Source organism: Lysobacter daejeonensis GH1-9, from assembly GCF_000768355.1.
Lineage (GTDB): Bacteria > Pseudomonadota > Gammaproteobacteria > Xanthomonadales > Xanthomonadaceae > Aerolutibacter > Aerolutibacter daejeonensis.
Genome location: NZ_AVPU01000011.1, coordinates 1 through 100,974 on the forward strand (window position 1 = coordinate 1; position 100,974 = coordinate 100,974).

Genomic DNA, 100,974 nt, shown 5'->3' on the forward strand with positions numbered 1-100,974 from the left:
AACTCACGTGCCTGCAGGTCCGGCTTCCCCGGTCCGTCGGCTTGCCGTGCTGGTGCACGTGCACATGAAGCATACGCATATCGCGTGCCAATTGCGGCCACGCCCGATTGGGCTTTGCAAAGTGCAGCAGGGTTCACGAATCCACGTGGAAGGGGCGGGAAATTGGAAACGCGCATCTTTCGAAAAGTGACGCAATTGAGTCAATAAGTGACCGGCGTGGTCACTTCTTCGTTTTGGCCGGGATGCAGCGCTTTCTGCGTCGCCCCCAGAAAGGCATTTTCAGAATCAGGGGGATGGGCGTGCGCACGCTGGCGATTGCCATCTTTGTCTTTTTATCCGTCGCACCCTTGAAGTCAGCTTTGGCCGTCGAGGGGGCCACCCGCGTGGTCGTCGACAAGAGCGATCGCCTGTTGATGCTTTACAGGGGCACGGATCTCTTGGGCAGTTACCGGATCGCTCTTGGCGGTGAGCCCATGGGGCCCAAGCGGCTGGAGGGGGACGGGCGAACGCCTGAGGGCGAGTACATCCTTGACCGGAAACGGGAAAGTGACCGGTACTACAAGGCCATCCATATCTCGTACCCCAATCGGCGCGACCAGTACATGGCTGAGCAGGAGGGAGGGCTGCCCGGAGGAGGTGTGATGATCCACGGCCAGCCCAAGCAATGGGCGGCATTTGCCTGGCTCAGGCAACGATTCGATTGGACGGACGGAAGCATCGCTTTGTCCAACAAGGACATGGATCTGATTTGGGATTCGGTGAGAGAGGGGATGCCGATTGAAATAACCCCGTAGCTGGTGCGCCTGGGCTCGATCGACGGGTGACTGCGCGGGCTGTACGCCCGGTTCGGTCGGGGCTGGGTTTTTGCGCTAAGCTTGGCCCGTTGTCACGGAGAGACACATGAACAGCGGAGCTTCTGTTCCCGGCCGCTTGGCCGATTTGTTGCGCCTTGGTGGCGAAAACCGTCCCCATAAGCTGTCTGTGCCGGCCTTCGTTCCGGCTGATGCTGCATGGGTGGTCGCCGCATGGCACGGTCACGATGCCGTCGGCCCTGCGGTTGCGCTCGGTAGCCCCGTCGTCAGCCAGTATTGGGTGGACGTGCTGGCGGTGGAGTCGGACCTGTCCGCCGCGCTGGGCCAGCCCGCCACCCTGATCACGCGCGATGCCGACGGGCAGGCCGTGACCCGGAGTGGGTTGGTGGCGTCGGTCGAGCGGCGCGGTGGCGACCATCGGGCGGCGCGCCACCGGCTGCAGCTGGTGCCATGGACCTGGCTGCTGGGGCTGGGGCGGCGCAGCCGGGTGTTCCAGGATCTGGGCGTGCTGGCCATCGTCGAGGCCGTGCTAGGTGCCTACGCTCCCTGGGCCGTCTGGCAGGTGGCCGATGACGTCGCGCCGTTCCTTGCCGACCGCCCGTCGCGTAGCTACTGCGTGCAGTACCGCGAATCCGATGCGGATTTCCTCAGTCGCCTGTTGGCCGACGAAGGCTTGGGCCTGCGGTTGGAGGAAGCTGCCGACGCGCCAGCGGGTCACCGGTTGGTGCTGTTTGCCGACAGCCGCGCCCTACCTCACGTACCGTCAGGGCCCAGCGGCGTCCGCTTCCACCGGAGCGACAGCGCGGAGCAGGCCGATGCGGTGCAGGCCTTCGGTGCTCAGCAAGCGCTGGGTTCCACCTCCCTTAGTCTGCTGGGCACCGACTACCGCGCGATGGCGGCAGTAACGGCCACCTTGCCGGTGGGCATGGGCAGCGACGCCGTGTCCGGGCTGGAGCATTACGACCCCCGGGGTGCCTACCCTTTCGCCGACCGCGCCCAAGCCGAGCGCGCGGCCACCTTGCAGGCCCAAGTCATGGCGGCCAAGCGCCAGCGATGGCTGGGCCGAAGCACGATGCGCAATTTCCGGTCGGGCCAGGGATTTGTGCTGCTGGCGGCACCGATTAGCGTTGCGGAAGGTGCGCCCGACATGGTCCTGCTGGACGTGTGGCATGCCGGCATCAACCCCTTGCCCGAGGCGCTGGAGTCCCTGGCTGAGGCGTTGCCCACGGCCGTGCCTGGCCTGTCTGACGCCAGTTGGGCGGCGGTGCGCGAGCAGGCGCAGGCATTGGGATACGCCAACACGTTCCTGGCCCAGTCGCGCGAATTGCCGTGGCGCCCAGAACGGCGTATGCGAGGTCAAGCCCCGGGCTACCAGACTGCCCGCGTGGTCGGCCCGGAGGGGGAAACCACTCCACAGGGCGCGCGCGAACTGCACTGCGATGCACTGGGCCGGGTACGTGTGCGTTTCCACTGGCAGGACGACGGCGACACCTGCTGGCTCCGCGTGGCGCAACGCTACGCGGGGCCCGGCGTGGGCGCGCAGTTTTTGCCGCGCATCGGGCAGGAGGTGCTGGTGGCATTCATGGGTGGCGAAATCGACCGCCCGATCATCGTCGGCACCCTGTACAACGGCCGCGGCGATACGCAGCCCGGCGCCAAGGCCAATCTGGCGGATGGCGCAGCTCCCGCCTGGCACGGCGCCAACCCCGGTGACGATTCCGACCGCAATGCCGCCGCGATGCTTGGCTTCAAGTCCAAGGAGTTCGGCGGCGCGGGCCACAACCGCCTGGTGCTGGACGACAGCGACGGCCAGCTACGACTGCAACTGGCTACTACGCATGCCGCAAGCGAGCTGACCTTGGGTCACCTGATTCATCAGGATGACAACCGCCGTGGCGCCCACCGCGGCTGCGGCATCGAGTTACGCAGCGACCGATGGGGCGCCCTGCGCGCCGAGCGCGGCCTGTGGATCAGCGCCTATGCGACCAGCAATGACGCTCCCGCCGGGGAGCAGGTTGCCGCCGTGGCGCTGCTCAAGCAGGCCGCGGAGCTGGCGGCTGCGATGTCGGGCATTGCCATTACCCACCTGACTCCGCGCCTTGCCGCAAACGAGGGCGTGGAGCGGGCTGGCCAGTCCGCATTGAACGATGCATTGCCGCCGCTAAAGGCACTGCATGCCAGTGCGCGGGCGGTCGTGTCGGGGGCGGATTGGACCGAGGCGGTGTTGGGCGCGCAAGGTGGTGTCGCGGTCCCCCAAACCGCCGATGCCCTGCTGGGCTTGGCTGCTCCCGCTGGCATTGGCCTAGCGGCTGGGCGGAGCCTGCATTGGAGCAGTGGCGAAACCCTGACATTGGCCAGCGGCCAGGCCAGCAACCTGGCGGTAGCGCGCAACCTCCGCCTGCACGGCGGCCAGGCCATCGGCTGGCTGGCGGGAGCCATGGCCGGTGGGTTGCAAGAGAGCGTCGCCTTGAGCCTGGTCACTGCTGAGGGCGAACTAGACCTGCAAGCGCAGAGCGACAGCATCAAGTTGCAGTCACGCGATGGGCTGCGCCTGGTCAGCGCAAATGCCGAAGTGGAATTGGCCGCGGGTAAGGCCGTGCACCTGGCGACGCGTGGTGGCGCGAGTATCACCATCGAGGGCGGGAACATCACCGTCGCGTGCCCAGGGCAGATAACAGTGCACGCGGGGAAGAAGGAGTTCCTGGGTCCGACGCAGCTTAGTCGTGAGATGAATGACTGGCCCGAGACCCGGTTCGACCAGCGTTACGTAATCCGCGACCGGGTCCGAGGCACGCCCATGGCCAACGTGCGGGTGGAGGTGATACGGCAAGATGGGGCAACCCTGCGGTTGGTCACCGATCAGGAGGGCCGTCTGCCGATCCAGAAAGGCATGGGGCCGGAGCAGGTAAGAATTCGAGTATTGGGCAAGGAATAAGCCATGTATGAGACAAGGATCGATCAGCCCTACATAGTTCCGCTGCAAGCCAAGCACGGTGCTTGCCCCTCAGCCACAACCGTCCTGACCCAGGCGGCCGATACCACGGAGTGCGTCATTCTGGCGGGGCCTTCTGCCGTAATACCGATTGTTTTCCTACCAGGGATCATGGGTACAAACTTGCAGTCGGCAGGGAAGAGGAAGAGCGGCGCGGAGAAGGGGGAGCCCGTCTGGCGGCCACCCAACATGGACGGCATCGGCCCAGCCCTGGGGGCCATCGGTCAGCTATTCAGCTATTGGTTCCGCGGGCCTGCAACACGACAGCGGCGGCTTGATCCCGGGAACGTGACCGTCGACTCCCGCGGTCCCATTGATACCGAGGGAACGCTGGACAAGGAAACCGCGAGAAAGCGCGGCTGGGGGACGGTCATGCGTTCCGCCTACCAGCCCGTAATGTGCCAGATGGAGCGCACGCTCAACAACATCATGGAGTCGGGAGAGCTCCTGCGGTGGTGGAGCGAGGAGGGACTGCGAAACCCGTCCGACTACGGGGAAGAGACGGGCACCGCCGCATTGACCAAGGAGGATCTTCAGCACGCCGCCCAGTACCGATATGACGTCTGGGCAGGTGGTTACAACTGGCTGCAGTCAAACAGCGATTCAGGCACCGACATCATCCGTTATATCGATGACGTGGTTCTGGCCCACTACAGAAAAACCGGTGAGGCGGCGGAGAAGGTGATTCTCGTGACCCACTCCATGGGCGGGTTGGTGGGGCGTGCAGTGGCATGCCTGCATAACTACGGGAAGCTGCTGGGCGTGGTTCACGGCGTCATGCCAGCCACCGGCGCGCCCGCCACCTACCACCATTGCCGGTGTGGGTATGACGGCATCGCCCAGGTCATCCTGGGCAGCAATGCCGCAGAAGTTACCGCCGTGATGGCCAACTCACCGGGCGCTTTGGAGCTTGTCCCCACCAGTGACTACAACGGTGGGAAGCCATGGTTGAAGCTCGGCGGCATGGGGGGGCATGACGCGCAATGGCTGCCAGTGAAGGACCCATACGAGGAGATCTACAAAAGCCGAGAGTGGTATGGGTTGGTGCCGGCGCATCACGAGAAATATCTGAACCCGGCTGGAGGGCGGCCCTCAACGCGTGGGGCAACCCAACTTGAACAGTTCGACTCGCGCATCGATAACGTCAAGATGTTCCAAGAAAGAATTTCGGAACAATTTCCTGCGTCGGCGTACGTCCACTACGGAGATGACGTCGGGCAACGAAGTTGGGCAACCGTTCATTGGAAGGGTGCCTCTATTGCCAAGCTCAGCAGCCTTGAGGTGCTAAAGGATGACGGAGAGGGGAATTTGTCGATGGCGGCGCGCGGGCTGGGTCCATTCAAGCTTAGGTTTGGTGGTGCTTTAGAGGCTGGCGATGGAACCGTTCCGACCGTGTCTGGATCCGCTCCGGCAGGCCGTTCGATAGCCGCGCGCTTCCGCCAGGGGAGCGGCGGGCGAGGCGAATTCTCGAGACGCAACGCCAAAGGAAGAGAGCAAGGCTACGAGCATCAAGCCAGCTATGAGGATTGCCGATCGCAGTGGGCAACTCTCTATAGCGTGGCGAAAATTGCAGGGAGTGCAGATTGGGCATGATTACCCGTCGTATTTGTTGCATGGTGGTGATTGCGGCAGTTCTTACTGCCCTGCCGATGTTTGGTGCTGAAAGGAGCGGCAACGTGATGAAAGGGAATTCCGTGGACAAGGTTTGTCTTGGAAGGTACATCTTGGAAGTGCCATCTGGGACTGAAGTTGCTGGTCGATTCAAATACATGGATAACGACATTGAAGTCGTTCGCGGCGAAACTATGTCAGCTTATTTGAATCGCATGAAGGCGCGAGAGAGTGAGCTGAAGCACGCCTCTCATCGCGATGGAGGAAGCATGTTTGTGGAGGTCCGTCGCTACGGCCCCGGACAGACAGAATTGGTTTCGTGGAAAGGCGAGGCGAGCCGAATCCTCCATCGCTACGAATTGTTCAGCCATTTCGAGCGTCCCGCAGTCACGTTGTCCATGGCGGTTGACGGGAGCGCAAGAAACTTTGAGGAGATCAAGGGCTACAGCCGGGAGCTCGCAGGGGCGATCCAGTATCGTGGCGACGGTGAAGTGCCGAAAGTTCCCGGATTCTGCATCGAGGCGGGGTTTTTGAATGGCTCAGAATTGAACGCTGAGGAAGTGGCCGTGGGCCTGGATGTTCCCGACTACCCTACAGTTACGATTTCTTACGATAGCTACGTTACTGGCAACCCGGACAAACCTCTGTTATCGCGTGTTCCGCTGGTGCCATCCATGCTGCTCTCTATGCTGAACGGCACAAGTACTTTGAGGAGGCGAGACCGGAACATCGGTCCCATCAAAGGGCAAGAGCTTCTTGTTCGCGCCAGCGAAAATGGAAAGCGGTCGTACGAGTTTCTCTGGGAATCTCAAGGAAGGGCGGACTCGATCGAATTTCCCTTCATGTCGTTACAGCTGAGCACCAGCGCCGAAACGGACGCAAAGGGCGAAGTCATTGACGCTCCCTTCGCAAACGATGAAGAGGCCTTGGCATTCTGGGATGCGATTCTTGGATCCCTTCGTCTCCGACCAGGTGCCGTTGGGCCATCCTCAAGCTAAGAGGTTCGGCGCCAAGCCACCTTCGCGCCTCAATCAATCCCCAACTTCTTCAACTTGTACCGCAACGCCCGGAACGTGATGCCCAGCGACGCCGCCGTCTTGGTCTTGTTGTAGCGGTTCTCTTTCAGCGCGTGCTCGATCGCCGCGCGCTCCACTTCCTCAATGTAGGAAGGCAGGGCGCTGGTCGCGGTGTCGCGCGGGTCGAGGGTGCGCGGGTCGATGCCCGCAGCCGCTGCTTCGGCGGGGGTGTTGGGAGGCGGGCCAAACGTGGCGTTGAACGAAGAACTACTGAACGCGCTGCCCGTCGCGCTGGGCGCCATGGGAGGGGTGCTTCCAGCGGGAACGGCAGGCCGCATGCCCGGCGGCGGCAGGCCGTGCGATCCCGCGGCTGGCGCACTGGTCACGGGCAGGCACAGGTCCCCGGCGGTGAGGGTGTCGCCATCGGCCAGTGCCATCGCGCGCTCCAGCACGTTTTCCAGTTCACGTACGTTGCCGGGGAAGGGGTAGGCGCGCAGCGCAACCAGAGCATCCGTGCCGAGGTTGGCCGGCTCGCGGCCCTGCTGGGTCGAGAGCCGCTGCAGGATCTTGGCGGCGAGGCCGGGCAGGTCGTCCAGGCGTTCGCGCAGCGGCGGCACGCGCAGCTCAATCACGTTGATGCGGTAGTACAGGTCCTGGCGGAAGCGGCCCTCGGCCACCATCCGCGCAAGGTCCTTGTGCGTGGCCGACAGGATGCGCACGTCCACGGGCACTTCGACGTTGGCGCCGACGGGCTTGATGGACTTTTCCTGGATGGCGCGCAGCAGTTTGACCTGCATGTGCATGGGCAGCTCGGCCACCTCGTCCAGGAACAGGGTGCCGCCGTCGGCGGTCTGGAACAGGCCGGGCTTGTCGGCGTGGGCTCCGGTGAAGCTGCCCTTTTTGTGGCCGAAGAATTCGCTTTCCATCAGTTCGGCGGGGATCGCGCCGCAGTTGACGGGCACGAACGGGCCGTCGGCGCGGCCGCCTTCGGAGTGGATGGTGCGGGCGACCAGTTCCTTGCCCACGCCGGACTCGCCGGCGATGTAGACCGGGGCCTGGCTGCGGGCGACCTTGGCGAGGGTGGTCCGCAGCGCGGTCATGGCCGGGGACTCGCCGTACAGGCGGGCGGCGACCGTGTCGACCACGGTGGCTGGGGCCGGGGCCTTCTCGCGCAGGTCAAGGGCATGGCGCACCATGTCGCGCAGCATGCCCAGCTCCACCGGCTTGGCCACGAAGTCGAAGGCGCCCGCCTTGAGCGCTTCCACCGCGGCTTCGACGTTGCCGAAGGCGGTGATCATCGCCACCGGGGTCTCGGGGAACTTCTGGCTGATCTCGGCGACCAGGTCCATGCCCGAGCCGTCCGGCAGGCGCATGTCGGTCAGGCACAGGTCATAGCGATGGTGCGCGAGCTGGTTGCGCGCGTCGGCGAGGCTGGAGGCGGTATCACAGCGCAATCCCATGCGGCCCAAGGCCATGACCAGGAGCTCGCGGATGTCGCGTTCGTCGTCAACTACCAGTGCACTGCGGGTTTCTGCCATCCGGTCCTCCGGCGCCGACGATAACTGATGGCGGCCCTGGGGACCAAGCGCGCCGTGCGGATGTCACAGATGGAACGGGCTCAGGCACGCCGGGCGATCGCCGGCCCCTGCAGGCGCAGGCGGAAGCATGCGCCTCCTCCTGGCACCGGGACGTAGTCGAGGCTGGCCTGGTTGGCCCGGCACAGCTCGCGGGCGATGTAGAGCCCCAACCCCGTACCGTGACTGGAGGTGGTGAAGAAGGGGCGGAAAAGGTTGTTCTGCACCCGCTCCGGGATGCCGGGGCCGCGGTCCAGCACTTCAATCAGTGGCTGCCCGCTGCCGTCGTCGGCCACGCGCACGTTCACGCGGGCCGGCTCGCCGGGCATGCGGCCATAGGTAAGGGCGTTGTAGACCAGCACGGTCAGCACTTGCTGCAGTTGGCGCGGGTCGATCAGCCCGGGGGTCGTGCCCTTGGGAGTCAGGGCCTGCAGCGTGTCCCCTTCCAGAGGGTGGCCTTGGCGGTAGTCCTCCACGAACTGCCGCACCAGCTCGCCCAGATCCACGTGCTCAGGTTTCGCGTGCTCGCGCCGGGCGAGGCCCAGCACGTTTTCCACGATGCCATTCATCCGCGAGCCCTGTTGGCGGATGATTTCCAGCAGGCGACGGTCGGCCGTGGGGATGTCGGGCGACTCCTCCAGCAACTGCACCGCGTAGTTGATGGCGGCCAGCGGGTTGCGGATCTCGTGGGCCAGGCTGGCCGAGAAGCGGCCGAGCGTGGCCAGGGTCAGCGATTCGGCCCGGCGGGCGGCCAGCGCGGTGTCGTCGAGGAAGATCAACACCTGGTCGCTGTTGGCCAGCAGCCGGGTGAAGCGCGGCACCACCTCGGGTTGGTCCGGGGCGATGAGCATGGGGCTGCTTTCCGTGTCGCCGGCCCGCCACTGCTTCAGGCGACGGGCAAGTTCGGGCATGGCCAGGCCGAGGTGGCGGACGCCGTGCGCGTCGGCGTCGCCTGCATCGCCCATCAGCAGCGAGGCGGCCTCGTTGGCCAGGCGGATGTTGTCCTGGCCGTCCACCAGCAGCACGCCGGTGCGCATGCGGCGGATGATCAGCTCATTCACCTCGGTCAGTTGCGCCGCTTCCGCACCACGGCTTTCGGCAAGGCTGTAGCCCTCGCGCAACTGCCGGCCCAGGGTGCTGGTAAGGCCTGCCAGCGCCAGATAGGCGGTCGACGTGAAGATCAATTGCCCGAGGGTCAGGCTGGTCGCATCGTCGACCACGCGGCTCCATGCCAGCTCACCCGCCAACCCTGCGGCGGCCAGCCCGGCGACGGCCACCCCATAGCGCGTTCGCAGCAGCAATGCGGCCGCGCCCACGTTGAAGGCCAGCATCAGGGCAATGCTGGCACCACTGTGCGGCAGCGCGTGGATGGCGAGGATGCCCAGGCTCAGGTCGGCGGCCACGCCGACGACGGTGTGGACCCGGACGTCCCCGCGGTGCCCCAACAGGAACAACGTCACCGACACGAACAGGTAGGTCAGGGACAGGGCACGGGCGAATACGGGGTGGCGGGCGTCCCCGGCCAGTTCCGGAAGGGGGCCGAACAGCGCGAACACCAGCAGGGCCGCCTCGAACACCCGGTACAGGGTGAAGAAGTACAGCTCCCGGCGCAGGGCGCGGTCGGCGTCGGTGGCGTCGGGGGCGAGGTGGGGGAAGAGCAAGGGGCGGGTCCGGCGGGGTGTCGCGGCGAGTATAGGCGGTGGCCACGGGGCCGGCGGGGTGGCCCCCACCCAAGGTCGATTTTGCCCGGGGCGGCCCGATCGGCGACAATGGCCGGCCCCATTGCCCGCGCGCCGGCCTGCCGGATGCCCCGCATGGGATGACTCCAACTCCCCTCGGTGACGCATGAACTTTCACGAATACCAGGCAAAGCAACTCTTTGCCGACTACGGCATCGCAGTGCCGGTCGGTGTGGTTGCCCGCACTCCCGACGAGGCTGTCGCAGCCGCCAAGACCATCCCCGGCGACCTGTGGGTGGTCAAGGCGCAGATCCACGCCGGTGGCCGCGGCAAGGCCGGCGGCGTCAAGCTGGCGCGCTCGTATGACGACGTGAAGCAGTACGCCGCGGCGTTGCTGGGCACGAAGATGGCGACCTACCAGACGGCCGGCGTCGAGCTGCCGATCGACTCGGTGCTGGTGTGCGAAGGCACCGACATCGCCAAGGAACTGTACCTGTCGGTGCTGGTGGACCGCGCCACGCGTTCGGTCACCTTCATCGCGTCGGCCGAAGGCGGCATGGACATCGAGCAGGTGGCCGCCGAGAAGCCGGAAGCCATCCAGACGCTGCACGTCAACTACGTGCAGGGCCTGCAGCCGTTCGAGTGCCGCAACCTGGGCTTCGCCCTGGGCCTGGACGCCAAGCAGGTCGGCCAGCTGACCAAGATCATGCTGGGCCTGTACAAGCTCTTTAACGAGAAGGACCTGGCGCTGGTCGAGCTGAACCCGCTGGCGATCCTCACCAACGGCAACCTCGCGGTGCTGGACGGCAAGATCGACTCCGACGACAACGCCTCGTTCCGCCATCCGGAACTGGTGGCGATGCGCGACATCCGCCAGGAAGACGAGACCGAGGTGCTGGCCAGCCAGCATGACCTCAACTACGTCACCATGGACGGCAACATCGGCTGCATGGTCAACGGCGCGGGCCTGGCGATGGCGACCATGGACGTCATCAAGCTCAACGGCGGCGAGCCGGCGAACTTCCTCGACGTGGGCGGCGGCGCGACCAAGGCGCGCGTGACCGAGGCCTTCAAGCTGATCCTGTCCAGCGACAAGGTGAAGGCGATCTTCGTCAACATCTTCGGTGGCATCGTCCGCTGCGACATGATCGCCGAGGGCATCATCGCCGCGGTGAAGGAAGTGGACGTCAAGGTGCCGGTGATCGTGCGCCTCGAGGGCACGAACGTGGAAGCCGGCAAGGAGCTGCTGAAGAACTCCGGCCTGGCCATCACCCCGGCCGACGACATCAACGACGGCGCGAAGAAGGCCGTTGCGGCCGTCGCCGGCAAGTAAGGAACGACACCATGAGCGTTTTGATCAACAAGAACACCAAGGTGATCGTGCAGGGCTTCACCGGCTCGCAGGGCACCTTCCACGCCGAGCAGATGCTCGACTATGGCACCCAGGTTGTGGGTGGCGTGACCCCGGGCAAGGGCGGCACCACCCACCTGGGCCTGCCGGTCTTCAACACCGTGGCCGACGCCGTCGCCGAGACCGGCGCCGATGCCTCGGTCATCTACGTGCCGCCGCCGTTCGCGGCCGACGCGATCATGGAAGCGGCCGACGCCGGCATCAAGGTGATCGTGTGCATCACCGAGGGCATTCCGGTGCTGGACATGCTGCGCGTGAAGAACGTGCTCAACGGCTACGACGACGTGGTGCTGGTCGGCCCCAACTGCCCGGGCGTCATCACCCCGGGCGAGTGCAAGATCGGCATCATGCCGGGCCACATTCACATGCCGGGCAAGATCGGCATCGTGTCGCGCTCGGGCACGCTGACCTATGAAGCCGTGAAGCAGACCACCGACGTGGGCCTGGGCCAGTCGACCTGCATCGGTATTGGCGGCGACCCGATCAACGGCACCAACTTCATCGACGCGCTGAAGTGGTTCCAGGACGACCCGCAGACCGAAGGCATCATCATGGTCGGCGAGATCGGCGGTTCGGCCGAGGAAGAAGCGGCCGAGTTCATCAGCCAGTACGTGACCAAGCCGGTCGTCGGCTTCATCGCCGGTGCCTCGGCGCCGAAGGGCAAGCGCATGGGCCACGCCGGTGCGATCGCCTCGGGCGGTTCGGGCACGGCCGAGGGCAAGTTCGCCGCGATGGAGAAGGCGGGCGTGACCACGGTGAAGTCGCCGGGCGACCTGGGTGCGGCGATCGCGAAGCGCCTGGCCAAGTAATCGGTTGCGCTGATGTTGTCTGGGAAAGGCCACCTTCGGGTGGCCTTTTTCATTGTCTTGCGGGCGGAGGTGGCCGATGGGCATGTTGCTCCAGCCCTCCGTCGCGGCATCCTGCCGCGAGTCGGGCCGCGGACCATCCATGGTCCGCTTTTTCGCAACATGCCCGTCGCCCACCTCCCTCAAGGCGTGAGGGGTCCGTAGAAAGCAGGGACGGTTGCATTTCGGTGGTCATGCCCGCGGCCGCGGGCCATGAGGTCCACGCCCCATCTTGGGCCATCACCTCTATCATGGTTTCCTTGGAAGCAGGCAATACGGAGCGGATGATGGGTAACCCCCTGCGGATCGCGATGGCGCAGTTCGACTTTCCGGTGGGCGCTGTGCAGCGCAATGCCGAGCGGATCGCGGAGATGATCGCCACCGCTCGCGATGAGTACGAGGCCGACGTCGTACTGTTCCCGGAGTTGGCGATCAGCGGTTATCCGCCGGAAGACCTGTTGCTGCGGCCTTCGTTCCTGGCCGAGTGCGATGCGGCAATCCAGCGTGTGGCGGCTGCGGCTAAAGGCATCGTGGCGGTGGTGGGCTGGCCTCAGGCGGCGGGTAGCGTGGTCTACAACGCCGCCAGTGTGCTGCGCGACGGCCGAGTCGAGCACACGTACCGCAAGCGCGAATTGCCCAACTACGCGGTATTCGACGAGCGACGCTACTTCGATGTAGATCCCGATCGCGAGGATTGCGTGTTCGAGGTCGATGGGGTGAAAGTCGGGCTTATCATCTGCGAAGACCTGTGGTTCGACGAGCCGATCGCGTCGACCGTACGGGCCGGGGCGCAGCTGCTGCTGGTGCCCAACGCCTCGCCGTTCGAGCGCGACAAGCACCTGCAGCGCGATGCGCTGATCGAGGAGCGTTCGCGCGACCACGGCATCGGTATTGCCTACCTCAATCTGGTGGGTGGGCAGGACGCGCTGGTGTTTGATGGCGCGTCAGTGGTGGCCGATGGTGACGGTGCGGTGCACCCGGCAGCTGCGGCCTTCACCGACCAATGGCTGGTGGTTGACTACGACGCGCAGGAACGCCGCTTTGCCGCCTGCCAGTGGCAGGAGGACGGCGACGAGAGCCGCGAGGCGCTGGCTTGGCGTGCGGTGGTTCGCGGCACGCGCGATTATTGCCACAAGAACGGCTTCACCAAGGTGTGGCTGGGCTTGTCCGGCGGCATCGACTCAGCGCTGGTGCTGGCCATTGCGGTGGATGCACTGGGGGCGGATAACGTCACCGCCGTGCGCCTGCCGTCGCGCTATACCGCCGACATGTCCAACGACCTGGCCCTGGAGCAATGCCGCGAACAGGGCGTGCGCCTGCTGGACGTACCGATCGAGCAGCCGTTCCAGGGCCTTCTGGGCGCGCTGGCCGATGCGTTTGACGGGCGCGAGGTCGATGTGACCGAGGAGAATCTGCAGTCACGTTGCCGCGGCGCGATCATGATGGCGCTGACCAACAAGTTCGGCGGATTGCTGCTGACCACGGGCAACAAGAGCGAGTACGCGGTGGGTTACGCCACCATCTACGGTGACATGTGCGGTGGCTACGGGCCGATCAAGGACTTGTACAAGACCGAGGTTTTCGCTCTGGCGCGCTGGCGCAACACGGTGGGCGATCCGGTGATTCCGATGGGCGTGATCACCCGTGCGCCCAGCGCGGAGCTGCGCGAGAACCAGAAGGACCAGGACTCGCTGCCGCCATACGACGTGCTGGATGCGATCCTGCTGCGCCACGTGGACCAGGAGCAGTCACGCGACGAGATCGTGGCGGCGGGATTTGCCGCCGAGACGGTGGACCGCGTACTGAACCTGGTAAGGATCAGCGAGTGGAAGCGCCATCAGGCCGCGCCTGGGCCGAAGGTGTCGCGGCGGGCGTTTGGGCGTGAGCGGCGCTACCCGATCACGAACGGGTACCGAGCTTGAGGACGTCTCGCGATCCGGCCTTGCCCGCGATGTCGAAAGCCTAGAAGCAACAACGCCGCACTAGGCGGCGTTGTTGGTTGGCGCGTTCAGGCGGCAACTCAGTCCATATCCAGCGCGGACTTCTCACCCGCAAACGGATTGAGCTTGCGCCAGTCGCCCGGATAGTCCGGCCACTTGCCGGCCAGGTACGGGTGGTTGGGGGCCTTCTCCTGCAGCGTGCGCTTGGCTTCGGCGGCGAGCGCCTCGTTGCCCAGCCCGGTGTAGGCCGCGGCCAGCGTGGCCACGGCGTCGTTTTCGTAGGTGCTCTGCGGGTAGGTTTCCAGCAGGTGTTTGGCGCGCGTGACCGAGGCGACGTACGCGGTGCGACGCAGGTAGTACAGCGCGACGTCCAGCTCGTGCCGCGCGAACAGGTCGCGCAGCTCGTTCATGCGCTTGCGCGCGTCCTCGGCGTAGCGGCTGTTGGGGTAGCGGTCGACGACGATGGAGAAGTCGTTGTGGGCCTGGTTGGGCGTGGCCAGGTCGCGGCGGCTGGCGTCCAGGCGCCATACGCGCTGCAGGAACACCGTGTCGCGGTTGGAGTTGGACAAGCCGCGCAGGTAGTACAGGTAGGCGATGTTGCGATGCGTGGGATAGGTGCGGATGAAGCGGTCGATGCTGCTGATCGCATCCTCGTGCTTGCCGGCCTTGAACTGGGCGTAGGCGGTTTCGATCAGGGCCTGCTCGGTGTACTCGCCATACGGGTACTGGGCGACCAGACGCTTGTAGGTCTGCTCGGCCGAGGCCCAGTTGCCGTTCTTCATCGAGGTGTGGCCCTTGTCGTAGAGCTGCTCGACAGGTTGGCCCTCGTTGGCGTTCTCGTCCTTGAACATCTTGCCCATGCGGGCGCAGCCGGATCCGGCGACGGTGATGGCCAGCAGCAGGGCGGTGGTGCGCAACAGGGCGGAGCGTGGGGTCATGGTCGGCATCGACGGGCGCTTGAGGCGTGAAGGGCCGATAATAGCAGTCCCTGCCCACCAGCCCCTTAACCGGGTGCGAGAGCCTGCCCAGATGACCGAGGCCCCCCAGACCCTGACCGCCATCGTCCCGGACGAGGCTGCCGGCCGCCGTTTCGATGCGGTGCTGGCCGAGCTGTTCCCCGACTACTCCCGCTCCCGCCTTTCGGCCTGGATCAAGTCGGGCGATGCGCGCCTGGACGGTGAGACCGCCCGCCCGCGCGACCCGGTGCGTGGCGGCGAGACCGTCACCGTGACCGCCGTGCTGGAGGTGCAGACGCACTCCGAACCGGAGGACATCGCCCTGGACGTGCTGTACGAGGACGAGCACGTCATCGTCATCAACAAGCCGGCCGGGCTGGTGGTGCACCCGGGCGCCGGCAATCCGGCCGGCACGCTGGTGAACGCGCTGCTGCACCGCGACCCGGCGCTGGCCAACCTGCCGCGCGCGGGCATCGTCCACCGCCTCGACAAGGACACCTCCGGCGTGATGGTGGTGGCGCGCACGTTGCCCGCGCACACCGCGCTGATCGAGCAACTGTCCGGGCGCCAGGTGCACCGCCAGTACCTGGCCGTGGTGGTGGGCGCGCTGGTATCCGGCGGCACCGCCAATGCACCGATCGATCGCCACCCGCGCGACCGTATCCGCATGGCCGTGCGTGAGGATGGCAAGGACGCGGTGACCCACTTCCGTCTGCGTGAGCGCTTCCGCGCGCACACGCTGCTGGAATGTCGCCTGGAGACGGGCCGCACCCACCAGATCCGCGTGCACATGGCACACCTCAAGCACCCGATCGTCGGCGATCCGTTGTACGGCGGTCCGCTGAAGCTGCCCAAGGGCGCAACGCCGGAACTGGTGGAGGCGCTGCGCGGGTTCCGTCGCCAGGCGCTGCACGCCGAGACGCTGGAATTCGCACATCCGGCCACCGGCGAGCCGATCCGCTGCAGCGCGCCGATGCCGGCCGACATGCAGGCGCTGGTGAAGGTGCTGCATGATGATTCCAAGGCCGCCGCTGAAGCACGGCGCTGACGCGACCTGCCGCGGGCGGCAGTGCGCGCGCCCCCGCAGTGCCGGCTTTCCCGCCCCTCCCTCGTGGTAGCTACGCCGTGACCGATCCCCTCGATCTGCCCAACATGCCGTGGATTCGCGCCGGGTGGCCGGCGCCGCGCGGCGTGCACGGGTTGACCACGCTGCGTCATGGACTGGGCGTGTCGAAGGTGCCGTTCGACACCTTCAACATGGGCAACTGCACCGCGGTTGAGGGCGATGATCCGGCGGACGTGGCTCGCAACCGGGACTTGCTGGTGGAGCATGCGCGCTTGCCAGCGGAGCCCCGCTGGTTGCGGCAGGTGCATGGGGCCGGGGTGGTGCGGTTTGGCGGGGAAGCGGGCGTGCCGGCGGGCACCGCATCGCGCGAGACCGGATCGGGCTCGCAGGCCGGCAGCGACCCCATTGCGGCGGCGTCGCCGGAGGCGGACGCCTCGGTCACGTCGGACCCTGGCGTGGTGCTGGCGATCCTGACCGCCGACTGCCTGCCCGTGCTGTTCTGCGCCGACGACGGCAGCGAGGTGGCGGCGGCGCATGCCGGCTGGCGCGGGCTGGCCGATGGCGTGCTGGAGGCCACCGTGGCCGCGATGCGCACGCCGCCGGAGCGGATACGCGCCTGGCTCGGGCCGGCCGCTGGCCCGCAGCGCTATGAAATCGGCGTGGAGGTGTATGACGCCTTCGTGTCCCGGGACTGGGGCGCCGGCAGCGCTTTCACCAGTACCCGCGAGCACCACTGGCATGTGGACTTGTACGCGTTGGCCCGTCGACGCCTGGCGGCCGCGGGGATCGCTGCGGACCAGGTGACCGGTGGCGACCTGTGCACCCTCGCCGCGCCGGACCGCTTCTTCTCGCACCGCCGCGACAAGCGCACCGGGCGCATGGTGTCGCTGGTCTGGATCGAACCCACTCGCTGATCGCGGTGTATGGTTTTCCACCGGCCTGATGGCCTCAGGGACGTCCTTGTGTCCAACTCCGCTCCTGTTTCGCGCCGCTGGTTTGTCGCTGGTGACCTCAACGGCTTCTTCGGCCTGGTGGTCGACAACCTGTCGATCCTCGGTTTCATCGCCATGGCACTGGTCGGCATCTTCGGCATGCCGGCGGACGTCGTGTACGGACGCATGTTCCCCGGTACCGCGCTGGGCGTGCTGGTGGGCAACCTGATCTACACGGAGATGGCGCGGCGGCTGGCCGCGCGCACGGGCCGTGACGACGTCACCGCGATGCCGCTGGGGCTGGATGCGCCCACCAGCATCGGCATGGCGTTGCTGGTACTCGGGCCGGCGTTTGCCGGCTTCAGGCAGGCGGGCATGGGCGAGGCCGCGGCGGCCAACGCCACCTGGCAGCTGGGCATGGCCTCGCTGATGGTGATGGGCGTGTTGAAGTTCGTGCTGTCGTTCGCGGGCGAGGCGGTGACGCGACTGGTGCCACGCGGGGGCCTGCTGGGCTCGATCGCCGGCATCGCGCTGGTGCTGATGGGCTTCCTGCCGCTGGTGGAAGCGCTGCGTTCGCCGGTGGTGGGCTTCGTGACCCTGGGCCTGCTGTTGTACGTGCTGGTGGCGAAGGGCCGGCTGCCGGTGAAGCTGCCGGGCGTGTTCGTCGCGTTCGTGTTTGGCACCGCGTTGTATTACGGCCTGGGCGCGCTGGGGCTGGGCGCCCCCGGCTTCCAGTGGCCGCAGGCGACCGCGCTGACAGTGGCCTTCCCGTGGCCGAGCCTGGGTTTCGTCGAAGGCCTGCCGTACACCGTGCCGTACCTGCCGCTGCTGCTGCCATTCGGCCTGTTGATGGTGGTGGGCGGCATCAACGTCAGCGAGAGCGCCCGTGCGGCGGGCGACGACTACCGTACCCGCGACATCCTGCTGACGGAGGCACTGTCCACGCTGGTCGCGGGCCTGTGCGGCGGCGTGGCGCAGACCACGCCCTACATCGGCCAGCCCGCGTACAAGCACATGGGTGCGCGCAGCGGTTACACCCTGCTGACGGGCCTGTTCATCGGCATCGGCGGCATGCTCGGGCTGGTGTCCGGGCTGGTGCAATGGCTGCCGCTGGCGGTGTTGGCGCCGATCATCGTCTACGTCGCGCTGGACATCGCCACGCAGGCCTTCCACGCTACCCCGCCGAAGCACACCACCGCGATGGTGCTGGGCTTCCTGCCGTCGGTGGCGTACATGCTGTCGATCAAGGTCGGCAACCCGGCGTGGATCGCGCCGGAGCACTTTGCCCAGCTGATGCAGGCCGGCGACAGCCACGGCCTGCCCGAGATGGCGATCATCGTGACCCTGGGCAATGGATTCATCATCACCGCGATGATCTGGATCTCCGCGGTGGCGGCGATGATCGATGGCCGCTTGCTACGCGCATCCGGCTTCCTGCTGGCAGGGGCGGCGCTGGCGCTGTTCGGCATCATCCACTCGGTGCACCCGCACGGCGGCATCTACCTGCCATGGACGCTGGAAGGCCTCCCGCGCCAGATCGCCTGGCAGTTCGTCGGGGCGTACCTGGCTTTGGCTGCCCTGTTGGCTGCACTGTCCTTGCAGCGCGAGCCAGTACCAAGCCCGGTGCCCTGATCTGGCTGAGCGGCGGTGGAGTGGCTGGGTATTGCGTAGAGCAGGCCATGGATGGCCTGCGGCCGCGACTCGGCACAGGATGTACCGACGGAGCGGAGGAGCAATGCCCAGCCACTCCGCCGTCCCCCAACCGGAGCCGTCGCCCCCGTCCAACCCTGGCCGACGCTCCTGGTGGAGTCAGCTAAGCAACATGCGTCCGATTTGAGCCCGATCAAGTCCCCACGCCGCCAACCCTCGACACTCCCTGAACAAGCCTTGAAACACGCTTGATTCCCGCGGCCGCCAGCCGCATCTGCAAAGCATCGCGGCCCGCTGGCCGCCCATGACTTCGAGGGGAAACCCATGCGGATGGACAAGCTCACCTCGCGCTTCCAACAGGCGATTGCCGACGCGCAGTCGCTGGCCGTGGGGCGCGACCACAACTTCATCGAACCGGTGCACCTGCTGGCTGCGCTGCTGGACCAGCAGGGTGGCAGCACCCGCCCGCTGCTGGCGCAGGCCGGCGTCAACGTGCCGCTGCTGCGCGAGCGCTTGGGCGAAGCACTGGAGAAGCTGCCCAAGGTCACCGGCCAGGCCGGCAATGTGCAGGTTGGCAACGACCTCGGCCGCCTGCTCAACGTGACCGACAAGCTGGCGCAGCAGCGCGGCGATGCGTTCATCGCCAGCGAGCTGTTCGTGCTGGCGGCGCTGGAGGACAGCGGCGATCTGGGCAAGGCGCTCAAGGCCACCGGTGCAAACAAACAGAAACTGGAAGCGGCCATCGACAAGATCCGCGGAGGCGAGAGCGTGCAATCCGAGAATGCCGAAGACCAGCGCCAGGCGCTGGAGAAATACTGTATCGATCTGACCGCACGTGCCGAAAGCGGCAAGCTGGACCCGGTCGTAGGGCGCGATGAAGAGATCCGCCGGACCGTACAGGTGCTGCAGCGCCGGACCAAGAACAACCCGGTGCTGATCGGTGAGCCCGGCGTGGGCAAGACCGCCATTGTCGAAGGCCTGGCCCAGCGCATCATCAACGGCGAAGTGCCCGAAGGCCTGCGTGGCAAGCGCGTGCTGAGCCTGGACATGGGCGCGCTGATCGCCGGCGCCAAGTTCCGCGGTGAGTTCGAGGAGCGGCTCAAGGCGGTGCTCAATGACCTGGCCAAGAACGAGGGCCAGGTGATCCTGTTCATCGACGAGCTGCACACCATGGTCGGTGCGGGCAAGGCCGAGGGCAGCATGGACGCCGGCAACATGCTCAAGCCGGCGCTGGCCCGTGGTGAGCTGCACTGCATCGGTGCGACCACGCTGGATGAGTACCGCAAGTACGTCGAGAAGGACGCTGCACTGGAGCGCCGCTTCCAGAAGGTGTTCGTTGGCGAGCCAAGCGTGGAGGACACGATCGCCATCCTGCGCGGGCTGAAGGAGAAGTACGCCGTGCACCACGGCGTGGAGATCACCGACCCGGCGATCGTCGCCGCGGCCACGCTGTCGCACCGCTACATCGCCGACCGCCAGCTGCCGGACAAGGCCATCGACCTGATGGACGAGGCGGCCAGCCGCATCCGCATGGAGATCGACTCCAAGCCGGAGGAACTGGACCGGAAGGAACGCCGGCTGATCCAGCTTAAGATCCAGCGCGAGGCGCTGAAGAAGGAGAAGGACGAGGCGAGCAAGCAGCGGCTGGCCGACCTGGAGAGCGAGATCGGCACGCTGGAACGCGAGTTCAACGATCTGGAGGAAGTGTGGAAGGCCGAGAAGGCCACCTTGCAGGGCGCCACGAAGATCAAGGAACAGATCGAGGCAGCCAAGCTGGAGTTGGAGGCCGCCCAGCGCAAGCAGGACTTCGCCCGTATGAGCGAGATTCAGTACGGCACGCTGCCGACGCTGGAAAAGCAGTTGCACGCCGCGCAGGAGGCCGAGACCAAGGGCTTCACCCTGCTGCAGGACAAGGTCACCGCCGAGGAGATTGCGGAAGTCGTCAGCCGCTGGACCGGCATCCCGGTCAGCAAGATGCTGGAGGGCGAGCGCGAGAAGCTGCTGAAGATGGAGGACGTGCTGCACGGCCGCGTGGTCGGGCAGGAAGAGGCCATCAAGGTGGTGTCCGATGCGGTGCGCCGCTCGCGCGCCGGCCTCAGCGATCCCAACCGGCCGTCCGGTTCGTTCCTGTTCCTTGGTCCGACCGGCGTGGGCAAGACCGAGTTGTGCAAGGCATTGGCCGAGTTCCTGTTCGACAGCAGCGACGCCATGGTCCGCATCGACATGAGCGAGTTCATGGAGAAGCACGCGGTCAGCCGACTGGTCGGCGCGCCCCCGGGCTACGTTGGCTATGAGGAAGGTGGCTACCTGACCGAGGCCGTGCGTCGTCGCCCGTACAGCGTGATCCTGCTGGACGAGGTGGAGAAGGCGCACCCGGACGTGTTCAACATCCTGCTGCAGGTGCTGGACGACGGCCGCCTGACCGACGGCCAGGGCCGCACGGTGGACTTCCGCAACACCGTCATCGTCATGACCAGCAACCTGGGCAGCCAGATGATCCAAGACATGGCCACCGACGACACGCCGGAGGGCTACACCCAGATGAAGGCGGCAGTGATGGGGGTGGTGCAGAGCCACTTCCGCCCGGAGTTCATCAACCGCCTGGACGACATCGTGGTGTTCCACCCGCTGGACAAGGCGCAGATCCGCGAGATCGCCAAGATCCAGCTCAAGGGCCTGGAGAAGCGGTTGGCCGAGCGTGGATTGAAGCTGTCGTTGTCGGACAGCGCGCTCAACCTGCTGGGCAATGTCGGCTTCGACCCGGTGTATGGCGCGCGGCCGCTGAAGCGGGCGATTCAACAGCAGCTGGAGAATCCCTTGGCACAGCGCATCCTCTCCGGCGAGTTCGTCAGTGGCGACACGGTGCAGGTCGAGGCCGATGGCGGGGCGCTGGTGTTCCGCAAGGGCTGAGGCGGAGAGTGGGTGTGGTCGGCGCACCATGCCCTGGTGTGTCGGCGCGCCGCCTTGAGCCGCCATGCACCGCGGATGCATGCCGCGCGAGCACCGTTTTGCGCTGCCCGACCTGATTGCGCCCATGAAGAACGGCCCGGGAACTCCCGGGCCGTTTTCGTTTCGTACGCGCGCCCCGGCGCCCGGCGCCATGCCTGGCACGCCGGGCGGGAAGCGCGATGTGCCGTTACATCACGCCCCCGATGCCGCTCACCACGTGTACGTCATACGCCCGTACACGAACGCGCCGTTGAAGCCGAACGGCGACAGGTTGCTGTACGGGAACTGCCCGTTGGTCGAATTGGCGAAGCTGTTCTCGTCCGGATACTCGTTCAGCAGGTTGTCCGCGCCCAGCGTGAATGCCCAGCGGTCCAGCTTGTAGGTGGCAGAGGCATCCAGCAGCCACTTCGCGTCGAAGGTCTGGTCGTTGGCCGGGTTGGACGGGCGCGTGGTCACGCTGCCGTAGCGGGTCGCGCCCACGTTGAAGCCCCAACTGGCGAAATCCCACGTGGCCGAGGCGAGGAACTTGCTGCGCGGGAAGCCCTCCTCGATGCGGCCGCGCTCGGTGCGGTCGATGCGCTCCAGGCTGAGGCCGTTGGCCGACAGCTCCGGCGGATTGGGGGCGACTCGGGTGATCTCGGTCTTGGAGTAGTTGTAGCCGCTGGTCAGGTCCAGGCTGCCGCCATCCAGCGCGAAGCGGTAACTGCCGACCACGTCCACGCCGCGGCTGCGTGTATCGACGGCATTGGTGAAGTAGCGGCCGCCGTTGACACCAAAGATGCCTTGCGACTCCAGCAGCGTACGCACCGCCGTGCCGGTGAGGTTGGACGACAGCACGATGCGATCATCCACGTCGATCTGGTACGCATCGATGGTCACGTACAGTGCGTCCACCGGTTGCAGCACCAGGCCCAGGCTGTAGGAAAGCGATTCCTCTGGCTTCAGCGGCTCTGCACCGAACGCTTGGGCCACTGCGCTGCTGGCCGGGAAAGTGCGGATCTCGAACGGATCGGGGAAGCCGGCCAGGAACACCGTGCTTACCGTCTGGAAGTGCTGCTGGGCCAGCGACGGCGCGCGGAATCCGCTGGACACCGTGCCGCGCAGCGCGACCGCATCGCTGAAGGCATAGCGTGCAGACAGCTTGCCCGAGGTCTGGTTGCCGAAGTCGTCGAAATCCTCGAAGCGCACCGCGGCGCCGGCGGAGAAGCGGTCGGTGAGGTCGGCCTCCAGGTCCAGGTAGGCGGCCCAACTGTCGCGGTCGTACTGGCCCGACACGCTGGGCGCGAAGCCGCCGAAGCCCTGCGCGCCGCCTGGCTTGGTCAGGTCGACCTGGGCGTAGGAGCCGAACTCGCCCGGCGACTGGTTCCACTTCTCGTTACGCAGTTCCGCGCCAAATGCCAGCGTCACCGGATAGGCCAGGCCCCAGTCCAGCGCCTTGCTGAAATCGGCGTTGAGGATGTTCTGGGTGGTTTCCAGCGCGCCATCGTAGAACGAAGTCGGCGACGTCGGGCCGAGGCTGGCGTTGAGCGTGTTGCGGGTGAAGAACTCGAGGTTGTTGTAGCCGTGGTTGAAGCTGACGTCCCACTTGAAGTCGTTCGCGGTCACGCCGCGCACGCCGGCGACGATGGAGCGGTCGCGCGAGACGTTGTTGATCTCCGGCAGGAAGCCGTCCGGGTAGATCGACAGGATGTTCTGCGTCGGGTTGTTGGGCGCGCGGAAGAACGCGAACGAGGTGATGTCGCGGTTGCTGATGGCGCTGAAGGCGTAGGCCGTCACCGCATCGGTGATGTCGAACTCGGCGTTGACCGACACCGCGCCGAAATCCACCTCCGGATCGCCGATAACGAACGCCTTCTGCCCCAGTGTGGGCTGGGTCGGTCCCGGCGTGCCGGCGAACGGGCGGGCGCGGTTGGTACGGTCCTGCGTGCCGACCTGTGCGGCCACGTTGAGGAAGCCGCGCCCACCGAGGTCGAAGGTGTTGTCGCCGGCCAGCTGCGCCTGCTCGCCGTCGCCGGCCGAGTACTGGCCCACGGTGGCGCTGAGGCTGCCGCCCTGTTCGGCGCCCTTGAGCACCACGTTGATCACGCCGGCAATCGCATCCGAGCCGTACTGCGCCGAGGCGCCGTCACGCAGCACCTCCACGCGGGCGATGGCCGAGACCGGGATGGTGTTGAGGTCAACCGGCGCCGAGCCACGGCCGATGGTGCCGTTGAGGTTGAGCAGCGAGGACGTGTGGCGGCGCTTGCCGTTGACCAGCACCAGCACCTGGTCGGGTGACAGGCCGCGCAACTGCGCTGGGCGGATCGCGCTGGTGCCGTCGGTCAGGGCCGGACGCGGGAAGTTGAGCGACGGCAGGGCGCGGGCCAGTGCGGTGGCCAGTTCGGTGGTGCCGGTGGCGGTCAGCGCCTCTGGGGTAATGATGTCGATCGGCGACAGCGACTCGGCCACGGTGCGGTCGGAGACGCGGGTGCCGGTGACGATGACCTGGTCGAGGGTCTTGGCGTCGCTGTCGACGGTCGGCGCGGTCTGCGCAAAAACCGACGGGGCGGCAACGGCCAGCGCGATGGCGGCGGTAAGGGGCAGGCGGGTCATGGCGGTTCCGGGTGTGGGGTAAGGCAATGATTAACCGGAAGTTCACATATATTCAATATTCATCCGGATGAAGAGATATATCCTTTGGTCATATCCGGCTTGTCCGGGGGCATCAGGCCGGGGGGCGTCGGGGTGCTAGACTTTCGCTTGCCTGAGGTGACCGCCGGCCAAGCCGGTGGTTGAAACGGGAATCCGGTGCGCCCGCCGTCTGGTCGATGATCGTGGCAATTCCGGAGCTGCCCCCGCAACGGTAGGCGAGGTGACCCCAGGACGGGTCGGGACCGGCGAATGCCACTGTGCCAAGGCACGGGAAGGCGCCGTCCCCGGATGCATGAGCGCACCCACCCGCGAGCCCGGAGACCGGCCACTGGCTTGACCCGACATGCGGTGGGCGATGTCACGGGGGCCATGCATGCGCGTGGCGTCTGCGTCCTTTCTTGCCGCCTGTCCATTCCCATATGTTTTCCGCGCGGGCAGGCGCGGCCAAGGAGCAGTACCCGATGGTTTCCCGTAATTCCCAGTTCCGCCGCAACGTGCTGGCGGTATCGCTGACGTTTGCCGCCACCCTGACCGCCGCCCCGGCCTTCGCCGAAGGCCAGGCGACCGACCTGGACGGCGTGGTCGTCACCGCCACGCGCACTGCGCGCACCCAGGACGCCACGCTGGCCGCGGTCACCGTGATCGATCGCGAAGAGATCCAGCGCCTGCAGCCCGCGTCGCTGCAGGAACTGCTGCGCAAGGTGCCGGGCGCCTCCATCGCCAACAACGGTGGCGCTGGCAAGGAAAGCTCGATCTTCCTGCGCGGCACCGAATCCGACCACGTGCTGGTGCTGATCGATGGCCTCAAGGTGGGCTCCGCGACGTCCGGCAAGGCGGCGCTGCAGGACATCCCGGTCGAGCAGATCGAGCGCATCGAAGTGGTGCGCGGGCCGTTCTCCAGCCTGTATGGCTCGGAGGCCATCGGCGGCGTGATCCAGATCTTCACCCGTCGCCCGCAGGTGGCTTTCTCGCCCAGCTTCAGCGCCGGTGCCGGCAGCGAGTCCACCTACAAGGCCACGGCGGGCGTGGAAGGCCGCGGCAACAAGGGCTGGTATGCGCTCAACCTCGCGCATGACACCACCGACGGCTTCAATGCCTGCTACAGCCCCACCGGCTGCTTCGGCTACGACCCCGATCGTGACGGCTACACCAACAACTCCGTGTCGGCGCAGGGCGGCGTGACCCTGGGCGAGGCCTGGAACGTGGACCTGCGCGCGCTGCGCGCCGAGGGCGAGAACGAGTACGACGGCAGCAGCTACGCCGGCAACGAAGCCAAGACCGTGCAGCAGACCGGCGGTGCGCGCGTGCGCTACCGCGCCGGCGACCTTGCCACGCTGACGCTGAACATCGGCCAGAGCCAGGACAAGAGCCGTCAGTTCTACCACGGCGTCTACCACAGCCTGTTCCGGACCGACCGCGACCAGGGCGCGCTGCAGGCCGACTTCAACCTGACGGGCGGCACGTTGACCGCCGGGCTGGATTGGGTCCGTGACGACGTGGAGAGCGATACGACCTACGCGGTGACGGAGCGCATCACCCGCGCCGCGTTCGCGCAATGGCAGCAGGCGTTTGGCGCGCACTCGCTGCAGGCCAGCGTGCGCCGCGACGACAACAGCCAGTTCGGCGGCAAGACCACCGGCAGCGCGCTGTGGGGCTGGGACTTCACCGAGTCGCTGCGCCTGACCGCCAGCTACGGCACCGCGTTCAAGGCGCCCACGTTCAACGAGCTGTACTTCCCGTTCTACGGCAACCCCACGCTGACGCCGGAGACCTCGCGCAGTGTCGAGCTGGGGCTGCGTGGCGAACATGGTTGGGGTGAGTGGTCGGTCAATGCGTTCGAGACGCATGTCGACGACCTGATCGGCACCTACTGCACGCCGACCTGGGAGTGCTACGCCATCAATGTCGATGAAGCGCGGATCCAGGGCGTCGAGCTGACCGCGGGTACCGAACTGGCGGGCTGGGACCTGCAGGGCAGTGCTTCGTGGATCGATCCGCGCAACGAGTCGACGGGTCCGAACCAGGACAACATCCTGCCGCGCCGCGCGCGCGAGACCGCTCGCCTCGACGCGGACCGCCGCTTTGGTGATTTCAACGTGGGCGCCAGCGTCACCGCCGCCGGCGAGCGTTACGAGAACCTGGCCAACAGCCGTCGTCTGGGCGGCTATGCCACCACCGACCTGCGCGCCGGCTACGCGTTCAACCCGTCGTGGCGCCTGAACCTCAGCGTCAACAACGTGTTCGACAAGCAGTACGAGACCGCGGCGTTCTACAACCAGCCCGGCCGCACCTGGATGCTGACCCTGCGCTACGCGGCGCAGTAAGCCCGCCCTTCGTGACAAGGAGATCCACCCGATGAAGACCCTGAATCCCCGCAACACGGTCGTGATGGTCGCCATCCTGGCGGTGCTGATGTGCATAACCCGCTTCAGCCACTTCGGCACGGCGATCCACCTGCCCGATGCGTCGATGGCGGTGTTCTTCCTCGGCGGGCTGTACGTGCGCCGGCATCTGGCGTTCGTCGGCTTCGTGGCGCTGGCGGGCGTTCTCGACTTCGTGTCGGTGCGCTACGCCGGCACCAGCGATTTCTGCATCACCCCGGCGTACTCGTTCCTGCTGCCGGCGTATGCGGTGCTGTGGTACGCCGGCCGCCTGTACGCCGACCGGCTGCAGGCCACCGCCGGTTCGCTAGTCGTGGCCGCCGGCGTGGCGTTGGTGGCCAACACGTTGTCGTTCGTGATCTCCAACGGCGCGTTCTACTGGCTCGGCGGCCGTTACGCCGAGCCGCATTTCGCCGAATACGTGGCACGGCTGGCGCAATGGGCGCCGCTGTTCGTGCGCACGTCGATGGCGTATGTGGTGGTCGGGCTGGTGGCGCATCTGGTCGTGGCGCGGGCGTTGGGCCAGCGTGACGCCAGTCGTGTGGCCGGACGCTGACCGTGCGCAAGGATGTGCTGACGCCCGAAGAGCGCTACCGCGAGCGGGCGCAGCGCAAGAAGGAACTGGTGGACCGCCGGATCGCGCGGGCCACCACCGACCGCGGCGTGGTGGTGGTCAACACCGGCAACGGCAAGGGCAAGAGTTCGTCGGGCTTCGGCATGCTCGCGCGTTCGCTGGGGCATGGCTTCCGCTGCGGCGTGGTGCAGTTCATCAAGGGCAGCTTCAGCACCGGCGAGGACCTGTTCTTCCGCACGATGGGCGAAGCCTTCGCCGACCGTCTCGAGTACCACGTGATGGGCGAAGGCTTCACCTGGGAAACGCAGGACCGCGAACGCGACATCGCCGCGGCGCAGGCGGCCTGGGCCGTGGCGGCACGGATGCTGGCCGACGAGGACGTCGACTTCGTGCTGCTCGATGAGCTGAACATCGCGCTGGTCAAGGAGTACATCGGCGTGGAACAGGTGCTGGCGGCGCTGGCGGCCCGCCCGCCGCGCCAACACGTGGTGATCACCGGCCGTGGTGCGCCCGACGCGCTGGTTGAAGCTGCCGATACCGTGACCGAGATGCGCCTGGTCAAGCACGCGTTCAAGGCGGGCATCATGGCGCAGAAGGGCATTGAGCTCTAAGCGGATGAGCACACAGCACTGCCCCGCATTGCTGGTCTCCGCGCCCGCCTCGGGGCAGGGCAAGACCAGCGTGACCGCCGCCATGGCGCGCTGGCACGTGCGCCAGGGGCGACAGGTGCGGGTGTTCAAGGCCGGGCCGGATTTCCTCGACCCGATGGTGCTCGAGCGCGCCAGCGGAGCGCCGGTCTACCAACTCGACCTGTGGATGAACGGCGAGGCCGACGTGCGTGCGCGCCTGCATGCCGCCGCGTGTGAGGCCGACCTGATCCTGGTCGAAGGCGTGATGGGGCTGTTCGACGGCGCGCCGTCCAGTGCGGACCTGGCCGTCCAGCTTGGGTTGCCGGTGCTGGCCGTGATCGACGGCTCGGCCATGGCACAGACCTTCGGTGCGCTGGCGCTGGGCTTGGCGCGCTACCGCAGCGACGTGCACGTGCACGGTGTGGCCGCCAATCGTGTGGGCAGTGATTACCACGCCTCGCTGTTGGCGCAGAGCCTGCCGGATGGCCTGCAATGGCTGGGCGCGTTGCCGCGCGACCCAACGCTGGCACTGCCGGAGCGGCATCTGGGGCTGGTGCCTGCCGGCGAGATGGACAGCCTGGACGCGACGTTGGACGCCCTGGCCGATGCCTGGGCGCGTCACGCGAGCACGGCCCTGCCGCCGGCTGCGGCGTTCTCCAACGCGACCGGAGAATCGGCTCAATCCGGTCTGGAGGCAGGTCCGGGCAACGAGTCAATGGCCGGAGTGCGCGTTGCCATCGCCCGCGACGACGCTTTCTGCTTCCTGTATCCCGCCAACCTTGACGTGCTGCGCGCAGCCGCCGCGGAGTTGCGTTTTTTCTCGCCGCTGGCCGGCGATCCGTTGCCCGAGTGCGATGCGGTGTGGTTGCCGGGTGGCTACCCCGAGCTCCACCTGGGCGCACTGTCGGCGCGAACCGATCTGCACATGGCGCTGCGCACCCATCACGGTGCCGGCAAGCCCTTGCTGGCCGAATGCGGCGGTCTGCTATTCGCGCTGGAAGCGCTGGCTGATCGCGATGGCGTCACGCGCCGGATGGCCGGTCTGCTGCCGGGGCATGCCCGGCTGCAGCCGCGTCTGGCGGGCCTCGGCCTGCAGGAAGTGCTGCTGCCCGAGGGCGCGCTGCGCGGCCACACGTTCCATTACGCGATGGCCGACGTGGTCGCGCCGGCCATCGCCACGGCCACCAATCCCAACGGCGGTCCGAGCCGTGAAGCGGTGTTTCGCGACCGGCGCATGACCGCAAGCTTCGTGCACTTCTACTTTCCCTCCAATCCCATCGCCGCGCTGCGGCTGCTGCAGCCATGAGCGCCGCGCTGGTCGCTACGGCGGCACTGCTGGCGGACGCGGGCCTTGGCGAGCCGCAGCGGCTGCACCCGCTGGTGGGCTTCGGTCGGTGGGCGGGTGCGGTCGAGCGCGCGTTGCACGCGGATCGGCACATGGCGGGCGTGATTGCCTGGTGTGTAGCCGTGCTACCGGTGGTGTGTCTGGTCGGCTGGACGTTGCATGCGGTCAGTGCACGCTCACCGGGTCTGGCCTTGGCCATGTCGGCCGTTGTGCTGTACCTGGCCGTGGGCCATCGCAGTCTGTCGGACCACGCGCAGCCAATTGCATCCGCACTGGAGTCGCAGGATCTGCCGGCGGCGCGCACCGCGGTGGGGCGCGTGGTCAGTCGCGATACCGCGGCCCTGGATGCGACCCAAGTCGCGGGCGCCGCCACGGAATCGGTGCTGGAAAACGGTTGCGATGCGGTGTTCGGCGCCCTGTTCTGGTTCGTGCTGCTCGGCGCGCCGGGTGCGGTGCTGTATCGCCTGGCCAATACCCTCGATGCGATGTGGGGCTACCGCACGCCGCGCTACGCGCGATTCGGGTGGGCCGCCGCACGCATCGACGACGTGCTGAACTACGTGCCGGCCCGTCTGACGGCGGTTGCCTATGCCGTGTGTGGCGATGCGCGGCGAGCATGGCACTGCTGGAGAACCCAGGGACACACATGGAAGAGCCCGAACGCCGGCCCGGTGATGGCCGCCGGTGCGGGCGCGATCAGTGTCCGTCTGGGCGGAGCGGCGCCTTACCACGGCAACTGGTCGGAACGCCCGGTTCTGGGCGAAGGCGCGACGCCCGATGTGGCCTCCATCCGCGCCGCCCTGCGCCTCGTGCGACGAGGCGTGTTCGTGTGGCTGGCCGTGCTGTGGCTTGGCGCAGCGATACTCGCATGGATGGGGAGTGCGCATGCTTGAGCATGGCGGGCGCTTGCTGCGCGCGGCGCGACGGTACGGCATCCCGCTGTCCCGGTGGCTCGACCTGTCCACCGGCGTCAATCCGGACAGCTGGCCGGTACCGGCGATCCCACCGCGCGCCTGGCATCGGTTGCCGGAAGACGATGACGGGTTGGTTGAGGCCGCGTGCCGCTACTACGGCGCGCGCTACGTGCTGCCGGTGGCGGGATCGCAGGCGGCGATCCAGGCTTTGCCCCTGCTGCGGCCGCACTCGCGGGTGGGCGTTCTTGCCCCCGGCTACGCCGAACATGCTCATGCCTGGGCGCGAGCCGGGCACGCGGTCGAGCGCCTGCCCCCAAGTGAGCTCCTGGATCAGCAGGCGCGCTTCGACGTGATCGTCCTGATCCATCCGAACAATCCCGCTGGCGATACATTCGAGCGCGAGCGGCTGCTGTGCCTGCGCGACGCCCTTGCGATTCGTGGAGGCTGGCTCGTGGTGGATGAGGCGTTCATGGATGCGACTCCCGAGGCAAGCCTGTGTGCCGACACCGGAGATGAGGGTTTGATCGTGTTGCGTTCGGTCGGCAAGTTCTTCGGACTTGCAGGTGCGCGTGCCGGCTTCGTGTGCGCGTCGCCCGCACTTCTGCGGGCGCTGCGGGCGGCGCTGGGACCGTGGACGCTGGCCGGTCCGACCCGCCACGTGGTGCAACGGGCGTTTGCGGATGTCCAATGGCAGGCCGAGGCACGTGTACGGCTCAGTCAGCGCAGCGCACGTCTCGCCGCGATGCTCGGATCGCACGGGCTGACGCCCACTGCCGGCTCGGCCTTCTTCCAATGGTGCTGCGACCCGCGCGCCGCGCGACTGCATGAAGCGCTGGCAGCGAAGGGCATCCTCGTCCGGCTTTTCGACGAACCGGCCAGCCTGCGCTTTGGTCTGCCATGCGACGACGCGGATTTCAAGCGCTTGGGCCGCGGCCTTGCGGAGGTATGCGCATGAGCGCGCACGTGTTGATGGTGCAGGGCTGCACGTCCGATGCCGGCAAGAGCGCGCTGGTCACCGCCCTATGCCGCTGGGCGCGTCGCCGCGGCGCGCGCGTGGCGCCCTTCAAGCCGCAGAACATGGCGTTGAATTCGGCGGTGACCGTCGATGGCGGCGAGATCGGTCGCGCACAGGCAGTGCAGGCGCAGGCCTGCGGCGTGCCGCCCCACACCGACTTCAATCCGGTGCTGCTCAAGCCCAACACCGATACGGGCGCACAGGTGATCGTGCACGGGCACGCCGTGGGCAACATGGACGCGGTCGGTTACCACGACTACAAGCGCGTGGCGATGGAGGCAGTGTTGGCCTCGCACGCGCGGCTGGCCGCGGCGCACGACGTGTTGCTGGTGGAGGGCGCGGGCAGCCCGGCGGAAATCAACCTGCGCGACCGCGACATCGCCAACATGGGCTACGCCGAGGCCGTGGATTGTCCCGTGCTGCTGGTGGCGGACATCGATCGCGGCGGTGTGTTCGCGCATCTGGTCGGCACGCTTGCGTTGCTGTCCCCGAGCGAGCGAGCACGCGTGGTGGGCTTCGTCATCAACCGCTTCCGTGGCGATCTCGCGCTGCTGCAACCCGGCCTGGACTGGCTGGAGCGCGAGACGGGAAAGCCGGTGCTGGGCGTGCTGCCCTATCTGCATGGGCTGCATCTGGAAGCGGAAGATGCGCTCCCGCGAACCGCCGATGCGGCGGCCAATGGCATGCTGCGCGTGGTGGTGCCCGCGCTGCCTCGCATCAGCAACCACACCGACTTCGACGCGTTGCGCACCCATCCACAAGTGCACCTGCAATTCGTGGGCCCCGGACAGGTGCCGCCGCCGGCCGACCTGATCGTGCTGCCGGGATCCAAGTCCACACGCGCCGACCTGGCTTGGCTGCGTACCCACGGCTGGGAGGCCGCGATCGCCCGCCACCTGCGGTACGGCGGCAAGGTGCTCGGCATCTGCGGCGGATTCCAGATGCTGGGTCGCGCGGTGCACGACCTGCACGGGCTGGAAGGCCCCGCGGGCAGCAGCGTCGGCCTGGGGTGGCTGGACGTCGAAACCACGTTGGCACCGCACAAGCAGCTGCATACCGTGCAGGGCCGTCTCGCGCTGGGTGACACCGTGTCGCCTGACGACGTCCACGCTCCGACATCTGCCGCTGGCGTGCCGATCCGCGGCTACGAAATCCACTGCGGCGTGACCACCGGCGCCGGACTCGCCATGCCGTCCGTGCGCCTGGACGACGGTCGCATGGACGGTGCTTGTGCCGCCGACGGCCAGGTGGTGGGCACCTATCTGCATGGCTTGTTCGACGCGCCCGAGGCACTGTCGGCATGGCTGCGCTGGGCGGGGTTGCACGACGCTGCGCCATTGGACCTGCCGGTCCTGCGCGACGCCAGCATCGACCGCCTGGCCGACGCCGTGGAGCAACACCTCGATACCCACCGACTCGCCACGCTCATGGGACTTCACGCATGCACACCCTGATCCTTGGCGGCGCCCGCTCCGGCAAGAGCGCGCTGGCCGAACGTCTGGCGACGGCCTCCGGACGTGAGGTCACCTACATCGCCACCTCGCAGCCCGGCGATGCCGAAATGGCGGCCCGCATCGCCCACCACCGGGCACGCCGCCCGGCGGAGTGGGGGTGCGTGGAGGAGCCGCTGGCCCTGGCGTCCACCCTGCGCCTGCACGCGCGTGACGACCGGGTGCTGCTCGTCGATTGCCTCACCCTGTGGCTCAGCAACCTGCTTGGCGACGTCGATCCCACCCGCTTCATCGCCGAGCGCGATGCGTTGTTGGCCACCTTGCCCACGCTGCCTGGTGAGGTGCTGTTCGTCAGCAACGAAGTCGGCCTGGGCATCGTGCCGATGGGCGAGCTGACCCGGCGTTTCGTCGACGAGGCCGGTCGCCTGCACCAGTCGCTCGCCGCGCAGTGCGATCGCGTGCTGTTTGTCGCGGCAGGCCTGCCGCTCACCCTGAAGGGAGCTCCCGCATGACCTTGCACTGGCCGGAGGCCGCCTGCGCGGCACCCGATTCCAACTTCGCCGAGGCGGCCCGCGCGCGCCAGGGCATGCTGACCAAGCCGCCGGGTTCGCTCGGTGGGTTGGAGGCTGCCGCCATCCAGCTGGCGGAGTTGCAGCACAGCGCGGAGCCCGCGGTGGATCGGGTGTGGATCAGCGTGTTCGCCGGCGACCATGGCGTCGCGGCCGAAGGCGTGTCCGCATTCCCGCAGGCGGTGACCGGGGAGATGGTGCGCAATTTCGCCACGGGCGGCGCGGCGATCAGCGTGCTGGCACGCGAGTTGGGGGCCACGCTCGACGTGGTCAACCTCGGCACGGTCAACGACCCGGGCGACATCCCCGGCGTAACGCGCCGCATCATCGCGCCGTGCACGGCCAACCTGTGCGAAGCGCCGGCGATGACGCCCGAGCAACTGGACGTTGCGTTGGCGGCCGGCGCGGCCAGCGTCGCGCAGGCCCGCGCGGCAGGCGCGCAGTTGTTCATCGGCGGCGAAATGGGCATCGCCAACACCACGGCTGCGACCGCGCTGGCATGCGCGCTGCTGCGCGTCGCGCCAATCGAGTTGGCAGGTGCAGGCACTGGCTTGGACGACGCAGGCATCGCGCGCAAGGTGGCGGTGGTCGAGCGGGCGCTGGCACTTCACCGCGACGTGGGCGCCATGGATGACCCGGCGGCCTCGCGCGAGTACCTGCGCCGCCTTGGCGGCTTCGAGATCGCGGCGCTCACCGGTGCCTTTGTCGCCGCGGCGCAGGCGGGCTTGCCCGTGTTGGTCGACGGGTTCATCACCACCGCCGCCGCTCTGGCGGCAGTGCGTATCAACCCGGGTGCGCGCGCGTGGCTGCTGTTCGGCCACCGCTCGCACGAGCGTGGTCACGGCCGCCTGCTCGAGGCGCTGGACGCCCAACCCCTGCTGCACCTTGGCCTGCGTCTTGGCGAAGCCAGCGGCGCCGCCACCGCGGTGCCGGTGCTGCGCGTGGCATGCGCCCTGCACAACCGCATGGCCACCTTCGCGCAGGCCGGGGTCTCCACCGCATGAGCGGCTTCGCATTCGACCTGCTGCGCCATGGCGACACCGGACAGCGCAGTTACCGCGGCCAACTCGACGATCCGCTCACCGACGAAGGCTGGGGCCAACTGCGTGCGGCCGTCGCCGGGCAGCGCTGGGATCGCATCGTGTCCTCGTCGCTGTCGCGTTGCGCCACGTTCGCCGCGGAACTGGCGGACGCGCATGGCGTGCCGTTGCAGCTGGACGCACGCCTGGCCGAGTACCACTTTGGCCACTGGCAAGGCGTGCCGATTGAAACCCTGGCCGAGGAACAGGGTGATGCGCTGGGCCGTTTCTGGGCCGATCCCGTGGCGTATCCCCCGCCGGGCGCGGAGTCCTTCCACGCGTTCGCGCTGCGGTTGTCGCAGGTGCTGGATGCGGCGCAGGGGCGTGCCGATGAACGCGTGCTGGTGGTGACACACGGAGGCGCGATCCGCCTGCTGCGCTGTCTGGTGGAGGGCCGCAGTTACGGCGACATGGCGGGCATCGACGTGCCGCACGCCTCGCTTCATCGCCTGCCGTGGCCGCCCGCGGTCCGGGTGCTGCCTCCCCGCCCAACCTTGGCGCGCACCGAGGCGGTCACTCCATGGTGAAACCGCTGCTGGTCGCCCTCGGTTTCCTGACCCGGCTGCCGGTACCGTCGGGTGTGTTTGACGATGCCCGTGCGCAGGCCCGTTCACTGGCCTGCTATCCGCTGGTGGGCGCGATCCTCGGTGGCCTGCTGGTCGGCTTGGCGAGCCTGTTGCACGGGGTGCCGCCATTGCTGGTCGCCGCGTTGTTGCTGACGTGGTGGGTGGCCAGCACCGGCGCCCTGCATCTGGATGGCCTGGCGGACAGCGCCGATGCGTGGGTCGGTGGCCTCGGCGACCGCGAACGCACGCTCTCCATCATGAAGGATCCACGCAGCGGACCGATGGCGGTTGCCGCGGTCGTGCTGCTGTTGCTGCTCAAGTTCGCGGCGCTGGCCAGCCTGCCGGCCAGTGCCTGGGGCGGCCTGCTGCTTGCGCCGTTGCTGGGGCGGGCCGCGCTGACCCTGGCGTTTCTGACCACACCCTACGCCCGCGCCCAAGGGCTGGGCACTGGCCTGCGCGCCGCGCCGCGCGCGCTCAGCGCGGCCGCGGTGCTGCTGGCGGCGGGCGTCGCCATCGCGTTTGGCCAGGCCGGCTTGGTGGCCCTGGTGGCTGCCATCGTGGTGTTCCTGCTATGGCGCCGCGCCTGCATGCAGCGGCTGGGCGGGTTCACCGGTGACACGGCCGGGGCGCTGGCCGAATGCGTGGAAGCTGCGGTGCTGGTCGCCTGGGTGGCCAGCGTCGGTTGACCCGCGTGGCTGCCCCGGCCGTCAGGCCACGGCGGGTGGCAGGTGATGGCTGCCGCGGTAGGGCGGGGTGGCCATCACCATCTCCGCCAGGCTGTGTGCCAACTCGCGCTCCGCAATCACTGCACCGTCGGCGCCGCGTTCCAGCAGGTGCTTCACCTCGCCATCGCTATGCGCGCGCGCCACGACGGTCAGCGCCGGGTTGATCGCGCGCAATCTCGCGATGATCTCGCCCGCCTCCAGCACGTTGGGGATGGCCAGCATCACCGTCGTCGCACGCTCGGGCGCTGCTTCGCGCAACACCTGTTCGTTGACGGCATTGCCGCGGATGGCGGGAACGCCGTTGGCGCGCGCCCGTGCGATCAGGTCCTCGTCGGTGTCAATCACCACCACCGGCACGTTGCGGTCGGTCAGCAGGCGGCCCAGCTCGCTGCCCACCCGGCCGTAGCCGATGGAGATCACGTGGCCGGACAGGTCTTCCGGAACGCCCGGCGCGAGACGGTCGGCGCTGGCGCTGGCGGCAGCCGCCTCGCGGCTGGCCTGCAGCGCCTCGCGTGCGCGACGCCGATCCAGCCACGCAAAGATCAGCGGATTGGTGATGATCGACAACAGTGCACCGGCCAGCACCAGGTCATGGCCTTCGCGCGGCAGGATCTCCAGTTGCATGCCCAGCGCGGCGAGGATGAACGAGAACTCGCCGATCTGCGCCAGGCTGGCCGAGATCAGCAGCGCGGTCGAATGGTCCTTGCCGAAGGCTCGCACCAGCATGTAGGCGGCGGCCGACTTGCCGAACACGATGATCGCCCACACCGCCAGTACCTGCAGCGGCTGCTCGACCAGGATGGACGGATCGAACAGCATGCCCACCGAGACGAAGAACAGCACCGCGAAAGCATCGCGCAGCGGCAGGGTCTCGGTGGCCGCCTGGTGACTGAACTCCGATTCGTTCAGCAGCATGCCGGCGAAGAACGCGCCCAACGCGAACGACACCCCGAACAACTCCGCCGAACCGAACGCCACGCCCAGCGCGATGGCCAGCACGCACAGCGTGAACAGCTCACGCGAGCCGGTGCCCGCCACGCGCTCCAGCACCCAGGGGATCACCCGACGGCCCACCAGCAGGATCACCAGCAGGAACGCGCCGACTTTGAAGGTCGTGGTGAAGATCGCCTTCCACACCGACACCGGATCGGCCTGCTCTCCCGTCAGCAGGCCCGACAACGCGGGCAGCAGCACCAATGCCAGCACGCAGGCCAGGTCTTCGACGATCAACCAGCCAATCGCGATCTTGCCCTTGCCGGTGTCCAGCAGGCGGCGCTCTTCCAGCGCGCGCAGCAACACCACGGTGCTGGCGCACGACAACGAGATGCCGAACACGATGCCGGCCCCGTGCGACCATCCCAGCATCCGCGCCATCGCCCAGCCCAGCGTCGTGGCCACCGCGATCTGCGCCACCGCGCCGGGCAGGGCGATCGCCTTGACTGACAACAGGTCTCGCAGCGAGAAGTGCAGGCCCACGCCAAACATCAGCAGGATCACGCCGATCTCGGCCAACTGCGGCGCCAACGTCTGGTCGCCAACGAACCCCGGGGTGAACGGCCCCGCCACGATGCCCGCTATCAGGTAGCCCACCAGCGGCGACAGGCGGAGCCGTTGCGCGAGGGTGCCAAAAATGAACGCCAGCACGAAGCCGGCCACGAGGATCGCAATCAGGGACGTATGGTGCATCGGCTCTCCCAAGGCCTGGAAACAAGGGTATAGGGGCCAATCCCCGCCTCCACAACCCGGACACGGGGCAAGGGGCCCGATCCGGCAAGGTCACGCGCGCGGCCCGGACGGCAGTGTGGCCACGTACAATGTCGCCATGATTGCCTTCCGAGATTTCGCCCTGCGGCGCGGCGAACGCCTGCTGCTGTCCAACGTTGACCTTGCCCTGCACGCCGGCTGGCGGGTGGGCGTGATCGGCCGCAACGGCACCGGCAAGTCCTCCCTGTTCGCCGCCATCCAGGGCGAAGTGGAAGCCGACCGCGGCGACATCGACGTGCCCGCCCGGGTGCGCATCGCCAGCGTGGCGCAGGAAACCCCCGCGCTGGACGAACCGGCGCTGGAGTTCGTGCTGTCCGGCGATGCCGAGGTGCACCAGGTCATCCTGGCGGAACGGGCCGCAGCGGAGCGTGAAGACTGGGAGGCGGTGGCCAACGCCCACCTGCGCCTGGCCGAGCTCAATGGGTATGACGCCACCGCGCGGGCCGGCAAGCTGCTGCACGGCCTGGGCTTTTCGCCCGACACGCACGAGCGCGCGGTCAAGGAGTTCTCCGGCGGCTGGCGCGTGCGCCTGAACCTGGCGCGCGCGCTGATGACGCCGTCGGACCTGCTGCTGCTCGACGAACCGACCAACCACCTCGACCTGGACGCGGTGCTGTGGCTGGAGCAGTGGCTGCTCAAGTACCCCGGCACCCTGCTGATGATCTCGCACGACCGCGAGTTCCTCGATGGCGTGTCCACCCACACCATCCACCTCAACGAAGGCAAGGCCAAGCTGTACGTGGGCGACTACACCGCGTTCGAGCGCCAGCGCGCCGAGCAGCTGCGCCAGCAGCAGATCGCCTTCGAGAAGGAGCAGGCCGAGCGCGAGCACCTGCAGAAGTTCATCGACCGCTTCAAGGCCAAGGCCAGCAAGGCCAAGCAGGCGCAGAGCCGCATGAAGCGCCTGGAAAAGCTGGCCGGCACCGAAGCGGTGCGTGCCGAGCGCTCGTTGCATATCGATTTCCCGGCGCCGGCGAAGTTGCCGCATGCGTTGCTGCGCCTGGTCGACGCCGACTGCGGTTACGGCGATCCGGCTGCGAACCCGCACGTCGTGCTGGACAACGTCGGCTTCATTCTCGAAGCCGGTGACCGCGTCGCGCTGCTCGGTCCCAACGGTGCCGGCAAGTCCACCCTGGTGAAGTCGCTGGTCGGCGAGATTCCGCTGCTCACCGGCGAGCGCGGCGGCCATCCGGACCTGCGCATCGGTTACTTCGCCCAGCACACGGTGGAATCGCTGCACGAAGGCCGCAGCCCCATCGACCACCTCGGCGACATCGCCCCGGGCGTAGCCACCCAGCAGTTGCGCGACTTCCTCGGCAAGTGGCAGTTCCCCGGCAACCGTGCATTCGAATCGGTGGATGGCTTCAGCGGCGGCGAGCGAGCGCGACTGGCGCTGGCGATGATCGCGTGGACCCAGCCCAACGTGCTGCTGCTCGACGAGCCCACCAACCACCTTGACCTCGAGATGCGCGAGGCGCTGGCCGAGGCGCTGAGCGACTTCGATGGCGCCATCGTCATGGTCAGCCACGACCGCCACCTGATCGGCCTGGTCTGCGACACCTTCTGGCGAGTGGCCGATGGCGTGGCGCAACCGTTCGACGGCGACCTGGACGCCTACGCCAGCTGGCTGCGCTCGCGCGACAACAGCAACGACGGCAAGTCGGTGAAGCAGGCCAAGGCGGTGAAGGCGGGGAAGGGCAGTGATGCCATCGACGCTGCGATGCCGGCGGTGGCCGAAACCGCGGCCGTCGCCAGTGCGCGTCCAGCCGCGGTGGCTGCGGCCCCGGCCGGCAAGTCGCGCAAGGCCAACCCGGTAAAGCTGGCCCAGGCCGAGGCCCGTGTCGCCGAGCTGGAGTCGAAGCTGCATGCGATCGACATGGACCTGGCCGACCCCACGCGCTACGCCGACCTGCCAGCATTGTCGCGCCAGCGCGATGCTTTGGCTGCACAGCTGGCGGAGGCGGAAGAGGCCTACCTGGCGCTGTACGACGCCGCCTGAGCCGGCGTTCCGGCCCCTTTTCGGTCCTTGTGCCAGGCTTGTGGCGGGCGCCTACACTGGCACCAACCGCTGAGGATTCGACATGACGCTTGCCCGCCTCCTGTCCCGCGCGACGTTGGTCCTGGCGACCGCCCTCGTGGCCACGCCCGGTGGTGCCAAGGAGCCGCGCATGACCCTGCACCTGAGTTCAACCGCGTTCGCGCATGAGGCGCCGATGCCGGCGCGACTGACCTGCGATGGCGAAGACCGCTCACCCGCGCTGCAGTGGTCGGGCGTGCCCGACGGTACCCGCAGCCTGGCCCTGGTCGTAGACGACCCGGATGCCCCGGATCCGGCTGCGCCGCGGATGACCTGGGTGCATTGGGTGATCTACAACCTGCCGGCCACTGCTGCGGGGTTGGCCGAAGGCGCCTCACGGCAGTTGCCCGCAGGCACCCGCGAGGGCGTCAACGATTGGGGCCGTACAGGTTACGGCGGCCCGTGCCCGCCGGTCGGGCGCCACCGCTACTTCCACAAGCTGTACGCGCTGGACGTGGTGCTGCCGGACCTGGGCCAGCCGGACAAGGCGCGGTTGATGAAGGCGATGGAGGGTCACATCCTCGCGCACGCTGCGCTGGTTGGCACCTACCAGCGCGGGCACTGACCGGTATCGGCCGGCAGGCAGCACTCGCGCGCGTTCGTGCGGTGGCGGAACAAGGGCTCCAAGCGGCCTCACTCATCCGGCCCGCAAGCGCAGCGTGCGTTCGTTCGGCCACGGACCAATGGTCCGTGAGCGGCCTCACTCACCCTTCAGGAAGTACTCGACCGTCGTCACAACCCGCACGGTCTTGACCTGCGGACTGCCACGGTCGCGGTCGCTGATCGACACCACGCCCTGGTTGGCGCTGCGGATGCCGCCCAGCCGCGCACCGGAGTCCTTGGCGAACTGTTCGGCGGACTTGCGCGCGTTAGCGGTGGCTTCGGCGATCAGCGCGGGCTTCACCGCATTGAGCTGGGTGTAGTCGAAGGTGGGTTCGCTGCCGCCACCGTCCTGGCCGCCGATCAGGATGCCCTGGCTGACCAGCTCACCCGTGCGCCGCAGTGACGCGATGGCGTCGGTCACGCGGCTGGTGCGCAAGGTGACGGTGGCGGAGTAGCGGTAACGTTCCGGCGGCCGGTTCTCGCCGTAGGCCCAGGCCCAGCGGTCCTCCAGTCGCGGCGGCGAGACCACGATTTCCTCCGGCTTGAACCCGGCCTTGGTGAAGAACTCGCGGATCGTCACGGTGTTCGCGTCCAGTTGCCGCTGCACCTGTGGCAGGTCGTTGCCGGCAACGGTGTGCGACAGCGGCCACACCACCAGATCCGCGTCGACGATCTTCTCCGCCGAACCCTTGACCGTGACGAAGCGGTCCTGGGTCTTCAGCCGCGCCATGCCCTGGGCGGCGAACCAGCCGGCGGCCGCCAGGCCCAGCGCCAGCACGACGGCGGCCGCGAGCGAACGGGATGCAGTCATTGCGCGTCTCCTTGCGAATGTGAGCCTTGAGCATAGCGTTGCCAGCTGAACCGTGGTCCGCCGGGACCGCGAGACCGAGGTCCTGTATCGTGCGCAGCCGACCGGGAGCCTTGATTCCGGCCCACGCGCCCGCATTCCGCAGGGCACGGCGCGCCTCGGGCGACGCCTCCACTCCTTCCGCGGTGCGGTGCCGGCCAGGCGCGCGCACCGCCCCACGCCAACCAGTTGCACGCCATGCCCATCTACGCCTTCGAATGTGCCGCCTGCGGCCACAGCTTTGACCGCCTGCAGAAGATGTCCGATGCGGACCCCACCGACTGCCCGTCCTGCGGGGCGCCCCAGGTGCGCCGCCAGCTGACCGCGCCGCAGTTCCGTCTGGCCGGGGGCGGCTGGTACGAGACCGACTTCAAGAAGGACGGCGACAAGAAGCGCAATCTGGCCGGGGAGGGCAGTTCCGGTGCCCCGAAGGCCGGCGACTCCAAGCCGGCCGAAGCCAAGCCGGCCGCCGCGCCCGCCGGCAAGCCCGCAGGCAACGACTGAGCCTCAGCGCGCGCCGAACCGTGCCCGGCAATTTCCGCTGACCCACAGCCCGACGCGATCGTCATAGCCCCAGTTGTGCCGCTCGACGCAGCGGGCATTCGGCAGCAACTCCATCACATACGGCCGGCCACGGCTGCGATCCCAGGCGCAGGTGGTATGACCGGGGCCACTGGCGACGCAGGTGACCGAGTAGGCGCCCGGGCCCCAACCCTGGCCCTGCCCCGGTCCAAAGACGCCGCGACAACCATCGTCCACCCAGACCTCGCCGCGGCTGGAACCCCAGGTGCGGCCCTGGGTGCATGGGGCGCTGGATAACTGCCGCTCCAGCCGTGAGCTGCCGCGCCACGGAGTGGGGCAGGTCCTCGGGCGCGAGCCGGTGCTCTCGCAGACCACCCGGTTTCCGCCAGCGCCGGGTGCGTCGTGGGATTCCGCGAATTCGCCGCGGCAACCACCGCTGACGAACACTTGCCCCCACTGCGACTGCCACGTGCGCCCTTCAACGCAATCGCCGCGCGACAGTTGGCGCACCAATCGCGAATGGCCCTGCCACGGGGTGCGGCACGTGTGCCCCCGGCCGTCCGTGCTTTCGCAGCGCATGGTCTGCGTGCCGCTGGAAGGTGGCGGGGCGCTGCCGCGCAGGGATTGGGCAATGTCGGACTTGATCCGGCTGAAGCCCCAGTTGGAGCGGTTGACCTGGTCAAGGTAGAAGCGCAGCTGGTCGTCAGGGATGCGGCGGCCGCCGGATTGATCTTCGTACTCCAGGCTGATGACCCGGACCTGGTCGTTGTAGGAAAGAGTGCGCAGGTTCTCCGGGGCATAGGCGCGGGGGGCCTGGGCCAGGGCCGGCGCGAGCGCAAGCAGGCAGAGCAAGGCAAGCAGGATCGACAGGTTACGCTTCATGATGGGCTCCTCCAGTCATCCATACGGGCGCCCGGCGCCCGCCCGGCCACGCGGTCGGCCTGCGAGGCCGGTCCCGACGCGGTGGCGCAAGTACGGCGTGCTACCAGTTAAAATGGCGTGTTTGTCGGCGTCACGCCGACCCAGCGGCCTGACCGCCGCCGCAACCCCCACCCGGAGTTCTGCATGCGTACCCACTTCTGCGGCCTCGTCGACGAGGCGCTGATCGGCCAGACCGTCACCCTGTGCGGCTGGGCCGACGTCGCCCGCGACCTTGGCGGCCTGTGCTTCATCGACCTGCGCGACCACGAGGGCATCGTCCAGATCGTCGCCGAGCCCGATGCGGCCACCGCCGGCAACGCCGAAGTCATCGCAGCGGCCGCGGCCGTGGGCTACGAGGATTGCCTGCGCATCACCGGCGTGGTCCGCGCCCGCCACGCGGTCAACGACAAGATCCGCACCGGCAAGGTGGAAGTGGTCGCGACGAAGATCGAGCTGCTCAACAAGGCCGAGCCGCTGCCGTTCCACGCCCACGAGAACCCGGGCGAGGACATCCGCCTCAAGTACCGCTACCTGGACCTGCGCACCCCCGCAATGCAGCGCAAGATGCGCACCCGCACCCGGCTGGTGTCGGCGCTGCGCCACTACCTCGACGCGCGCGGCTTCCAGGACATCGAGACCCCGATCCTGACCAAGGCCACGCCGGAAGGCGCGCGCGACTTCCTGGTGCCGGCGCGCATGCACCCCGGCGAGTTCTACGCGCTGCCGCAGTCGCCGCAGCTGTTCAAGCAGATCCTGATGATGGCGGGCTTCGACCGCTACTACCAGATCGCCCGCTGCTTCCGCGACGAGGCGCTGCGCGCCGACCGCCAGCTCGAGTTCACCCAGCTCGACATGGAATTCGCGTGGGTCGCCGAACGCGACGTGCAGGATCTCACCGAGGACATGATCCGCCACGTCTTCCGCGAGGTGATGGACGTGGAGCTCGCCGCCCAGTTCCCGCGCATGACCTACGCCGAGGCCATGCGCCGCTACGGCTCGGACAAGCCGGACCTGCGCATTGCGCTGGAGTTCGTCGACGTGGCCGAGCTGGTGAAGGGCTGTGAGTTCAAGGTCTTCACCGATGCCGCCGACGATGCCGATGGCCGCGTGGTTGCGCTGCGTATCCCGGGCGGCGCGTCGTTGTCGCGCAAGCAGATTGACGAGTACGCCGCGCACGCCGCCAAGTACGGCGCGAAGGGCGTGGCCTACGTGAAGCTGGATGAGGCCGGTGCGATCAATTCGCCGATCGCCAAGTTCTTCAGCGAAGACGCGTTCAAGGCACTGCTGGAGGCCATCGGCCTGCAGAACGGCGACATCGCCTTCTTCGGCGCCGGCAAGTACAAGACCGTCAGCGACTTCATGGGCGCGCTGCGCCTCAAGGCCGGCAAGGACTTCAACCTCGTCGCCGACGGCTGGGCGCCGCTGTGGGTGACCGACTTCCCGATGTTCGAGTGGGACGAGGAGGAAGGCCGCTACGTGGCGCTGCACCACCCCTTCACCGCGCCGGCCGTGGATTCCATCGAGGATCTGCGCGCGAATGCCAAGACCGCGGTGTCGCGTGGCTACGACATGGTGCTCAACGGCAACGAGATCGGCGGCGGTTCGATCCGCATCCACAACTCGGCGATGCAGTCGGCGGTGTTCGAGCTGCTGGGCATCGGCGCCGAGGAGGCCGCGGGCAAGTTCGGCTTCCTGCTCGACGCGCTGAAGTACGGCGCGCCGCCGCACGGCGGCATCGCCTTCGGCATCGACCGCATCGCCGCGCTGATGGCCGGCAGCGAGTCGATCCGCGACGTCATCGCCTTCCCCAAGACCACCACCGCGCAGTGCCTGATGACCGATGCGCCGTCGCCGATCCCCGACGCGCAGCTGGCGGAAGTGCACGTGCAGGTGCGCCCCAAGGCTTGACCTGGCCCGCCAGGACCTGATCAGCAACCGACCCGGAGTTGACCGTAATGACCGAAACCGCTTTCGCCCTGCAGTGGGAAAAACTGGCCAATGAAGGCGCCGACGCCACCCTGGTGACCGAGCGCGCCCGCGTGTTCGGCGGCTGGCTGGTGCGCGTGGGCACTGCCGCCAATGCCATGTCGCTGGCATTCGTTCCGGACGGCGAAGGCCGCTGGGACGGCGAGGACTTCGGCGAGGACGACTACGAGTACGACGAGGACGAAGAAGAGGAAGAAGGCGAGGACGAGGAAGAAGAGGAAGACGAGGAGTACGAGGAAGAAGACAAGGCCTGAGTCTTCGCGTCCGTCGTCGGCGGGCAGTGGCGCCTGCAGCGCGCTGGCCGCCGGCAGATGACACTTCCCACGCCCATGCCCACGATCCGCCGCGCCACCGTCGACGACGCCCCGGTCCTCTCGGACCTAGCGCGTCGTACCTTCATCGAGACCTTCGGCCACATGTATCCGCCGGAGGATCTCGCTGCGTTCCTCGCCGATGCTTACGACGTGGACAAGCAGCGCGTCATCCTCGCCCACCCGGACTATGCGGTGTGGTTGCTCGAGGACGACGGCGTGGCCGTCGGCCATGCGGCCGCCGGTCCTTGCGGTCTCCCGCATCCGGATGTCCGCCCCGGTGACGGCGAGCTCAAGCGGCTTTACGTGCTGAAGTCGCACCAGAGCGGCGGCTGGGGTGGTCGCCTGTTCAAGACCGTGCTCGACTGGCTGGAGCGCGACGGCCCACGCACGGTGTGGATTGGCGTGTGGTCCGAGAACCTTGGCGCACAGCGCTTCTACGCCCGTGCCGGCTTCGAGCACGTGGGCGACTACGAGTTCCCCGTGGGCCGCGTCCGCGACCACGAATTCATCCTGCGCCGCCTGCCTCCGCGCTAACGGGTTTGGGTGCACAATCCCGTCAGGCCCACCACGAGGAGCAGGGCGATGGGACGACAAGCATTCCCCATGCATGGGTTGGGTGTGGCGCTGGCCGCCGCGTTGCTGGCCTGTGCTTGCGCCAGCACGCGCGAGGCCGTGGGTGCCGGCGCCTTGACCGCACAGGGGCCGGTGACGGTGTCCTGGCAGGACCCGGCCGGCTTCTCCGAGCCGACCTTCGGTGCGATGACCGTGGATCGCGGCACCTGGATCCGGCCATTGGCCGAATATCTGCGCGAGCAGGCCGAGCGCCTGCTGCCGCCGGGGCACCGTCTGGACGTCGAATTGCTTGACGTGAATCGCGCGGGCGAATACGAGCCCGGCCGCACGCCAGCGGGCAGTGACTTCCGCGTCGTCCGCGACATCTACCCGCCGCGCATCCACCTGCGTTTCCGCCACCTGGATGGCAGCGGCGCGGTGGTGGCCGAAGGCGAGCGGCGCCTGGTCGACGTCGGCTTCCTGCAGCGATCCGGCGCGCTCGACACCGATCCGCTGCGGTTCGAGAAGCGCCTGCTCGACGACTGGCTGCGCCGCGAACTGGGCGCGCGATGAGCCTGCGTGGCACCGCATCGATCGAGGGCACTGCCGGCCGGCGGGTACTGCTGTTGCCCGGCCTGTGGTTGCCCCGTGCGTCAATGCGCTGGCACGCCCATCGACTGCGCCAGGCCGGCTACGCCCCGCATCTGTTCGGGTACGCGCCGGTGACCCGCGGTCCCGACGCGGTGATCCCAGCGTTGGCCGAAGCCCTGCGCACCCCCACCGACGTGGTGGCGCACAGCCTGGGCGGGCTGCTGGCCCTGCGGACCCTGCAGCGTTACCCCGACCTGCCGGTTGGGCGCGTGGTCTGCCTGGGCTCCCCGTTGGCCGGCAGTGCCGCCGCCGAGGGGTTGGCCAGCCGCGCGCTGGGCGCCGCTTGCCTGGGCCGGTCGGCCGACCTGCTGCGCGCGGGGTGCCGGGACTGGCACGGGCGTGCGCAGGTCGGCGTGGTTGCCGGCGACCGGCCGATGGGGCTGGGGCAGATGTTCGGCCAGTTCCCCGGCCCCAGTGACGGCACCGTGGCCGTCACCGAAACCCGCCTGCCGGGCCTGTCCGACCACGCGGTGATTCCGGCCAGCCATTCCGGCCTGCTGTTCTCGGACGAGGCCGCCCAACTGGCCTTGCAGTTTCTCGGGGAGGGGCGCTTTGGCGGGCCCCGCGACCCGTCTCCGCCCGGTGCCGTTGCGTGACGGACAGCACGCAGCCGCGGACGGGCCTATAATTCCGCGCTGCAACATTCCATCCCAGGACCGCAGATCCCTATGGCTGGCCATTCCAAGTGGGCCAACATCCAGCACCGCAAAGGCGCACAGGACGCCAAGCGGGGCAAGATGTTCACCAAGATCATCCGTGAAATCTCCGTGGCCGCCCGCACCAGCGGTGGCGACCCGGGCAACAACCCGCGCCTGCGCGTGGCCATCGACAAGGCGCTGGGCGCCAACATGTCCAAGGACGTGGTCGAGCGTGCCATCAAGAAGGCCACCGGCGAGCTGGAAGGCGTCAATTACGAGGAAATCCGCTACGAGGGCTACGCCCCCGGTGGCGTGGCGGTGATCGTCGACTGCCTGACCGACAACAAGGTCCGCACCGTGGCCGACGTGCGCCATGCCTTCAGCAAGTTCGGCGGCAACCTGGGCACCGACGGCTCGGTGGCCTTCATGTTCAAGAAGACCGGTGTGCTGAGCTTCGCCCCCGGCGCGAACGAGGAACAGGTCACCGAAGCCGCGATCGAAGCCGGCGCCGATGACATCGTCGTGTATCCGGAAGACGGTTCGATCGACGTCCTGACCTCGCCCGACGCCTTCGCTGCAGTGCGCGATGCGATGGACGCCGCCGGCCTCAAGGCCGACCAGTCCGAAGTCACCTACCGCGCCGACAACGACATCGCCGTCGCCGGGGAGACCGCGCAGCAGGTGGCCAGGCTGCTGGACTGGCTGGAGGATCTGGACGACGTGCAGAACGTCTACTCCAACGCCGAACTGGGCGAGGACGCCTACGCCTGACGGCGTCGGCCATGACGTGACCCGCATCCTCGGCATCGACCCGGGCTCGCAGCGCACCGGCGTGGGCATCATTGATGTCGCGCCCGGCGGCCGCTGCACCTACGTGCACTGCGAGGCTCTCGTGTTGCTCGACGCCGAGGATTTCCCGTCGCGGCTGGGGCTGCTGTGCGAAGGCCTGGAACGCGTGCTGGATGAATGGCAGCCGCAGGAAGTGGCGATCGAAAGCGTGTTCATGGACAAGTCCGCGACCTCGGCGCTGAAGCTGGGCCACGCGCGCGGTGCCGCACTGGCCACGGTGGTGCGGCGCAAGGTGCCCATCGCCGAATACGGTCCACGCGTGGTCAAACAGTCGCTGGTCGGCCGCGGTGCCGCGGACAAGGACCAGGTGCAGCACATGGTGCGCCTGCTGCTCAACCTGCCGGCGGTCAAGCTGCAGGCCGACGCGGCCGACGCATTGGCCATCGCACTCACCCACGCGCACATGCGCGAGACCGCCGCACGCACCGGCGTGGCCACCGCGCTGCTGCGCCGCAAGGGAACATGACCGCATGATCGGACGACTCAAGGGCATCCTGGTGCACAAGCAGCCGCCGTGGCTGGTGGTGGACGTGCACGGCGTGGGTTACGAGCTGGAGGCGCCGATGAGCACCTTCTACGACCTGCCCGACCTCGGCCGCGAGGTGGCGCTGTTCACCCACTACGCGCAGAAGGAGGACAGCGTGTCGCTGTATGGCTTCCTGCGCGAGGCCGAGCGCCGCCTGTTCCGCGACGTGCAGAAGGTCACCGGCATCGGCGCGAAGATCGCGCTGGCGGTGCTGTCGGGCGTGTCTGTGGACGAGTTCGCCCGGCTGGTGCAGGCCGGCGACATCACCGCGCTGACCCGCATCCCCGGCATCGGCAAGAAGACCGCCGAGCGCATGGTGGTGGAACTGCGCGACCGCGCCGCCGACCTGGCCGGCGCCGGCGCCACCCTCAACGTGCCCGGCGCGCCCGCCGACGCCCAGTCCGAAGCGGTCATCGCCCTGCAGCAGCTCGGCTACAAGCCGGCCGAGGCCGTGCGCATGGCCCGCGATGCCACCGAAGCCGGCGACGATGCCGCCACCATCATCCGCAAAGCGCTAAAGTCCGCGCTTCGCTGACCTGTCGGTGGCCAGGACGGCCGCCCTCCAAGCAGACAACTCCATGGCCTCCACTGTTCCCGCCACCCCGGCATCGCACGACAGCTCCCACGGTCACGGCAAGCAGGGGCTGGCCGGTCTCGTCGTCGGCGCCATTGGCGTCGTCTTTGGCGACATTGGTACCAGCCCGCTGTACACCTTGAAGGAAGCGTTCTCGCCGCACTTTGGCCTGGTTGGCAACCACGACACCGTGCTGGGCATCCTGTCGCTGGTGTTCTGGGCACTGATGATCGTAGTGACGCTCAAGTACGTCAGCATCATCATGCGCGCCGACAACGAAGGCGAGGGCGGCATCATGGCGTTGATGACGTTGGCCCAGCGCACCCTGCCCAAGGGCGGCAAGTCGGCCTACGTGGTCGGCATCCTGGGCATCTTCGGCGCGTCGCTGTTCTTCGGCGACAGCGTGATCACCCCGGCGATTTCGGTGCTGGGCGCCGTGGAAGGCCTGGAGGTCGCCGCACCGGGACTGCACGAGTACATCGTGCCGATCACCCTGCTGATCCTGGTGGCGGTGTTCGTGGCCCAGCGCTTTGGCACCGAGAAGGTCGGCAAGGTGTTCGGGCCAATCACCTCGCTGTGGTTCTTGTCATTGGCCGCGATCGGCATCCACAACATCATCGACGCGCCGGAAGTGCTCAAGGCGCTCAACCCGATGTGGGGCGCGCGCTTCTTTCTCGAGCACGGTGCGCATTCGGTGCTGATCCTGGGCGTGGTGGTGCTGGCGGTGACCGGCGGCGAGGCCCTTTACGCGGACATGGGCCACTTCGGCGTAAAGCCCATCCGCTATGGCTGGTACATCCTGGTGCTGCCGTCGTTGATGCTGAACTACCTGGGGCAGGGCGCGTTCGTGCTCGAGCACCCGGATGCGGTGATCAACCCGTTCTTCGAGGCCGTGCCGCAGTGGGCCCTGTACCCGATGATCCTGCTGGCCACCGCGGCGGCGGTGATCGCCTCGCAGGCGGTGATCACCGGTGCCTACTCGGTGGCGCGGCAGGCCATGCAGCTGGGCTACATCCCGCGCATGGGCATCAAGCACACCTCCAGTGCCACCATCGGCCAGATCTACATCCCGTACATCAACTGGCTGCTGATGATCATGGTGATCGCGGTGGTGCTGATGTTCCGCAGTTCGACCGCGCTGGCCTCGGCCTACGGCATCTCGGTGTCGGCGACGATGCTGATCGATACCCTGCTGCTGGCGCTGGTGGCCAACGCGCTGTGGCCCAAGTGGCGCCTGTGGGTGTTGCCGCTTTGCGTGGTGTTCTTCATCGTCGACGTGGGCTTCGTGATCGCCAACGGCGCCAAGTTCTTCGATGGCGCCTGGTTCCCGGTGATGCTCGGCCTGATCGTGTTCACCCTGCTGCGCACCTGGCGCCGTGGCCGCGAGCTGCTGCACGCCGAGATCCAGAAGGAAGGCATCCAGCTCGACAGCTTCCTGCCGGGGCTGATGCTGGCGCCGCCGGTGCGGGTGCCGGGCACCGCGGTGTTCATGACGGCGCAGACGGGCGTGGTGCCGCACGCGCTGCTGCACAACCTCAAGCACAACAAGGTGCTGCACGAGCGCAACGTGTTCCTTACCGTGGAGACGCTGACGGTGCCCTATGCGCCGAAGGACAAGCGGCTGAAAATGGACTCCATCGGCGACGATTTCTATCGGGTGCTGGTCCGCTTCGGTTTCATGGAAACGCCGGACGTGCCGCTGGCGCTGATGCGTTCCTGCGACAAGGGCGGGATGTATTTCGACCCGATGGATACCACCTATTTCGCCAGCCGCGAAACGGTGGTGGCCAGCGCGCACCGCGGCATGCCGGTGTGGCGTGACCGCATTTTTGCCTTCATGCACCGCAATGCGGCGCCGGCCACCGGCTTCTTCCGCATCCCGGGCAACCGGTTGGTGGAGTTGGGGGCGCAGGTCGAGATCTGACGCGCGGAAAACAAAAATGCGACCATGGCGGTCATGAACGACCAACGCATCATCGCCGCCGGCGCCACCCGCGAAGACGAGGCGATCGAAGCCTCCATCCGCCCCAAACGGCTGGACGAGTACCTCGGCCAGGCCCCCGTGCGCGAGCAGATGAAGATCTACATCGAGGCCGCCAAGGGCCGCGGTGAGGCGCTCGACCACGTGCTGATCTTCGGCCCGCCGGGCCTGGGCAAGACCACGCTCAGCCACGTCATCGCCAACGAACTGGGGGTCAACCTGCGCCAGACCTCGGGCCCGGTGATCGAGAAGGCCGGCGACCTGGCCGCGCTGCTGACCAACCTGCAGCCGCACGACGTGCTGTTCGTCGACGAGATCCACCGGCTCTCGCCCGCCATCGAGGAAGTGCTGTACCCGGCGATGGAGGACTACCAGATCGACATCATGATCGGCGAGGGGCCGGCCGCCCGCTCGATCAAGCTCGACCTGCCGCCGTTCACCCTGATCGGTGCCACCACGCGCGCCGGCCTGCTGACCGCGCCGTTGCGTGACCGCTTCGGCATCGTCCAGCGCCTGGAGTTCTACGACGCCGAGGAGCTGACGCGCATCGTGCGCCGGTCGTCGCAGATCCTGGGCATCGCCTGCGACCCCGAGGGCGCGGCGGAGATCGCCCGGCGCTCGCGCGGCACCCCGCGCATCGCCAATCGCCTGTTGCGTCGCGTACGCGACTACGCCCAGGTCAAGACCGGCGGCGGCATCACCCGCGACACCGCGGACGCCGCCATGGCCATGCTCAAGGTGGACCCCGAGGGCTTCGACGACCTCGACCGCCGCCTGCTGCGCATCATCATCGAGTCGTTCGACGGCGGCCCGGTGGGGGTCGAGTCGCTGGCCGCCGCGCTGAGCGAGGAGCGTGGCACGCTGGAGGACGTGATTGAGCCGTACCTGATCCAGCAGGGCTTCCTGATCCGCACCGCCCGCGGCCGCATGGCGACGTCCAAGGCGTATCGCCAGATCGGACTGAAACCGAAAACGGGAACGGGTGGGCTATTTGGAAGTGACGCCGATGGCGATTGAGCCTTCGTTCAGTTGGCCTGCACGCGTTTACTGGGAAGATACCGACGCAGGTGGCGTGGTCTACCACGCGCAGTACCTGGCCTTCATGGAGCGGGCCCGTACCGAATGGATGCGCGAGCAGGGCTACGGGCAGGAACTGTTGCGCAACGAATACGGCCTCGTATTCGTGGTGCGTGCGATGGAGATCGACTTCCTCAAGCCGGCGCGGCTGGATGATGCATTGTCCGTCACCGCGGCGGTGCAGGATTGCCGCAAAGCCAGCCTGGTGTTCGCGCAGTCCATCCGCCGTGGCGATGAACTGTTGCTCACCGCGCAGGTCCGGATCGCCGCCCTGCACGCGGACAGCTTCCGGCCGCGGGGCATCCCGCAGCCGTTGTTGGCCCAGTTGCAGGCCCATTCGTTGCAAGACACCGAAGAACCACCGTCGGCGTAATCCACGCCGCGCCAGCTAGGCCCCACGGGGCACGGAGAACCACGCATGACCTACCTGTTGACCGCGCTGCAGGCCACCGCCGAAGCCCTTCCCGAAGAAGCGCCTGCCAGCACGGTCGCCGACGCCGCGGGTGCCGCCGTGGCCGCGGGCGACAACGGGCTCAACCTGCTGCAGCTGATCCTGCACGCCAGCCTGCCGGTGCAGCTGGTGATGGGAATCCTGCTGCTGGCCTCGGTCGCGTCCTGGGCCATCATCTTCCGCAAGAAGAGCGTGCTGGACCGGGCCGCCAAGGAAGCCGAACATTTCGAGGAACGCTTCTGGTCCGGCGCCGAGCTCTCCAAGCTCTATGCCGGCGCCACCGAGCGCAACCGCGACGTCGGCGGCATGGAGGCGATCTTCGAAGCCGGCTTCCGCGAGTTCAACCGCGTGCGCCAGCGCAAGGGCGCGGACCCGCGCACCCAGCTGGAGGGCGCGCAGCGCGCCATGCGCGCCACCACCTCGCGCGAGATCGACGGACTGGAGCACAACCTCGAATTCCTCGCCAACGTCGGCTCGATCAGCCCATACATCGGCCTGTTCGGCACGGTGTGGGGCATCATGATCTCGTTCCAGGGCCTGGCCCAGCTGAAGGAGGCGACCATCGCCACCGTCGCGCCGGGCATCTCCGAGGCGCTGGTGGCCACCGCGATGGGCCTGTTCGCCGCGATCCCGGCAGTGTGGGCCTATAACCGCTACGCCACCAAGGTCGAGCGCATCGCGGTGCGCTACGACGCCTTCTCCGAGGAGTTCTCCTCGATCCTGCAGCGCCAGTCGCACCTCGACGAGGCCTGATCCATGGCTGGCACAACCGGGCGCCGCCGCAAGCGCAAGCTCAAGGCCGAGATCAACGTCGTCCCCTACATCGACGTGATGCTGGTGCTGCTGATCATCTTCATGGTCACCGCGCCGCTGCTCAACCTGGGCGTGGACATCGACCTGCCACAGTCCGACGCCAAGTCGATCCAGGAGAAGAAGGACCCGATCGTGGTCAGCGTGGACCGTGAGGGCAACCTGTTCCTGGCGGTGGAGGCGGGCAGCAACGAGGCCGTCACCGCGCCGGCGCTGGAAGCCAAGCTGCGGGCCATCGTCAACCAGGACCCCAAGGCCGCGGTGTACGTGGCCGGTGACGCCACCGCCAACTACCAGCGGGTGATGGACGCGATGGTGCTGCTGCAGCGCGCCGGCGTGGAGAAGGTGGGCCTGATGAGCCAGCCCAAGCAGGACGCCGCACGATGAGGGAAACCCGCGCCGATACCTCGCGCGCGATCGGGATGGCGTTGCTGCTGCACGCAGTGATGTTCCTGGCGATGTTTGCCGGATTGTGGTGGACCAAGACCCAGCGACCTGCGTCGGCCGCGGGCGGGCCTGTGGGTGCGGAGCTGGTCGACGCCAGCGACTTGTCGCAGGCCATGCAGCGCACCTTGGCCAACCGGCCCGAGCCGGTGGTCGAATCGCCGCTGCCCGAACCGGTCGAAGAGGAGGTCGCGCCCGAGCTGCAGCCACTGCCCGAGCCCGTGCCGCAGGAAGAGGTGGCGCCGCAGCAGACCGCGCCGCAGGAGTTGCTGGCCAACCCGGACGACCGCAACCAGGACGCGGTGGTCGACCGCCCGACGCCGAACCCGACCACCCAGACCCAGGTGCAGGAGGCCAAGCGCCGCCAGGAGCAGGTGGACCTGACCGAGCAGAAGCGCCAGGAAGACGCGGAGCGCAAGCAGCGCCTGGCCAAGCAGGAAGAAGAGCGGCAGAAGCAGCTGGCGGAAATCAAGCGCCTGCGCGCACTCGCCGCGCGTGACGCCAAGGTGGCAGAGGCGCAGTTGCAGCGAATCGCCGACGCCCGCGCATCGAGCGCCTCGGAGGAAGCCGCGCGGTCGGATGCCGGGGCCAGCGGAGCCCGTGCCGGCGGTGGTGGCGTCGACCAGGGCCTGCTGGCCCAGTACATCGCCGCCCTGCAGGCCGCCATCAACGCCAAGTGGACCCGCCCGGAGTCCGTGCCGGCGGGCGCACCCTGCCGTCTCGTCATCCGCCAGCTCCCCGGCGGCAACGTGATGGACGTGCAGGTGGCTTCCCCGTGTGCCTACGACGAGGCGGGCCAGGAGTCGATCAAGCGTGCCGTGCTGAAGGCCGATCCGTTGCCGTATGCCGGCTTCGAGGCCGTATTCAACCGTAACCTGACCATCAACTTCCGCGCCCAGGATCGTTGACCGCCGCCCCGATCCGGCCCTTCCAGACGGCCGGATTCGGGTTTTGTTCAGCTTTGAGGCCGCGTTCACGGCCAAGCTGTTAGGACTGTTCATATTCCCCCGGATGGACTGCCGATGAATCGAACGACGCCCTGGTGGGCCGCCTTGCTCGCCCTCCTGCTCCCCTTCGCCGCGGCTGCGCAGCAGCAGGGCCTGGAGATTGACGTGATCGGCGGCAACGCTGCCGCCCTGCCCATCGCCGTCGTGCCGATGCCGTACCAGGGCAGTGCCGGGGCGCCCGACACCGATGTCGCCGCGGTGGTGAAGGCCGACCTGGAGCGGTCGGGCCAATTCCGCGGCCTGCCGGAGCGCGACCTGATCGAGCGCCCCAGCCGCGGCGGCGAGGTCAACTACCCCACCTGGCGCGCCCTCAACCAGGACTACCTGCTGGTGGGCCGCGTCCTGGACGGCGGCATGGGCAACTACCGCGTGGAGTACGAACTGTTCGATGTTGCGAAGCAGCAGCGCCTGCTCGGCTTCGCCATGACGGCGCGCAGCAACGCGATGCGTGACGTGGCGCACCAGATTGCCGATGCGGTTTACGAGAAGATCCTCGGGATCCGCGGCGCGTTCTTCACCCGCATCGCCTACGTCACCGCCTCGGGCGTGGGCAAGGGCGCGCGCTACGCGCTGATGGTCGCCGACAGCGACGGCTACAACCCGCAGGCAGTGGTCAATTCGTCCGAGCCGATCCTGTCGCCCTCGTGGAGCCCGGATGGCAACCGCCTGGCCTACGTCACCTTCGAGAACGGAAGCTCAACCATCTTTGTCCAGGACATCAACACCGGCCAGCGCGAGTCCATTGCCCGTTACCGCGGCATCAATGGCGCGCCCGCGTTCTCGCCTGACGGTCGTCGCATGGCGATGACGCTGTCGCGCAGCGGCAACCCGGAGATCTACGTGATGGACCTGGGCAGCCGCGCGCTCACCCAGCTGACCAACCATTTCGGCATCGACACCGAGCCGGAGTGGAGCGCCGACGGCGGCAGCGTGTACTTCACATCCGACCGCGGCGGCCGCCCGCAGATCTACAAGGTGTCGTCCAGCGGTGGCAGCGCCAGTCGCGTCACCTTCCAGGGCACCTACAACGCCAGTGCCACCGTGTCGGCCGACGGCAAGAAGATCGCCACTGCCCAGGGCGCCGGCAACAACTACCGCGTGGCGATGATGGACGCCAGCTTCGGCACACCGCGCTGGAGTACGCTGTCGCCGGGCTCGCTGGACGAGTCGCCCAGCTTCGCGCCCAATGCCTCGATGGTGCTGTATGCGGCCCGCGAGGGGCACCGCGGCGTGCTGTACGCCGTCTCGGCCGATGCGCGCGTCCGCCAGCGTTTGGTGCTCTCGGGCGGAGACGTCCGCGAACCCGCCTGGGGTCCGTACCGGGCCCAGGCCGCGCAATGAGCCGCATGGAAGCGAGGCAACCCCTGTTCTAACCGGTTGGGCCAGAAGGCCCCGCTCAATCCACCCCGCACCATGCTTTGACGAGGAGTCATCATGAACAGCACCGTCCGTATCGCCCTTCTCGCCGTGCTCTGCACGGCCGCCGTCGCCTGCTCGAAGAAGGTCAAGGAAGAAGCCCCGCCGGCCGAACCCGCCCCGGCCGAAGTCCCGGCTGAACCCACCCCGGCGCCGAGCACCGGCATGTACGGCCCCGCCGACCTCGATACGGACGCCTGCCTGCGCCAGCGCGTGATCTACTTCGACTTCGACCAGGACGTGCTGCGTCCGGAGTTCCAGGCCGCCGTCGGCTGCCACGCCAAGTACCTGCGTGACCGCCCGACCGCTCGCATGACCCTGGAAGGCCACGCCGACGAGCGCGGCAGCCGCGAGTACAACATGGGCCTGGGCGAGCGCCGCGGCAACGCCGTGTCGTCGGCCATGCAGGCCAACGGTGGCTCGGCCAGCCAGCAGATGGTGACCAGCTACGGCGAAGAGCGCCCGACCTGCCAGGACTCGAACGAGGACTGCTGGGCCAAGAACCGTCGCGTTGAGATCATCTACACCGCGAAGTGATGAAAGGAATGCGCGGACTTCTTGTCAGTGCAACCCTGGTGGCGGCCCTCGTGGCCGCCACCCCCGCGTCGGCGCAGCGCGCAAGCCTGGCCGACCGCGTGGCGCTACTCGAACAGCGGGCCGGCGACAACCAGGCCAACGTGCAGCTGCTCAACGAAGTGAACCAGCTCAAGGCCGAAGTGCAGGCGCTGCGTGCGCAGGTCGAGGAGTTGCAGCAACTGACCCAGCAGCTCCAGGAATCTGGGAAGCGCCAGTACCTGGACCTGGATGACCGGGTGAACCGGTTGGAAGGGGGGGGCATGCCTGCCGCGCCGGCGACCCCGCCGAAGGCGGGTGTACCTGCCGCCAAACCGACGGCCGCCGCCAGCAAGCCGGTGCCGGCCGAAGCCGCACCGGCGGTCTACGGCGATGCCGGCAAGCTGCGTGAAGGAGCCGGCGAGCGCGCGGCCTACGATGCCGCCTTCGCGACCCTGAAGGCCGGCCGCTCGGCGGACGCCTCCAGCCAGTTCCTAGCCTTCCTGCAACAGTACCCCAATGGGGTCTACGCACCCAACGCCCTGTACTGGCTGGGCGAGAGCTACTACGTCACCCAGAACTACGAACCGGCGCGCGAGCAGTTCCAGACGCTGGTGGACCGCTACCCGACCCACGACAAGGCACCGGGTGCGCTGCTCAAGCTGGGGCTGGCCCAGCAGGGCCTGAAGCAGCTGGATGCCGCCGAGCGCACCTTCGGCACGGTGGTGTCGCGCTACCCTGGCACCGACGCCGCACGCGTGGCCCAGGACCGCCTGCGGGCACTGGAACTCGGCCGGATCAGCCGCACGCGCTAAAATGCCCGGATGAGCACCGTTTCCCCCGAGGCGGCCGCGGCGTCGCCCGAGCGGCTGCGGTTGACCGAAATCTTCCTGTCCCTGCAGGGCGAGTCGCGCAGTATCGGCTGGCCGACCGTCTTCGTGCGCCTGACCGGCTGCCCGCTGCGCTGCCAGTACTGCGATACCGCCTACGCCTTCCACGGCGGCCAGTGGTGGGACTTCGACACGATCCTGGCCGAGGTGGCACAGCACGGTGCGCGCCATGTATGCGTCACCGGTGGCGAGCCGCTGGCGCAGAAGCGCTGCGTGGAGCTGCTGCGGCGCCTGTGCGACGAAGGCTATGACGTCTCGCTGGAAACCTCCGGCGCCATCGACATCGGCCCGGTCGACCCGCGCGTGTCGCGCGTGCTGGACATCAAGACGCCGGGCTCTGGCGAAGTCGCGCGCAACCTGTGGTCCAACCTGCCGCTGCTGACCGCGCACGACCAGGTCAAGTTCGTGATCTGCAGCCGTGGGGACTACGACTGGGCCAAGGCCATCGTCGCCGAGCACAAGCTGACGCAGACCTGCGACGTGCTGTTCTCGCCCAGCTTCAGCCAGGTGGACCCGAGCGCGCTGGCCGACTGGATCGTCGCCGACCGCTTGCCGGTGCGCTTCCAGCTGCAGTTGCACAAGATCCTGTGGAACGACGAGCCGGGGCGTTGAGCCCGGCAGCGTCGTACCGTTGTTGTCCGTTCGGGGCCGTGCCAATGCGGCCGGTCCGATGGAGTATTGAATGAAGAAGGCCGTTGTCCTGGTATCCGGAGGCATGGACTCCGCCGTCGTCATCGCGATCGCACGCGAGCAGGGGTTTGCCGTGCACGCGCTGAGCGTGAGCTACGGTCAGCGCCACACGTCCGAGCTGGATGCCGCCGACCGCGTGTCCAAGGCGCTGGGCGCGGTGGCGCACAAGACGGTCAACGTGGACCTGCGCAGCATCGGTGGCTCGGCGCTGACCGACGACATCGAGGTGCCGCTGGACACCGACGGCCACCCGGTGGGGCAGGCCGCGGCCAAGGACGCCATCCCCGTGACCTACGTGCCGGCGCGCAACACCATCATGCTGTCCATCGCGCTGGGTTGGGCCGAGGTGCTGGGCGCCAACGACATCTTCTGCGGCGTCAACGCGGTCGATTATTCCGGCTACCCGGATTGCCGCCCCGAGTTCGTGGCCGCCTTCGAGCGGCTGGCCAACCTGGCCACCAAGGCCGGTGTGGAAGGCGCGGGGCTGCGCGTGCACGCGCCGTTGCAGTTCATGAGCAAGGCCGACATCGTGCGCGAGGGCGTGCGCCTGGGCGTGGACTTCGCGCAGACCGTGTCGTGCTACAAGGCCGACGAAGCCGGCCGCGCCTGCGGGCATTGCGATGCGTGCCGGTTGCGGGCGGAGGGCTTCGCGGTGGCGGGCGTGGTGGATCCGACCCGTTACGTCTGACGCGGCATCGGGCAGTGCGGCATCGGTGCCGCCCGGTCCGGACGTCGTGCGGGTTCACCTGCATCGCGCGCGCCGCTGCGCTAGAATGCACGACCCGGCGCAAGGCCGGGCCGCGATGGGTCGTTAGCTCAGTCGGTAGAGCATCGGACTTTTAATCCGCTGGTCGATGGTTCGAATCCATCACGACCCACCAAATCGCAATCCCAAAGGGTCCGAGACCGACCCAAACAGCAACGATTCCACGCGGAATCCCGTCGATGCGGGGCCCCAAGGGTTCCCAAGCGTCCCATTGCATCCCGTCGCGAGTGTGAGTAGATTCGGGAGTAGGGCGACCTACTCACGGGTCGCCAGGACCCATCTACTCACGAGGTCTGCGTGCTCACGGACAAGGCATTGCGTGCACTGAAGCCGAAGGAAAGCCTCTACCGCGTGGCTGATTCCGCAGGCCTGTGCATCGAGGTTGCGCCTACCGGATCGAAGCTGTGGCGCTATCGCTACCGGTTCGCTGGCCGGGCCAAGATGCTGTCGCTGGGCGCGTGGCCGGAGGTCAGCCTCGCGGAAGCGCGCGAGCGTCGTGGCGATGCGCGCCGGCTGCTCAACCAGGGCGTGGATCCGTCCGCCAATCGGCAGAGCGAGAAGCTGCGCGCGAAGGTCGCGGCGGACAATACGTTCAAGGCCGTGGCCGAAGAGTGGCTCGAGATGAAGGGGCACGACTGGACGGCCTCGCAGTTGGGCAAGGAGCGCGACCGCCTCGAGAACCATGCCTATCCGTGGCTCGGGAAGCTGCCCATCTCCGACATCGGCGTGGCCGAACTGAAGCCGGTGCTCGCGCGACTGGTGAAGCGCGGCACGATCGAACAGGCGCACCGCCTGCGGCAGGAAATCAGCCGCATCTTCCGTTACGCGGTGGCCACTGAGCGCGCCAGTCGCGACCCGGCCCATGACCTGCGCGACGTGCTGCCGTCGCCCCTGAAAAAGAACTTCGCCTCCATCACCGACCCGACCAAGGTGGGCGAGCTCCTCCGGGCCATCGACGGGTTCGAGGGGACATTCGTGGTGGGCTGTGCGCTGCGTCTGGCTCCGCTGGTGTTCGTCCGCCCAGGTGAGATTCGGGCGGCGGAATGGAAGGAGATCGAGCTCGAGCACAAGGACGGCCCGCGCTGGGTGATCCCGGCCGCGCGCCGCAAGCTGCGCAAGGCCGAGAAGGAGAACCCCAACACGCCGCCGCACGTCGTGCCTCTGTCGACTCAGGCCGTGGCGATCCTTGAAGAGCTGCAGCCGCTGACCGGACAGAAGCGCCTCGTATTCCCGGGCGCACGAAACACCTCGATCCCGCTGAGCAACAACACGATCAACGCCGCGTTGCGTCGCATGGGCTATGACAAGGACGCGATGACCGGGCATGGCTTCCGCCACATGGCGTCGACGCTGCTCAACGAGCTCGGGTTCAACAAGGCCGCCATCGAGCGTCAGCTGTCGCACCGGGAGCCCGGTGTCGCCGGCGTCTACAACAAGGCCCAGCACCTGCCGGAGCGGCAGAAGATGATGCAGGCGTGGGCCGATTACCTGGACGGGCTGCGCGCCGACACCGGCAAGGTCGTGCCCATCCAGCGCAAGAAATCCGGCGCGAGCCGGTAAAGCGGCCGAACCGGGTGTTACGAGCACCCGGCCGGCCTTCCACACCCGCCACCCATAGGAGACTGGCGACCATGGCAGACAACAGCGTAGCAGCCACAACCACGCACCGCGGCGCGCACCGCGGCTCGACTTCCAACCTGACCTACACGTTCTCCGGGGCGGCTGATGAGCTGCACGACGAGTTCACGTGCCTGATGTCGGAGGCCACTTCGATCATCAACACGCTGGCGATCGACCTGGGCGAAGACGGTTCGCAGATGCAGGCCAATCCGAAGGAGGCCGCGCAGATGCTATGGAGCGCACTTCGCACGATGGAGCTGGCCACCTCAGTCGCCAAGTCGCTCGACCCACGGATCGTGGCGCGGCAAGGGGAGGGCTGACATGTCGATCACTGCCCACAACGAAACCGCCCGCCTGTTCGAGATGGCATTTGGTGCGGACTGGCCCACGCGCTGCATGGGCGAGCGCAGCAGACAGGAGCTCGAGGGGATCGCATTCCTAGCGAGGAACCATGTCTCCGACACGCTGGCCCAAATTGGAGCGTTGGGTCGGGCATTGGCGAACGCCGATCGAGGTGAAGTGGACCTCACGACGCTTGGCTTCCTGGTGGCCTCCGTCGCGGAGCAGGGGAACATGTACAACGAGCTCGCGAGCGCGGCGAACGGGCTGCAGTTGGCGACGGTGCGCGAGGGGTTCGGCTTGGATCCGTTGACCTAACCCGGGGCACTGGCATGAGAGATGGACTGCAGGCGCATTTGCGCAGGGCGTTTCAGATCGACGGGATTGAGCTTGGCGATCGCTCTTGGCGCGCGGGTATAGACGAGGCCGCGCGCCGATTTCCCGTCCATGCATCCGGAGGCTTGCAGGCTTTTCGCGTTATCGAAGGGGCGCCCTGGGGGAAGGGTGACGATGGCGAACCACTGCGCACGTACCACCTGCGCGCGACTGGCAGCGACAAGAGCCTCGAGCTGATTGCCATCAAAGCTTGGCAAATGCTGTCGGGCACGGTGAGCCGTGAGCAAGGGGAACACGCGATTGCGCGCGCCCGAATCGAGTTCGCGCGTTCGCAGCTGCATCAGACGCTGCTCGCCGTGGCAGATGCAGCAGACGGCGAGGCCTTCCAGTTGCTGCCGAGCGACGACTTGCTGAGCATGGTCGCCACCATGGACTGGTCGGATGGTGACCAGCTCGCGCGGGATCCGATGCGACTGCGGCTGCCCTTTCACGATGCCGCCAAGAGCTTCGTGAACTGGTGCGATCGCTTTGGACCGGCTGGCCTCATGTGCGACTTCGATGAGGATGTCGACCTCTCATTGAGCCAGGATGGTCTTGAGCCGGCCGAGCTTATGGCGGGCATGGCGCTCGTGCTTCTCGACGCGGCGGCGGTGAACGCTGCTGAGCCTCGCTTAAGCCGCGAAATCTTGGGCGCGGCGATGGAGGTGATGCGGATTGCTGGGCTCCACCTCGGTTGGGTGATGAGCAATGAGGCAGGTCGCCGCGCGTCGTCGGAAAGCGGCAAGCGTGGCGCATCCTCGAGGCATGAGGCGTCGAGGCGACTCAAGCAATGGGCGCTGGAGGAGGCGCAGGGGATGCAAGGCGCACCGCGAGAAATTGCTCGTCAGCTTGAACGACGACTGCCAGAGCATCTCGTGGACGTGTCAGCGGATCCCCAGCGGCTGATCTACGAAGCGCTACTCCACGAGCAGAAGAGCCGCAAAGCCCCCAAGCGATAGCGCGTAGGGGGTAGGCGTTACGGCTAGGGGGCAGCCGTAACAAACTGGCGAGACGAATGCAGAGCATCCCAATCAGTCCCGAACTGGACCGATTGGAGATCGACATGCCGTCCCCCGAATTGGCCGAGGTCACGCTTCGCCCCGAACTCGTCCGTTTGCCCGTTGTGCTGGCGCGCACGGGCTTGAGCAAGTCTGAGGTCTACCGCCGGGTGGCGGCGGGCACGTTCCCTCGCCCGACGCGCTTGGGCTACCGGACCTCCGCGTGGAGCGCCTCTGAAATCGACCAGTGGGTCGACGCCCGCCTTGCCCAGCGTGGCCAGGAGCGGCCGGCATGAGTGCCCCCCAGAAACGCCAACGCCCTGGAGGCAACCAGGGCGAGGCGCACAACGACAGCGGTGGGCAGCCGGATCATAGCAGCGCAGATGTGACGAGCGATCCGCTGCTCCGATCGGTCTACATGGGGCCCGATCCCGCCTGTGAGGTGCGGTGCTTCACCGACCTTGACTTCCTCGATTCGGAGTTGGCCGCCGCAGCCGCACTGGCGCAGCGAATGAAGCATCGTCCGACGCGCGCGGGGCTGCTTCAGCTTGAGCGAGATCTGCGCATCCTCCACTGGTGCAGCAGCCAGGCGTTGAGCATGCACTGGGGCACCGTCGTCCACGGGCGCGACGGGGTGCTGCATTGAGCCGCCGTCGGCCGCCGGCACGCGGCGCGACTCCAACGGCAGAGCAGCTGGCCGGGTACGCCGCCCTCTACGGCGAGCGCATGCCGACCAACTGGCGCGCTCGACTCCCATCCCCCTCCGTGTACTACGCGCGCGAACTGGCGGATCTCGCACCGCCGAGCATCACCGGTTGGGCGCGTGCCACCTGCCCGTTCCACAACGACCGCAACCAGAGCCTGTTGGTTCAGGTCACCGGCGACCGCGGCAGCTGGCGTTGCGATGGTTCATGCGGCGGGGGCGACCTGGTCGGCTTCCATCAGCGGCGGACCGGCCTCCCGTTCAAGGCCGCGGTGCGCGACCTCGTGCGGAGGCCTGCATGACGGCGGTCGCGACGAGCAGCGTCGGCCCCTTGGAAGTCGTGTTGTCCCGCCTGGACCGCGTGCAGCGTTCCGGGCGCGGCTACCGGGCCCTCTGCCCAGCATGCGGGGGGCGTTCCCAGAAGCTCAGCGTCACCGAGGCCGACGACGGCCGTGTCCTCATGCACTGCTTCGCCGGGTGTCCTGCGGCAGCGGTGCTCGGCGCCATGGGCCTGGAACTGCCGGACCTATTCCCCGAACGGCTGGCACCGGACACGCCGGAGGGCCGGCGGGCGGCAAGGCGCGCACTCCGCGAGGCGAGCTGGGGCGCAGCGGTCGTCACCTTGGACGTCGAGGCCACGCTTGTCCTGCTCGCGGCGGAGATGCTCGCCGCCGGCATGCCCCTGCCGCCGGAGGACCTCACCCACCTGCGCACCGCCGTTGCGCGAATCGAAGACGCAAGGACGGTGCTCCGTGGCCGCTAAGCCAAACGACATCCGGGCACGCGCGGAGGCGAACGTCGCGAGTCTGGACGATGCTCGCAGCAGGAACCCCGACCCTCAGGACGCGGATCACCGCCCCTCGTTGGGCGAGCGCTTCTACTGCTCCCTCACCCCGTTCTCGGACGAAGAGCTGAGCCAGGCGCTGCAGCCCTACCCGCACGCCTTCCAGGATGGCAACTGCGGGTTGTTCCCGACGCGGGAAGTGACGGTGATCGGCGCCCCCGGCCGAGAGGGCAAGACGCGCGCGACCTTCTCTCTGGCGGTGGCGTACGTCCTGGGCATCAAGGTCGCCGGACTCAGCCCACAGCCCGATCGATCGGTCCTGATCTACAGCGCTGAGGACGACCGCCGCCAGTACGCAGCGCTGGCGGTTGCCCACCGGAGTCGCCTTGGGAAGGCAGACGCCGCCGCGGTTCGCGACCGGATCATCGTCCCCGACCTGATGCAGCCGGGCATGGAGGTGTTTGCCAAGCTGGTCACGCTGGTGGATCGCCAGCCGATTCCGTCCACGGCCGTCGAAGGCGTGATCGCGGGACTGCAGACCCGCATGGACGATCCGAACCCGCCCGGGCTGATCATCTTCGAGACCGCCTCGACGCTCAGTCAGGCCGGCGAGGACAACGTCGCCCTCAGCGTGCTGGTGGAAGCGCTCCGCAAGGTGGCGCGGGCGCTGGATGTCGCGGTGGTGATCGTGCACCACACGTCGCAACAGGCCGCGGCCAACCTCTCCGAGCTCGCCATCTCCACGTCGGACATCCGCGGCGCGACCTCGCTGGTGTTCAACTCCCGCCAGGCGTGCCTGCTGGTGAACCTGGGGAGCGAAGAGGACCCGCACCCCGACAGCGACGCGCGCACGGTGCTGCGCCGCATGGCGGCCCCGGGCAAGAGCGAGCGGGTGACGGTCCTGGTCCCCCTGGACAGTTCCAAGGGCATGGATCCGGCGCCGGTCTTCTTCACCTGGCACCACACCGAGTGCGGTCCCGCGCTGTCGGTGACGCCTGTGCCCGCCCAGATCGCCGGCGCCCGGTGGCGAAAGCTCCGGCAGATGGTGCTCGCCGCCCGGGCCGACAGCCGCAAGACCGCCAAAGACGAGGTCACGACCGGCAAGGTAACGCAGGTCGTCGGACTCGTGGCGCGGCTCGAAAAGGGAGGCCGCCAGCCGACCGTCCGCGCGGTCAGCACCGAGGCGGGACGGGGGGCGAACTGGGCGGCGCCCTACCTGGCGCTGGCCGTGGATGCCGGCGATCTGAGGTGCGTCGAGGAGCAGGTGCCGCGGACCAGGGGCATGACCACCGTGTACCGGTCGGTTGACCCGTCGGCAGGTGACGCATGAACCGACAGGTCATCACTGGAACCATTGCGGCTACTGGTTTTCGACTTGTCGGCCACGTGTCGGTGACAGGCGACGAGTCGGAATCGAGTCGGATGGCCGCCGCAATAGCGGCATCCGACCGTTTCTCGAACGAGTCATCTCGACTATCGACTTGTCGGTTGTATAGGGGGTGTGGGGGAATCGACGAGTCGAGTCGGGAGGGGTTCCAGACCGACGTCGGAGTCCCCCGCGTACGCGCGCGCGCGCGAAGGACGGCGGCATGACCGGCCCTTGGGACATCCGGGACGACATCCGAGCCGACCAGTTGGCGGAGCGCCTGCTGATGCGGTTGGCCATCGCGTTAGCCAAGGGCCTCGTTTCCGTCAACGAACTCCCTGCACTGCAGGTCACCCACTCCCCCGAATGCGGGCACTGGCGGCACGACAGCTGCACCTGCCGACGCCTGGTGTCCATGCGCCTCATCGACGTCCGGATCGACCTCCACGAGGACGGGACCGTCACCCGGACAACCCAGCACTGACCGACCTTGCGGGCCTCACGAGCACGCGAGGCCTCGCTCACCTATCTGCATCACGAGGAGGAACTGAGGTGGCGACAATTATCCCGAGGACCGCCGGCCCGCAGCAGCAACTGCAGGCCACGCCCGGTGTCCGCAACACCACGCAGGTCGACTTGTCGCCTGCGATCGACGGCATCCGCGCCGTCCAGGGCGTGGCGATGGACATCGGCAAGAGGGCGAAGGAGGAGGCGGACCTCACCGCCTTGATGAAGGCCCAGTTCGACCTGGACACCTTCGAGGCGACGGCCTTTGACCCCTCGAACGACAAGGGCATGGCCAAGCACCAGGGCATCAATGCGCTCGGTGCGCAGGACGCCCTGATTCCGGAGTACGACCGTCGAGCAGCCGACATCCGGCGCAGTCTGACCCGCGACCAGCGCGCCCGCTTCGACCAGGTCAACGCGCAGAACCGCTCACGCTTCGCGGGTCGGGTGCAGGGCGAGTCGTACCGGCGCTACGAGTTGGCCGCGCGTGAGACGCGCGAGGCATCCAAGAAGGGCGGTCAGGATTCCGCCATCGCCGCCGGCATCGCCGGAGACTTCGAACGCCAAGAGGAGCTGATCGGGACCGTGCTGGGCATGTACGACGCATCCGCCCAGGTGACCGGCGAGTCGCCCGAGGTCACCGCCGAGGCACAGCGCACCGCCATCTCCAGCATCCACTACGGCACCGCACGAGGCCTGCTCGCGCGGCCCGACGGCGTCGCGAATGCGCGGGCCTACCTCGACAAGCACCAGGCCAGCATTGCACCGGAGCAGCTGACCCACCTCGAGTCGATCCTGAGGCCGGCGGAGGCGGATGCCGAGGAAGAGGCGTTGGCCGCGGTCTTTGTGGACGGCGGTGCGCTTCCAGGACTTGCAGACGGGGACTCGGACACAAGCAGCCGGGCAACGACGGACCCCAAGAGCGTTCAAGGGGACTACACGGCCCTGGCCAAGAAGCACGGGTTCTCGATCAGCAGCATGGAGCGGCCGGTGATCGCCGTCGGGGCCGGCGCACGCAGCCAGCACCCCAAGGGCACCGCGGTGGACTACAGCGTGAAGGGCAAGACCAAGGCGCAGGGCGACGCGCTGATCGCCGACCTGCGCGCGGCCGGTTACGAGGTGGTCGACGAGCGCGATGGCAAGACCGGCACCGGTCCCCACATCCACGCCGAGCTGCCGCCTGGTCGGGCGCCGGCTGGGTCTGCTGCCATCGCGCAAGCGGCGACCCTTGAAGACGCCCTCAAGCAGATGCGGGCGCACGTGACGGACCCGCAGCAGCGCAAAGGCGTGGAGCAGCGTATCCGGCGCACATTCACCGACCGTCGCAACGCACGTATCGAATCCGAGTCCATCGCCCTCGAGGGCATGCGCACCGCGATCGATGAGCAAGGCGCAGATGCGAAGTCCTGGCGCGAGGCGGTGGGGCCAGAGAACGCGGCCATCGCCGTCCGGCAGGGCTGGAGCGGCGTGCTTGAGCACCAGTGGCGCGAACGTCGCGGCGAGACCCTGACGGAAACCGACCCGCTGGTGTACGACCGCTACGCGCGCCTGATGCTCGACAACCCCGCGGGATTCGCATCGAAGGAGACGCGGCTCGAGATCTTGCAGGACGCGGGCTCGCTGTCCACCGCCGACCGGGCGCGACTGCTCAACGAGTGGAAGGAACTCAACGACCCGAAGAAGCGCGAGGTGACCCTTCGCCGGCGCAAGGTGGAGGCGGCGCTCGTGACCGAGGGCCTGCAGGTGCTGGGGTGGAAGGGCACCGCGCACAAGGAGAAGGCAGCCGCATTCGGCATGGCCATCGCGCAGGCGCGAACGACTTTCCGGGACCGCAACCAGGGCAGCGACCCCACACCCGAGCAGGACCGGGCCTTGGTCCGGAGCCTCGTCCAGTCGTTTGCACGCAGGCCCGAGAGCATGCCGGATGCGGTGAAGAGCTACAGCCGCATCGACCTGAAGATGGAACCCGCAGATGCCCAGCGCGCGCGACGTGCGCTGGCCGACGAGGGCGTCGACAACCCGACCCAAGACGAGATCACCCGCGCCGTGTTGCGCATGAAAGCCTTCGAGAGCCAATCCCAATGACCGAACTACTCAACGACGAGCTCGTCGACCGGTACATCGAGCACCGGCGGCGCGAACGGGCGCGCGAAGCGGCCATCACCTCCCCGGCCATCGCCCCTGACGACATGGCCAAGGCCCAGCGCCTGGGCGCTGCGCACGGGATCGGGCCGCAAGCTGTGGCGGATGACCTCAAGCACTACGACGAGCTCGACCAGGTGGACCGGATGGAGCGGTTCGCCACCAGCACGCCGGGGGCGTCCCGCTGGCTGACGCCGGAGCGCGCAGCGCTGGTGCGAGACGACGTCGACACGCTCGAGCGTTTGGGTCGAGCACTGCCGAGCAAGGGCGCCACGATGCGGGCGACTCCGGAGCCGGGAATCGCCGAGGAACTGGTCACGCAAGCGCATGCGGCATGGGTGCGAGGCAAGAACTACGTCTCCACCTTCCTCCTGGACCCGATGTTGCCCGACCTGGTCGACGACGATGTCGCGCGAGGGCTCGGCTTCCGTGACGCGGAGGACTACAGCCAGACGCAGGCCGCGGCGCGTTACGCCCAGGAGAACCGTCGCGCTGCGGGGATCGAGCGCTTGAGCAGCGCGACCGCTGCCCAGCAGCAAGAGATCGCAGACGCCGACGGCTGGAAAGCCTCGGCCAAGGCCATCGCCACCAACCCGCGCGCGGTGGGCGTCACCATCGTCCAGTCCTTGGGGCAGGGAGCCCCCGCACTGGCCGCAACCGCGGCGGCCTCGATGTTCGGACCCGGGGCCACTGCGACGGCAGCCGGCGGGGGCTCCTTCGCGGTCGAGTACGGCAACGCGATCGCGACCGCGATGCAGCGTGCCGGTGTTGACGACACCGACCTCGGCTCGGTGAAGGGGTTCATCACCGACCCGAAGCGGATGCAGGCGGCACGCGAGTACGCGATGAAACGCGGCGTGCCGGTCGCCCTCTTCGACGCTGCGACGGCGGGACTGGCCGGGCGACTACTGGCCGGTGCACGGGCTACGGCGGGATCCGTGGCGGTCCGCTCGACCGGCGAGGCCGGACTGCAAGCAGGCGGCGGTGCTGCCGGCGAACTCACCGCGCAGCTGGCCAGCGGCGACGAGATCAACCCGAGCGATGTCCTGATGGAGGCCTTCGCCGAGATTCCTACCGCGGTGGCCGAGGTGCCGGGCAACTACGCGACGGTCCGTGAGCGGGCCGCAGCACGTGAGGCGCACCGCCTCATCCAGTCGGCCGACGACGCGGCCAAGCTTGCCGAGTTCACCAGTTCGGCAGCCGAAGCCAAGCTTGGCCAGCGCAATCCGGCGGAGCTGGCAGCGTTCGTCGAGGCCGCCGGGGAGCACCAGGTCTACTTGGCTGCCGAGGCGGCCCAAGTGCTCTTCCAGTCCGCCAACGTTGATCCGGACGCGGTCGCTGCAGAACTGACTGGGCGCGAGGGCGCGTGGCGCGAAGCGCTGGAGACGGGCGGCGACCTGGTCATCCCCGCGGCGAAGTGGGCCACGGTGGTGGCGCGCCTGCCGAATGCGGCCGAATTCGCACGCGATGCCCGATTCACGGAAGACGCTTTGTCCGCCCGGGAGCTGGAGACCCACGACGTCGGTGCCCTCGCCGCTGCCTCCGATGCTCAGGCCGCCTCGGGCGGTCTGGCCGCTACACCCGAGGCGACGGCCCAGCGCGTCGAGGACGACGTTCTGGCGCAACTCCAGGCGACCGGGGTCTACACGGCTGCCGATGCGCAGCGACAGGCGCGGCTGTACGGCGCGATGTTCCGGACGTTGGGGCAGCGCCTCGGCACCGACGCCTGGAGCCTGTACGAGCCGTACGCGCTCACCATCGCCAAGGCGGAGGGGCAGGTGCCCCGCGGGCTGCGAGCGCTGATGCAGCGCGCGGCGGACGGGCTGGGTGCCCTCTTCGGGCGTGAGGCGGCGCCCGCCCCCAATCCGCGCACCGCGACTCCGGAGTTCCAGCGGTGGTTCGGAGGGTCCCGCGTGGTGACGGAGGAGGGCGCGCCCAGGACCGTCTACCACGGCACCGCCGAAGACTTCTGGGTCTTCGAGGGGAAGCATGGCACCGCCACCGGCCACGCCACCGCGCCGCTCGGGCACTTCTTCACTGGCAACCGCAACCTCGCCCAGGGCTACGCCGAGAACGCGGCGCAGGGTGTGCCGGCCGACGAGCGTGTGATCGATGCCTACCTCGCCATCAGCAACCCCTACGAGATGAGCCTCGAGGAGGCGCAGGAACTGGACTCGCAGGAGGCCGCCATCGCGTTCCGTGAGTTCCTGCAGCGCCAGGGCTACGACGGCATCCACATCGCCGACGCCGACAATTGGATCGCCTTCCACTCCAAGCAGGTGAAGTCCGCCAGCCAGAACCGCGGGACGTTCGATCCCAACGATCCGCACATCCTCCACCAGGGCGGCACCGAGCGCGGGCGCATCCTGATCAACGGGGACCGCACCTTACGCATCGAGCTGCTCAAGCGCGCGGACTTGAGCACGTTCCTCCACGAGACCGGCCACCTGTTTTGGGAGGTCTTCAGCGACGCCGCCAAGCGCGAGGACGCGCCCCAGGGCGTGCGGGATGACTACGCTGCTGCCCTGGAATGGTTCGGGGTCGAGACGGAGGACCAGGTCACCACGGACCATCTGGAGCAGTGGGCTCGTGGGTTCGAGCGCTATCTCGCCGATGGTGAGGCGCCCACCCCCGAAATGCAGTCCCTGTTCGACCGGTTCCGCGCGTGGCTGCTGGACGTGTACCGCGATCTGGTCCGGCTGAAGGTGGAATTGCGGCCGGAGATCCGCGAAGTGTTCGACCGCCTGCTCGCGACCGACGAGGAGATCGCCGCCGCGCAGGCCGACGCCGGAACCGGACCGATCGACTTGGGCGCGGAACCTGCAGCCCTCGGCGTGTCACCGACGCGCTGGGCGGCGTACCTCGACAGCCTGCAGGCGCTGCGGGCGGATGCCCTCACCGCGGCGACCACCCGGCGTCAGGCCGCCGAGCGGCGGGAGGCCAAGGCTCTGCGCGAGGAACAGCGCCACACCGTGCGCGAGGAAGTGGAGCGGGAGATCGCGGAAAGCCCCGGCATGGTGGCGACGCGCGCGCTGGCCGGCACGGCCGAAGCGGCGGACATCCCCGACGCTCTGCGCGGACTCAAGCTCGACGCCAAGGCGCTGGGGGGCACGGAGGGCGGCTCCGCCCGTGTCGAGCAACTCCGGCCCTTGGGCGTCGTCCAGGACCAGGGAGGCGTGGACCCGGATACCGCCGCCGCGTTGCTCGGCTTCCCCTCGGGGGATGCCATGGTCTCGGCCATCCTCGACGCGAACGGTCGCAACGTGGAGGCGGACACGGAGGCGCGCTTGAACGAGCGGCACCCGCAGCCGGGCAACGACGGCGACCCGGCCGCTGCTGCGATGGCGGCGGCCACCAGCGACCGGCGAGTCGAGGTGATCGACGCGGAGATGGGGATGCTGGCGGACCTCGCGCAGGAACCCCGACCGAATCGCCGCGTGCTGCGCGCGGTGGCCGCCGAGATCATCGCCCGCCGGCCCATCCATTCCATCCGCCCGAGCGAGTTCCTGATCGCGGAGCGCCGGGCCGCGCGCAAGGCCCAGCAGTCCGCCGCGCGCGGGCGCTACGCCGAGGCACTGAAGGCCAAGCGCGAGCAGATGCTCAATGCGGTACTCCATTCGGAGGCGATGCAGGTCCGGGAGCGGGTTGAGCGCCAAGTGGGGTTCGCCCAGCGCCTGGAGACGCCGGCCAGTCGCAAGCGGCTGGGCCGCGCCGGCGTGCTCGATGCGGTCGAGCAGGTCCTCGAGCAGTACTCCTTCCGACCGATCTCGGACCGCCAGCGCGCGCGGACCGCAACGCTCAGCGCGTGGTACGACCGCATGCTCGCCCAGGGCATCGACCCGCAGGTGCCGGAAGCGGTGATGCGGCAACTGGAGGAGGGGCGGCGCACGCACTATCGCGACATGACCCCGCAGCAGCTGGACGAGCTGGTCGGCGTGCTGCGCCTTTTGGACCACCAGGCGCGCGAGGCGCTGCAACTGAGGCTTGCCGGCGAACAGCACGACCTCGACGCCTCGGCGGAAGCGCTGTCACAGGCCGTGCGCGGCGCCCTCAAGGATCGTGGCCCGCCTCCGGTGTCCGAGGTGCTGAACAAGCGGTTCCCGGAGCGAGCCAAGCGGCTCTGGCGTGCGGCCGGCGCGATGCTGCTGCGGATGCGGACGCTGGCCAACTGGGTGGACGGTGAGGGCAACACGGAGGGCGCGTTCTCCCGCCTGGTGATCCGCCCCCTCGATCGGGCACAGGCGCGCTATCTGGACCTGATGCAGGACTATGGCGGCAGGGTCGTGGCGCTGTTCGACGAGTACCTCAAGGGGCGGGAGCTTGCGCGGCCGATCTGGATCGCGTCGATCAACCAGAACCTGACGAAGTCCGACGTGCTGGCGGTCGCGCTCAACACCGGCAACGCCTCGAACCTGCAGCGCCTGCAGGATGGGCGCCAGTGGGGCGACGTGCAGCTGATGGAGATCCTGGGCCACATGGAGAAGGCCGATTGGGACTTCGTGCAGGCGGTCTGGAACACGTTGGAAACCCTGTGGCCGCAGATCGCGGAGCAGCAGCAGCGCCTCACCGGCGTGGCGCCGCCCAAGATCGAGCCGCTCTCGGTGCAAACGCCTTTCGGCCAGTACCCGGGCGGGTACTACCCGCTGGTCTACGACCGGGACAGCACCCAGTGGAAGGCCTTCGTCAACGCCGACAGCGACTCGTTCTTCGATCCCATGGCGCTGACGACGCTGCCACCGAACGGCCACACCAAGGAGCGCGTGCAGAAGGCGAAGCTGCCGGTGAAGTTGGACCTGGCCGTGATCCCGGCGCACCTGTCCAGCATCCTCAAGGACCTCACGCACCGCGAGACCGTGATCGGCATCCGCAAGCTGATGAAGCACGCGGATGTCGTGGGCGCGATGAACGACACCATGGGGCCGGAATACCTGGACATGGTCGAGGACAAGCTGCGGCAGGTCGCCACCGACCAGCTCGTCCAGGCGGCACGCGCGTTCGGGCCGCTCCGCGCGTTCTCGCGAGGCGTCCGCCGGCACGTGGGCATCATGGCCCAAGGCCTCAACGTGAGCTCCGGCCTCAAGCAGGTGATCGGCGTGTCCAACTCCGTCGAGGTGCTGAAGGCCCGCTACGGAGTGCGCGGCGTCCCGATGCTGCTGATGGCCTACGGCAGCATGTTCAAGCCGGGCTCGGTGGACGCGGTCATGCGCTCGTCGGGTGAGATGCGCCACCGCATCGACACGGCCGACGCCGATATCCGGTTGAACATGAATCGCTACCTCGCGGGGCAGATGTCCGGAGGGCTGAAGGGCAAGGCGGCGAACCTGTACGACGGTGCGATCGCACACGCCTACATCTTCATCCGGTACATCCAGACCTACACCGTCGACCTGCCGCTGTGGATCGCCGCGCACGAGGGCGCGCTGCGCCAGGGGTTGGAAGGGGATGCCGCGATCGCTGCGGCTGACGACGCGGTGATCACTGCCCAGGGTGCCGGCGGCGCGAAGGACACCGCGCTCATCGAGGGCGACGTGATGTTCCTCGAGTGGCTGACGATGTTCTACAGCTACGGCTCGGCCTACCTCAATCGCCAAGTCAGCATGGGCCGCGACATCGGGCGTGCACTGGATGGGGGGCCCGGGCGGCTGATGGCGGAACTGCCGCTGTTGTCCGCTCGGGCGCTGTTCCTGGTGGCGGTGCCGGTGATCCTCGACGACCTGATCAACCGTGGGATCGGCGCGGAGGACGGCGAAGGCGAGGACGAGGACCTCGTCGAGTACTACGCGAAGCGGATGGGGGCCTACCTGTTCTACGGGATCCCGGGGCTGCGCGACATCGTCGGCGCCAAGTACGGCTATCGGCTCTCGCCGGTGCAGTCGATCCCGGAGGCATGGAGCCGACTGAGCCGGGACGTGACCAAGGCCATGGGCGGGGAGGAGTTGGAGGCCCGCAAGGTGGCGCGGAACGCGGTGAACGTCGCGGGGTACACGCTGGGCCTGCCGCTGGCCGGCCCGTGGCGCCACGTCGACTACCTGTGGCGCGTGGCCGAGGACGAGGAGAACCCCGAGAGCATTCCGGAGTTCGCCGCCGCGGTCATCGTGGCCAAGCGAGAGCAGCGGTAAGGCAGCCGGTGGGGATCAGGCGATGATCCCCATCAGCTTCTGCAGGAGTGTGAGCTTTGCCAAGTGCTCACTTCGTCCATGTCGCCGCAGGTTGTCGTTGTACGCAGGCAGCCGTAGCGACTCCAAGGATTGGGCGCAGTCGATCTTTGCGAGTTCCACTGCGGCATCCAGCTTGTCCACTGTCATGCGGGCGGAGCGAGCACGGATGCGTTGGAAGCGCTTTCGATCTGCGGCGTGGGCGGCGGACAATGAACCGTAGTCCCACACGGCATCTGCGATCGTCGTTCCTGCTACGACTGCCGCTGAAGCAGCTACGAGAGCGGCGTTTCCCTCGAAGAACGTGGACACAGCAGCGGCGCCGGCCAGCAGGTTGAGCGCGATGATGCCCCGCTTTACCCGACCGAACAGCCGCTCATGCAGGCATGAGATGCGGATCGCGTAGTCGAGGTCCAGCAGGGCTTCATCATGGTCGCGCACCCGGGGCGCAACCGCTTCCGTCACTTCCTCGCCGGCGGCGGGGGCGGGGGTGGCGGCGGAGGGTTCCGCAATGGTGGCGTGTGGCTGTGTTTGTCCTCCCTCGGCGGAGACGTGGGGCCTCGATCCGGCGGTCGTTGCGCTGTCATCGGCAAGTCCTTCTGTGGTTGGTGCGTGGTGGTTGGTACTCATTGGGGTGGGTTCGACTGGAAGTACTTCCGCTGCGCTTCGCGCCGGCTCTTTGCGGTGACATCGACCACGCAAGTGAGGGCCGCGCCTTCGCGCTGGAACAGTCGCGCGTGATCTTCGACCTCGGCGGGCGTCATGAACTCGGCGAAGCGGCGCCGGCCGCCATTTGCGAGGACCATGGCGCCGTAGCGGTCATAGCGGGCGCGCTCTTCCGGAGATAGGTCTGAGCATCGGTTCTGGAGCCATTCGTGCCGTGCCGGCAGGTACTTCCAGAAGTAGGTTTTCACCGTCCTGTCGTCGAGCAGCATGACCCGGTCGGAAGGCGTGCCCAGAATGTCTTCAGCCACGTGGGCCGGCACGCCCATGTCCGCCATGTATGTGCGCGCCGAGGACTGCAGCGCGTTGAACTTCGCGGTGGCCTCCTGTTCGGACAGTTGACCGAATTTGCCCTTGGCGAAGTAAGGCCGGTGCACGGCCAGATAGGTGCCGCCCCGGTGAAGGCTGCCGATATGGGCGAAAAAGCAGGCGCTGGCGCAGGTACAGTTCGCGGGGTCGATGGGCTGGCGGCCGCTGAGTGACACGGTGCACGACGGCGCCTCATCCACGCGCGACGGCACCATCGTGGAGAACTCCAGGGCGCGCAGTGTGCGGCCCAGCCTCATGGACTCCTCGTAGTCTCCTCCGGGGCTGAAGAGCCACAGATTCGAGAGTGCTTCCGGGGTCTCCCGCACGAGCTCGACGAGCCGCTCAGTATCGCCAGGCTCAATGACCCCCTCCAGCACGAAGTCGGTGTAGCCGCTGCCGGTCTGAGTCCGGATTTCGGCGGCCTGCCCGAGGTGCGGGAGCGCGATAAGCGCGAGTGTGGCAACGATGGCAAGCAGGTTCATCGTGGATCTCCGCGAGGGCTCAATTCGCCAGCACGCGCTGGCACGCTGTATCAGCTTCGTCGGTGGCCTTCCTTGCGGCATGCAGTGCTTCCCTCAGAAGGGCAGCCTTATCCATGGCGCCATCGGGGCCGTTGCCGACAAGCTCGCTCACCGACCGGGACGCTCGACGGAGGCGCCCAATCTCGGCGACCAGATGGAGCACCGCTGTTGCGGCGGCCAGCGGAAGCACGTGCATGCGGTCAGATGCACCATCGATGATCGGTGTCGCAAGGCGCGAGACATCACCCACGAGCCGGACGCGTAATGCGGGGTCTGCGGCCACCATCGCGTCGAAGAAGTCATTCTGCCGCTCGTGGTCCTGGAACTCGGCAAGGATGCTCGTCAGTGACGCCTTGAGGTCGGCGAGTTCATCGCGGATGCGCGTGGCTACGATCTTGCTCTGGGTCCGATCCCGCCTCCGACGATCTCGCTGATCCGCGAGGGAGAACCACAGCGCCACGACGACGGCCAGCATGGTGCCGACGGCCGAGACCGCGTCCCAATCGATGTCGTACGTCCCCTCACACAGCCACATGACCACGCTCCCTCGTGACAGGCCTGCTGGCCGGAGGGTATAGCCGTTGGCGATGTCGGGGGGGCGAATTATTCCCAGTGGGTGGCCAGTTGGCCGTACACGCTGCCCACGTAGCGGCCTCGGCCGCTGCCGTGCCCGAGGTCCATCGATGCCGCCGCGCGAGCCTCGCGCTGGCTCAGACCGGCCGCCATGTACGCACCGATCCGGTCGTGGGTGTAGGCGTAGCGCAGGGCGTGGCTCTGGATGCCTGCCGCTGGCGTGATCTTGCGGTGCAACTCGTTGCGGTAACGGTTGAGCGCTTGCTTGAGCGTGCCGGGGAGCAAGTAGCCCCGCCGGGCCCTGGCCACGCTCCTGGCGAATCGAACCGCGGCCAGGGCCGCTTCGCGGTCGGCGGGCGCGGAGTCCCGGAGCCGTCCGTTCTTGGTGCCATACACGACGGTGATCCGCGCTCCGGCCAGCAACTGCGCCTCCCACGAGCGCAGCGACGGACCACTGCAGACGGCCTCCTTTGCGCGCAGACCCAGCGTCCGGCCCAGGGCGACGCAGGCGGCGATGCCGGGGTCGATCTCCCTCGCCGCGGAGCTGGCGGCTCGGTACTGCGCGTCCGTCGCCGGCTTCTTGGTGCCCAGGCGGCTCGCGCCGGCGAGGCCCAGTGCCCGGTTGCTGATTGAGGCGGAGTCGGCTGCCTGTGCACGGCCCACGGCCCGCATGGCGCCGCGGATGTGTGCCGCTTCGTTCTGCAGCGTGCGCTTGCTGCGGCCAGCGGCCAAGCGCGTCTGGAAGTACAGGGCGATGTGCCGCTCGCCCAGGCTCTCGACGCCGGCCACCTGGTAGCCATTCGCGTGCAGGTGATCCATGAGGCGACCGACGGTGCCCATGCGGGCTTCGCACGTGAGGTGCGCGCCCCCGGCGGCCTTGGCGGCCCCGCGCGCGGCGGAACGGGCGTTGCTCTTCTTGCTCATGACGCTCCCGGTTGAGTTGCCGACCAGCCGACTGAATAGCCCCCACAGGCCGCCATGGCCCCAATCAAGTTCATTGATGACGGATGGTCACTGGGGGCGGTTCAATCGCGCTGGCCGGCATCAACACGGGTTGAGTGCCGGTCCCCTCGACTGGTCAGGTGGCCCTGCCAGGCGCTGCGGATGCAGTGATGGGGAGTCCCGAAAGGGAACGATTTGAACCATGGGGTGACGTCTCCGGGCGCGAACGTGCGCCAACGTGGCCGTGCGAGGTGGGTATGCCTCGGGGTGGCTTGGTCATGGTGGATGGTGTGGAAGCCGGGCGGGCAAGCACGGGCCGCTGAGGGCATGCGCGCAGCACCGCACGTCGGCCGTGCGTCCAAGGTGGACGGTCAGTGGGTGGCGTCGGCTCTGGTGTTCGACGCGGACGCGTGCGCCTGGCGGGCGCGGGTGTGGCAACGAGTGTTTGTGGGTGTGTCGGCCATGCGGGCCGTCGCGTTGCTTGGAGGTGATGCTAGTCGAGCGCCGCCAAATGTCGAGGGGCCAACCGGGGTCGAAAAGTGGTGGGTTAGCCCATGACATTGCGCGCGATCAGCGCGTCACTGTCTCAGCTGGACGCCCTCGTGGTCGAGCATCCCCCGCTCCTGCTGGGTTTCGAGCTGGTCTGAGGCCGCGTTCCCGGTGTGCGTCACTTTCGCAGTCTCACCTGCAGCGCGCTGCTCGGGTGTGTGGGCCATGGAGGACGCGTCGCGGCCGGTGAGATCGACTCGGGCCAGCCTCCAACCACCAACCATGGGAGAGACGGCATGCAAAGCTTCGAGAACTGGTGCGCGAAAGAAGGACGCAAGGCGGATCGCGCGCTGTGGGGAGGCGTTGGAGCCGCATTGTTGGGGGCGATGTTCGCCTACCTCTTGGCGAAGCTCATGCATGGGGCGGGGAGCATTGCCGCGCCAGCGCTGTACCAGTTCCGTTGGTTCGCGGTGCTCATGCTTGCGATGGGGAGTGCGATGGTCATCCATGGGTGTTGGACCCATTGGCAGCTCTATCGCGATCCTGTGGGCCTGTTCCAGCGGCGCACGAAGGGCTGAGACTGAAGCGGACTCCCCGGGATTCACGTCCGGTGGCGGGTCGCTAGGGGAATCTTTACACTGCCCCCGGGTCGAATGGGGTGCGTGCTGGACCTACACCGATGAGCGATGACCGTACCGTCACCTTCAAACTGAACGGCAAGCGCCCGGACGATTTCACGATCGAACGGTTGGCGCAGTACCTCAGTGCGCTCGGTGATTTGGTCAGCAGCCCAGGTAAGGTGCGGGTCAAGAAGCTCACGCCGGGGAGCGTGAAGGTCGAGCTCGCAGTTGAGCGCGACCATTACCCTAAGTTCGTCGAACGACTGACTGTCGCAAAGAACCCCGCGCGTGCCCCGGCGACCTTGCGCAAGGTCGTTGCTGATCTGGAAGAGATGGTGACGGCAGACAATGTCACCGCCGAAGTTACTGCTGGCCGGACAAAGCTCCTATTCCTGCACGGCTATGTTCGCGCCACCGGCCCAGTAGTGGGGCCGGTCATACAACGCCATGCGATTCGCGGGCAGGTGATCGGCCTCGAAGGCAAGGACGCGACGAAGCACGTGCGCATCGCGGAGTACGGGACTGGCCGGGAGGTGCGTGGCGAGTTCCGTGACGCAGATCTCGCGGGCCAATTGACCAAGCATCTGTGGAAGGACGTGGTTGAGTTGACCGGTACGGCACGTATGCTCCGGCACCCCGATGGGACCTGGGAGATGAAGGCCTTCCGAGTCGATGGGGTTGAAGAACTCCAGAGCGTCTCGCCCTCGCAGGTGGTGCAGGCACTTCGACAGGCATTCGCGGGCGTCGACATGGGGTCGGACCCCGTCGGGGACGCAAAGAAGATTCGAGGCTGAGGCGCTGCATGAAGGTCGTTCTCGATACCAGCGTTCTGGTTTATCTCGTCGCCCCGAACGCACCGGCTCCGACCGACCCAGCCACTGGAAAGCATGTCGCCCATTGCCAAGAGCGCATCGAGGGGCTCCTTGAAGACCTCGACAAGTCTGGGGTGCAGTTGATCGTCCCGACTCCGGTTCTCTCTGAGCTGCTGATTCGCGCAGGGGACCGGCAGATTGAGGTGCTGGCGGCGCTGGCGAACAAGAAGTCCGTCCAGGTGCTGCCGTTCGATCAGGCCGCGGCCGTCGAGAACGCCGCGCTGCGTCGCACTAGTCTCACCAAGAAGGCTAGGGGTGAGACCAAGAAGGAGGTCAGCTTCGACCTCCAGATCCTCGCCATAGCGCGCGTGGCGGGAGCGAAGATGATCCTGTCGGACGACGAAAACCTGCGGAAGCGGGCGGCGCGAGCAGGCATGGAGGTGCACGGGATCGCTGACCTGGCACTTCCGGAGTCCAAGCGCCAGATCAGCATGTTCATGGACCCGCCGAGCGACGACTCCACGGCGGAATCGGTCGAGACTCCCGATCAGCCGGACGAAGATTCCCCGTGAGCCTCTACCCCAAGGGGTGCGATTGCGTGAGTAGAAAGGTGAGTAGAAAACTCAACGCACGGGAAGGAATGTCCGCTGTATAAGGCTTTCGGCCGATTATTCACGGGCATCACGACCACCATCCCTCCTCACTCCACGATCACCGTGGCATCGCCCGAGAAGCTCTCCACGTTGATGCGGCCTTCGCCTGCGCCATAGCGCTGGGTGAAACTGGCGCCCGGCCCGTGCTTGGGTCGTTGCACCTGGGCGCCGGTCGCGCGCAGGTCGCCGCTGAAGCTTTCGCCAGTAACCGTGGCCGACAGGTCGCGCGGCAGGCTGAGCTTCACCTCGCCGCTCACCGTGTCCATTGCGATCTCGCCACCGCGTGCCAGTGCGGTGTTGACGATCAGGTCGCCGGACACCGAGGAACCACTCAGCTTGCGCACCGGGTTCTCGCGGTTGTTGGTGATGGCGATGTCGCCGGACACGCTGTTGAACTCCACTTCGCCCGCGAAGCGGCCGCGCAGGTTGACGTCGCCGCTCACCGTGTCGACCGACGCGTCGTTGCTGTTGATGGTCAGGTGTTGGTTGCCGCTGACGGTGTTGATGCCGGCCTTCTGCGGCGCACCGACCACGATCACGTCACCGCTCACTGCATCCACCGAGAGCTTGGCGGCGGCGGTGCCCTGCACGTCGACGTCGGCTGAAACCGCGTCGATGTCGAGGCTGGCACGGCGCGGCACGGTCAGGCGCAGCGTGGTGGGCTCGCTGCGGTCGCCGCTCATGCCGTAGCGCTTGGGGTACTTCACGCGCACGGCCAACCTGTTGCGGTTGCCTTCGATGGCCAGGCGTTCGACACCATCGCCCAGGCTGCCTTCGATCTTCACTTCAGGGCGGTCCCAGACGCGCACGTCGATGCGGCCCTTGAGGTTCTCGATCTCGACCTCGCCGGTGGGTGAGAGCGGGCGGGTTTCGTTGATGGGGGTGGCGGCCAGCGCGGGCAGGGTCAGCGACACGGCCAGGGCGAGGGTGGTGAGGGCAAGGCGGGACATGGGAGGTTCCTCCGTCAGGCAAGCGGGAGCCGCATCAGGTCGAGGCGGCGTTGGTAGGTGCGGCGCAACTGCTCCAGCAGCCGCGTGGAATCGGGGGTCTGGCGTAGGGCAGCGAGAATCAGTTCGGCGCTGTTGTCCAGGGTGCGCAGGGTGGGGTTGGCCGCGGCGGCGCTGGGGCGGGTTTCCAGTTCGCGGATGGCGCCTTCGTACTGCAGGCGCAGTGCCTGGGCTTCGGCCAGCGCGAGCGGGGTGTCGGCGGTGATGAGCGCGTTGTTCGTCGCATGTGCGGTGTCGGAGGAAAACGCGCTGTCGGTGACCGCGGCAAAACCGGCGTCGTCGGAGAACGATGAGGATTGCCCCGGCGATGGGCCGCCGTAGCGCAGCAGGCCCAGCGTGCCAACCGCCACCAGTACGCTGGCGGCCAGCGCGACCGGCATGCGCCAGCGCCACGCCGCCATGGCAGCAGGGGGCCGCACGCCCGAGGGCGCGGGGAAGGCGGCGCGGGCGTGCGGCGTCAGCCGCTGGGCGATCCCGGGCCACAGGTCGGCGGCGGGCGCTTCGTCCTGGCGCAGGCCACGGAGTTGCCAGCGCAGTGCATCGGGAAGGTCGTGGGTGTCGTTGTGGGTGTCGTGGTTCATGCAGGTTCTCCCAAACGCGCGCGGAGCAAACCGCGCGCGCGGTGCAGCTGGGCCTTGGAGCTGCCGACGGCCATGCCCAGCTCGGCGGCGATTTCCTCGTGTTTCCAGCCTTCGATGTCGTACAGCACCAGCACCGCGCGGGCGCGCGGCGGCAGGCTGGCTACCGCGCGGCCGAGGTCCATCGACAGCGCGGTCACGTGGCCGGCCGAGTCGGGGTGGCCAAAGGTGTCCAGGGCCTCCTCGTCATCGTCCTCGAGCGGGCGGGTGCGGCGGCTGCGCAGCTCCATCAGCGCGGTGTTGACCGCCAGGCGGTGCAGCCAGGTGGTGAAGGCAGCCTCGAAGCGGAAGGCGGGCAGGGCCTGCCAGGCGCGGACGAAGGCCTCCTGGGTCAGGTCGTCTGCACGTGCCCCGTGGCCGCCGACCAGCCGGATGATCACGCCATGCACCCGGCTGACGTGGCGCCGGTACAGGGCTTCGAAGGCGCCGGTCTCGCCACGCGCCGCTGCTTCGACCAGCGGGCGGTCGTCCTCCACCGCGGCAGGGGCCGGGGTGGTGTCGGTCGATTGGGTGCTCATGGCATTCAGCATGCCAGCATGGATGCGCCCAGGCGCCCGGGGGTTTAAGCCGGGCTCAGGCCGCGTCGAACAATTGCTGCAGCACGGCCTCGCCGTAGCGGTCGAGCTTGCTGCTGCCCACCCCGGCGATGGTCGACAACTCATCCAGGTCGCCCGGGTCGGCTTCGGCAATCGCGCGCAGGGTGCTGTCGTGGAAGATCACGTAGGCCGGCACGTTCTGTTCGCGGGCGGTGGTCGCGCGCCATTCGCGCAGGGAGTTGAATCGGGCGAGGGTGTCCGGGGCGAGGTCGGCCAGCGAGGCGGCCACCGCGTCGCCGGTGCGCCGGCGGCGGTTGGGCCGCGGCGGCTCGCTGCGCAGGCGCACTTCGCGCTCGCCCTTCAGCACCGGGCCGCTGGCGGCGGTGAAGCACAGGGCGCCAAAGCGCTCCACATCCGCTTCGAGGATGCCGTGGGCCACCAATTGGCGGAACACGCTTCGCCAGGTGCGTTCGTCGATGTCGGCGCCCACGCCGAACACGCTGAGGCTGTCGTGGCCGTGCTGGCGCACCTTGTCGGACGCCTCGCCGCGCAGCACGTCGATCAGATGTGCCACGCCGAAGCGCTGGCCCGTGCGATACACGCTCGACAGCGCCTTGCGCGCGGCCTCGGTGCCGTCCCAGCTCTGTGGCGGGTTCAGGCAGTTGTCGCAGTTGCCGCACTGGCCCGGGTGCGCCTCGCCGAACCAGCCAACCAGCGCCTGGTGGCGGCACGCGGTGGACTCGCAATAGCCCAGCAGCGCGTCAAGCTTGCCCAACTCCAGCCGCTTGCGCTCCTCGCTGGCCTCGGACTGCACGATCAGCTGGCGCAGGCTGACCATGTCGCCCAGTCCGTAGCACAGCCACGCCTCCGACGGCCCACCGTCGCGGCCGGCACGGCCGGTCTCCTGGTAGTAGCCCTCGATCGATTTGGGCAGGTCCACGTGGGCCACGAAGCGCACGTCCGGCTTGTCGATGCCCATGCCGAAGGCGATGGTTGCCACCATCACGATGCCGTCTTCCTGCAGGAACCGGCGCTGGTTGGCCGCGCGCGTGGTCGCGTCCATGCCGGCGTGGTAGGGCAGGGCGTTGATCCCGGCGATGACCAGCTGATCGGCCACCTGCTCCACGCGCTTGCGCGAGAAGGCGTAGATCACCCCGCTTTCGCCGCGGTGTTCGGCCAGGAAGTCCAGCAACTGGCGGCGGCCGTCGTCCTTGGTCACCACCCGGTAGCGGATGTTGGGCCGGTCGAAGGAGCTGACGAAGGTCCGCGCCTCCTCCAGTGCCAACCGCTCGATGATCTCGCGGCGGGTGGGGGCGTCAGCGGTGGCAGTCAGCGCGATGCGCGGCACCTCGGGCCAGCGCTCGTGCAGCACGGTCAGCTGGCGGTACTCGGGGCGGAAGTCGTGTCCCCATTGCGACACGCAATGCGCCTCGTCGATGGCGAACAGCGCGATCCGGGCGCGGTCCAGCAAGGCCTGGCAGCGCGGCGTGAGCAGACGCTCCGGCGCCACGTACAGCATGTCCAGTTCACCGGCCAGCAACTGGCGCTCCACTTCGGCGGACGTGGCCGCATCCAGGGTGGAATTGAGCACCGCCGCCCGCACGCCCAGCTGCCGCAGCGATTCCACCTGGTCCTGCATCAGCGCGATCAGCGGCGACACCACGATCCCGCAGCCCTCGCGCAGCAGCGAAGGGATCTGGTAGCACAGCGACTTGCCGCCACCGGTGGGCATCAGCACCAGCGCATCGCCGCCCCCGGCCACGTGGCGCACGATGTCCCCCTGCTCCCCCCTGAACGCGGGGTAGCCAAACACGGTGTTGAGGGTCTGCAGCGCACGATCGTCGGTCATGCGTACAGGGTACCAAGCGGGTCAAGCGCGGCTATCGGTGAATTGCCACTCAGTCTGTAGGAATCACGCTCGGCCCGCCCGGGAGCGCCTTCGCGGAGCTGAGGACTTGGCTTCCTCTCCCCCACCCATCAGCGCTGGGTCAGGAGGATGGGGGTGGCCGGGTTGCGGAAAGCGGGCCATGGGTGAGAGCAGGCCGGTTACGCGGCACTGCCGCGTGGCCTGCTCGAACGCCCGGCGCGCTGCGCCGGGCTGGACCGGCCCGCGGCTCCGACTCCGCGCAGGATGCGCGGACGGAGGGGAGGGGCAACCTGGCCACCGCCGCCCTCCGTCCAACATTCCCAACAATCACTGCAACAACGACCTCAGCATCCACGCATACTTCTCATGCGTCTGCAGCCGCTGCGTCATCAGGTCCACCGTCGGATCATCGCCCGCATCGTCGGCACCCTTCAGCACCTTGCGCGCCGTGCGGCACACCGCCTCGTTGCCCACCACCAGCTGGCGCACCATCTCGCGCCAGTCCGCGGCATCGGACAGCCCCGGCTCTTCCGGGATCGAACTCAGCCGGATGAACTCTTGGTAAGAGCCGGGCGCGTTGAAGCCCAGCGCACGGATGCGCTCGGCCACGTCATCCAGCGCGGTCCACTGTTCGGTGTACTGGGTCTCGAACATCACGTGCAGGGCGTTGAACATCGGCCCGGTGACGTTCCAGTGGAAGTTGTGGGTCTTCAAATACAACGTGAACGCATCCGACAGGAAGGCCGCCAGGCCCTCGGCGATCTTCTTGCGATCACCCCCGCTGATCCCGATATCGATGGCCGGCGCGCTGGAGCCGGGTGCCGGCGAGGCAGCGGGGGTGGTCTTGGACTTGTCCGGTTTGGTCTTGGTCTTGGACATCGCGGTTCTCCTTTCCAGGGCGGATACGGTGACAATAGGCGCTTGGCTTCGCGCAGTGAAATGCTTCTTTTCTCTCGTTTGTATCAATGAATCCTATCGACCCGAATGCTAGCGCCGCGTTACGTCAGGCCCGGCACGCCATCGATGGCGCGCTGAGCCGTGACCGTGGGCGCCTGCACGGGCTCTGGTCGCGGTGGAGCGGCAAGCCCGCGGATGCCAAGGCGCGCGACGCTTTCGTCCAGGCCCTGACGGCGTCGGTGGCGCAGCGCGAGTCGCGTGCCGCCGCCCTGCCAACCGCCCCGGTCGACCCCAGCCTGCCGATCGCCGGCGAGGCCGAGCGGATTGTCGCGCTGATCCGTGAACACCCCGTGGTGGTCATCGCAGGCGAAACCGGCTCGGGAAAGACGACGCAGTTGCCGAAGTTGTGTCTGGCGGCCGGGCGTGGCCAAGCCGGCATGATCGGCTGCACCCAGCCCCGCCGCATCGCCGCACGCGCGGTCGCGCGACGCGTGGCCGAGGAACTGCAGGTCCCACTGGGCGGCGCGGTCGGTTACCAGGTGCGCTTCAACGAGAACGTGGGCGAGTCCACTGCTGTCAAGTTCATGACCGACGGCATCCTGCTGGCCGAGATCCAGTCCGATCGCTGGTTGTCGCGCTACGACACGCTGCTGATCGACGAAGCGCATGAGCGCAGCCTCAACATCGATTTCCTGTTGGGTTACCTGAAGCAACTGCTGCAGAAGCGCCGCGACCTGAAGGTCATCGTCACCTCCGCCACCATCGATACCGAGCGCTTCGCCGCGCACTTCGGCGGCGCGCCGGTGGTGAACGTCGAAGGCCGTGGCTATCCGGTGTCGGTGCGCTACAGGCCGCTGGAGGGCGAATCAGGTGGCGGTCGGCCCGATCACCCTGACCGTCCGACTCCCGCGCCCGCAATTGCAGGTGCTGGAAACCGCGCCCAGGCGGGCAGGCGCACCCGGGGCGATGACGGGCACGATGGCGCACTGACCGTCACCGACGGCATCGTGGCCGCCTGCGACGAGATCACCCGCGAGGATCCGCGCGGCGACGTGCTGGTGTTCCTGGCCGGCGAGCGCGAGATCCGCGACGCGCACCAGGCGCTGGAGCGGCGCAAGTACCGCGAGACCGAAGTGCTGCCGCTGTACGCGCGGCTTTCGGTGCGCGACCAGGACCGGGTGTTCAATCCGGGCGTGAAGCGGCGCATCGTGCTCGCCACCAACGTGGCCGAGACCTCGTTGACCGTGCCGCGCATCCGCTACGTGGTCGACCCGGGCCAGGCACGGGTAAAGCGCTACAGTCCGCGGAACAAGCTGGACCGCCTGCATGTCGAGGACATCAGCCAGGCCAGCGCGGACCAGCGCAAGGGCCGTTGCGGCCGTATCGCCGAGGGCACCTGTTACCGCCTGTACTCGGAAGCGGATTTTGCCTCGCGTCCGCGCTTCACCGACCCGGAAATCCGTCGCGCCGCGCTGGCCGGCGTGATCCTGCGCATGCTGTCGCTGGGGCTGGGCCGGATCGAGGACTTCCCGTTCCTCGAGCCGCCCGATGCGCGCGCGGTCGCCGATGGCTGGCAGCAGCTTTCGGAGCTGGGCGCCGTGGACGAGGCGCGTAAGCTCACCCCCATCGGCAAGCTGATGGCGCGCCTGCCGGTGGACGTGAAGCTGTCGCGCATGCTGGTCGCGGCCAACGCCCACGGTTGCCTGCGAGAGATGCTGGCGATCACCTCCTTCCTCGGCATCCAGGACCCGCGCGAGCGGCCGGCCGACCAGCGTGCGGCGGCGGACAACGCGCATGCCGAGTTTGCCGATCCGCGCTCGGAGTTCGTCGGCATCCTCAGGTTGTGGGATGCCTACCAGGCCGCGCACGAGGAACTGACCCAGTCCAAGCTACGCGCCTGGTGCGAGAAGCACTTCCTCGGTTTCCTGCGCATGCGCGAGTGGCGCGAGCTGCACCGGCAGCTCAAGCTGATGTGCGAGGAACTGGCTTGGCCGGTGCGGGGATTGGCCGCCACAGACGTTGACGTCGATAACGGTCAACTCAGCTTGGCCGGGTACGCCACACTGCATCGCGCGCTCATCGCCGGCTTGCCCACGCAGATCGGCCAACGCGGCGACAAGGGGGTCTACGACGGTCCGCGCGGGCGCAAGTTCCAGTTGTTCCCGGGGTCGCCGCTGGCGCGCAAACCGCCACCGTGGGTGCTGTCGGCCACGTTGCTCGACACCGAGCGCGTGTGGTCGTTGACCAACGCCGCGATCGAACCGGACTGGGCCATCCAGGAGCTGCCGCACCTGCTCTCGCGCCGCCACCACGATCCGCGCTGGGCGCGTTCCCAGGGGCGCGTGGTCGGAAGCGAACAGGTGAGCCTGTTCGGGCTGGTGCTGGCGCCCAAGCGGCCCGTGCACTACGGCGCGCTCTACCCGGAAGAGAGCCGCGAGATCTTCGCCCGCGATGCGCTGGTGACCGGCGAGATCAACACCCGCTGCGCGTTCCTGCCGCGCAACCTGGCCGTGCTGGCCAAGGCGCAGGAGGAAGAAGCCAAGCAGCGCCGCACCGGACTGGTGGTCGATGACGACTGGATGGTGCGCTGGTACCTGGACCGGCTGCCGGCGCACGTGCACAACGCGCAGGCGTTGGACGCGTGGTACGGCAAGCTGGCGCCGGCGGAGAAGGCGGCGCTGGAGTGGTCGCGCGCGGACCTGCTGGTGGGCGATGAAAGCGAGGCATCGCGCTTCCCGCCGTACCTGCCGCTGGGCGGCTCGCGGCTGGCCGTCACCTACCGCTTCGAGCCCGGCGCGCCCGACGACGGCATGACCGTGGCGGTGCCCCTGCACCTGCTCAACGCACTCGACCCCACGCGATTGTCATGGCTGGCCCCCGGCTTCGTCGCCGACAAGGCGACCGCGCTGATCAAATCGCTGCCCAAGGCGCTGCGACGCAACTTCGTGCCGGCACCGGATTTCGCCAAGGCCTTCCACGAGGCGCATGCGGAGTGGAAGCAGGGCGTGCCGCCCGAGGCCGATGCGCTGCCCGGCGCGATGGCCCGTTTCCTGAAGCGCCTGACCGGTGCGGAGGTGGCGGCGCTGGACTTTGACGAGGCCGCGCTGGAGCCGCACCTGCACGCCAACCTGCGCCTGCTCGATCAGGACGGCCGGAAGGTGCTGGCGGAGTCACGCGACCTGGCGGACCTGCGCCAGCGCTTCGGCGAGCGGGCGGCGGCGGCCTTTGCCGCACGCGCGGCCGAAGGACTCGCGCAGCAGGGCCTGACCGCGTTCCCGGAGACGCCGATCCCCGAATCGGTGCCCGGCGCCGGTGGCGTGCCGGCCTACCCGGCGCTGCAGGACGACGGCGAGACCGTGTCGCTGCGCGTGCATGCCGAACAGGCCGTGGCGCGCCGCCTGCACCCGATGGGCGTGCGCCGGCTGTTGTCGATTGCCCTTGCCGACAAGGTCAAGCAGGCGCGCAAGCAACTGCCGGTGTCGCCCAAGACCGGCCTGTTGTACGCGGCGATCGAATCGTCAGGCAGCAAGCCGCTGGGCGATGCCAAGCGCGAGGGTGACCGCCTGCGGATGGACCTGGTCGATGGCGCGCTGGCGTCGCTGATGGCGGAGGGCGCGGGCGACGTCCGCGATGAGGCCGCCTTCGCCGCGTTGCGCGAGCGCATCGGCAAGCAGCTGTTCGCCGAAGCGATGGAGCGTCTGCGCCAGGCGGAAGCCATCCTCTCCGCCGTGGCTGAGGCGCGGACCAAGCTGGAATCCCCGCTCATGGGCTGGGCTAGTGGCAACCTGGACGACATGCGCGCGCACCTGGCCTCGCTGACGCCACCGGGTTTCCTGCGCGACGTTCCGGCTGAGGTACTGCGCGAGTACCCACGTTATCTGAAGGCACTCGCCCTGCGCGGCGAGCGCGCGCTGCGCGATCCCACCCGCGACCAGGCGCGCATGCTGGAGCTCAAACCGTTCGCCGATGCGCTGGCCCATGCCGTGGCGCAGGGCCGCGCCGGCGACCCGGGTTGGCAAGCGCTGCGCTGGGAGCTGGAAGAACTGCGCGTGTCCCTGTTTGCGCAGGAACTTGGGGCCAAGGGCGGGGTGTCGCCGAAGAAACTGGCGACGCGACTGGCGCAACTGGTGGCGTAAGCGCGGCCCGTGGCCTACTTCAACCGGCGGACCTTGGCCTTGACTGGATGGCCGTCCACTTCCATGTACCAGCCGCTGATCACACCCGGGCGGATGGTGACACTGGGGTTGCTGACCGGGCGCACGCTGTAGCTTCCCTCCGTCACCTGCCAGCTGTCGCCGTTGGCCAGGGTGAACACGGTGCCCCTGCTCCAGCCGCGGAACTCGCCGGCAATGCTTGAGCGCACAGGTTCCTGCTCGCGGTCCGGCGCGGTGGCCCGGCGCACGACGGCGGCCTGGTCGTCGCGCAGGAGGCGGTTGAGGGTGGCGAGTTCCTCCGGGCTGAGCCGATGCAAACCCGCGGCCTGGAACTGCTCGGCATTGAAGCGGGTTTCCACCGGCACGTAGGTGCTCTGGGCGCGTGCGGGCAATGCGGTGGCAAGCACGGCCAGCACTAGTGCGGCAAGGGAGCGATACAGGGACATAGGGGTTCCAGTGGCCATCGGGGAGTTACTTGATGCGACGGACCTTGGCACGCGTACCGTACTTGCCCACCTGCATGTACCACGCGTTGCCGACCATGCTCGGAATGATCTTCACCTCAGGTTCGGCCAGACGCACGCCGGCCAGCGTGGCCGCATCCACCTGCTCCCACTCCTGTCCGTTCGCCAGCACGTAACGGCGGCCTTGGCCGAAACCGCGAAATTCGCCGGAGACACGGCTGAGGATGGGCTCGCTGGACCCAAAGTTCAGGAAGCCGCGGCTATCTTCCTCGACTTTCTGCTTGGCCTGCGCGGCGGCCTTCTGGGTTTCCACAACCAAGGTACGGTTAAGCCAGGCATTGAGGTTCGCCAGTTGTTCCGGCGTCAGCCGATCCAGGCCGGCGGCGCGGAATTGCTCCGGAGTCATCTGCTGTTCGATGCGCGACGCGGTCGCCGCTTCCTGCGCGTGGCCGGCCAGCGGCCAAGCCAGGCCCAGTCCGACCAACACCGAAAACACAAGGGCGGGTGCACGCAAGGCGTTGATCGCTGGCATCGGCTGTTCCTCTGGTCGGTTGCGGGCTAGTGTAGTCAAGCTGGAGACTGAAGTTTGAACCGCGACGCGATGAACGCTGTGCCCCTCACCCTCGATCAGCTGCTCGCTTCCGGTGCGTCGTCGGCACTGGCGCCCGCGCTGCGTGCTGCGCTGCGCGACGCCGCAACGCGACCGGGGGCGGAGGTCGATGCGCGGGATCCGGTGGATACCGTGGCCACGATGCTCGATGCGCTCGCCAAGCTGGACGCGGACAGCGATACCGTCGCGGCCGCGCTGCTGCGCAACTACCCAGGCCTGCTGGCCGCGCTGGGGCCGGGCTTCGAGGCCGCCTATCCGGCCATCGCCGTCCTGCTGGAAGGTCAGGCGGCCGCCGCCCACGTCCGCGCGCTCCACGCCGAGCGCGCCCGGGGTGGCGGCGGTGGCAGCGAAGGCCTCCGTCGCCTGTTGCTGGCCATCGTCCGTGACCTGCGGGTGGTGTCGATCCTGCTGGCACGGCAGCTGGCCCGCATGCGTTCCGCCGACCGCCTGCCCGAGGACGAGCGTCGCGCGCTGGCTGCGCTGACCCGCGACATCCATGCGCCGTTGGCCAACCGCCTGGGCATCTGGCAGCTCAAGTGGGAACTCGAGGACCTCGCGTTCCGCCACCTCGAGCCGCAGACCTACCAGCGCATCGCGCGCCTGCTCGACGAGAAACGCACCGACCGCGAGCGCTACATCGAGGACGTGATTGGCACCCTGCGCGAGGCGATGGCCGCGCAGGGCATCCGTGCCGACATCGCGGGCCGGCCCAAGCACATCTACAGCATCTGGAAGAAGATGCAGCGCAAGGACGTGCCCATCGGTGAGCTTTACGACCTGCGCGCGGTGCGGGTGATGGTCGATGACGTGGCCGCCTGTTACGCCGCGCTGGGCGTGGTGCATGCCACCTGGACGCCGATTCCCAGCGAGTTCGACGATTACGTCGCGCGACCCAAGAGCAACGACTACCGTTCGCTGCACACCGCGGTCATCGGCCCGGAAGGCAAGACACTGGAGGTGCAGATCCGCACCTATGACATGCACCGGCAGGCCGAACTGGGCGTGGCCGCGCACTGGAAGTACAAGGAGGCCGGCAGCCAGGCGGCCGATGCGGCGTTCGACCGCAAGATCGCGTGGATGCGGCGCCTGCTGGACGCCTCCGGCGACAACGGCCGCGACGGCGATGCCCAGTTGGCCGGCGCGCTCGATACCGAGCTGGTCGAGGACCGTGTCTACGTCATCACTCCCAAGGGCGAGGTGATCGACCTGCCATCGGGCGCCACGCCGCTGGATTTCGCCTACCACGTGCACACCGAAGTGGGGCACCGTTGCCGGGGTGCCAAGGTGGATGGGCGCATCGTGCCGCTGGACCATGTGCTGCGCAGCGGTGATCGCGTTGAAATACTGACGGGCAAGGTGGCCGAACCCCGGCGCGACTGGCTGGTCGCATCCAACGGCTTCCTCGCCAGCGGTCGTTCACGCGAGAAGGTGCGTAGCTGGTTCCACAAACTCGACAAGGCCCGCAACGAGCACGCCGGGCGCGAACTGCTGGACAAGGAGCTGCGCCGGCTCGGCCTGCTTGGCGCCGACCTGGCGCCTGCCCGCGAGCGCTTCAACCTCGCCAGCGACAGCGACTTGCTGGTGCAGGTGGCGCTGGGCGACCTCGGTCCGCATCAGGTGGGCCGGGTCTTGCTGGAGCACGAGCGGGCGCTGGCGCAGCCCGTGGTGCCAGCGCCGACGGTGATGGTGTCCCGTCGCAAGGCCGCTCCCAGCCGCAGCGACTTCACCGTCGAGGGAGTGGGCAACTTGCTGGTACAGCTGGCCCGATGCTGCCAGCCGGTGCCCGGCGAGCCGATTGCCGGTTACCTGACCCGGGGTCGCGGCGTCAGCGTGCACCGCCCGGACTGCGCCGCGTTCCAGCGATTGGCCAGCCGGGAGCCGCAACGCGTGCTGCCGGTGGAGTGGGGACGCGCGGGCAGCCAGTACGAGGTGGATGTCGAGGTGGCGGCGCTGGATCGCAAATGGCTGTTGAAGGAAGTCAGCAACGTCATCGCGCAGGAGGACGCGCACGTGACCAGCATCAACAGTGAGCACGAGCGCAACGGCGCGCGCGTGCGCCTGCTGTTGCGGCTACGCGTCCGCGACTATGGCCAGCTGTCCACGGTACTGGGCAAGCTGGCGGCGCTGCCGGGCGTGGAGCATGCGCGGCGTGGCTGATCCTCGCGCGCGGTGGCGCACCTCGCCCCATCGTTGGTGGCTTGCGCAGCCGGCGGTGAAGTGGGGGGCATTCGCGGCGGCGCTTCTGGTGGCCTTGCTGGTGTTGCGGCAGCCCCTGTCGGACTGGCTGTGGCCGGAAACGCGCATCCAGTCCCTGCGCTCAAGCGCCGAACAGGCCCTCGCGCAAGGCCGGCTCACCGCACCGGATGGCACCGGCGCACGCGAACTGTTCGAAGCCGCATTGGCATTGGACCCGGATCGTCCAGCGGCGCGCGAAGGGCTGGCACGGGTGGGTGCCGCCGCGCTGGCCCGTGCGGATGCGGCGATTCGAGGGGGGGAGTATCCCGCGGCACGGGACCACATCGCTTTGGCGCGGAGCCTCGGCCTGCCCCGGGCGCGGATCGATGCGGCCGAGCAGGCGCTGCGCCAGCGCGAGGTTGCCGCTGCCGGCATTGGTCCGCGTCTGCAGGCTGCCAGCGCAGCGCGGTCGGCGGGGCGGCTGCACGGTGGGCCCGATTCGGCGCTGGTGCACTATGCCGCCGTGCTGGAGCTGCAGCCGGGCAATACCGAAGCGCTGGAAGGCCGGGATGACGTCATTGCCGACATGTTGGGCGAAGCGCGCCGCGGGCTGGCGCGCGGCGAACTCGAGGCCGCTGCCACTCTGATCCGTGAAGCCCGCGAGTTCGATCCGGCGCATGCGGACCTGCCGGCCTCACTGGGTGCCTTGAACCAGGCATTGGAAACGACCCGCGAGCGCGCGGAGCGCGACCTGCGCAACAATCGCCTGACGCGTGCCCTGACCGGTTTCGACCGGGTGCTGGCGGTGCAGGCGGATGACGAGGGCGCCCGCGCTGGTCGCCGTGAAGTGGGTGTGCAACTGCTGCAACGCAGCGAGCGTTTCGCGGCTGACTTCCGCTTCGCCGAGGCGGAGACCGCGCTGGCCGTGGCCGCCGATGTGCTGGGTGTCGACGGCGATGTCGCCGAGGCGCGCGCGCACATCACCCGTGCGCGCCGCTCGCAGGCGCAACTCGCAACCGGTGCGCTGACCCCGCAGCGCCAGCGTCGCCTGCAGCAGTTGCTGGCGGAGGCCGCCGCCGCCGAGGCGCGCGGCAACCTGCTTTTGCCGCCGGGTGACAGCGCTTTCGACAAGGTGCGTGCGGCCCGCGCGATTGCTCCCAACGACCGCCGGGTCAAGGCCGCATCGGCGAGGTTGGTGCCCGCCGCCCGGCGTTGCTTCGACAACGCGATGCGCGAAAACCGGCTGGTTACCGCCACGGCCTGCCTGGACGCCAGTCGTGTGCTGGAGCCGGGCGGGGCGGGGCTGTCGGCCGCGCGCACGCGCCTGGCCCAGCGCTGGATCGCGGTGGGCAACGAGCGGTTGGGTGCCGGCGAGCTGGCGACTGCCCGCCGCGCGCTCGATGCGGCGACGACGCTGGACCCCGGCGTGGCCGGCGCGACGGAGCTTTCCGATCGGTTGCGTCAGGCCTCGGCGGCAGGGCCCTGAGTCCGCAACAGGCGCTGAACCACGGCGCGACCTGCGTCGAGCGAGAAGTGCTTGGCCACGTTGTCGCGGCCGTTCGACGCCAGCCGCGACCACAGGGCCGGGTCGCGGTAGGCCCGCAAAACGGCCGCGACGAAATCCTCAGGCGCGTTGGCGACGAGCACGTCTTCGCCGTCTTGCAGGTGCATGCCTTCGACGGCACATGAGGTGGCCACCACTGGCTGGCCATGCGCCATGCTCAGATTGACCTTGCCCTTCACGCCCGCGCCAAAGCGCAGCGGTGCCACGGCAACCCGTGCTCCAGCCATGTATGGCTCGATATCAGGCACGTGGCCATGCACGCGGATGCCCGGTCGTCCGGCCAGCGCCTGGATTCCCGGCGGCACATCGTCGCCAATGCAGTGGAAGACCATGTCGGGCTCGGCAGCATGCAACCGCGGCCAGACCTCATCCGCGAACCACTGCACCGCATCGACATTCGGGGGATGGCGGAAGCCGCCGACGAACACCACGTCCTTGCGCTGGTCGAAAGGCAATCCCGGGTCCTTGAGTTCGTGCAGGTTGGAAAGCACCTCCACGCGCGCCTGCGGCGCCTCTTCGGCCAACAACGCGCGCTCGGCTTCGCTCACCACCAGCGTCACGTCGCTGCGGTTGATCAGGTCCAGTTCGCTGCGGCGGGTACGCTCGGCCGCCCTGAGCAGAGCGGCGTCGCCACGCATCTGGGCGCCGCGGCGCTCGCGCAGGTAGTGCAGGTCAACCGTGTCGAATACCACCTTGGCCTGTGGCGCGAAACGGCCCAGCAGGGGCAACAGCTCGCCGAGCACATAGTGGCGGCTGACAACGACGGTTTCAAAGCGGCGGCCGTGCGCGCGCAGCCAAGCGGGAAAACCGCCAACAAATGGCGCAAACCAGACTTCCACGCCGAGTTGCTGCAGTTCGCGAGTGTAGTCGCCATCTCTCGACAGGTTGGCAGGCACGAATACCACTCCCTTGCCCTCCTGCAGCAACATGCGCATGAGGTTGACGCTGCGCAGTGAGCCAGAATCTCGATCTGGCCGCGGCGTCAATGCATCAATGACCAGCACCATTCCAGCGTAGCGATGGTCGGTCAAGCTGGGCGGCGTTGCCGCTGCATCCGGGTGTGTCGACAGTGATTTGTCCCAGCGCTCGCGGAACAGTGCTTGATTGCGGACCTGGTATTGCTTCACGCCGGTGCGCGTGTCCACGCCGGTGGTGGCTCCCTCGACGTGCACTACGCGAGCGCCTGGTTGTATCCGTACCTGCCACCCAGAGCGGCGCACCTGCATGGCTAGATCGGTGTCCTCATAGAATGCAGGAGCGTAGCGGGTGTCAAAACCGCCCAACTCTCGGAACAACGTTGCGGGAATTGCGACCGCCGCGCCAGAACAGTAGTCAACCCGTTTGACGAAGGCGTGCAAAGGTGCGTCGGTGTCCTCGTTCCGCCCCAACTTTTCGGCCGAGCCATCGGCACGGATAGCCGCCCCCGACTCCTGGAGGCGTCCATCGGGGTACAGCAACTGCGCGCCAACCAGCCCGCTGTCGGGATGAGTACCGAAAGTGCCCAGCAACGCTTCCAGCCAGCCCGGCTGCGGCACGGTGTCGTTGTTGAGGAACACCAGCACCTCGCCGCGCGCCAATCCAGCGCCGTCATTGCAGGCGGCAATGAACCCGCCATTGGTCGCGCGTCGGTGGTAGCGCAGTCCCTCCACCTGCGGCAGCAATGTCGAGGTCTCGTCGGACGAGCCGTCGTCCACCACGATCAGCTCGATGGCCACCGCCGGCGGATGCTCGGCCAGGGCACGCAGGCAACGCAGCGTATGCTCGAACTGGTTGAACACCGGAATAACGAGGCTTGCGCGGGGCGCGGCATCGGACGGCACGGCAAAGGGCGCAAACGCCATGGGCGCCGGCATGTAGAGCGACGGCCGCTGCGACACCGGCACCCGCTGGAACTGCCTCAGCACCCGGTGCCAGGACGCTCGCAGGCCCCGGGTCCGCAGGCTGGTCACTCCGCGGTGGAACAGGCCCGTTGCCCGGTTGAACAGGAACCGGAGTTCGGCCGGCGACATCGGCATGCTGAAGGGACTCCCACCGTACGGTTGCTGCGACAGCCGCACCCCGCGGGGGCGGCTGGGCGGCTGGGTTAGACTCGACGCCACCAGGGCGACGCCCTCCATTCTCCCATGCCGTGGCCCAGATCGATTACGACGAAGACGACACCCTCGACGATTCCGCATCCGCCCAGTGGCGCCGCCGCATCGTCACGTGGACCTTGGCGGCCATCGGTCTCGGTCTGGGCTTCCTCATTCCCTATTCGCTGTACCTGAACCATGAGGTAGGCCAGCGCTTTGGCCAGTTGCGCTGGCAGATCCCGACGCGCGTCTACGCCCGTCCGCTGGAGCTCGCCCCGGGCCTGGCCCTGGACGCCAGCACGCTGAAGACGGAACTGGACGCCGCCGCGTACCGCGAGGGCGATGGCACCCGCGAGGGCAGCTACCGCCGCGAGGGCGGGCGTTGGCGCATCTCCAGCCGCGGCTTCAACGACGTGGATGGCGCCGTCCCCGCGCGTCGCCTGGAAGTCGTGCTGTCCGGCGGGCGCGTGGCCAGCGTCCGCGACGCGGCCAGCAAGAAGGCCCTGCGCCGCGCGCGCCTGGACCCCGCGCGCATCGCCACGCTTTACGGCCAGAAGCAGGAAGAACGCCGCCTGGTCCGCATCGACGAGGTGCCGGAGCTGCTGGTGACGGGCCTGCAGGCGGTGGAGGATCGCGACTTCAACCACCACATCGGCATCGACTTCAGCGGCATGTTGCGCGCCGTGTTCAAGACGGCAACCGGCAGCAAGCAGGGCGCCAGCACCTTGACCCAGCAGCTGGCGCGCAGTGGTCTGCTCGGCATCGGCCGCGAACAGACCCTGCAGCGCAAGGGCAAGGAAATCCTTTACGCGTTGCTGATCGAGGCACGGTACGACAAGCGCACGATCCTCGAGGCCTATCTCAACCAGGTCTACCTCGGCCAGCGCGGTAGCCAGGCCATCCATGGCGTGGCTGCGGCTGCCGAGTTCTGGTTCGGCCGCGACCTGCGCGACCTCAGCACCGAACAGATCGCGCTGCTGGTGGGTATCGTCAAGGGCCCCTCGGCCTATGATCCGCGGCGCAACCCGGAAGCCGCGCTCAAGCGGCGCAATTTCGCCTTGGGCGAGTTCCACGAAACCGGACTCATCGACGATGCCGAATACCAGCGGGCGTTGAAGGCGCCGCTGGGCGTAACCACCAACCCGCGCGCGATCGCCGCCAACCGCTTTCCGGCCTATGTCGACCTGGTGCGTCGCCAGCTCGCCCGCGACTATCCCGAAGACGCCCTGGCCGGTGCCGGTCTTAGCGTGATGAGCGGCATGGCGCCGTCGGCGCAGGCCAATGCCGAAGGTGCCGTGGCGCGCACCCTGAAGAGCCTGGCCCACCGCACGCGCCCGACGCTGGAGGCCGGCGTGGTGGTGACCGACGTGCACAACGGCGAAGTGGTGGCCGTCGTTGGCGCGCGCGAATTCTCCGAGCATGGTTTCAACCGTGCGGTCGAGGCGCAGCGTCCCGTGGGCTCGCTGCTCAAGCCGTTTGTGTACCTGTTGGCGCTGGCTCAGCCGGAGCGCTTCTCGCTGGCCAGCTGGGTCGACGACTCCCCGGTGACCGTCAACCTGGGGCAGGGCAAGACCTGGAGCCCCGGCAACTCGGATGGCCGCAGCCACGGCTCCGTGCGCCTGATCGACGCGCTCGCGCAGTCCTACAACCAGGCCATGGTGCGCGTGGGCATGCAGGTGGCCCCCGAGCGCATCGCCGACCTGATCCGCACGCTCGCGGGCATCGAAGCCGAGCCCAACCCCGCGCTGATCCTCGGTGCGGTGGACCAGAGCCCGTACGCGATGGCGCAGCTGTACCAGTTCCTGGCCTCCGGCGGCGAGATCCAGCCGCTGCACGCCGTGCGCGGCGTGCTGGATGCCAACGGCAAGGCGCTCAACCGCTACGACAAGGCGCCCGCGCCGGCGCAGGAGGGTGACGCGATCGCCGCGCGCCTGATCACCATCGCGCTGCAGCAGGCGGTATCCAGCGGCACGGGCCGGCAGCTGATGAACGACGGTCTCGGCCGCCTGTCGCCCGCGGGCAAGACCGGCACCAGCAACGACGGTCGCGACAGCTGGTTCGCCGGCTGGACCGGTGACCACCTGGCGGTGATCTGGGTGGGCAACGACCAGAACAAGACCACCGGTCTGTACGGCGCCACTGGGGCGATGCGGGTGTGGTCGGCACTGTTTGCGCGCCTGCCCACCGCACCGCTGGAAGTCGGCGACAAGGGTCTGGACTGGCAGTGGGTAATCAATTCCAACACCACCGACGCCGGGTGCGCGGGTGCGCGTCGTTTCGCCTTCGTCGCCGGCTTCGCGCCTGCCTACGCTCCGTGCCCTGCGCCGCAGCCCGAGCTGCCGGAGGAGGGCGCGCAAGGCGAAGACAGCGGCGGTGGCTGGCGCGACTGGTTCGGCATCGGCCAACGCCGCGAGGAACCCGACCCCGCCAAGCGCGTGCCGGAGGCACCCGTTGAAGGGCAATGAGGCACACGTACGGTAATCGCATCACAGGGGCGGGACGGCCGTGTGTCGCCCGCCCTGCGCCAGGGACCCGGCACCGATGAACAGCAGTCGATTGGGCGTGGCCAGCCGCGCCGCCCTCAGCGAGGGCGGCGATCTCGCCCGTGCGCTGCCCGCGTTCGCGCCGCGCCCGGCGCAGCAGGATCTGTCGGCGGCCATTGCAGACGCCTTCGAAGGCCGCGGCGTGTTGCTGGCCGAGGCGGGCACGGGAACCGGCAAAACCTTCGCTTATCTGGTGCCCGCGATCCTGTCGGGTCACAAGACCATCATTTCCACCGGTACCCGGGCCCTGCAGGACCAGCTGTACCACCGTGACCTGCCGCGGGTGCGCGACGCGCTGGGCAAGGGCCTCAAGACCGCGCTGCTCAAGGGCCGAGCCAATTACCTGTGCCATTACCGGTTGCAGCAGGCCAAGGGTGAAGGGCGCTTCGCCACGCGGGAGCATGCCGCGCAGTTCCAGCGCATCGTGGCGTGGGCCGGGCGCACGCGCATGGGCGACCTCGCCGAGATGGACGGTATCGCCGAGGACTCGCTGCTGTGGCCGATGGTCACCAGCACTGCAGAAAACTGCCTCGGCAGCGAATGCCCGTTCTTCTCGGAATGTTTCGTCGTGCAGGCGCGCCAGCGGGCGCAGGCGGCCGACATCGTGGTGGTCAACCACCACCTGCTGCTCGCCGACCTGGCGCTCAAGCAGGAGGGTTTCGGCGAGATCCTGCCCGGCGCCCAGGCCTTTGTCGTGGACGAGGCGCACCAGTTGCCCGACCTCGCCGCGCAGTTCTTCGGTGAATCGCTGAGCGCGCGGCCGCTGGTGGAACTGGCGCGTGATGCGGTCAGCGAATGCAAAACCTCCCCCGGTACCCTTGCCGTAGTGCAGGAGCCGGCACGCGCGCTGGAGCATGCCGTGCGCGGCCTGCGCGCCGCCATGGATGACCTGCCGGTGCGCGCCACCCGCCGTCGCGCGGCCGAGTTGCCCGCGGTCGAGGATGCGCTGGCAGCACTGGAACGCGCGCTGGCTACTTTGCACGCCGCGTTGCTGCCCGTGCGCGAGAGTGCGCCGGGCCTGGACAGTTGCACCGCGCGCGCCAAGGAGTTCGAACTGCGGCTGCAGCGCTGGCGTGCGCTTGCCTCCGACGTGGAGGACGAAGCCGACCCCTTCGCCGCCGATTTTGCCGACGTCGATGCCGAGCGCGTGGTGGATGCGAACGCCCGGTTGCCCGCGGGCGCGGACATGACCTCCGGGGCGGTCGAAGGCCTGGACGCTTCGTCGCCGGCACGCGCCGTCACGGCGCCTGCCGATGCGGACGCCAGTAACACCGGTGCCGACATCGATTCCGCTGCCGACAGCGACGCCGACAGCGTCCGCTGGTACGAACTCACCGCCAAGGGTTTCCGCCTGACGCGCACCCCGCTGGACGTGGCGGGGCCGCTGGCCAAGCACCGCGCCCAGTCACAGGCCGCGTGGGTGTTCACTTCCGCCACCCTGGCCATCGGCGGCCGCTTCGAGCACTTCGCCATCAAGCTCGGCCTGAGTGCGTCGCGCACGCCGACGTTGCTCGCACCCAGCCCGTTCGACTGGCCACGGCAGGCCCTGTGCTACCTGCCGCGGGGCCTGCCCGACCCGATGGCGCGCACCTACAGTGAGGCGGTCGTCGCGGCCATCCGGCCCGTGCTGGAGGCGTCGCATGGCCGCGCCTTCGTCCTCTTCGCCTCGCACCGTGCACTGCGCGAGGTTGCCGAATTGCTGCGGGATGGCCCGTGGCCGTTGTTCGTGCAGGGCGAGGCGCCGCGCGGCGTGCTGCTGGAGCGGTTCCGCGAATCCGGCAATGGTGTGCTGCTGGGTGCCGCCAGCTTTCGCGAGGGCGTGGACGTCGCCGGCGATGCGCTCAGCGTGGTGGTGATCGACAAGTTGCCGTTTGGCGCGCCCGACGACCCGGTGTTCGAGGCGCGGCTGGAGGCGGTACGCCGTCGCGGCGGCAACCCCTTCCGCGACGAGCAGTTGCCGCAGGCGGTGATCGCGCTCAAACAGGGTGCCGGCCGCCTGATCCGCAGCGAGACCGACCGCGGCGTGCTGGTGCTGTGCGACCCGCGCATCCTGGGTCGCAGCTATGGCCGGCTGTTCCTCGACTCGCTGCCGCCGCTGCCGCGCACCCGCAATGCCGAGGACGTGGCGGCCTTCTTCGCCCAGCCCGAACCGTCGTTGTTCGAGGCGGAGTAGCCGGCGCTGGCAACGGGCCGGCGGCGGGCGCAGGTAGAATGCCGCCATGACCGGCACCTGCCATCGCCCCCTCAGACCACGGCGCGAAGCCGCACCCCCCGCATGAAGCTGCTCGCCTTCGAACTGGCCACCGAAGCCTGCTCGGTGGCGGTGTGGGTGGACGGCGAGGTGCACGAGCGCTTCGAGGTCGCGCCACGCCGCCATGCCGAACTGGCGCTGCCGTGGGCCGGTGAGCTGCTGGCCGACGCCGGACTTGCCCGCACCCAGCTCGACGCCATCGCCCTGGGGCGCGGCCCCGGGGCGTTCACCGGCGTACGGCTCGCCATCGCGATCGCGCAGGGCGTGGCGTTGGCATTGGACCGCCCCATCGTCCCCATCTCGACCCTTGCCGCTCTGGCGATGCAGGCCTCGGGGCCGCGGGTGTTGGCCGCGATCGACGCGCGCATGGGCGAGGTCTACACCGGCGCGTTCGAGCGCCGTGATGGCGATGCGGTGGCCTGTTCGGCCGAAGCGGTCGGTGACCCGGCTGCCTTCGAACTCGAGGGTGGCGCTGCGGATTGGCAGGGCGTCGGCACCGGATTCGCGGCGGTGGACGGTGCCCTGCGGCAGCGCCTGGCCGGGCGTCTGCTCAGCGTCGATGCGGCCGCGCTGCCACGGGCCGGCGACATCGCCCGACTGGCGGTGCTGGCCTGCGCCCGCGGCGAGGCGGTAGCCCCGGAACGGGTCGAACCGGCGTATCTGCGCAACAACGTCGCCCTGACCATCGCCGAGCAGCAGGCACTGCGCCAAGCCAGGAAGTGACGGGCTCGTCGCCCGCGCCAACCGGTGTCCGGACTGGCGGGGCGTTCCCGGCCCGGCGCTGCCGTGCCTGCCGCAGGGTCAGTCGTCGATCAGCTCGCCGCCCGGCAGGAACAGCCAGGTGCGGGTGACATGCAGGATGTCGGGGTCTTCCTCGGTCTTCGGCAGCGGCGGATAGGGCTCGGCCAGCCGCGCGATGCGCAGCGCGGAGGCATCCAGCAACGGCACGCCGCTGCTCTGCACGATCTCGGCCCGCTCGACCGTACCGCTGCGGCGGATCGCCACGCTGATCACCACCTGCCCGGAGAGCCGGCGGCGACGCGCTTCGTCGGGATAGTTGAGGTTGCCGACGCGCTCGACGCGCTTGACCCATTCGCTCAGGTACCCCGCCCAGGCGTATTCCTGGGTGCTGGCCGAGACGAACTTGCGCTTGGGCCGCTTGGCGTAGCGCTCCGAGCGCAGGTGGATTTCCGCAGCCAACCGCGCCATCGCCATGTCGCGTTCCACCTTCTCCGGGCCGCGCGGCAACGGGGTGGCGGTCGGCGTCGGGGTGGCGCGCGGGGTTGGCGTGGCCGCCTCGCCAGCGCTGCTGCTCACCACGCGTTCGCGCGGGGCGGGCTGCGGG

Annotated in this window: 83 protein-coding genes, 1 tRNA gene, 2 pseudogenes and 1 riboswitch; of the genes and pseudogenes, 66 read left to right on the forward strand and 20 right to left on the reverse strand. The window is 68.2% G+C overall.

The annotated features are described in order from the left end of the window. The first annotated feature begins 293 nt into the window (after positions 1-293). The 4 genes from N800_RS07710 (at position 294) to N800_RS07725 (ending at position 6,413) form a co-directional block, all read left to right on the forward strand. The gene (locus N800_RS07710; protein ID WP_036136822.1) at positions 294-794 is read left to right on the forward strand and encodes a L,D-transpeptidase family protein; all 501 of its coding nucleotides are present in this window, start codon (positions 294-296) and stop codon (positions 792-794) included. A 106-nt stretch (positions 795-900) separates the two neighbouring features. Beyond that, a complete protein-coding gene (locus N800_RS07715) occupies positions 901-3,747 on the forward strand; it encodes a type VI secretion system Vgr family protein (protein ID WP_084087345.1) in 2,847 nt (948 codons plus the stop codon). 246 nt (positions 3,748-3,993) lie between these two features. Beyond that, the gene (locus tag N800_RS07720) at positions 3,994-5,397 is read left to right on the forward strand and encodes an esterase/lipase family protein (protein ID WP_198032494.1); all 1,404 of its coding nucleotides are present in this window, start codon (positions 3,994-3,996) and stop codon (positions 5,395-5,397) included. Beyond that, positions 5,394-6,413: a T6SS immunity protein Tli4 family protein gene (locus N800_RS07725; RefSeq protein WP_156962910.1), complete on the forward strand. Its 1,020-nt coding sequence runs from the start codon at positions 5,394-5,396 to the stop codon at positions 6,411-6,413. The genes N800_RS07720 and N800_RS07725 overlap by 4 nt, the downstream gene beginning before the upstream one ends. Before the next feature lie 29 nt (positions 6,414-6,442). Here the strand turns inward: N800_RS07725 and N800_RS07730 are convergent, their stop codons facing one another. Then, complete coding sequence (locus N800_RS07730) at positions 6,443-7,969, reverse strand: sigma-54-dependent transcriptional regulator (RefSeq protein ID WP_036136721.1); 1,527 nt, start codon at positions 7,967-7,969, stop codon at positions 6,443-6,445. A gap of 80 nt (positions 7,970-8,049) precedes the next feature. Further along, positions 8,050-9,666, reverse strand: a complete 1,617-nt coding sequence (locus tag N800_RS07735) for a sensor histidine kinase (protein ID WP_052108042.1) — start codon at positions 9,664-9,666, stop codon at positions 8,050-8,052. 184 nt (positions 9,667-9,850) lie between these two features. Between N800_RS07735 and sucC the strand changes: the two genes are divergently transcribed. From sucC to N800_RS07750, 3 genes are all read left to right on the forward strand, one after another. Further along, a complete protein-coding gene (gene sucC, locus N800_RS07740; RefSeq protein ID WP_036136723.1) occupies positions 9,851-11,017 on the forward strand; it encodes an ADP-forming succinate--CoA ligase subunit beta in 1,167 nt (388 codons plus the stop codon). Between the two features lie 11 nt (positions 11,018-11,028). Continuing rightward, a complete protein-coding gene (sucD, locus tag N800_RS07745) occupies positions 11,029-11,904 on the forward strand; it encodes a succinate--CoA ligase subunit alpha (RefSeq protein ID WP_036136724.1) in 876 nt (291 codons plus the stop codon). A gap of 323 nt (positions 11,905-12,227) precedes the next feature. After that, positions 12,228-13,862, forward strand: a complete 1,635-nt coding sequence (locus N800_RS07750; RefSeq protein WP_036136829.1) for an NAD+ synthase — start codon at positions 12,228-12,230, stop codon at positions 13,860-13,862. Positions 13,863-13,960: 98 nt separating this feature from the next. Here N800_RS07750 and N800_RS07755 read toward each other — a convergent pair whose 3' ends face one another. Beyond that, entirely contained in the window at positions 13,961-14,827 is an 867-nt protein-coding gene (locus N800_RS07755; RefSeq protein WP_036136725.1) for an outer membrane protein assembly factor BamD, read from the reverse strand. Positions 14,828-14,909: 82 nt separating this feature from the next. Here N800_RS07755 and rluD point away from each other — a divergent pair, with 82 nt between their 5' ends. The 4 genes from rluD to clpB all read left to right on the forward strand — a co-directional run bounded on the left by rluD (position 14,910) and on the right by clpB (position 21,394). After that, complete coding sequence (rluD, locus tag N800_RS07760; RefSeq protein ID WP_036136726.1) at positions 14,910-15,884, forward strand: 23S rRNA pseudouridine(1911/1915/1917) synthase RluD; 975 nt, start codon at positions 14,910-14,912, stop codon at positions 15,882-15,884. 104 nt (positions 15,885-15,988) lie between these two features. Further along, complete coding sequence (gene pgeF, locus N800_RS07765) at positions 15,989-16,816, forward strand: peptidoglycan editing factor PgeF (protein WP_036136830.1); 828 nt, start codon at positions 15,989-15,991, stop codon at positions 16,814-16,816. A gap of 9 nt (positions 16,817-16,825) precedes the next feature. Further along, entirely contained in the window at positions 16,826-18,466 is a 1,641-nt protein-coding gene (locus N800_RS07770; protein WP_052108044.1) for a SulP family inorganic anion transporter, read from the forward strand. Between the two features lie 342 nt (positions 18,467-18,808). Then, on the forward strand, positions 18,809-21,394 hold the full coding sequence (gene clpB / locus N800_RS07775; protein ID WP_036136730.1) for an ATP-dependent chaperone ClpB: 2,586 nt from the start codon (positions 18,809-18,811) through the stop codon (positions 21,392-21,394). A 249-nt stretch (positions 21,395-21,643) separates the two neighbouring features. Here clpB and N800_RS07780 read toward each other — a convergent pair whose 3' ends face one another. Next, positions 21,644-24,025 carry a TonB-dependent receptor plug domain-containing protein gene (locus N800_RS07780; protein WP_036136731.1) on the reverse strand — a complete coding sequence of 794 codons (2,382 nt, stop codon included), beginning with the start codon at positions 24,023-24,025 and terminating at the stop codon, positions 21,644-21,646. A gap of 137 nt (positions 24,026-24,162) precedes the next feature. Further along, positions 24,163-24,408, forward strand: a riboswitch (cobalamin riboswitch). Between the two features lie 117 nt (positions 24,409-24,525). Between N800_RS07780 and btuB the strand changes: the two genes are divergently transcribed. Genes btuB through N800_RS07835 form a run of 11 tightly spaced genes read left to right on the forward strand, consistent with a single transcriptional unit; the run spans position 24,526 to position 35,273 of the window. After that, positions 24,526-26,388 (forward strand): TonB-dependent vitamin B12 receptor, encoded by a 1,863-nt coding sequence (gene btuB / locus N800_RS07785; protein WP_036136831.1) that lies wholly within the window; start codon positions 24,526-24,528, stop codon positions 26,386-26,388. A 31-nt stretch (positions 26,389-26,419) separates the two neighbouring features. Beyond that, the gene (locus N800_RS07790; RefSeq protein WP_036136732.1) at positions 26,420-27,001 is read left to right on the forward strand and encodes a hypothetical protein; all 582 of its coding nucleotides are present in this window, start codon (positions 26,420-26,422) and stop codon (positions 26,999-27,001) included. A 14-nt stretch (positions 27,002-27,015) separates the two neighbouring features. After that, positions 27,016-27,630, forward strand: a complete 615-nt coding sequence (cobO, locus tag N800_RS07795) for a cob(I)yrinic acid a,c-diamide adenosyltransferase (protein WP_036136832.1) — start codon at positions 27,016-27,018, stop codon at positions 27,628-27,630. Positions 27,631-27,634: 4 nt separating this feature from the next. Further along, positions 27,635-28,954, forward strand: a complete 1,320-nt coding sequence (locus N800_RS07800) for a cobyrinic acid a,c-diamide synthase CobB (protein ID WP_036136733.1) — start codon at positions 27,635-27,637, stop codon at positions 28,952-28,954. Continuing rightward, positions 28,951-29,886, forward strand: a complete 936-nt coding sequence (gene cbiB / locus N800_RS07805) for an adenosylcobinamide-phosphate synthase CbiB (RefSeq protein ID WP_036136735.1) — start codon at positions 28,951-28,953, stop codon at positions 29,884-29,886. The genes N800_RS07800 and cbiB overlap by 4 nt, the downstream gene beginning before the upstream one ends. Further along, entirely contained in the window at positions 29,879-30,862 is a 984-nt protein-coding gene (gene cobD, locus N800_RS07810) for a threonine-phosphate decarboxylase CobD (protein ID WP_036136737.1), read from the forward strand. The genes cbiB and cobD overlap by 8 nt, the downstream gene beginning before the upstream one ends. Then, complete coding sequence (locus N800_RS07815; protein ID WP_036136833.1) at positions 30,859-32,376, forward strand: cobyric acid synthase; 1,518 nt, start codon at positions 30,859-30,861, stop codon at positions 32,374-32,376. Before cobD ends, N800_RS07815 begins: the two co-directional genes overlap by 4 nt. Then, positions 32,364-32,885 carry a bifunctional adenosylcobinamide kinase/adenosylcobinamide-phosphate guanylyltransferase gene (gene cobU, locus N800_RS07820; protein ID WP_036136739.1) on the forward strand — a complete coding sequence of 174 codons (522 nt, stop codon included), beginning with the start codon at positions 32,364-32,366 and terminating at the stop codon, positions 32,883-32,885. Before N800_RS07815 ends, cobU begins: the two co-directional genes overlap by 13 nt. Then, the gene (gene cobT, locus N800_RS07825) at positions 32,882-33,946 is read left to right on the forward strand and encodes a nicotinate-nucleotide--dimethylbenzimidazole phosphoribosyltransferase (RefSeq protein ID WP_036136741.1); all 1,065 of its coding nucleotides are present in this window, start codon (positions 32,882-32,884) and stop codon (positions 33,944-33,946) included. Before cobU ends, cobT begins: the two co-directional genes overlap by 4 nt. Then, a complete protein-coding gene (locus N800_RS07830) occupies positions 33,943-34,548 on the forward strand; it encodes a histidine phosphatase family protein (RefSeq protein ID WP_036136743.1) in 606 nt (201 codons plus the stop codon). The genes cobT and N800_RS07830 overlap by 4 nt, the downstream gene beginning before the upstream one ends. Next, on the forward strand, positions 34,542-35,273 hold the full coding sequence (locus N800_RS07835; protein WP_036136745.1) for an adenosylcobinamide-GDP ribazoletransferase: 732 nt from the start codon (positions 34,542-34,544) through the stop codon (positions 35,271-35,273). The genes N800_RS07830 and N800_RS07835 overlap by 7 nt, the downstream gene beginning before the upstream one ends. Before the next feature lie 21 nt (positions 35,274-35,294). On the opposite strand, the gene ybaL is transcribed toward N800_RS07835, so the two are convergent. Continuing rightward, on the reverse strand, positions 35,295-36,998 hold the full coding sequence (ybaL, locus tag N800_RS07840) for a YbaL family putative K(+) efflux transporter (RefSeq protein WP_036136747.1): 1,704 nt from the start codon (positions 36,996-36,998) through the stop codon (positions 35,295-35,297). A gap of 136 nt (positions 36,999-37,134) precedes the next feature. Here ybaL and N800_RS07845 point away from each other — a divergent pair. Together N800_RS07845 and N800_RS07850 are read left to right on the forward strand one after the other, a co-directional pair. After that, positions 37,135-38,739: pseudogene (locus tag N800_RS07845) on the forward strand (ABC-F family ATP-binding cassette domain-containing protein); the annotation flags it as partial. Between the two features lie 418 nt (positions 38,740-39,157). Next, positions 39,158-39,718, forward strand: coding sequence for a YbhB/YbcL family Raf kinase inhibitor-like protein (locus N800_RS07850; protein ID WP_198032495.1), 561 nt, complete (start codon positions 39,158-39,160; stop codon positions 39,716-39,718). A gap of 135 nt (positions 39,719-39,853) precedes the next feature. Here the strand turns inward: N800_RS07850 and N800_RS07855 are convergent, their stop codons facing one another. After that, entirely contained in the window at positions 39,854-40,567 is a 714-nt protein-coding gene (locus N800_RS07855; RefSeq protein WP_036136748.1) for an SIMPL domain-containing protein, read from the reverse strand. A gap of 234 nt (positions 40,568-40,801) precedes the next feature. Between N800_RS07855 and N800_RS07860 the strand changes: the two genes are divergently transcribed. After that, positions 40,802-41,107 carry an FmdB family zinc ribbon protein gene (locus N800_RS07860; protein ID WP_036136749.1) on the forward strand — a complete coding sequence of 102 codons (306 nt, stop codon included), beginning with the start codon at positions 40,802-40,804 and terminating at the stop codon, positions 41,105-41,107. 3 nt (positions 41,108-41,110) lie between these two features. Here the strand turns inward: N800_RS07860 and N800_RS07865 are convergent, their stop codons facing one another. Beyond that, a complete protein-coding gene (locus N800_RS07865) occupies positions 41,111-42,007 on the reverse strand; it encodes a DUF3011 domain-containing protein (RefSeq protein WP_036136751.1) in 897 nt (298 codons plus the stop codon). Positions 42,008-42,190: 183 nt separating this feature from the next. Between N800_RS07865 and aspS the strand changes: the two genes are divergently transcribed. The 32 genes from aspS (at position 42,191) to N800_RS08035 (ending at position 73,173) form a co-directional block, all read left to right on the forward strand. Beyond that, complete coding sequence (aspS, locus tag N800_RS07870) at positions 42,191-43,954, forward strand: aspartate--tRNA ligase (protein ID WP_036136753.1); 1,764 nt, start codon at positions 42,191-42,193, stop codon at positions 43,952-43,954. A 47-nt stretch (positions 43,955-44,001) separates the two neighbouring features. Next, a complete protein-coding gene (locus N800_RS16070; protein WP_036136756.1) occupies positions 44,002-44,286 on the forward strand; it encodes a hypothetical protein in 285 nt (94 codons plus the stop codon). A 75-nt stretch (positions 44,287-44,361) separates the two neighbouring features. After that, on the forward strand, positions 44,362-44,880 hold the full coding sequence (locus N800_RS07880) for a GNAT family N-acetyltransferase (RefSeq protein WP_036136758.1): 519 nt from the start codon (positions 44,362-44,364) through the stop codon (positions 44,878-44,880). Positions 44,881-44,928: 48 nt separating this feature from the next. After that, positions 44,929-45,471 carry a DUF3016 domain-containing protein gene (locus tag N800_RS07885; RefSeq protein WP_084087351.1) on the forward strand — a complete coding sequence of 181 codons (543 nt, stop codon included), beginning with the start codon at positions 44,929-44,931 and terminating at the stop codon, positions 45,469-45,471. Continuing rightward, complete coding sequence (locus N800_RS07890) at positions 45,468-46,145, forward strand: esterase/lipase family protein (RefSeq protein ID WP_052108046.1); 678 nt, start codon at positions 45,468-45,470, stop codon at positions 46,143-46,145. Before N800_RS07885 ends, N800_RS07890 begins: the two co-directional genes overlap by 4 nt. 72 nt (positions 46,146-46,217) lie before the next feature. Beyond that, the gene (locus N800_RS07895) at positions 46,218-46,958 is read left to right on the forward strand and encodes a YebC/PmpR family DNA-binding transcriptional regulator (protein ID WP_036136762.1); all 741 of its coding nucleotides are present in this window, start codon (positions 46,218-46,220) and stop codon (positions 46,956-46,958) included. 16 nt (positions 46,959-46,974) lie between these two features. Next, complete coding sequence (gene ruvC, locus N800_RS07900) at positions 46,975-47,502, forward strand: crossover junction endodeoxyribonuclease RuvC (protein WP_036136763.1); 528 nt, start codon at positions 46,975-46,977, stop codon at positions 47,500-47,502. 4 nt (positions 47,503-47,506) lie between these two features. Continuing rightward, the gene (ruvA, locus tag N800_RS07905) at positions 47,507-48,097 is read left to right on the forward strand and encodes a Holliday junction branch migration protein RuvA (RefSeq protein WP_036136764.1); all 591 of its coding nucleotides are present in this window, start codon (positions 47,507-47,509) and stop codon (positions 48,095-48,097) included. Positions 48,098-48,140: 43 nt separating this feature from the next. Continuing rightward, entirely contained in the window at positions 48,141-50,060 is a 1,920-nt protein-coding gene (locus N800_RS07910; RefSeq protein WP_036136765.1) for a potassium transporter Kup, read from the forward strand. Positions 50,061-50,093: 33 nt separating this feature from the next. After that, a complete protein-coding gene (gene ruvB / locus N800_RS07915) occupies positions 50,094-51,134 on the forward strand; it encodes a Holliday junction branch migration DNA helicase RuvB (protein ID WP_036136767.1) in 1,041 nt (346 codons plus the stop codon). After that, entirely contained in the window at positions 51,124-51,567 is a 444-nt protein-coding gene (gene ybgC, locus N800_RS07920) for a tol-pal system-associated acyl-CoA thioesterase (RefSeq protein ID WP_036136769.1), read from the forward strand. The genes ruvB and ybgC overlap by 11 nt, the downstream gene beginning before the upstream one ends. Before the next feature lie 45 nt (positions 51,568-51,612). Then, on the forward strand, positions 51,613-52,398 hold the full coding sequence (tolQ, locus tag N800_RS07925; RefSeq protein ID WP_036136770.1) for a protein TolQ: 786 nt from the start codon (positions 51,613-51,615) through the stop codon (positions 52,396-52,398). A 3-nt stretch (positions 52,399-52,401) separates the two neighbouring features. Next, complete coding sequence (gene tolR, locus N800_RS07930) at positions 52,402-52,842, forward strand: protein TolR (RefSeq protein ID WP_036136771.1); 441 nt, start codon at positions 52,402-52,404, stop codon at positions 52,840-52,842. Next, complete coding sequence (gene tolA / locus N800_RS07935) at positions 52,839-53,807, forward strand: cell envelope integrity protein TolA (RefSeq protein ID WP_036136773.1); 969 nt, start codon at positions 52,839-52,841, stop codon at positions 53,805-53,807. The genes tolR and tolA overlap by 4 nt, the downstream gene beginning before the upstream one ends. Positions 53,808-53,921: 114 nt before the next feature. Further along, positions 53,922-55,247 carry a Tol-Pal system beta propeller repeat protein TolB gene (gene tolB / locus N800_RS07940; RefSeq protein WP_036136774.1) on the forward strand — a complete coding sequence of 442 codons (1,326 nt, stop codon included), beginning with the start codon at positions 53,922-53,924 and terminating at the stop codon, positions 55,245-55,247. Between the two features lie 93 nt (positions 55,248-55,340). Then, positions 55,341-55,859, forward strand: coding sequence for a peptidoglycan-associated lipoprotein Pal (gene pal / locus N800_RS07945; RefSeq protein WP_036136775.1), 519 nt, complete (start codon positions 55,341-55,343; stop codon positions 55,857-55,859). Positions 55,860-55,867: 8 nt separating this feature from the next. Beyond that, positions 55,868-56,689: a tol-pal system protein YbgF gene (ybgF, locus tag N800_RS07950; protein ID WP_036136776.1), complete on the forward strand. Its 822-nt coding sequence runs from the start codon at positions 55,868-55,870 to the stop codon at positions 56,687-56,689. 9 nt (positions 56,690-56,698) lie between these two features. Then, entirely contained in the window at positions 56,699-57,376 is a 678-nt protein-coding gene (gene queE / locus N800_RS07955) for a 7-carboxy-7-deazaguanine synthase QueE (protein WP_036136777.1), read from the forward strand. Positions 57,377-57,446: 70 nt separating this feature from the next. Beyond that, positions 57,447-58,142 carry a 7-cyano-7-deazaguanine synthase QueC gene (gene queC / locus N800_RS07960; protein ID WP_036136778.1) on the forward strand — a complete coding sequence of 232 codons (696 nt, stop codon included), beginning with the start codon at positions 57,447-57,449 and terminating at the stop codon, positions 58,140-58,142. A gap of 117 nt (positions 58,143-58,259) precedes the next feature. Continuing rightward, positions 58,260-58,335, forward strand: a tRNA-Lys gene (locus tag N800_RS07965). A 182-nt stretch (positions 58,336-58,517) separates the two neighbouring features. Beyond that, positions 58,518-59,780 (forward strand): tyrosine-type recombinase/integrase, encoded by a 1,263-nt coding sequence (locus tag N800_RS07970; protein WP_036136779.1) that lies wholly within the window; start codon positions 58,518-58,520, stop codon positions 59,778-59,780. Positions 59,781-59,851: 71 nt separating this feature from the next. Continuing rightward, entirely contained in the window at positions 59,852-60,160 is a 309-nt protein-coding gene (locus N800_RS07975) for a hypothetical protein (protein WP_036136780.1), read from the forward strand. Position 60,161: 1 nt separating this feature from the next. Then, positions 60,162-60,497 (forward strand): hypothetical protein, encoded by a 336-nt coding sequence (locus tag N800_RS07980; protein WP_036136782.1) that lies wholly within the window; start codon positions 60,162-60,164, stop codon positions 60,495-60,497. 14 nt (positions 60,498-60,511) lie between these two features. Beyond that, positions 60,512-61,513 carry a hypothetical protein gene (locus N800_RS07985; protein ID WP_036136784.1) on the forward strand — a complete coding sequence of 334 codons (1,002 nt, stop codon included), beginning with the start codon at positions 60,512-60,514 and terminating at the stop codon, positions 61,511-61,513. A 56-nt stretch (positions 61,514-61,569) separates the two neighbouring features. Continuing rightward, positions 61,570-61,848 (forward strand): helix-turn-helix transcriptional regulator, encoded by a 279-nt coding sequence (locus N800_RS07990; protein WP_198032496.1) that lies wholly within the window; start codon positions 61,570-61,572, stop codon positions 61,846-61,848. Beyond that, on the forward strand, positions 61,845-62,198 hold the full coding sequence (locus N800_RS07995) for a hypothetical protein (protein WP_036136787.1): 354 nt from the start codon (positions 61,845-61,847) through the stop codon (positions 62,196-62,198). Before N800_RS07990 ends, N800_RS07995 begins: the two co-directional genes overlap by 4 nt. An 80-nt stretch (positions 62,199-62,278) precedes the next feature. Next, the gene (locus N800_RS08000; protein WP_084087354.1) at positions 62,279-62,557 is read left to right on the forward strand and encodes a CHC2 zinc finger domain-containing protein; all 279 of its coding nucleotides are present in this window, start codon (positions 62,279-62,281) and stop codon (positions 62,555-62,557) included. Further along, complete coding sequence (locus N800_RS16075) at positions 62,554-63,018, forward strand: hypothetical protein (protein WP_052108047.1); 465 nt, start codon at positions 62,554-62,556, stop codon at positions 63,016-63,018. Before N800_RS08000 ends, N800_RS16075 begins: the two co-directional genes overlap by 4 nt. Continuing rightward, on the forward strand, positions 63,008-64,369 hold the full coding sequence (locus N800_RS08010) for an AAA family ATPase (RefSeq protein ID WP_198032497.1): 1,362 nt from the start codon (positions 63,008-63,010) through the stop codon (positions 64,367-64,369). The genes N800_RS16075 and N800_RS08010 overlap by 11 nt, the downstream gene beginning before the upstream one ends. 259 nt (positions 64,370-64,628) lie before the next feature. Continuing rightward, positions 64,629-64,889, forward strand: coding sequence for a hypothetical protein (locus N800_RS08015; protein WP_036136791.1), 261 nt, complete (start codon positions 64,629-64,631; stop codon positions 64,887-64,889). Positions 64,890-64,957: 68 nt separating this feature from the next. Next, the gene (locus N800_RS08020) at positions 64,958-66,997 is read left to right on the forward strand and encodes a hypothetical protein (RefSeq protein ID WP_036136793.1); all 2,040 of its coding nucleotides are present in this window, start codon (positions 64,958-64,960) and stop codon (positions 66,995-66,997) included. Continuing rightward, on the forward strand, positions 66,994-73,173 hold the full coding sequence (locus tag N800_RS08035; protein WP_052108049.1) for an ADP-ribosyltransferase-containing protein: 6,180 nt from the start codon (positions 66,994-66,996) through the stop codon (positions 73,171-73,173). The genes N800_RS08020 and N800_RS08035 overlap by 4 nt, the downstream gene beginning before the upstream one ends. A 15-nt stretch (positions 73,174-73,188) precedes the next feature. Here N800_RS08035 and N800_RS08040 read toward each other — a convergent pair whose 3' ends face one another. The 4 genes from N800_RS08040 to N800_RS08055 form a co-directional block, all read right to left on the reverse strand. Then, a complete protein-coding gene (locus N800_RS08040) occupies positions 73,189-73,839 on the reverse strand; it encodes a hypothetical protein (RefSeq protein WP_036136800.1) in 651 nt (216 codons plus the stop codon). After that, a complete protein-coding gene (locus N800_RS08045; RefSeq protein WP_036136801.1) occupies positions 73,836-74,723 on the reverse strand; it encodes a hypothetical protein in 888 nt (295 codons plus the stop codon). Before N800_RS08045 ends, N800_RS08040 begins: the two co-directional genes overlap by 4 nt. A 19-nt stretch (positions 74,724-74,742) precedes the next feature. Then, a complete protein-coding gene (locus N800_RS08050) occupies positions 74,743-75,297 on the reverse strand; it encodes a hypothetical protein (protein WP_156962915.1) in 555 nt (184 codons plus the stop codon). 68 nt (positions 75,298-75,365) lie between these two features. Further along, positions 75,366-76,259, reverse strand: coding sequence for an integrase domain-containing protein (locus N800_RS08055; protein ID WP_036136804.1), 894 nt, complete (start codon positions 76,257-76,259; stop codon positions 75,366-75,368). An 803-nt stretch (positions 76,260-77,062) separates the two neighbouring features. On the opposite strand from N800_RS08055, the gene N800_RS08065 reads away from it, so the two are divergent. The 3 genes from N800_RS08065 to N800_RS08075 all read left to right on the forward strand — a co-directional run bounded on the left by N800_RS08065 (position 77,063) and on the right by N800_RS08075 (position 78,770). After that, entirely contained in the window at positions 77,063-77,344 is a 282-nt protein-coding gene (locus tag N800_RS08065) for a hypothetical protein (protein WP_036136807.1), read from the forward strand. A gap of 101 nt (positions 77,345-77,445) precedes the next feature. Then, positions 77,446-78,180, forward strand: a complete 735-nt coding sequence (locus N800_RS08070; protein WP_036136808.1) for a hypothetical protein — start codon at positions 77,446-77,448, stop codon at positions 78,178-78,180. A gap of 8 nt (positions 78,181-78,188) precedes the next feature. Then, positions 78,189-78,770, forward strand: a complete 582-nt coding sequence (locus tag N800_RS08075; RefSeq protein ID WP_036136809.1) for a type II toxin-antitoxin system VapC family toxin — start codon at positions 78,189-78,191, stop codon at positions 78,768-78,770. A gap of 128 nt (positions 78,771-78,898) precedes the next feature. Here the strand turns inward: N800_RS08075 and N800_RS08080 are convergent, their stop codons facing one another. The 5 genes from N800_RS08080 to N800_RS08100 all read right to left on the reverse strand — a co-directional run bounded on the left by N800_RS08080 (position 78,899) and on the right by N800_RS08100 (position 83,778). Beyond that, positions 78,899-79,801 carry a DUF4097 family beta strand repeat-containing protein gene (locus tag N800_RS08080; protein WP_036136810.1) on the reverse strand — a complete coding sequence of 301 codons (903 nt, stop codon included), beginning with the start codon at positions 79,799-79,801 and terminating at the stop codon, positions 78,899-78,901. 14 nt (positions 79,802-79,815) lie between these two features. Continuing rightward, the gene (locus tag N800_RS15305) at positions 79,816-80,439 is read right to left on the reverse strand and encodes an anti-sigma factor (RefSeq protein WP_052108051.1); all 624 of its coding nucleotides are present in this window, start codon (positions 80,437-80,439) and stop codon (positions 79,816-79,818) included. Then, positions 80,436-81,014, reverse strand: coding sequence for an RNA polymerase sigma factor (locus N800_RS08090; protein WP_036136842.1), 579 nt, complete (start codon positions 81,012-81,014; stop codon positions 80,436-80,438). The genes N800_RS15305 and N800_RS08090 overlap by 4 nt, the downstream gene beginning before the upstream one ends. Positions 81,015-81,069: 55 nt before the next feature. After that, positions 81,070-82,881 carry a DNA helicase RecQ gene (gene recQ / locus N800_RS08095; protein WP_036136811.1) on the reverse strand — a complete coding sequence of 604 codons (1,812 nt, stop codon included), beginning with the start codon at positions 82,879-82,881 and terminating at the stop codon, positions 81,070-81,072. 345 nt (positions 82,882-83,226) lie between these two features. Next, complete coding sequence (locus tag N800_RS08100) at positions 83,227-83,778, reverse strand: Dps family protein (RefSeq protein WP_036136812.1); 552 nt, start codon at positions 83,776-83,778, stop codon at positions 83,227-83,229. Between the two features lie 86 nt (positions 83,779-83,864). On the opposite strand from N800_RS08100, the gene hrpA reads away from it, so the two are divergent. Continuing rightward, the gene (hrpA, locus tag N800_RS16080; RefSeq protein WP_052108052.1) at positions 83,865-87,932 is read left to right on the forward strand and encodes an ATP-dependent RNA helicase HrpA; all 4,068 of its coding nucleotides are present in this window, start codon (positions 83,865-83,867) and stop codon (positions 87,930-87,932) included. A 14-nt stretch (positions 87,933-87,946) separates the two neighbouring features. Here hrpA and N800_RS08110 read toward each other — a convergent pair whose 3' ends face one another. Next, a complete protein-coding gene (locus tag N800_RS08110) occupies positions 87,947-88,396 on the reverse strand; it encodes a hypothetical protein (protein ID WP_036136813.1) in 450 nt (149 codons plus the stop codon). 25 nt (positions 88,397-88,421) lie between these two features. After that, positions 88,422-88,946, reverse strand: a complete 525-nt coding sequence (locus tag N800_RS08115) for a hypothetical protein (protein WP_036136814.1) — start codon at positions 88,944-88,946, stop codon at positions 88,422-88,424. A 69-nt stretch (positions 88,947-89,015) separates the two neighbouring features. On the opposite strand from N800_RS08115, the gene N800_RS08120 reads away from it, so the two are divergent. Together N800_RS08120 and N800_RS08125 are read left to right on the forward strand one after the other, a co-directional pair. Next, entirely contained in the window at positions 89,016-91,181 is a 2,166-nt protein-coding gene (locus N800_RS08120; protein WP_036136816.1) for a bifunctional (p)ppGpp synthetase/guanosine-3',5'-bis(diphosphate) 3'-pyrophosphohydrolase, read from the forward strand. Then, the gene (locus tag N800_RS08125) at positions 91,174-92,685 is read left to right on the forward strand and encodes a hypothetical protein (protein WP_156962916.1); all 1,512 of its coding nucleotides are present in this window, start codon (positions 91,174-91,176) and stop codon (positions 92,683-92,685) included. The genes N800_RS08120 and N800_RS08125 overlap by 8 nt, the downstream gene beginning before the upstream one ends. On the opposite strand, the gene N800_RS08130 is transcribed toward N800_RS08125, so the two are convergent. Then, positions 92,661-94,778 carry a glycosyltransferase gene (locus N800_RS08130; RefSeq protein WP_036136817.1) on the reverse strand — a complete coding sequence of 706 codons (2,118 nt, stop codon included), beginning with the start codon at positions 94,776-94,778 and terminating at the stop codon, positions 92,661-92,663. The two genes, N800_RS08125 and N800_RS08130, sit on opposite strands and share 25 nt — an antisense overlap. Positions 94,779-94,891: 113 nt before the next feature. Between N800_RS08130 and mrcB the strand changes: the two genes are divergently transcribed. The 3 genes and pseudogenes from mrcB to tsaB all read left to right on the forward strand — a co-directional run bounded on the left by mrcB (position 94,892) and on the right by tsaB (position 100,352). Continuing rightward, on the forward strand, positions 94,892-97,300 hold the full coding sequence (mrcB, locus tag N800_RS08135) for a penicillin-binding protein 1B (protein ID WP_156962917.1): 2,409 nt from the start codon (positions 94,892-94,894) through the stop codon (positions 97,298-97,300). Between the two features lie 76 nt (positions 97,301-97,376). After that, positions 97,377-99,515: pseudogene (locus N800_RS16585) on the forward strand (ATP-dependent DNA helicase); the annotation flags it as partial. A gap of 138 nt (positions 99,516-99,653) precedes the next feature. Further along, a complete protein-coding gene (gene tsaB, locus N800_RS08145; RefSeq protein WP_036136820.1) occupies positions 99,654-100,352 on the forward strand; it encodes a tRNA (adenosine(37)-N6)-threonylcarbamoyltransferase complex dimerization subunit type 1 TsaB in 699 nt (232 codons plus the stop codon). Positions 100,353-100,430: 78 nt separating this feature from the next. On the opposite strand, the gene N800_RS08150 is transcribed toward tsaB, so the two are convergent. Continuing rightward, the coding region (locus N800_RS08150) for an energy transducer TonB (RefSeq protein WP_036136821.1) at positions 100,431-100,974 on the reverse strand (544 nt) is incomplete at its 5' end.

Excerpts from the sequence above, each read along its gene's own strand:
- N800_RS07975 (WP_036136780.1), top strand. The coding sequence starts at position 59,852 with ATGGCAGACAACAGCGTAGCAGCCACAACCACGCACCGCGGCGCGCAC.
- recQ (WP_036136811.1), bottom strand. The coding sequence starts at position 82,881 with ATGACCGACGATCGTGCGCTGCAGACCCTCAACACCGTGTTTGGCTAC.
- N800_RS07880 (WP_036136758.1), top strand. The coding sequence starts at position 44,362 with ATGCCCACGATCCGCCGCGCCACCGTCGACGACGCCCCGGTCCTCTCG.
- cobD (WP_036136737.1), top strand. The coding sequence starts at position 29,879 with ATGCTTGAGCATGGCGGGCGCTTGCTGCGCGCGGCGCGACGGTACGGC.
- N800_RS07865 (WP_036136751.1), bottom strand. The coding sequence starts at position 42,007 with ATGAAGCGTAACCTGTCGATCCTGCTTGCCTTGCTCTGCCTGCTTGCG.
- N800_RS07860 (WP_036136749.1), top strand. The coding sequence starts at position 40,802 with ATGCCCATCTACGCCTTCGAATGTGCCGCCTGCGGCCACAGCTTTGAC.
- N800_RS08110 (WP_036136813.1), bottom strand. The coding sequence starts at position 88,396 with ATGTCCCTGTATCGCTCCCTTGCCGCACTAGTGCTGGCCGTGCTTGCC.
- ruvB (WP_036136767.1), top strand. The coding sequence starts at position 50,094 with ATGAACGACCAACGCATCATCGCCGCCGGCGCCACCCGCGAAGACGAG.
- btuB (WP_036136831.1), top strand. The coding sequence starts at position 24,526 with ATGGTTTCCCGTAATTCCCAGTTCCGCCGCAACGTGCTGGCGGTATCG.
- N800_RS07720 (WP_198032494.1), top strand. The coding sequence starts at position 3,994 with ATGGACGGCATCGGCCCAGCCCTGGGGGCCATCGGTCAGCTATTCAGC.
- N800_RS07985 (WP_036136784.1), top strand. The coding sequence starts at position 60,512 with ATGAGAGATGGACTGCAGGCGCATTTGCGCAGGGCGTTTCAGATCGAC.
- ybgC (WP_036136769.1), top strand. The coding sequence starts at position 51,124 with ATGGCGATTGAGCCTTCGTTCAGTTGGCCTGCACGCGTTTACTGGGAA.
- N800_RS07855 (WP_036136748.1), bottom strand. The coding sequence starts at position 40,567 with ATGACTGCATCCCGTTCGCTCGCGGCCGCCGTCGTGCTGGCGCTGGGC.
- N800_RS07885 (WP_084087351.1), top strand. The coding sequence starts at position 44,929 with ATGGGACGACAAGCATTCCCCATGCATGGGTTGGGTGTGGCGCTGGCC.
- pgeF (WP_036136830.1), top strand. The coding sequence starts at position 15,989 with ATGCCGTGGATTCGCGCCGGGTGGCCGGCGCCGCGCGGCGTGCACGGG.
- cobU (WP_036136739.1), top strand. The coding sequence starts at position 32,364 with ATGCACACCCTGATCCTTGGCGGCGCCCGCTCCGGCAAGAGCGCGCTG.
- aspS (WP_036136753.1), top strand. The coding sequence starts at position 42,191 with ATGCGTACCCACTTCTGCGGCCTCGTCGACGAGGCGCTGATCGGCCAG.
- N800_RS07980 (WP_036136782.1), top strand. The coding sequence starts at position 60,162 with ATGTCGATCACTGCCCACAACGAAACCGCCCGCCTGTTCGAGATGGCA.
- clpB (WP_036136730.1), top strand. The coding sequence starts at position 18,809 with ATGCGGATGGACAAGCTCACCTCGCGCTTCCAACAGGCGATTGCCGAC.
- N800_RS08065 (WP_036136807.1), top strand. The coding sequence starts at position 77,063 with ATGCAAAGCTTCGAGAACTGGTGCGCGAAAGAAGGACGCAAGGCGGAT.
- N800_RS08130 (WP_036136817.1), bottom strand. The coding sequence starts at position 94,778 with ATGCCGATGTCGCCGGCCGAACTCCGGTTCCTGTTCAACCGGGCAACG.
- cbiB (WP_036136735.1), top strand. The coding sequence starts at position 28,951 with ATGAGCGCCGCGCTGGTCGCTACGGCGGCACTGCTGGCGGACGCGGGC.
- N800_RS08015 (WP_036136791.1), top strand. The coding sequence starts at position 64,629 with ATGACCGGCCCTTGGGACATCCGGGACGACATCCGAGCCGACCAGTTG.
- tolQ (WP_036136770.1), top strand. The coding sequence starts at position 51,613 with ATGACCTACCTGTTGACCGCGCTGCAGGCCACCGCCGAAGCCCTTCCC.
- cobT (WP_036136741.1), top strand. The coding sequence starts at position 32,882 with ATGACCTTGCACTGGCCGGAGGCCGCCTGCGCGGCACCCGATTCCAAC.
- rluD (WP_036136726.1), top strand. The coding sequence starts at position 14,910 with ATGACCGAGGCCCCCCAGACCCTGACCGCCATCGTCCCGGACGAGGCT.
- N800_RS07835 (WP_036136745.1), top strand. The coding sequence starts at position 34,542 with ATGGTGAAACCGCTGCTGGTCGCCCTCGGTTTCCTGACCCGGCTGCCG.
- N800_RS07715 (WP_084087345.1), top strand. The coding sequence starts at position 901 with ATGAACAGCGGAGCTTCTGTTCCCGGCCGCTTGGCCGATTTGTTGCGC.
- ybaL (WP_036136747.1), bottom strand. The coding sequence starts at position 36,998 with ATGCACCATACGTCCCTGATTGCGATCCTCGTGGCCGGCTTCGTGCTG.
- pal (WP_036136775.1), top strand. The coding sequence starts at position 55,341 with ATGAACAGCACCGTCCGTATCGCCCTTCTCGCCGTGCTCTGCACGGCC.
- N800_RS07790 (WP_036136732.1), top strand. The coding sequence starts at position 26,420 with ATGAAGACCCTGAATCCCCGCAACACGGTCGTGATGGTCGCCATCCTG.
- N800_RS07755 (WP_036136725.1), bottom strand. The coding sequence starts at position 14,827 with ATGCCGACCATGACCCCACGCTCCGCCCTGTTGCGCACCACCGCCCTG.
- N800_RS08100 (WP_036136812.1), bottom strand. The coding sequence starts at position 83,778 with ATGTCCAAGACCAAGACCAAACCGGACAAGTCCAAGACCACCCCCGCT.
- N800_RS08055 (WP_036136804.1), bottom strand. The coding sequence starts at position 76,259 with ATGAGCAAGAAGAGCAACGCCCGTTCCGCCGCGCGCGGGGCCGCCAAG.
- N800_RS08115 (WP_036136814.1), bottom strand. The coding sequence starts at position 88,946 with ATGCCAGCGATCAACGCCTTGCGTGCACCCGCCCTTGTGTTTTCGGTG.
- N800_RS08035 (WP_052108049.1), top strand. The coding sequence starts at position 66,994 with ATGACCGAACTACTCAACGACGAGCTCGTCGACCGGTACATCGAGCAC.
- N800_RS08000 (WP_084087354.1), top strand. The coding sequence starts at position 62,279 with ATGCCGACCAACTGGCGCGCTCGACTCCCATCCCCCTCCGTGTACTAC.
- queE (WP_036136777.1), top strand. The coding sequence starts at position 56,699 with ATGAGCACCGTTTCCCCCGAGGCGGCCGCGGCGTCGCCCGAGCGGCTG.
- N800_RS07895 (WP_036136762.1), top strand. The coding sequence starts at position 46,218 with ATGGCTGGCCATTCCAAGTGGGCCAACATCCAGCACCGCAAAGGCGCA.
- N800_RS08050 (WP_156962915.1), bottom strand. The coding sequence starts at position 75,297 with ATGTGGCTGTGTGAGGGGACGTACGACATCGATTGGGACGCGGTCTCG.
- N800_RS08075 (WP_036136809.1), top strand. The coding sequence starts at position 78,189 with ATGAAGGTCGTTCTCGATACCAGCGTTCTGGTTTATCTCGTCGCCCCG.
- hrpA (WP_052108052.1), top strand. The coding sequence starts at position 83,865 with ATGAATCCTATCGACCCGAATGCTAGCGCCGCGTTACGTCAGGCCCGG.
- N800_RS07995 (WP_036136787.1), top strand. The coding sequence starts at position 61,845 with ATGAGTGCCCCCCAGAAACGCCAACGCCCTGGAGGCAACCAGGGCGAG.
- N800_RS15305 (WP_052108051.1), bottom strand. The coding sequence starts at position 80,439 with ATGAACCACGACACCCACAACGACACCCACGACCTTCCCGATGCACTG.
- N800_RS07770 (WP_052108044.1), top strand. The coding sequence starts at position 16,826 with ATGGTTTTCCACCGGCCTGATGGCCTCAGGGACGTCCTTGTGTCCAAC.
- N800_RS07800 (WP_036136733.1), top strand. The coding sequence starts at position 27,635 with ATGAGCACACAGCACTGCCCCGCATTGCTGGTCTCCGCGCCCGCCTCG.
- N800_RS07750 (WP_036136829.1), top strand. The coding sequence starts at position 12,228 with ATGGGTAACCCCCTGCGGATCGCGATGGCGCAGTTCGACTTTCCGGTG.
- queC (WP_036136778.1), top strand. The coding sequence starts at position 57,447 with ATGAAGAAGGCCGTTGTCCTGGTATCCGGAGGCATGGACTCCGCCGTC.
- N800_RS07830 (WP_036136743.1), top strand. The coding sequence starts at position 33,943 with ATGAGCGGCTTCGCATTCGACCTGCTGCGCCATGGCGACACCGGACAG.
- N800_RS08070 (WP_036136808.1), top strand. The coding sequence starts at position 77,446 with ATGAGCGATGACCGTACCGTCACCTTCAAACTGAACGGCAAGCGCCCG.
- N800_RS07730 (WP_036136721.1), bottom strand. The coding sequence starts at position 7,969 with ATGGCAGAAACCCGCAGTGCACTGGTAGTTGACGACGAACGCGACATC.
- N800_RS08090 (WP_036136842.1), bottom strand. The coding sequence starts at position 81,014 with ATGAGCACCCAATCGACCGACACCACCCCGGCCCCTGCCGCGGTGGAG.
- ybgF (WP_036136776.1), top strand. The coding sequence starts at position 55,868 with ATGCGCGGACTTCTTGTCAGTGCAACCCTGGTGGCGGCCCTCGTGGCC.
- tolR (WP_036136771.1), top strand. The coding sequence starts at position 52,402 with ATGGCTGGCACAACCGGGCGCCGCCGCAAGCGCAAGCTCAAGGCCGAG.
- N800_RS16075 (WP_052108047.1), top strand. The coding sequence starts at position 62,554 with ATGACGGCGGTCGCGACGAGCAGCGTCGGCCCCTTGGAAGTCGTGTTG.
- N800_RS16070 (WP_036136756.1), top strand. The coding sequence starts at position 44,002 with ATGACCGAAACCGCTTTCGCCCTGCAGTGGGAAAAACTGGCCAATGAA.
- sucC (WP_036136723.1), top strand. The coding sequence starts at position 9,851 with ATGAACTTTCACGAATACCAGGCAAAGCAACTCTTTGCCGACTACGGC.
- N800_RS07780 (WP_036136731.1), bottom strand. The coding sequence starts at position 24,025 with ATGACCCGCCTGCCCCTTACCGCCGCCATCGCGCTGGCCGTTGCCGCC.
- N800_RS08040 (WP_036136800.1), bottom strand. The coding sequence starts at position 73,839 with ATGAGTACCAACCACCACGCACCAACCACAGAAGGACTTGCCGATGAC.
- N800_RS07850 (WP_198032495.1), top strand. The coding sequence starts at position 39,158 with ATGACGCTTGCCCGCCTCCTGTCCCGCGCGACGTTGGTCCTGGCGACC.
- N800_RS08120 (WP_036136816.1), top strand. The coding sequence starts at position 89,016 with ATGAACGCTGTGCCCCTCACCCTCGATCAGCTGCTCGCTTCCGGTGCG.
- tolA (WP_036136773.1), top strand. The coding sequence starts at position 52,839 with ATGAGGGAAACCCGCGCCGATACCTCGCGCGCGATCGGGATGGCGTTG.
- N800_RS07815 (WP_036136833.1), top strand. The coding sequence starts at position 30,859 with ATGAGCGCGCACGTGTTGATGGTGCAGGGCTGCACGTCCGATGCCGGC.
- N800_RS08080 (WP_036136810.1), bottom strand. The coding sequence starts at position 79,801 with ATGTCCCGCCTTGCCCTCACCACCCTCGCCCTGGCCGTGTCGCTGACC.
- sucD (WP_036136724.1), top strand. The coding sequence starts at position 11,029 with ATGAGCGTTTTGATCAACAAGAACACCAAGGTGATCGTGCAGGGCTTC.
- N800_RS07990 (WP_198032496.1), top strand. The coding sequence starts at position 61,570 with ATGCAGAGCATCCCAATCAGTCCCGAACTGGACCGATTGGAGATCGAC.
- N800_RS07710 (WP_036136822.1), top strand. The coding sequence starts at position 294 with ATGGGCGTGCGCACGCTGGCGATTGCCATCTTTGTCTTTTTATCCGTC.
- tsaB (WP_036136820.1), top strand. The coding sequence starts at position 99,654 with ATGAAGCTGCTCGCCTTCGAACTGGCCACCGAAGCCTGCTCGGTGGCG.
- N800_RS07725 (WP_156962910.1), top strand. The coding sequence starts at position 5,394 with ATGATTACCCGTCGTATTTGTTGCATGGTGGTGATTGCGGCAGTTCTT.
- N800_RS07910 (WP_036136765.1), top strand. The coding sequence starts at position 48,141 with ATGGCCTCCACTGTTCCCGCCACCCCGGCATCGCACGACAGCTCCCAC.
- tolB (WP_036136774.1), top strand. The coding sequence starts at position 53,922 with ATGAATCGAACGACGCCCTGGTGGGCCGCCTTGCTCGCCCTCCTGCTC.
- N800_RS08045 (WP_036136801.1), bottom strand. The coding sequence starts at position 74,723 with ATGAACCTGCTTGCCATCGTTGCCACACTCGCGCTTATCGCGCTCCCG.
- ruvA (WP_036136764.1), top strand. The coding sequence starts at position 47,507 with ATGATCGGACGACTCAAGGGCATCCTGGTGCACAAGCAGCCGCCGTGG.
- N800_RS07890 (WP_052108046.1), top strand. The coding sequence starts at position 45,468 with ATGAGCCTGCGTGGCACCGCATCGATCGAGGGCACTGCCGGCCGGCGG.